This is a genomic window from Roseospirillum parvum (assembly GCF_900100455.1).
Taxonomy (GTDB): Bacteria; Pseudomonadota; Alphaproteobacteria; order Rhodospirillales; family Rhodospirillaceae; genus Roseospirillum; species Roseospirillum parvum.
Genome location: NZ_FNCV01000007.1, coordinates 115344 through 226981, shown reverse-complemented (window position 1 = coordinate 226981; position 111638 = coordinate 115344). Strand labels below are relative to the sequence as shown.

Below are 111638 nucleotides of genomic sequence, written 5' to 3'. Positions count from 1 at the left end.
TCCTTGGTGAGGGCCAAAACGCCATCCGCGATCACTTGCCCAAACTCGGCGACCAGATCACCATGGCTGATCGCCGTGTCCTCGATCGTGTCGTGAAGCAGCGCGCACTGGATGGCCATGTCCCCGTCGTGACCGCTTTCGACCGAGAGGGCCGCGAGCACCTCCATCGCCACGAAGCTGAGATGCATCAGGTAGGGCAAATCAGTGCCAGGAACGCATTGCCGCAGGTTTTCATTCCAATGGGCCGCGGCGGCAAAGCGGTAGCTCTTGATGTAAGCCTCCCGAGACCACGCGGTCGACATCGCTCGTTCCCTGCTTCGTATGCCCTTGCGATGGAACCGGACACTCCCCCATCGGGCTCCCGCGCACGCCGACAAGGCCAACGGTTCATCGTCACGACGGGCGGCTGGATGAGGCCCGTGATGAAGTCCCAGGCTGTGGCGTTTCGTTTCCGACAGATTTCAGTGCCGCCCGGGGCGGCCTTTGTCAAGGGAGCCGACCAAGGTCCAGCGGGTCTCGGGATGGGTTTGTGACGTGGTGTCGCCGGGATTGGCGATGACCGGAAACGCGAGCGGATTAATCTGGTCGGCCCGGACCTGGGCGGTGATCTCTATCCGTGCCTACCCACCACGAAGACGCGGATTGGGCCGGAGGGCCACGGACAATCAGATCGGATTTTTCACGGATTTTGGCCCCTCTCGCGGACGGTCATGGACACCCACGGACAAGGTGCTGGCGGAGGGAGCGGGACGAAGTCCAAACCCGAAGCAAGCGCCCGACCGGGCGCCGGGCGAAGCCCGCCCCATCGGAGCGGCCCGCCAAGTGGGCTTGCGTGAGATATCAAGAAAGCTGGCGGAGAGGGTGGGATTCGAACCCACGATACCCGGTTAGAGTATACACGCGTTCCAGGCGTGCGCCTTCGACCACTCGGCCACCTCTCCACGCGCGTCGGGCTGATATGCAGCGGCCGACGCGGGCAGGGAACCTAGCCCACCCGATACCCTCGCGCAAGGCCCTGAATGGGGCGCCAGGGGGGCCGGCGGTTTGGCCCGGAGGTGCTCAATCGCCGCCGGTATAGAACTCGGGCCAGTCGCGTTTGACCACCGGGCCATCGCTGGCCAGGGCGTGGCAGGTGTCGAGGTGGCGCGGTCGCCGTCCGGGGGTGGACTCGCCGGGCGGGTCCTCCGGCCGGGCCTGACGGAACGGCCAGATGGCCTGATGCGCCGTGGTCGCCATCGGGCCCAGCAGGTCGACCAGATGGGTGCACCCGGCCACCCCGCCCAGCCGGCGCCGCACCTCGCGATTGAACCCCGGGCCGACCGACAGCCCGACCAGCTTCTGGAAGGCGCCGGTGATCGCCGGGCAGATGGTGAACGGCGCGGCGTCGGTCACCGCCACCACCTCGCGGATGTGGAAGTCGGTGTCCACGGTCAGACGCACCGACATGTCGTGCACCGGCTCGCCGGCGGCGATCTCGCCCCGGTCCTTGTTGGGAAAGCCGTAGGTCTTGGTGTCGGTCAGCCGGCCTTCCACGTCCCACAGGCCGTCCTGGCGCTGGAAGGCCTGGCAGGTGATGGCCCGGGTGTGGATGGCGCGCCGGGGCGCGGCGGTGGGCAGGGGCATGGCCGCCCGCCGATCTACTGGGCGTCGCCGAAGATGTAGGCGTCGCGCTCGGCCAGCTCGCGCTCCAGGGCCTCCTGGATGACGATGTTCAGGTCGCGGATCGACAGCATGGCCACCACCGTCTCGCCGTCCATCACCGGAATGTGGCGATAGCCGCGCTGGCGCATGATGTTCAGCGCCTCGGTGGCCAGGGCGTCGGGGGGCAGGGTGTCGGGGCTTTCGGTCATCACCTGGCCGACCGGGGTGGTCGCCGGGTCCTTGCCCAGGGCGACCAGCCGGGCGGTGATGTCGCGCTCGGTCAGGATGCCGACCAGCCGCGCGTTCTCCATCACCGCCAGGGCGGCGATGCGATGTTCGCTCATCTTGCGGGCGGCCTCGACCGCCGGCAGGTCGGGGGCCACCGTGTGGACGGTCTGGCCTTGGATGATGTCGGGCACCAGCTTGCGCTTCACGGTCTTCTTCCTCCCAGGGAAAGCTCTTCGGCGCCGCTTGTCGTAAACGTTGAACAGGCCCCCGCGGCGGCGCGCCGAGAGTGGCCCATGCCCGCCCCCCGGGTCAAGTCGCTTGGCCGGGTAGGTCGGGGTGGGCCGAACGGGTAGGTCTGGGGCGCGGGAGGGGTGGGTCGGGTGCGGGTGAAGGGGGTCAGTTGCGGGTGGAGGGGGTGCCGTCGGCGGCCGGCGGGGTCACCTTCAGCGAGGTGATGCGGTTGCGCTGGCGCTTCAGGACCTCGAAGCGGAAGCCGTGGAACAGGAACACCTGACCCGGCTGGGGGATGGTCCTGGCCTCGTTGAGGACCAGCCCGGCGACGGTGGCGGCGTCCTCGTCGGGCAGCCCCCAGTCGAACTGGCGGTTGAGGTCGCGCAGGGTCACCTCGCCGGCGATCTGATAGCTGCCGTCGGCCTGGGCCACCACCCCGGGCACGGCGATGTCGTGCTCGTCGGAGATGTCGCCGACGATCTCCTCCAGGATGTCCTCCAGGGTGACCACGCCCTGCAGGGTGCCGTACTCGTCGACGACCAGGGCAAAGTGCTCGCGCCGCGCCCGGAAGGCCTGCAACTGGTCGAGCAGGCGGGTGGTGTCGGGGATGAACCAGGGGTCGGCCGCCACCGCCATCAGGTCGAGCCTGGAAAGATCGTCCTGATGCGCCTTCACCGCTCTGAGCAGCGCCTTGGCATGGAGCACGCCGACAATGTTGTCGGCCCGCTCGCGCCACAGGGGAATGCGCGTGTAGGGGCTGGCCAGCACCTGATTGACGATCTCCTCGTTGGGCAGGTCGGCGTCGATCGACGAGACGCTGTGCCGGTGGACCATGATGGCGCTCACCTCCACGTCGCCCAGGTCGAGCACGCTGCGCAGCATGGCCCGCTCCTGACGGGCGTCCTTCTCCGACTCCTCCTCCTCGCTGGCCCGGGTGTGCATCTCGATGGCGCCGCGCAGCTCGGCCAGGGTGGTGGCGGCGGTGTGATCGCGCCGCGTATCGGTGCCGAACACCTTCATGGTCAACTGGACCAGGGCCTCGATGACGATCGAGAACGGCCCCAGCACCGCCACCACCGCGCGCATCACCGGAGCCACCGCCAGCGCCATGCTCTGGGTGTGGGTCAGGGCATAGGTCTTGGGCAGCACCTCGGCGAAGATCAGCACCAGCAGGGTCATGCCCAGGGTGGCGTAGGCCACCCCGGAATCGCCGAACAACTGGATCATCAGATTGGTGGCCAGCGCCGAGGCCAGGATGTTGACCAGGTTGTTGCCCAGAAGAATGGTCCCGATCAGCCGCTGACGATTGTCGATCAGCCGGTTGACCGTGCCCGCCCGCACGTTGCCGCGCCGCTCCAGCTCGTGCATCAGCGGACGCGAGGTGGCGGTCAGCGCCGTCTCCGAGCCGGAGAAGAAAGCCGACAACACCAACAGAAAAAGAATCGCCACGGCGGTCGTGATCATGCGCCTGAATCCGAATGGGAAGGGGACGAAAGGGAAGGGGATAAGGACAGGCGCCAATATGGCCCGATCCGGGGCAGGAAAAAAGCCGCCTTGCGCTGCCATGGGGGCGCTGCCCCCAAAGCGGTGTCACGGGGGCGCTGCCCCCAACCCCCCGCCGGGGGACCGAAGGCGGTCCCCCGGACCCCCGCCATTTCCTTGGTGCAGGCCGGCCTGCGGAAAAGACGCGACCGACATCCGCGATGTACGGGGCTTGTGCTTTCCAGGGGTGTTTGGTTTCGCAGGCCAGCGAAGCTGGCCTGCAACCAACCCCTCTCACGTTCGATGCCGAGCGTTCGTTCCGCTCCAACGACCGGAGGGGGTCCGGGGGATCGCCTTCGATCCCCCGGTGGGGGTTTGGGGGCAACGCCCCCAACCTGATGGCGTGGGGGCTCGGGGGCGAAGCCCCCGATCTGGTGATTGTGGTCCCCTCAGCCGGCGAAGGCGGTTTCGATGTCGGCCGGGGTGAGGTCCTGGGAGAGGAAGGTGTCGCCGATGTCGCGGGCCAGCACGAAGGTGGGTCGGCCGTCCTTCACCTTCTTGTCGAAGGCGACGTGGCGGGCCAGGTCGTCCGCGCCGGGCCAGTCGATGCCGGGGATGTCGCCGGGGCGGGTCGGCAGGCCGACGCTTTTGAGGTGGGCGCGCACCCGCTCGGCGGCCTGGGGCGGGCACAGGCCGCGCCGGACCGAGGTGTCGTAGGCCATGACCAGCCCGATGGCGACCGCCTCGCCGTGGCGCAGGCCGCTGTCGAAGCCGGCCTCGGCCTCCAGGGCGTGGCCGAAGGTGTGGCCCAGGTTGAGCAGGGCGCGTTGGCCGGCCTCGCGTTCGTCGGCGGCGACGACGCGGGCCTTGGTGGCGCAACTGGTCAGCACGGCGTGGCGCCGGGCCGCGCCGTCGCCATCGAGCAGGGCCTGACCGTTGGCTTCCAGCCAGGCGAAGAAGGGGGCATCGCCGATCAGGGCGGTTTTCACCACCTCGGCGTAGCCGGCCAGCAGGTCGCGCCGGGGCAGGGTGTCGAGGGTGTGGGTATCGGCCAGCACGGCCCGGGGCTGGTGGAAGGCGCCGATCAGGTTCTTGCCGGTGCGGCTGTTGATGCCGGTCTTGCCGCCGACGCTGCTGTCCACCTGGGCCAGCAGGGTGGTCGGGATCTGCACGAAGGGCACGCCGCGCAGCAGCACGGCGGCGGCGAAGCCGGTCAGGTCGCCGATCACCCCGCCGCCGAGGGCGATCAGGGTGGTCGAACGCTCGGTGCGCACGGCGATCAGGGTTTCCAGCACCTCTTCCAGCACGGCCAGACACTTGGTGCTTTCGCCGGCCTTGAGGATCAGATGCGGGGCCTCGATGCCGCCGGCTTGCAGGCTCTTGAGCAGCGGGTTGAGGTGGATCGGGGCGACGTTCTCGTCGGTGATGACGAAGGCGCGCCGGGCCGGCAGGCGGTCGCGCAGCAGCGCGCCGGCGCGCTCGATCAGGCCGTCGCCGACCAGGATCGGGTAGCTGCGCGGGCCGAGGTCGAGGTCGAGCCGGTCGATCCCCGGCGGGGTGGAGGGGGCGTCCATGGGCGGGGCGGTCAGCTTTCGGCGGGGCTCGGGGTGAGCAGCGGGTGGCCGAAGTGGTCTTCCAGGGCGGCGAGGACGCGGGCGGTGGTGCGGCCCGGGGGTTCGTCGCTGGTGGTCACCGCCAGGTCGCACTCGGCGTAGACCGGATAGCGCATCTCCATCAGCCGGCGCAAGGTTTCGCGGGGATTGCCCTGGTTGAGCAGCGGCCGGTGGGTGCGCCCCTCGGTGCGCGAGACGAGCAGGTCGAGGTCGGCCTTCAGCCACAGCGAGACGGCGCCGCCGGCGATCAGGGCGCGGGTTTCGGGGTCCATGTAGGCGCCGCCGCCGGCGGCCAGGATGCACGGTGGCTGGGCCAGCAGGCGGGCCATCACCCGGCGCTCGCCGTCGCGGAAGCCGGCCTCGCCGTAGAAGGTGAAGATGTCGGCCACCGAGCAGCCGGCGGCTTCCTCGATCTCGCGGTCGGCATCGACGAAGGGGACGTCGAGCCGGCGCGCCAGATGGCGGCCGATGCAGCTTTTGCCGGCGCCCATCAGGCCGATCAGGACCACCGTCGCCGGCAGGGGGCGCGGCTCGGCGGAGGGAGTGGCGGGAGGGGAGGGGGCGGCGGAAAGCGACATGGGGCGGGCGGGAAACCGGGGCTCCTGAGTGGGCCGGGCGGGCCGGCGCGCGTTGCGCCAGCCGGGCGGGCTGGCTAGACTGCCCCCGGCCGGTGTCGAGCCGGTCGGGTTGGCGGCCAAAAAACCGTCACCTTTCGACCATAGCATACTTCGCGGGCCGGTCAGTACGGTCTTCGACCCCGGCGGTCGAAGTGTCTGTCGGGCCCGCGAGTTCCGGCTTTTTTCGCAAACGCTTTCCAGGGAGTCCCGGCCGTTGCGAACCCTGACCAAGATCCTGGCCCTCATGGTCCTGGTCGCCCTGGTGGCGGGCGGCGTCTTCCTGGCCACCTGGGAGATGCCGGCCCCGGCCACCCCGACCGAGGAGGTCATCCCGCATGCGCGGTTCACCGACCGCTAAGCTCTCTTTCGTCCTGGCTCTTGGCCTGTCGGCCAGCCTTGGCCTGATCGCCGCGACGCCGGCCCTGGCCCAAAGCGGCGGCGACCAGGGCCCGGTACCGCTGTTGCGCCTGCCCATGTCGCCGGCCGATGAGCCGGCCGCCAGTCCGGCGCCGACCAAGGGGGCGCCGCAGGGCATCGAGGAAGAGTCCCTGTCCGGCGTCGGGGCCGATGCCCGGGGGGTGCTCGATCCCGGGTCCGGCGGTCTGGGGGCCGATCTGTGGGCCGGCACCACCCGCCCGGTGGCCGAACGGCTGGTCGCCCTGCTGCCCGGGCGCAGTTCGGCCGCCGGCCTGGACCTGGCCCGGTCCCTGCTGCTGTCCACCGCCCGGGCGCCTAAAAACGGCCCGGGCCACGAGGGGCTGTTGATGGCGGCCCGGGTCACGGCGCTGTGGCGTCTGGGCGATGCCGAGGCGGCGGTGCGTCTGAGCGAGGTGGTGCCCGGGACCCAGGAGGGGCCGCTGGCCCGTCCGGCGGTCGAGGCGCGTCTGGCCGCCGGGCAGACCGAGGCGGCCTGCCGGCTGGCCGGGGCGGCGCGGCGGGCCGAGCCGTTCTGGCAGAAGCTGGCCGCTGTCTGCGCCCTGGCCGAAGGCAACGAGGCGCCGGCCAATCTGGCCCTGGCCGTGCTGCGCGAGCAGGGCGAGGACGATCCCGCCTTCTTCGCCCTGGCCGAGCGGCTGGCCGGCCTGTCGGTGCCGCTGCCCGACAGCCTGCCCGCGCCGTCGCTGTTGCACGGGGTGCTCTATCGCCTGCTTGAGGCGCCGTTGCCCGAGGATGCCCTGGGCTTCGCGGCCCCCGGCTGGTTGCTCGCCCTGGCTGCCGAGAACCCGGGTCTTGAGCCGGAGCGCCGGCTCGCCGTGGCCGAACGGGCGGTGGCCGCCGGGGCGCTGGCCCCGGCCCGCCTGCGCACCCTCTACGGCATGGTCGAGCTGAGCCCCGAGGAACGCCAGATGGCCCCGGAAGCGGTGCCGGCGACGTCCCGGGGGCGGGCCATCCTGGTCCAGCGGGCGGGGGCCGAAACCCTGCCGGCGCCGCGTGCCGTGCTGTGGGAAAAGGCCCTGACCGCCGCCGCCGGCAGTCCGGCCGGCGATGCCCTGGCCGCCGCCCTGGAACCCGAACTGGCCGAACTGACGGCGAGCATCGATCTGGTCTGGGCCGCCGTGCCCATCGCCCAGGGGCTGTACGCCGCCGGTCGGCCCGACCTGGGGGTGACGTGGTTCGCCACCGCCAGCAGTTGGACCCGGGCCCGCGACACGGCGCGCGACGCCGCGGCCCGCCTGTTGCCCTACACGCGGCTCGCCGGGCAGCCCTCGCACTGGACCCCGGACGCCCTGGAGAACTGGCAGACGGCCACCGCGCACGCCCCGGAAACCGCCGACCATGCCGCCGCCACCCTGCTCGCCCTGCTCGCCTCGGTGGGCCAGATGCCGACCGCCGGCGACCGCCTGCTGACCCTGTCGGCCGAGCGGCAGCCGGCCGAGGTGCCCTCGGCCCTGGTGCTGGGCGATCTGGCCCGGGCCGCCGCCGCCGGGCGGCGCGGCGAGACCGTGGCCCTGGCCCTGATCGCCCTGGGGCCGGAGGGCGGCCGGGCCGAGCCGGCGGTGGTGGCGACGGTGATCGAGGCGTTGCGCAAGGTCGGCCTGGAGGCGGCCGGGCGCCGGCTGGCCATCGAGGCGGCCCGCGCCGCCGGGGCCTGAGCGCCATGGCGGCCGGCGACGGCGCCCTGATCGAGGCCTTCCTGGAGATGATGGCCGCCGAACGAGGGGCCTCGCCGCGCACCCTGGACGCCTACCGCCGCGACCTTTCCGACTACCGCGACCATCTGGCCGGGCGGGGTGTCTCGGCGCGCACCGCCCGGGCCGACGAGGTGGCCGGCTATCTGGCCTCGGTGGCGGCGCGCGGGTTGGCCCCGCGCACCCAGGCCCGGCGGTTGTCGGCGTTGCGCCAGTTCCACCACTTCCTGCTTGGCGAGGCGGTGCGCGGCGACGACCCGACGACCAGCCTCGATAGCCCCAAGCGTCGCCACACCCTGCCCCGGGTGCTCTCCGAGGCCGAGGTGGAGCGCCTGCTCGTCGCCGCCGCCGAGGACGGGCCGCGCAGTCGGGCGCTGATGGAACTGCTCTACGCCAGCGGGCTTCGGGTGTCGGAGCTGGTCGGCCTGCCGCTGGCCGCGGTGGCCCGCGACCGGCCGTTGCTGAGGGTGCGCGGCAAGGGTGACAAGGAGCGTCTGGTGCCGCTGACCCCGGCGGCCCGGGCGGCGGTGGCGGCGTGGCTCGAGGTGCGCCCGGCCCATCTGCCGGACAGCCCGGGCAAGGCGGCGCGCTTTCTGTTCCCCTCAACCGCCGCCGAGGGCCATTTGACTCGCGACGGCTTCGCCAAGCTGCTGAAGACCCTGTGCGTGAAAGCCGGGCTGCCGCCTTCCGGGGTGTCGCCGCACGTTCTGCGGCACAGCTTCGCCACCCATCTTCTGGCCCATGGCGCCGATCTGCGCAGCCTGCAACAGATGCTCGGCCACGCCGACATCTCGACCACCCAGATCTACGCCCATGTCCTGGAGGCGCGCCTGAAACAGCTGGTCACCGCCCACCATCCCTTGAGTGGCGGCGGGTAAGGGGGCTCAGGCCGCGTCGGCCGTCCCGGTCAGGGGGCGAAGGCAGCCTCCCGCCAGGGGCACCAGGGTGCCGCTGACCGCGTTGGCATCGCACGGCGCCAGGGGCAGGGCGAGCAGCCGTTCCGGGTTCTCGCCGGGCATGACCAGCCCCAGGTCGGCCGCCGGGCCGAAGCCGAAGCGGCCATAGTAGGCGGCGTCGCCGACCAGCACGATCAGCCGGTGGCCCAGCTCGCGGGCGCTGGCGATGGCGGTGTGCATCAGGGCGCTGCCCAGGCCGCTGCCGGTCAGGCCCGGGCGCACGGCGATCGGCCCGAGCAGCAGGGCCTGCCGGGCCACGGGATCGGAGGTGGGGCCCGCGATCCCCACCGTCCAGTGACGCACGGTGCCGGCCAGCCGGCCGCTGTCGTCCAGGGCGATCAGGCACAGTTCGGCCAGCGGCGGACCGTCCTGCCGGTAGCGGTAGGAGGTTTTCGCGTGCCGGCCGGGGCCGAAGGCGGCATCGAGCAGGTGCTCGATGGCGGCGGCGTGTTCGGGTTTTTCGTGGCAGATCAGGTGGCCGCCAGGGGCCTGGGCGAGCGGCGCGGCGGCGGGGGAGAGCACGGACATCACGGAACGGGCCTCGCGGGCGAAGGGACGACGAACGAACAGCCGGTTCCGCTCGGGGAACCGGGGTCAGCGGCGGGCGCTGGGTCGTCGTCGCAGGCGCGAGGTGGGGGTCATGACCGTTTGAAAACCCATGACGTGGTGGCCGGGGCCTGGATGGCCTGTGACCTGGATGACCTGTGACCTGGATGGCCGGGGCCTTGGCTGTCCGGGAGGGCCGTCGGTTGTCCGGGGGGGGCCATCTGGCCTTGCCGATGCCGGTTTCCGATCCCCACCGCTTCCCATCAGAAGGGCGGGGGGATGGTGCCGCTACTGTGATTTGAACACAGGACCTCACCCTTACCAAGGGTGCGCTCTACCCCTGAGCTATAGCGGCGCCGGCGCGGCGAGGGCCGGTTTATGGCACAGGCCGCCGGGCTTGGCAAGGCCCCGTTTCACGGCTTTTTTCGGCGCTCCCGTTGGCGGCCGGGTGGGCGGCCGGGTGGGGGCCGGATGGACGGCATCAGAACTGGTAGCCGATGCCGCCATAGATCGAGAGTTGGTTCTCCTCCTCGACCAGCGGGCTGTCCGCCGCCTCGCCCAGCAGGTAGGACCACTCGCCGCCGCCGACCAGCAGAACCCGTTCGCTGACCGGGAAGCGGACCTCGCCGGACACCCCCACGTCGCGGAAGCCGCCGCCCGGTTCGTACAGGCGATGGCCGCTGTTGGCGGCCTGGGTGGCGTCGACCCCGAAGTAGGATTCCATGTAGCTCTGGCTGGCCCAGGTGGCGTGGGGGCCCAGCGAGAAGGTCAGGCCGTTGGCGGTCTGCCCCTCGTAGGTCACGTGGCCCTTGGCCAGCAGGCCGCCATGGCCGCCATCGGTCACCGACTGTTTGAGGTCGGCCCCCAGCCACAGGTTCTTGCCCACCTGGTAGTCGGCGAAGCCGCCCAGTTCCAGGCTGGCGTCGAGGTTGCCCATGCCGTTCAGGCGGCTGTCGTCGTCCTCGTCGCGGCCCCAGTCCACATTGCCGGCCAGACCGGCCCTCAGGCGTGGCGTCTCGGTCAGGTAGACGCCGACGCCGCGCTCGTTGTTGGCGAACAGGTAGCGGCCGACCCGGGCATCGAAGATCGGCCGGAAGCTGAATTCGTTCTCGCTGGCGCCGGGGTAGACCGGGGCGTACTTGCCGCCGGCGCCGAGCAGCACCGACCACTCATCCAGGCTGTTCGGCACCGGGTCGGGCGGCTGGGCCGCCGCGCTCTGGGGCGCCGCCGGGGCGGTGGCGGGGTAGGGCTGGGCGGTGGGGGCGGGCGTCGCCGGCTGGGTCGGGTAGGCCGGGGCGGCGGCCTGGGGCGGTGCCGGCCGGGTGACGATGCGCGAGCCCGTGTCGAGCGGGGTCGGCTGGGGGGAATATTGCGGGGCGGTCTGGGAGGCATACGGCGCGGGGGCCATCTCGGCCTCGGGCACGGTCACCGGGTAGGGGCGCTGGCCGGCGCTGTCGGTGGGCGTCGCCCGGCCGCTGCCGAAGTAGTCTTCCGGTCCGCTGGACGGGGCGCGGCTGGAGCCGTAGTTGCTGCCCGAGAAGGACTGCTGGGCGCTGGCCGGGGCTGGCACCGCCAGCGGTCCGAGCGCCACCAGCACGGCCAGCGCGGCCGTCGCGGGGGGCAGGCCCAAGGAGGGCAGGCCCAAGGAGGGCAGGGCTGATTGCGTGCCAGGGTGCTCCGGCCCGGGTCGGTGGAGACCGGCGGGCACATCACCCCGGCGCCGGGATCGGCCCGGTCCGGACAGGATCGTCATGGTTCGCCTCGAACTTCTTTCCGCGAACTTCTTTGCCGACGGTGGCATCTGCCGAGGTTGGCATCCGAAGGGAGCGCCGCGCCTTGGCGTCAGGCTTGACGTCAGGGGCAGGTCTCGGGGCCTCGGGCCGGATAGCGTTGCATTCTGCAGCGCCCCTCATTAAGGAACGGTAAGCGCCTTGTGGCAAACGCCTTTTTCGCGCCGGCCCGGAACTGCCCGGCGGCGCCCGGGAGCCGACCCCGCCCGATGCCCGATTCCGACCCGCCGCCGTCCGGCAAAACCGTTTCCGATCAAGCTTCTGGCGATTCGGGCCCGGGGCGCGAGCAGCGTCTGGCCCGGGCCCTGAGGGACAACCTGGCGCGGCGCAAGGCACAGGCCCGGGCCCGCGCCGACGCCGACGCGGCCGATACGGACGGCGACTCGGGGTAACCCGGGGGTAAGCGGGGCCTGGGCGCACGGGGTGGCTTGAGCCGCCTGCGCCGATGTTCTAAGACCACATCCTCCATCCACCTTATCAGACGGCCAGGGAGGCCCCGGACGCCATGCCGGTCATGCCCGATCACTGGATCAAGGAAATGGCCCAAACCCGGGGCATGATCGAGCCTTTCACCGACAGCCTGAAGCGCGACGGGGTGATCTCGCACGGCCTGTCGTCGTACGGCTACGATGCCCGGGTCTCCAACCACTTCAAGATCTTCACCAACGTCGATTCGGCGGTGGTCGATCCCAAGGACTTCTCGACCCAGACCTTCGTCGACCGCGAGGCCGACGTCTGCACCATCCCGCCCAACAGCTTCGCCCTGGCCTCGACGGTGGAGTATTTCCGCATCCCGCGCGACGTGCTGGTGATCTGCCTGGGCAAGAGCACCTATGCCCGCTGCGGCATCATCGTCAACGTGACGCCGCTGGAGCCGGAGTGGGAAGGCCACGTGACGCTGGAGTTCTCCAACACCACGCCGCTGCCGGCCCGCATCTACGCCAACGAGGGGGCCTGCCAGTTCATTTTCCTGAAGGCCGACAGCCCGTGCGACAGCTCTTACGGCGACCGCGCCGGCAAGTATCAGGGGCAGCGCGGGGTGACCCTGCCGCGCCTTTGAAGCCGCCGCCCCCCTGACTTGTCGCGCTCCTAAACTTGTTGCGCCTTCAAGACGCCCCAATGGGGCCATCAAGCGGCCCGCCGGCGGGCCCACCCTGTGCCGTCCCTTCCAGCCCTTATCAGAGTCTTTCTCCCACCATGGACCGTATCCGTATCGTCGGCGGCACCCCGCTGAAAGGTCAGATTCCCATCGGCGGCGCCAAGAACGCGGCGCTCGCCCTGATGCCCGCGGCGCTGCTCACCGACCAGCCGCTGACCCTGACCAACCTGCCCGATCTGGTCGACATCCGGACCATGGCCACCCTGCTGGCCCAGCATGGCTGCGCGGTCAGCCCGGTGGCGCCGCCGAACGGCCACGAGCCGGCCAGCACCCTGCACGCCAAACGCATCACCAGCACCACCGCGCCCTATGATCTGGTGCGCCGGATGCGGGCCTCGGTGCTGGTGCTCGGGCCCTTGCTGGCCCGCGCCGGCGAGGCCCGGGTGTCGCTGCCCGGGGGCTGCGCCATCGGCACCCGGCCGGTCGACCTGCACCTGGAGGCGCTGAAGGCGCTGGGGGCCGAGATCGAGCTGGAGGAAGGCTACATCAAGGCGACCGCGCCCAAGGGTCTGACCGGCAACCGGGTGGTCTTCCCCAAGGTCACCGTGGGCGGCACCGAGAACGCCCTGATGGCCGCCGCCCTGGCCAAGGGCGACAGCCTGATCGCCAACGCCGCCCAGGAGCCCGAGGTGTGCGATCTGGCCCACTGCCTGACCGCCATGGGGGCGCGGATCGAGGGCATCGGCACCTCGACCCTGCAGGTCAGCGGGGTGTCGGCGCTGGGCGGGATCACCCATCGGGTGGTGCCGGACCGCATCGAGGCCGGCACCTATGCCGTCGCCGCCGCCATCACCCGGGGCGATGTCACCCTGCTGGGGGCGCCCAACGAGCTGCTGACGGCGGTCGAGAAGGTGCTGGTGGAAAGCGGCGTGGAGATGACCGCCGAGGGCGACCGCCTGCGGGTGCGGGCCGACGGGGCGGAGATTCGCGGCGTCGACGTGATGACCGAGCCCTATCCCGGCTTCCCGACCGACATGCAGGCCCAGATGATGGCCCTGATGGCCACCGCCAGCGGCTCGGCCCTGCTCACCGAGACCATCTTCGAGAACCGCTTCATGCATGTCCCCGAGCTGACCCGCATGGGGGCGCGGATCAACGTGCACGGGGCCTCGGCCATCGTGCGTGGCATGCCCATGCTGTCCGGGGCGCCGGTCATGGCGACCGACCTTCGGGCCTCGGTGTCGCTGGTCCTGGCCGGGCTGGCGGCGCGCGGCGAGACGGTGGTCAACCGGGTCTACCACCTGGATCGCGGCTACGAGCGGCTGGAAGAAAAGCTGGCCGCCTGCGGCGCCCACATCGAGCGCCTGCCCGGCAACGGCGGCTGAGAGCGCCAAAAGGAGCCAAAGGGGGCAACGCCCCCCTTGGCTTGCCGGGTCCGATCAGAACATCAGCGGCTTCAGGGTGGTGCGGAAGGCGGCGTCCATCTGCTGGCGCAGCGGGGCCATGGCGTCTTCCAGCACGTCGAGGCTGCGCAACTGGATGCGACCGGCCTGATGGGTCGCCCGGGAGAGGCTTTCCTGGACCAGGGCCTGCTGCTGCTGGGCCAACTCGGCCGGATCGACGCAGCCGGCCAGACGGCGCGACACGTTGGCCCCGTCGTCCAGGGTTTCCCGGGTCAGGTCGAGCCACATGGTGCCGACGTCCTGCCAGCCCTTGACCAGGATGGTGCCCGAGCGCAACCAGGCCTCCATGGTCTGGCGGCCCTGGTCGACCAGATCCTCGTAGCTCTTCACCGCGTCGTCGCCGACCTGGGTCAGCACGGCGGTCTGCTCCGAACCCAGGCCGGCGGCGGTCTGATAGCCCCGGGCGACCACCTCGCGGCCGCTGCGCACGGCGCTTTCCAGTTGCTCGCGCGACACCTCGACCACCTCTTCCATCACCTCGACGGTGGGCGGGGTGTCGGCTTTGGCCTGGGGCGCGCTGTGTTGGGCCGCAGTCTCCTGGGTCGCAGTCTCCTGGGACGCGGTGTCCTGGCGGTTGGGGGTGGCGGCCGCCTTGGCGGCGGGCTTGCGGCGGTTGCGGGCCGGACTGGCCGGCTTGGCGGAGATGTCGGACATGGTGAGCTCCCACGGCTGGTGTTGGGGGCAGGGGGCAGGCAAGCCAACCGCCCCGATCCGCGTGCGGTCCGGGGCCAGAGGCTCATGTTGCGCTGCAATATAGCTTAACATTGGGGGCCCCCGGGGCGACTGTCAAGGGGAGCCTGACGGGAAATCGTCGGCGCGAGTCGGGGGGTGTCTGGACAAGCGCTTCCCATTCGGACTATCTTGGTCCCGAGTCGGTCTTCATGCGTTGGTGATTCTTGTCCTTTTCCAGGGCTTTATTTGCCGACCTTAAGGTCGAATCGCCGGCGCGGCCGGGGATGGCGCGCGGCGTGACGTTTTTCCCATGGGTTTCAAGGGGGCGGGGTATGCAGAGCCGGTTCCAGGCACACCGTTCCATCGCCACGGCCACACCCGGCGGCGGCGCCGTCCCGGCGGGGCGGGCCGGAGGCCACCGGCGCCTCGGTGCCTCGGGCTGGCTCGGTCGGCTGGTCGTCGCCCTGGCCATGGTCCTGCTGATCGGGCTGGCCGCGCCGGGGTCGGCCGAGGCGCGCACCTACGCCTCCATCGTGGTTGATGCCCAGACCGGACAGGTGCTGCGGGCGCGCAACGCCGATACGCCGGTCTACCCGGCCTCGCTGACCAAGATGATGACCCTCTACCTGCTGTTCGAGGCGCTGGACGACGGCCGTGCCACCCTGTCCAGCCGCATGCACGTCAGCGACCGGGCGGCCGGCCAGCCGCCCTCCAAGCTGGGGGTGAAGGCCGGCTCGACGATTCCCGTCGAGACGGCGATCAAGGCCCTGGCCATCAAGTCGGCCAACGACGTGGCGACCGTGGTCGCCGAGTTCCTGGCCGGCACCGAGTGGCGCTTCGCCAAGGTGATGACCGCCCGGGCCCATGACCTGGGCATGGAAAACACCACCTTCCGCAACGCCTCCGGCCTGCCCGACCGGGGCCAGAAGTCGACGGCGCGCGACATGGCGGTGCTGTCCATGGCCCTGATGCGCCACTTCCCGCAGTACTATCACTATTTCGGCATGAGCAGCTTCACGTACGGCGGGCGCACCTACAAGACCCACAACAACGTGGTCAAGACCTACGAAGGGGCCGACGGCCTGAAGACCGGCTATATCCGGGCCTCCGGCTTCAATCTGGCCGCCTCGGCGCAGCGCGGCGACTCGCGCATCGTGGGCGTGGTCTTCGGCGGGCGCACCTCGCACACCCGCGACGCCCACATGGTGAAGCTGCTCGACATCGGCTTCTCGCGGGTGTCCCACGCCATTGCCCGGGCCCCGCTGCCGGCCCCCAAGCCGGACATCCGGCTGGCCAGCGCGCTTACCCAGCCGATCGGCCAGGGCGATGTCTCCTCCGGCCCCGAGCTGAGCGCCCTGACCGACAGTTGGGGGATCCAGGTGGGCGCCTTCGGGCGTCTGGAGGCGGCCCGGGAAGTGGCCGAGCAGCACGCCCGCCTGCTCGCCCCGATGACCTCGGAGGACAGCGTGGTGATCGCGCCGCGGCAGACCAGCCGGGGCACCATCTACCGGGCCCGGGTGATGGGCCTGAACCGGGCCGAGGCCAACCGCGCCTGTGATGATCTGGGGCTGGGGCGGCAGGCCTGCATCGTGGTCCATCCCGACCCCGACATGGCGGTCGCCGCCAACTAGGGCCGCCACAACTGGGGCCGCCACAACTGGGGCCGCCACAACTGGGGCCGCCACAACTGGGGCCGCCACAAACTGGGGCCACAAACTGGGGCCGCCGGCTCCCCTGGGGGGCGCCGTTCAGACGGCACCCAGTTCAGGCGGCACCCAGTTCAGGCGGCACCCAGTTCAGGCGGCACCCAGTTCAGGCGGCACCCAGTTCAGGCGGCACCCAGTTCAGGCGGCACCCAGTTCAAACGGCACCCAGTTCCGGCAACATCAGTCAGGCGACATCAAGCGGTGTGGCGCCGTTCAGGCGGCGCCCCGCTGGGCCAGTCGGGGGGTCACCCGGTGGGCCATCCAGTTGGCGATCTCGGCCAACCGCACGGTGGGGTCGAGCACGTCGTCGTCGACTCCCAGCCCAAAGCGCAGATCAAGCCGCGCCGGGTCGTCGCCCAGGGCTTCCAGGTCGGCGCTCCAGGCGGCCAGGGCGGCCTCGTCGCGGAAGTAGCCGGGCTCGACCAGGGCCCGGCCATAGCGCCGGGTGATGCGGGCGATTTCCTTCAGGTCGTATTCGGGGTGGTACTGCACGCCCCAGAACACCCCCTGATCGTGCACGATCTCGGCTGCCTGGATGCGGCTCATGGCGTTGCCGGCCAGCACCGTGGCGCCGCTGGGCAGGCTCTCCACCTCGTCCATGTGGATGGCCACCGCGTCGAACACCGGCCCCTTGCCGGTGTACAGCGGATGCCCCCGCCCGGCCTCGGAAAGGGCGATCTTGCGGGCCAGCCCGAACTCGCGGCCGCGGGGGTTGGCGATCACGCTGCCGCCGGCCGCCAGGGCGGCGATCTGCAGGGCCCAGCAACTGCCGAAGAAGGGCACGCCGGCGGCGAACACGGCCCGCGCCAGTTCGATCTGGCGGGTCACCTCGGGGCGGTCATCGTAGGCGTTGAGGCCCGAGCCGGTCCACGCCACGCCATCGGCCTGGGCCAGGGCGGTGCCCTCGGGCAGGGCGGCGTCGAGATCGGCCGGGCGCACCACCTCGCAGGTGCAGCCCGGCGCGAGACGCTCCAGGGTCTTGCAATAGAGGTCGGCGGAGGCGTGGGCGCCCAACGCCTCCAGGGCCTGGCAGGCGGCGCGGGTGTTGCCCTCGACGACGATGAAGCGTGGTGTGGACATGGAAGAACCTTCTTCGGCTGCGGGGCGGGTCTGTCCCGCCTGCCCCAGTCAGGGGCGGGAAAAGCGGCCGCTGGGCGAGTGCAAATCCCGAGCGGTCCGGACCGGATCGGGACGACGATTTGCGGCAATATCAAGAGTCTAGAGCATACTGCGTGATTCGCAAAGCACGCAAGATGCCCTCGGCAAACAGCAAAAGCCGGGGTGGCGCCGCCACCCCGGTTGGTCGGGCGGGGGCAATCCCCCGCCGCGCGCTTTTCGCTTGGTCGGTGTTACAGGCCGAGGCGGCGGCCGATCCAGTCGACCACGTCGATCAGCCCTTCGGCGATGGCGTTGACCAGGGGGGCCAGCAGGTCGGCCTGGGCCATGGTCAAGGTCTCGTGTGCCAGACGGTTGTCGGTCATGACGTTTCTTCCCATTGTGATGCCCGGCGCCGGGTCCCGTTGATCGGGATCTGGCCGGGGTTCATTATTCTTGACATTGATGTACGGTGGGCCCGGTTGGGCCACAATCGGGCTTTATGCATGGCTGGGCCGTTGGCGGCGCATGGCCGGGTTTCAGGGGCCGGAATGTCGAGGAAATGAGCATGGACCGCGGTACCGGAACGGTGACCATTGTCGGGGCGGGGATCGTCGGGGTGTCGGCGGCGCTGGCGCTGCTCAACGCCGGGCGGCCGGTGCGGCTGATCGACCGCGTGCCGCCGGGCGAGGGGTGCTCGTTCGGCAACGCGGCGGTGATCACCGAGGGCAGCGTCGAGCCCCTGGCCCTGCCCGGTGTCATGAGTCAGGTGCCGGCCTGGCTGCTCGATCCGGAAGGGCCGCTGGTCGTCCGCTGGGGGCATCTGCCGCGCGCCCTGCCCTTCTTCTGGCGTTTCCTGAAGGCCGCCGGGCCGGCCCGGGTGCGCGCCGTGGCGGCGGCCCAGGCGGCGCTGCTGCGGGGCTCGGTGGCGGCCCACCGGGGGCTGGCCGAGGCGGCCGGGGTGGGCGAGATGATCCGTCCGGGCGGCTTTCTGTACGTCTACCACGGGCAGCGCGGGCTGGCCGCCGACCGGGGCATCTGGGCCCTGAGGCGGGCCCAGGGCGTCCGCGTCGAGGCCCTGGAAGGGCCGCGACTGGCCGAGTTGGAGCCGGGGCTCGGCTCGGTTTTCGGGCAGGGCCTGTGGATGCCCGACGACGCCTGGGTGATCAGCCCGGCTGGCTTGGTGCGCGGTCTGGCGGCCGAGGTGCGTCGCCGTGGCGGGCGCATCGAGTGTGCCGAGGTGCTGGGCCTGGAGCCGGGGCCGGAGGCGCCGCGCCGCCTGTTCACCTCGATCGGCGACATCCCGGTGGAAACCCTGCTGATCGCCGCCGGGGCCCATTCGGGGCGCCTCGCCGCCCTGCTCGGCGAGCGCTTTCCGCTGGAAAGCGAGCGCGGCTACCATCTTCAGGTGCCGCCGCAGGCGGTCAGCGGCCGGACGTTGGTGTCGCGGCCGGTGATGTGGGCCGAGCGGCGGATGGTCGCCACGCCGGTGGCCGGTGGCCTCAGGCTGGCCGGCACGGCGGAGTTCGCCGGCCTCTCGGCGCCGCCCGATTTCGCCCGCGCGGCACGCTTCCTGGAGTGGGGGCGGACCCTGCTGCCGGGCCTGCCGGGCGGTCTGGATGGCGAGGCCAGCCGCTGGATGGGCCATCGACCGACCCTGCCCGACACCCTGCCGGTGATTGGTCGCTCAAGCCGCTGGCGGCGGGTGTTCTATGCTTTCGGGCACGGCCATACGGGGCTTACCGCCGGTCCGTTGACCGGTCGGCTGATTGCCGCCCAGATCGCCGGCCACCGCCCGCCCATCGACCCCGCGCCCTATGCTCCGGGCCGTTTCACGGGCCAAAGCTGAGGCGAAAAATTATTTCAAAACAACGGATTGCACGGAAAATCCGGCTATTTCCCAGGTTGCGGGTTGGAATCCCGGAAGCAGCCGTGCTAGCCTTTAAGGTGCCAGACTTGAATAAGCCGGCGGCATGAACCGGCCCCGTCTGGAGGGGAGGAGACCGTCAGCTTGCCCGCCGACGCATCAGCGACCGAGGTCCCTTAAACGGTCCCGGGCTGGGCGTGTCGTGTCCGAAAGCCGCCCGCCATCATGACGAGGGAGCCGCATGGCACAGGAAGACCCGCAGGAAGAACCGTTCGTTCAGTTCAAGGACGTCCAGAAGACCTACGACGGCGAAACCCTGGTGGTGAAGAACCTCAACCTGGACATCGCCAAGGGTGAGTTCCTGACCATGCTGGGGCCATCCGGCTCGGGCAAGACCACCTGCCTGATGATGCTGGCCGGGTTCGAGACCTCGACCCGCGGGCAGATCCTGCTCGATGGCCGGCCGATCAACAACGTGCCGCCGCACAAGCGGGGCATCGGCATGGTGTTCCAGAACTACGCCCTGTTCCCGCACATGTCGGTGGCCGAGAACCTGGCCTTCCCCCTGAAGGTGCGCAAGATCGACAGCGCCACCATCGAGGAGAAGGTCAACCGGGCCCTGGAGATGGTCCGCCTGCCCGAGATGGGCAGCCGCCGGCCGGCCCAGCTTTCCGGCGGCCAGCAGCAGCGCGTGGCGGTGGCCCGGGCCCTGGTCTTCGATCCCGATCTGGTCCTGATGGACGAGCCGCTGGGCGCGCTGGACAAGAACCTGCGCGAGGAAATGCAGTTCGAGATCAAGCACATCCACGAGAACCTCGGGGTCACCGTGGTCTACGTCACCCACGACCAGTCGGAGGCGCTGACCATGTCGAACCGCATCGCCGTGTTCGACGATGGGGTGATCCAGCAGCTCGACGAGCCGGACCAGCTCTATGAAAAGCCGGTCAACACCTTCTGCGCCAACTTCATCGGCGAGAACAACCGCCTCGATGGCGAGGTGAAGAGCATGGACGAGGGCGGCCTGTGCACCGTCGCCCTGCCCGACGGGACCAGCATCAAGGCGCTGGCCGTCAATGTGGAGGGCGTGGGCAGCCGCACCGCCCTGTCGCTGCGGCCCGAGCGGGTGCGCATCGCGCCCGAGGCGGGCAGCCTGCCCAACATCTTTCCGGCCCGGGTCGAGGAGTTGATCTACCTCGGCGACCACATCCGCACCCGCATCAGCCTGTGCGGCAACGACCAGTTCATCGTCAAGGTGCCCAACGCCCAAGGCCATGCCACGCTGAAGCGCGGCGCGACGGTCGACGTGGGCTGGGTGGCCGACGACTGCCGGGCGCTCGACCCCTGAGGCAATCGGGCGACGCCGAGGCACCCTGGGGAGCGGGCCCGACTGGCCCGCGTTCCCCGCCAACCAATCAGACCGCGCCAAGCGGCTCCTTCGCAGTCCCTGTCCGGGCCGGCGGTATCCCCGCCCGGATCGACATGGGGTTCCCCCGGCGCGCCGGGGAGATCGCCAGGGGGGCTATTCCGGGACGGACGTCTCGATTTGATGAGAATCGCCCGAACCACGAAAGAGGAGAGAAAGCCTTGATCATTCGCACCACCACCGCCATTGGCGTCGCCCTGGCCGCGCTGGCCGGCGCCAGCCTGGGGGCCGGCGAGGCCCGCGCCGAGACCACCCTGACCATCGTCTCCTGGGGTGGGGCCTACACGATGAGCCAGCAGAAGGCTTATCACGAGCCCTACATGAAGATGCATCCGGACGTCACCATCATCAACGAGGACAAGTCGCAGACCGCGCTGGCCGGCCTCAGGGCCCAGCATCAGGCGGGCAACGTCTCGTGGGATCTGGTCGACATCCTGCCCTCCGACGCCCTGGTGGCCTGCGATGAAGGTCTGGCCGAGAAGATCGACTACAACGAGATGCTGGCCGCCGCCCCCGACGGCACGCCGCCGACCCAGGACTTCATCGACGGCTCGCTGACCGGCTGTTTCATCCCGCAGATCGTCTATTCCAACATCGTCGCCTTCAACACCGAGATGTACCCGGGGCAGGCGCCGACCACCATGGCAGACGTGTTCGACCTGGAAAGCTTCCCGGGGCGGCGCAGCCTGCAGAACAAGCCCGTCAACAACCTGGAATGGGCCCTGGCCGCCGATGGCGTGCCGGCTGGCGAGATCTACGAGATGCTGGCCACCCCGGAAGGTGTCGAGCGCGCCTTCAACAAGCTGGAAACCATCAAGGACGAGACCATCTGGTGGGAGCAGGGCGCCCAGCCGCCGCAGCTTCTGGCCGACAAGGAGGTCTCCTTCGCCTCGGCCTACAACGGCCGCATCTTCAACGCCCAGGTCAACGAAGGCCAGCCCTTCCAGATCATCTGGGACGCCCAGGTGTTCGAGCTGGATGGCTGGGTGGTGCCGGCCGGCGGCAAGAACAAGGACGTGGTCTACGACTACCTGAAGTTCGCCACCGACACCCAGCGGCTGGCCGATCAGGCCAAGTTCATCTCCTACGGTCCGGCCCGCAAGAGCTCGGCCCCGCTGGTCGGCGAGCACGCCGAGACCGGGATCGACATGAAGCCGCACATGCCGACCTACCCGGAGAACTTCAAGACCGCCATCCCCAAGGATGACACCTTCTGGGCCGACTACGGCGACGAGCTGGCCGAGCGCTTCGCCGCCTGGCTGGCCAGCTAAAGTCCCGTCCCCCATCCGGACGGTGGCCCCGCACCCGGGGCCACCGTCCTCCGCCTCAAGGTCCAGGACCCGCCGGAGCCGACCCCATGGCCGAACCCATTCCCGTCTCCGCCAACGGTGCCCCTGGCACCCCGGGCGCAACGGACACCCCCGACGACGACGTCAGCTCGCTGAAGGCGCGCCTGCGCCGGGCCGAGCGGCGGCGGCGCCTGACGGCGATGCTGCTGGTGGCGCCCCTGTTCGCCTTCCTGCTGGTGTCCTTCCTCATCCCAATGGGCGACATGCTGCTGCGCAGCGTCGACAACTGGCAGATTCCCAACGTCCTGCCCAACACCGTCGAGCGCATCGCGGCCTGGGACGGCGAGGCGCTGCCCGAGGAGGCGGTCTACGCCGCCATGGCGGCCGACATCCGGGCCGGCAAGGAAAGCGGCGAGATCGGCAAGGCGGCGACCCGCCTCAACTACGAGGTCAGCGGGGCGCGCAGCCTGTTCAACAAGACCCGGCGGCGCATCGAGCGCATCGAGCCGCCCTACAAGGCGGCGCTGATCGACATCGACCGGCGCTGGGGGCAGCCCGACATCTGGCAGGCCATCAAGCGCGAAAGCGGCCCCTACACCGCCTCGTACTATCTGGCGGCGGCCGACCTGACCTACAACGCCGAGGGCGAGGTGGTCGCGGTGCCGGAGTACCGGCAGGTCTATGTGGAGCTGTTCATCCGCACCATCTGGATGAGTCTGGCCATCACCGGGCTGACCATCCTGCTCGGCTATCCGGTGGCCTACCTGCTGGCCAACCTGCCGTTGCGCTATTCCAACCTGTTGATGATCCTGGTCCTGTTGCCCTTCTGGACGTCGCTGCTGGTGCGCACCACCACCTGGATCACCATCCTTCAGTCGCAGGGGGTGATCAACGACATCCTGGTCTGGCTCGGCCTGATCGCCACCGACGAGCGCCTGCAGCTGATCCACAACAAGATCGGCACCATGGTGGCGATGACCCACATCCTGCTGCCGTTCATGATCCTGCCGCTGTACTCGGTGATGAAGACCATCCCGCCCAGCTACATGCGGGCCGCCCGCTCGCTGGGCGCCACGCCGCTGACCGCCTTCGTCAAGGTCTACCTGCCGCAGACCGTCTCCGGGGTGGGGGCGGGCTCGATCCTCGTCTTCATCCTGGCCATTGGCTACTACATCACGCCGGCCCTGGTCGGCGGCGAGACCGGGCAGTTCATCTCCAACTTCATCGCCCGGCACATGCTGGTGTCGCTGAACTGGGGGCTGGCGGCGGCCCTGGGCTCCATGCTGCTGGCCGGGGTGCTGGTCCTGTACCTCGTCTACAACAAGCTGGTCGGCATCGATAACATGAAGCTGGGATAGGCGAGGGCAGACACCATGATCACCAAACTTCCGCCGTATGCCTCGCCGCTGGAACGGGTCTGGCACAGCGCATACCTGCTGTTCTGCGCCGCGGTCTTCGTCTTCCTGATCGGGCCGATCCTGGTCATCGTGCCGCTGTCGTTCAACGCCGAGCCGTACTTCACCTTCACCAAGGAGATGATCTCGTTCGACCCGGACGGCTACTCCCTGCGCTGGTACAAGGATTTCCTGGAGAACGAGCTGTGGCTGTTCTCGATCAAGAACAGCTTCATCGTCGCCATCGTCTCGACCATCCTGGCGACCAGTTTGGGCACCCTGGCGGCGCTCGGGCTGGCCAGCAGCTACATGCCCTATCGCACCCTGGTGATGAGCCTTTTGATCTCGCCGATGATCGTGCCGCTGATCATCTCGGCGGCCGGCATGTTCTTCTTCTACAGCTCGATCGATCTGGCCCACACCTTCCCTGGGGTGATCCTGGCCCACACGGCGCTCGGCGTGCCTTTCGTGGTCATCACCGTGACCGCCACCCTGATCGGCTTCGACCGCAACCTGATCCGGGCCAGCCAGAACCTGGGGGCCAGCCCGACCACCACCTTCTTCAAGGTGATCCTGCCACTGGTCACCCCGGGCGTGGTTTCCGGCGCGCTGTTCGCCTTCATCACCAGCTTCGACGAGGTGGTGATCGTGCAGTTCGTCGCCGGGCCGGAACAGCGCACCGTGCCGCTTCAGATGTGGTCGGGCATCCGCGAGCAGATCAGCCCGACCATCCTGGCCGTGGCCACTCTCCTGGTCTGCATCTCGATCGCGCTGTTGACGGTGCTGGAGCTGCTGCGGCGGCGCACCGAACGCCTGCGCGGGCTGTCGCCCGGCTGAGCCGCAAAGGGGCGCTGCCCCTTTGAACCCCGCTGGGGAGGCCGGGAGGCCTCCCCAGACCCCACCATGAGTCAAAAGCCCGTCAGGGGGGGCAAGCCCCCCTGACGGGCTTTTAAGTCACGGCGGGGGTCCGGGGGGGCCCCTGGTCCCCCCGGCGGGGGTCAAGGGGGCAGCGCCCCCTTGGCGGCTCAGCCGCGCAACGCCTTGATGTTGGCCGCGTAGTCGCTGCCCTTGAAGACCGCCGAGCCGGCCACCAGCACGTTGGCCCCGGCCGCCACCACCTTGCCGGCAGTCTCCGGGTTCACCCCGCCGTCGACCTCCAGATCGATCGGACGGTCACCGATCATCCGGCGGATGCGGCTGATTTTTTCCAACTGGCTGTCGATGAAGCTCTGCCCGCCGAAGCCCGGGTTGACGCTCATCACCAGGATCAGGTCGAGCTTGTCGAGCACATACTCGATGACGCTTTCCGGGGTGTGCGGGTTGAGCGACACGCCGGCCTTCTTGCCCAGGCTTCGGATCAGTTGCAGCGAGCGGTCGAGGTGCACGTCGGCCTCGGCGTGCACGGTGATCAGGTCGGCCCCGGCCTTGGCGTAGTCCTCGATGAAGGGCTGGGCCGGGTTGATCATCAGATGGACGTCGAACGGCTTGTCGCTCCACGACCGGATGCACTTGATGACCGGCGGCCCGAAGGTCAGGTTGGGCACGAAGTGGCCGTCCATGACGTCGATGTGGACCCAGTCGCAGCCGGCCGCGTCGATGGCTTTCACCTCCTCGCCCAGGCGGGCGAAGTCGGCCGACAGGATGGAAGGGGCAATCTTGACCATGGCGCGAACCTTTTCCGAAAGGCGAGGGGGCGCCGACGGCGGCGCCCCATCTCTCAATCAAGCGTGGTATCAGACCCCGAGGGCCTGGCGCCAGCCCGGATACAGGGCGTCGGCATCCTTGGGGAAGCTCTCGAAGGCGCGGGCGAAGTCCCGGTTCTCCTTGGCCCACTGAAGGGGATCGGCCCCGGCGGCCCAGCACTCGTAGGCCTGGCGCAGCGAGCGCGCCCCGGCGGCGGCGCCGTCCAGGTGGCCGTAGCTGCCGCCGCCGGCGGTGTTGATGACGTTGGCGTGGCCCAGGTTGGCGAAGAAGCCGGGCAGGCGGATGGCGTTCATGCCGCCGGAGATGATCGGCGTGGTCGGCTTCATGCCCAGCCATTCCTGGTGGTAGAACGGGCCCTGGCAGGCATCGCGCTCGATCATGTAGGCGATGATCTTGTCGGTCGCCTCGCCTTCCATCTTGCCGTAGCCCATGGTCCCCACATGGATGCCCGAGGCCCCCTGCAGGCGGGCCATCTTGCTGAGCACCAGCGCCGTGTAGCCGCGCTTGGACTGGGGCGAGGTGACGGCGCCATGGCCGGCCCGGTGATAGTGCAGGTACTGGTTGGGGAACCAGCGCCGGGCCGTGGTGATCATCCCCGGACCGCCCACATAGCCATCGACCAGGAAGGCCACCTTGTCGGCGTCGGGGCCGAAGGCGTCGAGGATGAACTCGCCACGGGCGATCATCTCGGCGTGGTCGTCGGCGGTGATGTTGGCCGAAAACAGCTTGGGCTGGCCGGTCTCGTCCTGGGCCCGGCGCATGGCGTCGACGACCAGCGGAATGACCTTCTTCAGCGGCGCGAAGACCTGGTTGCCCTGCGGCTCGTCGTTCTTGATGAAGTCGCCGCCCAGCCAGAACTCATAGGCCGCCTGGGCGAACGGCTCGGGGCGCAGGCCCAGCTTCGGCTTGATGATCGTGCCGGCGATGTAGCCGCCGTCCTTCACCGGACGGCCGAGGATGCGCCACAGGTCCGAGATGTCCTTGGCCGGGCCGTCGAACAACTGGATGGCCCGCGGCGGCACGTGGAAGTCGAGCATCTTGGCGTACTCGATGTCGCCCATGCCCTGGTTGTTGCCGATGGTCAGGGTCAGGAAGCTGACGATCATCATCCGACCGTCGGTGATGTTGCGGTCGAACAGGTCCAGCGGGTAGGCGATCTTCATCACCTCGTTGGCCTCGTCGATCTCGTAGACCAGGGCATCGACGCCCTTGGTGAAGTCGTCGGTGGTCGAGACGTCGACGTTGGTCCCGGTCGAGCTTTCGGCGGCGAAGTGGGCCGCCGCTTCCAGGTAGCCGTGGCCCGACTTCGGCTTCATTTGGTAGGCGCACAGGATGTGCTGCCCGCCCTTGATCAGCTCGTCTTCCTTCAGGCTGAGGTCGGCGTAACGGCTGGACTGGTCCATGGGGGTGGTCTCCCTGGCGTTTCTGGACGGGGATTGGCGGTTGGCAAAGACCCTACCAGCCCCGTGGGCATAACGGAAATGATTTGTCTTGATGGAAATCATAAGGAGTCCTTATGATTGGTGCGCCATGCCCCCCACCCTGCGCCAGCTCGACACCTTCCTCGCCGTCGCCCGGCACCGCAACTTCACCCGCGCCGCCGAGGACCTGGCCCTCACCCAGCCGGCGGTCAGCCAGCAGATCCGCCAACTGGAAAACAGCGTCGGCCTGCCCCTGCTGGAACAACTGGGGCGGCGCATCGACCTGACCGAGGCCGGCCGCGAGGTGCTGGCCTACGCCCAGGCCATCCGCCGCCAGATGGACGAGATGGAAGGCGTGCTCGACGCCCTGCGCGGGCTGGAAAAAGGGCGCCTCGCCATCGCCGCCGCCACCGCCGCCAACTACTTCGCGCCGCACCTTCTGGGCAGCTTCCAGGCCCGCCACCCGGGGGTCACCGTCAGCCTGGAAATCGCCAACTCGGCCACCGTCATCGAGCGCCTGAGGGCCAACGACGTGGACATGGCGATCATGGGCCGGCCACCCCGCGACCTGCCGGTGAAGGTGGCCACCTTCAAGGACAACCCGCTGATCCTCATCGCCGCCCCCAGCCATCCCCTGGCCCGGCCACACCCCGGCCACGAAGTGGCCGAACAGCGCAAATTGCCGCTGACCCGTCTGGCCGGCGAAACATTCCTGGTCCGCGAGGCCGGCTCGGGCACCCGCGCCGCCTTCCAACGCTTCTTCGAAGGCCACGGCATCACCGTGCGCCAGGGCATGGAACTGGGCAGCGACGAAGCCATCAAACAAAGCGTCGCCGCCGGCCTGGGCCTCGGCATGATGAGCCGCGGCGCCGTGGAAGCCGAACTGATCGCCGGACGGGTGGTCGAACTGCCAGTCGAACACTTCCCCTTCGTGCGCCAGTGGAACCTGGTCCACCGCCAAGGCAAACGCCTCAGCGCCCCCGCCGACGCCTTCCGTACCCACGTCCTCGCCCAATCCGGCCGCCGACGCTCCATCTGACCCGCCCGCACCGGCGCCTGTCGAGGCAGGCCAAGGGGGCGCTGCCCCCTTGGAACCCCCGCCGGGGGGACCAGGGGTCCCCCCGGACCCCCGCCGCGACTTAAAGCCGTGAAGAGGGGGGTAGCCGAGCGCACGCGCTCGGCTACCCCCCTCTTCACGGCTTTGACTCATGGTGGGGTCTGGGGAGGCCCCCCGGCCTCCCCAGCGGGGATTTCAAAGGGGCGGCGCCCCTTTGACGTGTTTCGGCAAGCGCCGGAGCCGGCGGGTCAGATGTCGAGTGTTTCGACGAATTGGGCGTTTTGTTGGATGTAGGCGAAGCGGGCTTCTGGTTTGCGGCCCATCAGTTGTTCGACCAGGTCGGCGGTGTGTCGGCTTTCGGCGTGGGCTTCCTCGCTGGCGCCTTGGGGCAGGGTGACTTTGAGCAGGGTGCGTTTGGCCGGGTCCATGGTGGTGTTTTTGAGCTGGACCGGGGGCATTTCGCCGAGGCCCTTGAAGCGGCTGACCTCGACGGTTTTTTTGCCGGCGAAGGGCGGCTGGGTCATCAGCTCTTCCTTGTGCACGTCGTCGCGGGCGTAGACGCTGTGGCTGCCGACGGTGAGGCGGTAGAGCGGCGGCATGGCCAGGTAGAGGTGTCCGGCGGCGACCAGTCCGGGCATTTCGCGGTAGAAGAAGGTCATCAAGAGGCTGGCGATGTGGGCCCCGTCCACGTCGGCGTCGCACATGATGATGACCTTGTCGTAGCGCAGCCGGGCGAGGTCGAAGGCGCTGCCGATGCCGCAGCCCAGGGCCTCGGTCAGGTCGGACAGTTCCTGGTTGGCCTTCAGCTTGTCGCGGGTGGCCGAGGCGACGTTGAGGATCTTGCCGCGCAGGGGGAGCACGGCCTGGGTTTCGCGGCGCCGCGCCTGCTTGGCCGAGCCGCCGGCCGAATCGCCCTCGACGATGAAGATTTCGCTGCCCTCCCGCGTCGAGCGCGAGCAGTCGGCCAGCTTGCCGGGCAGGCGCAGGCGCTTGGTGGCGGTCTTGCGCAGGGTTTCGCGGTCGGCCTTCTTGCGCTGGCGTGCCTCGGCCCGTTCCATGGTCCTGGCCAGCAGCGCCTTGGCGGCTTCCGAATCGCCGGACAGCCAGTGGTCGAAGTGGTCGCGCACCGCCTGCTCGACCAGCCGGGTGGCTTCGCCGCTGGCCAGCTTTTCCTTGGTCTGGCCCTGGAACTGGGGCTCGCGCAGGAACAGCGAGAGCATCGCCGCCGCGCCGCCCAGCAGGTCGTCGGCGGTGATGTTGGCCGCCTTCTTCACCCCGACCATCTCCCCGAAGGCGCGCAGCGAGCGGGTGAGGGCGTTGCGCAGGCCGGTTTCGTGGGTGCCGCCTTCGGGAGTCGGCACGGTGTTGCAGTAGCTGTTGAGGAAGCCGGTCTCGTCGTCGGGCCAGGCCAGGGCCCATTCCACGCTGCCCATGTCGTCGGCCAGGGCGGCCTGCCCGGCGAACGGGGTGGGGGTCAGGGTGGGGCGGCCTTTCAGGGTCTCGGCCAAGTGGTCGGAGAGGCCGTTGGGAAAATGCAGCTCGGCCTCGGCCGGGGTTGTCGCGTCGTCGGCGACCATCTCCTCGGGGCAGCGCCAGCGCAGCCGCACGCCCCGGAACAGATAGGCCTTGGAGCGCGCCATGCGATAGACGGTGCCCGGCTTGAAGCGGGCCCGGGGGCCGAAAATCTGCGGATCGGGGCGGAAGCGCACCACCGTGCCGCGCCGGTTGGAGACCGCCCCCAGCTTGCTCAGGGGGCCCTGGGGGGCGCCCTTGGCGAAGCTCTGGCTCCACAGGGTGCGCTCGCGGGCCACCTCCACCTCCAGGTGCTCCGACAGGGCGTTGACCACCGAGACGCCCACCCCGTGCAGGCCGCCCGACACCTTGTAGGCCCCGCCGCCGAACTTGCCGCCGGCGTGCAGGGTGGTGAGGATCACCTCCAGCGCCGATTTGTCGGGAAAGCGCGGGTGCGGGTCGATGGGAATGCCGCGCCCGTTGTCGCGCACGGTCACCATGTTGTCGGCCGAAAGCTCCAGGTCGATGACGCTGGCGTGCCCGGCCACCGCCTCGTCCATGGCGTTGTCCAGCACCTCGGCGATCAGGTGGTGCATGGCCTTGTCGTCGGTGCCGCCGATGTACATGCCGGGGCGGCGGCGCACCGGCTCCAGGCCCTCCAGCACCTCGATGTCCTGGGCGGTGTAGTGGGCATTGGTGGCCGCGGGAGCGTTCTGGAACAGGTCGGTCATGGGTCTCGATCAAGGGCAAGAGGCAGTCGGCACAGGCGACAACCGGCCGGGAAATGCGGTAGGGTCGCCTCCACTTCTTACAACATCTTGTGGGGGACGAAAACCATGACCACCGACGACGCACCACACGGCACGCTCGCCCTGAGAACCATCGCCATGCCCGCCGACACCAACCCGGCGGGCGACATCTTCGGCGGCTGGCTGCTCGGCCAGATGGATCTGGCCGGTGGCACCCACGCCCGCCATCACAGCCGCGGCCGGGTGGCCACCGTGGCGGTCGATTCGATGACCTTCCACAAGCCGGTCTACGTGGGCGACGAGCTGAGCTGCTACGCCGACATGAAGCGGGTCGGGCGGAGCAGCATGACGGTGCTGGTCGAGGCCTGGGTGCGCCGCGATTCGGGGCAGACCACGCTGAAGGTGACCGAAGGCGTGTTCACCTTCGTCGCCATCGACGGCGAAGGCCGCCCGCGTCCCGCACAGCCGGCCGACCCTTGAGCGAAAGCCGGGGGCGGCGCTGCATTGTCCCTTGATTCCCGACCCCGGAAACGAATACATGACCCCCTTTGGTCCCGCCGTTTCGACCGCCCGGCCCCGGCGTGCGTCCCCGGGGCGGCTGCCCTGGAAAGGGGTGACGCCGATGCGCCTGTTCTTCTTCGGTACCTTGATGGATGTTGACCTGCTGGCCCTGGTTCTCGACCGGCCGGTGGGCGACAGCCGGCCGCGCCCGGCCCGCCTGCGCGGCTATGTGCGCCACCGCGCCGCCGGCGAAAGCTTCCCCTTCCTCAAGCCCGAGCCGCAAGGGGTGGTCGAGGGGACTGTGGTCGAAGGCCTGTCCGAAGCCGACGTGGCGCGCCTCAACTTCTTCGAGGACGAGGACGAATACCGCCTCTACCCGATCGAGGTGGAGGACGACACCGGCTGGCCGATGACGGCCCACGTCTTCCTCTCCACCCTGAAGATCCGCGACAGCCTGGAGCCCTGGGACCACGCCGCCTGGGCGCGCGACGAAAAGCCGCTGACCCTGCTGTGGGCCGCCGAGTACATGGGCTACTACGGCAAGCTGTCCTGCGCCGAGGTCGATGCCCTGTGGCCCGACATCAAGGACCGGGCCGAAATCCGCCTCGCCGAGATGACCGCCAATGGCCTTCACACCGGGTCGCGCCGCGGCCATGGCTGAACGGCTGCGTTTCACGGCCTCCACCCTGCTGCTCGGCCTGCTGCTGACGATCGCTTCGGCCGGCACCCCTCGGGCCGCCGAGCCCGGGCTGGCCGGCCTGGGCGGCGCCCTGAGCCAGGCCGAGGGCGACATCGCCCTGGCCTGCGGCACCTCGCTGCCGTTGACGGTCGATGAAAGCAGCCTGGGCGGGGCCGGGCCGCAGACCCTGCACGCCCTGGGCGTGCTCGGCGCCGACAGTCTGGCCCAGGCGGCCAACATGCTGTGCGCCCAGCCCGGTGGCGACCGCCTGCTGGCCGGCCAAGTGCGTCAGGTGGTGTTCCGCCACGCCTATCTGGCCGGCGAGCCCTACCTGATGCTGCAAAGCGACGGCACGCTGATCTTCGAGCTGTTCTTCGACCCGGCCAGCCAGGTCGACGTCGTCGCCCTGGCCGCCGACCTGGACCGCCTGTTGCGCCAGGGCTTCTGATTCCCCCACCCCCCGCCTCGGAGGCGCCCGCCATGGCCCAGCCCCTCGACGGCACCGACACTCCCATCACGGCCGGTGACTTCACCCTCAGCACGGTGGTCAGCGCCCCGCCGTGGTACCAGAACGCCTACATCATCCGCCACGATCCCTCGGGCGCCCAGGTGGTGGTCGATCCCGGCACCTCGGCCGACCGTATCCTCCAGGCGGCCGAGGCCCAGGCCAAGGCGAAAGGCGGCGAGGGGGCGGCCATCCAGGCCATCTGGCTGACCCACGCCCACCCCGACCACATCAGCGGCTGCGCCGAGGTGCAACAGACCTGCCGGGTGCCGGTCCGCCTGCACCGCGACGAAATGCCCAACTTCAAACTGGCCCCCGAACTGGCCCGCATGATGGGCCAGCCGCTGACCCTGCCCAGCCAGCCGGAAGAATTCGACACCCACAGCCGACTGACCCTGGGACCGGCCGAGATCACCCTGATCCCCACCCCCGGCCATACCTCCGGCGGCGTCTGCTTCGTCTTCGCCAGCGGCGACAACGACCCCAGCCCCCTGGTGCTGACCGGCGACACCCTGTTCAATCAAGGCGTCGGCCGGGTCGACCTGCCCGGCGGCGACGGCCCGACCCTGGTCAACTCCATCGACCACCTGCTCGACTCCCTGCCCGCCGAAGCCCGCCTGTTCAGCGGCCACGGCCCCTCGTGGACCACCGCCCAAGCCAAACCCTGGTGGCAGACGATCCGCTCCCAACTCTGAGCCCCCGGCGCCGTCGTGCCCGGGCGTCACGCCAAGGGGGCGCTGCCCCCTTGGAACCCCCGCCGGGGGGACCAGGGGCCCCCCCGGACCCCCGCCGTGACTTAAAACCCCACCCAGGGGGGGCAAGCCCCCCTGGGTGGGGTTTTGATTCATGGTGGGGTCTGGGGAGGCCCCCGGCCTCCCCAGCGGGGTTCAAAGGGGCAGCGCCCCTTTGCATGACGCCGGGCACGGCGGTGCCGGGGCTCACAGGCTGAGGGTGCCGATCAGGGCGCAGGTGGCGACGACGGTCCAGGCGGGCAGGTTCCAGTTATTGAGGGCGATCAGGGCGGCGGCGGCCAGGGTCAGGGTTTGGGGGCTGGTGATGCCCGAGGTGAACACCGGGTCGTAGAGGGCGGCGGCGAGCAGGCCGACCACGGCGGCGTTGACGCCCATCAGGGTCTGGCGGGCCTGGGGGGCTTGGCGCAGGCGGTTCCACAGTGGCAGGCCGCCGATGATGAGCAGGCCCGAGGGCAGGAAGATGGCGCCCAGGGCGACCGCCGCGCCGAGCGGGCCGAGGGCCGGGCCGCCGGGGTCTGGGGTGAGCACGGCGCCGAGGAAGGCGGCGAAGGTGAACAGCGGCCCGGGCACCGCCTGGGCGGCGCCGTAGCCGGCCAGGAAGGTGCCGCGCTCGACCAGCCCGGGATCGACCACCTCGGCCTGGAGCAGGGGCAGCACCACGTGACCGCCGCCGAAGACCAGCGAGCCGGCGCGATAGAACGAGTCGGCGACACTCAGCAGGGTGCCGGCCTCGCCGGGGGCGAGGCGGGCGGCCAGTGGCAGGGCGAGCAGGATCAGGGCGAACAGGGCCAGACAGATGGCGGCCAGGGCCTTGCCCACCGGGGGGTGTGGGTCGGGGCCGTCGGGTGGGGTGGTGTCGGGCGGTTTCAGCCAGATCAAGCCGATCAGGGCGCCGCCCAGGATGACCGTCACCTGGGCCAGCGGGGCGCTGCCGAGGAGGGGGGGCAGGAGCAGGGCGCCGGCCAGGCCGAGGCCGGCGATGGTCGCCCGCTGGCGATCGGGGGTCAGGCTGCGCGCCAGCCCGAGCACGGCATGGGCGACCACGGCGACGGCGGCGGCTTTCAGGCCGGCGACCCAGCCGGCGCCGGCCTCCGGGGCCAGCCAGACGGTGCCGTAGGCGAAGCCGAGCATGAGCAGGGCCGAGGGCAGGGTGAAGGCGAGCCACGCCATCAGCAGGCCGGGCAGGCCGGCGCGCATCAGGCCGATGGCCATGCCGACCTGCGACGAGGCGGGGCCGGGCAGGAACTGGGCCAGGGCGACCAGATCGGCGTAGGCGGCGTCGGACAGCCAGCCGCGCCGCTCCACAAAGGCCTGCCGGAAGTAGCCGAGATGGGCCACCGGGCCGCCGAAGGAGGTCAGGCCGAGGGCAAGAAAAACCCGGCCCACCTCCAGGAGGGAGCCTGGAGATGGGGTGGGGTGGCGCATGGCCGGCTCAGGCGGCGTTCTGGAAGTCGAGCAGCTGGTCGATCTCGAGCACCACCATCAGCTCGCCCTCGACCCGGCAGACGCCGCCGGAGATGGCGCGCCAGCGGGGATCAAGGGTCGAGGGGTTGGGCTCGATGCGTTTGAGCGGCAGGCTCTGCACGTTGCCCACCGCGTCGACGCGCAGGCTGTACAGCTCCTGGCCCATTTCCACGGTGACGCACATCGGCTTGCCGGGGCCGCCCTTTTTCGGCGGCAGGCCAAGGCGGGTGCGCACGTTGATCACGGTGACGATGCGCCCGCGCAGGTTGATGGCGCCTTCCACCTCGGGCGGGGCCAGGGGGATGCGGGCGATCTTCTCGGGGATCAGGATGTCCTGCACCCGCTCCACCGGGATGCCGAACAACTGGCGGTCCAGGTAGACGGTGACGAAGACCTGCTCGGCCACGGTGGCGACGGCGCGGCCGCCCTCGCGCACCGGAACCAGTTCGGAAGAGTCGGAAGCCTGGGCCATGGTCTGTCCGGTCCTTGTCGTTTGGCGCATCCTGGTGCGAGGTCGCCTGAGGGGTCGCCTGGCGCACCCTGTGCGTGCAGTTCCCCTCGCCGAGGTCTGGGCGGCGGCACCCGGGGGGTTATCCCGAAAAGCCCGCCGTTTGTCGCATGATCCCAGGAAACGGGGCTGAATTAAAGAGCCTTTTCGCCTTTTCGGCTCAGCCCAGCAGGTCGATCATCATGCGCCCCCCGGTCAGGGCCAGGAAGAGGGCGAAGGCGCGGCGCAGCCACAAGGGGCTGATGGCGTGGGCCAGCCGGGCGCCGAGCGGCGCGCTGAGCACGGTCGCCGGGACGATCAGCGCGAAGCCCAGAAGGTTCACGTAGCCCAGGGTCAGCGGTGGCCGGCCGGGGACGTCGTGGCCGCTTGAGAGGAACCCGATCACCGCCGGCACGGCGATGATCAGGCCGATCGCCGAGGCGGTGCCGACGGCGCGGCGGATGGGAAAGCGGCACAGCGACAGGGTGGGCACGCTCAGGGTGCCGCCGCCGATGCCCATCATCGCCGACACCGCGCCGATGGTGCCGGCGGTGGCGACGCGCGCCGGCCCCCGGGGCAGGCCCTTGAAGAGGGCCGTGCCCTCGGGCCGGAAGGCCATGTCGGCGGCCACCGCCAGGGCGACCACGGCGAACACCGCCGACAGCACACGGCCCTCGACCATCACCGCCAGAGCGGTGCCGGCCAGCACGCCGAGGAAGATCCACGGGCCCCAGCTTTTCAGCAGGTCGACATCGATGCTGCCGCGCCGCCAGTGGGCCCGCGCCGAACTGATCGAGGTGAGCACGATGGTGGCCAGCGAGGTGGCCACGGCAACGTGCATGCGCACCTCGGGCTCGATGCCCAGGGCGGCGAACAGGTGATAGAGCACCGGCACGATGACGATGCCGCCGCCCACCCCGAGCAGCCCGGCCAGCACCCCGGCGACGCCGCCGGTGGCGGCGAGCAGGGCGGCGAGCAGGGTCAGGTAAAGGGGGTCGGCGGGCAGGGGCATGGGGGGAATCCTTGGGAGGTGGGGAGGGTCAGAGCGGGTGGGGGCGGGTCAGAGCGGGTGGGGGGCGGGGCGACCGGTGCTTTCGGCGGGCGCCTCGATCATCTTGCCCTCGACCCGGTTGCGGCCGCCGCTTTTGGCCAGGTAGAGCAGGCGGTCGGCCGGTGACAGCAGGTCCTCGTCCCAGGTGTCGGGAGTGCGCGGATAGACCGCGAAGCCGACCGAGACGGTGAAGCGGACCGTCTGTCCGTCGGCTCCCGGCACCTCCAGCGCTTCCACCTCGCGGCGCACGGCTTCCAGGCTGTGGCGCATCTGGCGCGGCGTCATGTCGACGCAGATCACGGCGAATTCCTCGCCGCCGTAGCGCACCACCAGATCGGTGGCGCGGCCGAAATGGCTGGCCAGACAGTCGGCGAAGCGCTTCAGGCACTGGTCGCCGACGGCATGGCCGTGGCTGTCGTTGACGCCCTTGAAGTGGTCCAGGTCGAACATGGCGACGGCCAGCGACAGACCGGTCCGGCGGGCCAGGGCGACCAGCAGCGGCGCCCGCTCCCGCAGGTGGTTGCGGTTCATGGCGCCGGTCAGCGGGTCGGTCTCGCCGCGCCGGGCCAGTTCGCCGTTGGCCCGGTCCAGCATCTGGTTCAGGCGGTGCAGGCGGCGGTTCCAGTACAGGGCCAGGCCGAGCAGGACGAGGGCCAGGACGACATAGGGGGCCAGCTTGATCCACTGCCAGCGCATGTCGTAGCGCACCGGCAGCCAGCGGGCCATGAAGTCGTTCAGGGTGCGTGGCGCGATGGTTGCCACCGCCTTGTCGAGAATTCCCGAAAGCAACGGCAGGTCGGCCCGCACCGCCATGGCGGCGGGGAATTCCAGGTCCAGATGGCCGGCCACCTTGAGGTTGCTCAGGCCCTGCCTCTGGATGGCCAGGCTGACCACCGGCAGCACGCCGGTGAAGGCATGAAGCTCGCCGCGCGAGACCTTGAGCAGCCCCTCGGCGACGCTGGCCACCTCGATCAGCTCGACCTCGGGATAGGCCTGGCGGATCGGGGCGATGGTGGGATAGTCGCGCGGGATACCCACCGAGCGCCCGGCGAGCAGCGCGAAATCCAGCTCGAACGGGGCTTCGAGGCGGGTCACGTAGACGTTGCGCAGCCGCAGGTAGGGGTGGGTGCGGCGGGTTCCCGGGGGCGGCGGGCCAAGGGCCACCTCGGCGGTCAGCAGGTCGCAGTCGCCGGCCTGGAAACGGGCCAGCGACTGCTGCCAACTGTCGGTTGGCAGCAACTGGAAGGTCAGCCCGGTCCGCTCGGCGATCAGCTTCAGGATGTCGGCGATGACGCCAATGTGGCGGCCCTGGGCGTCGATGCCCTCAAGCGGCATCCAGTTGGGGTCGATGCAGGTGCGGATCGGCGGTGCCTCGGCCAGGAAGGCGCGTTCCGCCGGGGTCAGGGAGCGCGTGAAGTCGGCCGTGCGGTCGGCCGTGTCGGCCGCCTGCGCGGCGGCCGGGCGGGTCAGGCTGGCGGCGACCAGGGCGATCAGGGCGATCAGGAGCCAACCGGCGATCGGCCATGGCGGGCCCGCAAGGTGTCGCTGGGTCGCTGGGGGGAGGCGATGGCCGATGGTGGAGTCTCCTGGCCCCGGGGCGGAAGGGGCGCGGCGGTGGCGAAGGTTGCCCTGTTTTTAATCCTTCGCAAGGACGGCGCAAGAGGGCTGGGCGCGGGATCTTCTATTCCATATGGACATGATGCGATTTTTCCGCTCAGATCAATGGGCGGTTGATTGCCGCGCCAGATTTGCCACCCTGTGAGCAGGTTCCTTGGAGCTCGTATCAACTTGACGGAGGGAGTCCCATGACCAGGATGATGCTTGCCGCTGTCGCGGCGCTTGGCTTGGCCGGCTGCGCGGTGTCCGGGGCCCAGGTTCTGGACTCCGGCGACGGCAAGGTGGTGACCGCCTATGCCGACGCTTCCGGGCTGGCCTCGGCCAACCAGGGCGCCAGCCGCTACTGCGCCTCGATGGATCAGGTGGCGGTGCGGGTGGCCGACGAGCCCTATCACGGCAACCTCAACACCCTGATCGATTGGCGCCAGGTCACTTTCGAGTGCCAGGACCCGCCGGCCGAAAGCTGAGTCCGCCGGCCGGTCCGATCATGGACCGCGTTCGGGCCCGGCGTCGCGGGTCGGGTCCCCCGCGCGACAGGCCTGCGAGGTGATTTCCGCATGGAGATCAGGGCTTTGAATCGGTGGCTCGATGGTTGACCACCATCGAAACGGCATTAGGTGACGGGGGTATCCGATAGACCTTCCCACCCTCGAAAACCGGAGGCCGAGCATGATCAAAGCCAGTCTCGCCGCCACCGCCGTCCTGGCTCTGGGCGCCTGCGCCGTGCCCGGGACCCATGTCCTCGAGTCGGGTGATGGCCGCGTCGTCGCCACCTATGTCGAACCGTCCGGGCGGCCCACCGCCACCGCCGGGATCGCCGCCTACTGCGCCGACCGGGGCCAGCAGCCGGTGGTGATCAGCGACGTGCCCACCAAGCGCCCGATCAACAGCCATGTCGACTGGCGCCAGCGCACCGTCCAGTGCCAGAATCCGCCGGCCGAAGGCTGATCGCCCCACGGGGGCCGAGCCGGGCAAACCCAAGCAGGGCAAACCCAAGCAGGGAAAGTCACGGCGGCCCGGCGGCGGTCCCGGTCGGGAGTCGTGGGGTGGGCGTCGGCATCGTGCCAGCTTGCCGTGCCAACTTGCCGAGCCAACTTGCCGAGCCAACTTGCCGGCGCCGGGCGGCCGGTTCATGATGGGGCACGATGTGTTCCCCGACCCACCCCCATGACGACCGCGCCCGGCGCCGGGCCGCCCTGACCGTTCGCCCCAACCCTCGCCCGGCCAGCGACTATCTGGTCGATTGGCGGCGCACGGTGGCGCTGCCCGACGGGGCCCCCCTGGCGGGGCGGGTCGGGCTGGCCGTGGCCTATGTGCCCGACCGCCTGATCCTCGAGGCGGCCGGGCTGACGGCGGCGCTCGACCTGGTGGCGGCGCAGCCCTGGCCCGACCTGGAAAGCCTCGCCGTGGCCTTTCACGACGACCTGCTGAACGCCCTGGTGCCGCGCTGGCTGTGCCTCAAGGCCAGCCACGGCACCGCCGGGGCGCGCCACCGGGTGACCGTCGAAGAACGCCAGCCGGGCTGGGCCAACCCGGCCCTGACCGGCTGAGGCGGCGACCCTTCCCATGGCGCGGGCCGGGCCGGACCCCGAAGGCTACTACACCATCCTTGGCGTCACGCCGGGGGCGGGCGCCGACGCCCTGAAGCGGGCCTATCACCGCCAGGCCAAGCAACTGCACCCGGACCACAACCCCGGCCCGGCGGCCGCCGATGCCTTCCAGCGGCTGGTCGAGGCCTATCGGGTGCTCGCCGACCCGCAGGCGCGGGCCCGCTACGACGCCGGCCAGCCGGCCCAGGCGCCGCCACCACCGGCGGCGCCCCTGACCCGCTGCGTGTGTGGCAAGGTTTCCGCCCAGCCGCGCCACGTGGTGTTCACCCGGGTCAGCGGCCGGTTGTGGAAAACCCGCGTCGAGCGCCGGGGCCGGGTCTTCTGTTCGCGCTGTGTCGAGGCCGCCGGCCTCAAGGCCAGCCTGCATTGCTGGCTGTTCGGCTGGTGGAGCCTGGGCGGGCCGTGGGCCACCGTGAAGGCCCTGTTCGGCAACGCCCTGGGCGGCACAAGGCCGGTCGCCGAGAACCGCCGCCTGCTGCTCGATCAGGCGCGGGCCTTCCTGTGGCGCGGCCGGCCCGAGCTGGCCCACGGCCTGGCCCTGCAGGCCCGCCGCTTCGCCCCCGACGCGGAAAGCCGCAAGCCGGTCGATGGCGTCCTGGCCGCCCTGCCGCAACGCGCCTACCCGCCGGTGCGCGACGCCTGGCGCCGCCCCGGACGTGGCCGCTGGCTGCACTGGCTGCCGGTCGCCCTGCTCGTCGCCGGGCTGTCGGTGGGGGTCTATCCGTGGGCCCGGCAGACGGTGGGTGGGCTGCTGGCCCCCGACCCGCCGCCGCCCACGGCGGTGCCGGGGGGGCGCCTGACCGTGCTCTCCACCGGCCATCTGTATGCCCTGGGCGGTGGGCGGGAAAATGGCGCGGGTGGGCGGGAAAACGGTGGGCGGGAAAATGGCGCCGTGAGGCTTCACATCAGCCCGGATGCCGGCAGCGTGGTGGTCGCCGAACTGGCGCCGGGCAGCATCGTGCTGTTGATCGACCTGCTCGCCGGGGCCGACGGGCAGGCCCACTGGGCCCGCGTCCTGGGGCCGGAAGACAGCATGGGCTTCATCCCGACCCACGCCCTGAAACCCCTGCCCCCCGGCCTGCGCCGCGAGGTGCCGTAAGGCGCCTCATTGAATGTGTTGCCACAAGGCGCCCCGCTCAGCTCCCGGCGGTCTTGCCCTGCCGGCGGTGCAGGTTCAGGGCCACCTCGTCCAGCACCATCTGGTCCTTGCGCGCCAACTCCTTGCGCGCCCGCTCGTCGCGGGCCGCCTGGGCGATCTCGAAGGTCTTCAGTTCCTTGAAGGTTTCGGCCAGGCGGTCCTGGGTCTGCTGGATGCGGGCCCGGGTGTTGGCCAGGGCCTGGGCCAACTCCTCCTGCTTGGCCAGATAGGCGGTGGCGAACGGACCATAGGTCAGGCCCGAGGTCATCGGGTTGCCGGCGGCGATTCTCTGTTCCGCCTTCAGGCCCTCGGCCAGGGCGGCCTGAAGGTCCAACGCCCGCTGCTCGGCGGCCAGCCATTCGGCCAGGGCGCGGCGCTGTTCGTCCACTTCCCACTGGCGCAGGCGGATGACGGTGGCAAGGTCGCGGGCCATGGCTTAACCGTCCGCTGCCCCGGTCGGCGGCGCCGTCGGATCGTCCAGGTTCGGATCGTCCAGGTCGAGCAGGCCGGCCAGCCGCCGGTAGCCATCGGCCAGGCTGGTCGCGTCGTCCTTGCGCTGCGACAGGAAGTCGTCGAGCCCCGGCTGGTAGTGGATGGCCTGATCGACCTCGGCGTTGCTGCCGCTGCGGTAGGCGCCCAGGCGGATCAGCTCGCTCATGTCCTCAAAGGTGGCCATCAGGCGCCGTGCCCGGTCGACCAGTTGGTTCTCGGGCTCGCTGTTGCAGTCGGGCATGGTCCGCGAGACGCTGCGCAGCACGTTCACCGCCGGATAGCGGCCGCGCTCGGCAATCGCCCGGTCGAGCACGATGTGGCCGTCGAGGATGCCGCGCACGGCATCGCTGACCGGCTCGTTGTGGTCGTCGCCCTCGACCAGCACGGTGAACAGCCCGGTGATCGAGCCCTGGCCGATGCGCCCCGGCCCGGCGCGCTCCAGAAGGCGCGGCAATTCGGCGAAGACGGTCGGCGTGTAGCCCTTCGAGGCTGGTGGCTCGCCGGCCGACAGGCTGATCTCGCGCTGGGCCATGGCAAAGCGGGTCACGCTGTCCATCAGGCACAGCACCTCCTTGCCCTGGTCGCGGAAGTACTCGGCCACGGCCAGCGTGGTGTAGGCCGCCTGACGGCGCATCAAGGGGGTTTCGTCGCTGGTCGCCACCACCACCACGGCGCGCCGCATCCCTTCCTCGCCCAGGTCGTCCTCGATGAACTCGCGGGCCTCGCGGCCGCGCTCGCCGACCAGGCCCAGCACGATCACATCGGCCGTGGTGTGGCGGGTCATCATCGACAGCACGGTCGACTTGCCGACGCCCGAGCCGGCGAAGATGCCCATCCGCTGGCCTTTGCAGCAGGTCAGGAAGGTGTTGATGACGCGCACCCCCAGGTCGAGCTTGCCGCCCACCCGCTGGCGGGTGTGGGCAGGCGGCGGGCGACCCCGAATGGCATAGGCCCGCTCGCCGGCGGGCAGTGGCGGGCCGCCGTCGACCGGATCGCCGAAGGCGTTGACCACCCGGCCCAGCCAGCCATCGGCCGGATACAGCACCGGGTCGGCGTCGGCCACCTCGACCCGCGCCCCCAGGCCGATGCCGTCCAAGGGCTCGAAGGGCATGAGAAGGGTCTTGCCCTCGGCGAAGCCGACCACCTCGCAAGGCACCCGGCGCTGGTCGCGGGCGATCACCCGGCAGCGGTCGCCGACCGAAAGCTGGCCCAGGATGCCGCCGATCTCGACCAACATGCCCTGGATCGCCGACACCCGCCCGAACAGGGTGTGGCCGGGCAGGCGCTCGATCTCCTTGGTCAGGCCACGGATGGTCTCGGACAGAAGGGGCTCGGACATGGAGGCGGGGCTCGCGGCTCGGGGGCTCTTCCCACCCGCCGGTGGGGGCGATACTTTAGGCATCCGCCGCTTAACGCCCGCTTAACCCGGTTGCCATGGCCCCTTTGCTGCCCCCGCCGCCCGACCCCATCCGCCAGGCCATGCGCCGGGTGCCGCTGCTCGCCCCGCTGGCCGACCAGCCGGCCGGGGTCGGCTGGCGCCGGCTGGTCGGCGGCGACCTGGGGCTGATCGAGGTGGGCGGCACCCGGGTCGCCCTGCGCCTGCCCGAGGGCACCCCGGTCCCCGAGGCGCACGGCGAGGAGATCGACAACTGGACCGCCGCCGCCGGGCGCGGCCTGGCCCCGCCGCTGCTGTTCGCCGACCCCGCCGACGGGCTGGTCGTCTTCGCCTGGCCCGAGGGCAGCCCGGCCACCCCGCGCGCCCTGGCCGAGCCCCAGGTGGCCGGCCGCGTCGGCCGGCTGCTCGGCCGGCTGCACCGGGGGGCGGCCTTCCGCCACCGCTTCACGGTGTGGGACCGGCTGGCCCGCTGGCGCCCGGTGCTCGAGGCCTGGGACACCGACAGCCTGGGCCGCATCGACCATCTGGCGGCCGAGGTCGAGGCCCTGCGCCCCCTGCTGCGCGCCACCGCGCCGCCCGAAACCCCGTGCCACAACGACCTGACGCCGCGCCGGCTGGTGATCGGCCCCAGGCGCGTGCAACTGATCGACTGGGCGCTCTCCGGGATGGGCGACCCGCACCTCGATCTGGCCGAGCTGATCGCCCAGGCCGAGCTGCCCCAACCGGCCCAGGCCGCCCTGCTCGCCGCCTGGGCCGAAGCGGCCGGCGCCGCCCCCCCGGAGGCCCGGGTTACCTGCCTTAAGCCGGTGATCGCCCTGTGGTGGGCCCTGCGCCATGCCGAGCGTCTGGATCAGGCCCTGCGCGCCGGCGACCTGGATAACGCCCAGCGTCACCGCGAACTGTGCCGCGATCAGGTGGACGCCCTGGCCGGGCGCCTGGACGATCCCGCCCTGATCGAAGCCCGGGCCCGCTTGACGAGCCCCCCGGAATCGGCCTGACATCGGGCGACTCGCCGGATTCCTTGCCCTTATGGTGAAGGGCTGGTACCCTGCCTTTTATTAACCTTGGTTAAGCCTTCGCGAACCGCGCGCGGTTCGGCGCCCGTCCACACACCGGACCGGGCCACCGCCCTTTACCCTTACATAAGGGAGGCCCCGCCATGCGGGTTCTGCTGATCGAGGACGATCCCTCCACCGCCCGCGCCGTGGAAGCCATGTTGCGCCACGAGAACTGGGTGGTCGACGCCACCGCGCAAGGCGAGGACGGCCTGGAAATCGGCCGCCTGTACGACTACGACATCATCCTGCTCGACCTCATGCTGCCCGACATGGACGGTCTCGACGTGCTGCGCGGCCTGCGCAACAGCCGGGTGACCACCCCGGTGCTCATCCTCTCCGGCCTCGGCGGCCCGGAAAGCAAGGTCAAGGGGCTCGGCGTCGGCGCCGACGACTACCTGACCAAACCCTTCGACAAGGCCGAACTGATCGCCCGCATCCAGGCCATCGTGCGACGCTCCAAGGGACACGCCGAATCGCGCGTCGCGGTCGGCCGGCTGACCGTCAACCTGGATGCCCGCACCGCCGACGTCGACGGCACCCCGCTGCACCTGACCGGCAAGGAATACGGCATCCTCGAACTGCTCGCCATGCGCCGTGGAACCACCCTCACCAAGGAACAGTTCCTCAATCACCTCTACGGCGGCCTGGACGAACCGGAGCTGAAAATCATCGACGTCTTCATCTGCAAACTGCGCAAGAAAATCGCCACCGCCACCGGCGGCGATACCTACATCGAAACCGTCTGGGGACGCGGCTACGTCCTGCGCCACCCCGATCCCGCCAACGCCGCCTGAAGCTCCCGCCGAGCCAGGCCAAGGGGGCGCTGCCCCCTTGGAACCCCCGCCGGGGGAGCCTGGGGCTCCCCCGGACCCCCGCCGCGACTTAAAGCCGGGAAAGAGGGGGTGTCTGAGCGCGCGCGCTCAGACACCCCCTCTTTCCCGGCTTTGACTCATGGTGGGGTCTGGGGAGGCCTCGGGCCTCCCCAGCGGGGATTTCAAAGGGGCGGCGCCCCTTTGACGTGGCTCGGGCGGAGCCTCAGTCGGCGCCGGCGCCGATGGCGTCTTGCAGGGTTTCGAAGCCGTCGGCTTTCAGGCGTTCGGCGAGGTCGTGTTTGAGGGCGGGCAGCAGTTCGGGGCCTTTGAAGACGAGGGCGGTATAGAGTTGGATCAGGCTGGCCCCGGCCAGGATCTTGGCGTAGGCGGTGGCGCCGTCTTCGATGCCGCCGACGCCGATCAGGGGCAGTTTGCCGCCGGTGCGTCGGTAGACTTCGCTGAGCAGGGCGGTCGAGGCCTCGAACAGCGGCCGGCCGGACAGGCCGCCCGGTTCGGCGCGGTGGGGTCCGTTCAGTTGGGGCGGCCGGGCGATGGTGGTGTTGGAGATGATCAGGCCGTCCGGTCCGCCGTCTTCCAGGGCCGTGGCGACGATGTCGGCGAGGTCTTCCTCGGTCAGGTCGGGGGCGATTTTCAGAAGCAGGGGCGGGGTTGGGCAGCCGGCTTCGGCGCACGCGGCGTCGCGGGCCTCGCGGGTGGCGGCCAGGATGGTGGTCAGGTTGGCCCGGCTTTGCAGGGCGCGCAGGCCGGCGGTGTTGGGCGAGGAGACGTTGACGGTGAGGAAGTCGGCCAGCGGGGCCAGGGCGCGGGCGCCGGCGGCGTAGTCGGCCGGGGCGTCCTCGCTGTCGCGGTTGACGCCCAGGTTCACCCCGACCGGCCCGGGGTTGGGGTTGGAGGGGCCGCGCCGGGCGCCGAGGCGGGCGGTCATCGCCTCCAGGCCCTGGTTGTTGAAGCCCATGCGGTTGATCACCGCCATATTCTCCGGCAGGCGGAACAGGCGGGGCTTGGCGTTGCCCGCCTGGGGCCGGGGGGTGACGGCGCCCACCTCGGTGAAGGCGAAGCCCAGCCTGAGGCAGGCGTCGGGGCACTCGGCGTCCTTGTCGAAGCCGGCGGCGAGGCCGACCGGGTTGGGGAAGCGGCGGCCGAACACCTCGACCGCCAGGGCCGGATCATCGGGAGTCTTCTGGCGTCCACCGAAACCGGAGGCCAGCACCTTGATGGCCAGACGGTGGGCGTTTTCGGGTTCGAGCCGCTCGATCAGCGGCCAAGCCAGGCGATACAGGGACATGGGCGGACGCGCTCCCCTCGTGGACGACGATGGCGGCGCAGGATACGCCAGAAAGTCCCTGTCGGAACAGGGGCTTTCGACGCCTACCAGGGGTCCAGTTCGCTGTCCCAGTAAAGAAAATCCCGCCAACTTTCGTGAAGATAGTTTGGCGGGAAGGCGCGGCCGAATTCCTGGAGCATGGGCGATGTGGGTTCCATGGGCTCCCGGATCAGGGGCATCCCGGCCTGTCGGGGCAGGCGTGAGCCTTTCTTCAGGTTGCAGGCCCCGCAGGCGGTGACCACGTTGTGCCACGTGGTGCGCCCACCCTTCGAGCGCGGCACCACATGGTCGAAGGTCAACTCGTGGGTCGGGAAGCGCTGGCCGCAGTACTGGCAGGTGAAGCGGTCGCGCAGGAAGACGTTGAAGCGGGTGAAGGCCGGGCGACGGGCGACCGGCGCGAACTCCTTCAGCGAGATCACGCTGGGCAGCCGCACGGCCTGGCGCGGCGAACGGATTTCGCGCTCGTACTCGCTGACCACGTTGACCCGCTCCAGGAACACCGCCTTTATGGTGTCCTGCCACGACCACAGGGACAGCGGAAAGTAGCTCAACGGCCGGAAGTCGGCGTTGAGAACCAGCGCGGGACAGTTTTCCAGGGCCACCTGCACGGGGTGTCCTCCCGTGGTTCCATCTCACCAGATATAGTAGCTTCTAGCAGAGCAACCGCCAACCGAATCGTCACACTTTGGTGAAATCGCACAATTCCGCGCCTTCCGAGCCGTCCGTGGGATGGGTCACCCGGTTTGCCCCGTCGCCCAGCGGGCGGCTCCACCTGGGGCACGCCCTGAGCGCCCTGTTCGCCGCCGAGCAGGCCGGGCCCGGGGGGTGTTTCCGGCTGCGCATCGAGGACATCGACACCGGCCGCTGCCGCGAGGAGTTCGTCGCCGGGATCTTCGAGGATCTGGCCTGGCTGGGCCTGTCCTGGCCCCAGCCGGTGCGCCGCCAGTCGGAACATCTGGCCGACTATCGCGCCGCCCTGGATCGTCTGGAGTCGCTCGGCCTGCTCTATCCCTGCTTCTGCACCCGGGCCGAGATCACCCAGGAGGTGGCCGAGGCGGTCCGCGCCCCGCACGCCCCGCCGCCCGGGCCGGACGGGCCGCGCTACCCCGGGACCTGCCGCCGACTCGGACCGGACCAGCGCGCCGCCCGGCTGGCCGCCGGAACGCCCCATGCCCTCAGGCTCGACATGGAAAAGGCTCTGGCGCTGGTGGCCGAGAAGACCAGCGGCGCGCCGCTGGTCTGGCACGACCTGGACCGCGGGCCGCAAATCGCCACCCCGGAAATCTTCGGCGACCCGGTGCTGGCCCGCAAGGACATCCCGACCAGCTACCATCTCGCCGTCACCCTGGATGACCACCTGGAAGGCATCACCCTGGTCACCCGGGGCAACGACCTGGAACCGGCCACCCACCTGCACCGCCTGCTGCAATGCCTGCTCGACCTCAAGGTGCCGCAGTGGCGCTTCCACCGCCTGCTGACCGGCCCCGACGGCCGCCGGCTGGCCAAACGCGACCACGCCCAAACCCTCGACCACCTGCGCCAAACCGGAACCCCCCCAGACCACATCCGACACCTCACCGGAGGGCACTGATCGAGCAAGGCAAAGGGGCGCCGCCCCTTTGAACCCCGCTGGGGAGGCCGGGAGGCCTCCCCAGACCCCACCATGAGTCAAAGCCGTGAAGAGGGGGGTATCCGAGCGCGTGCGCTCGGATACCCCCCTCTTCACGGCTTTAAGTCGCGGCGGGGGTCCGGGGGGGCCCCTGGTCCCCCCGGCGGGGGTTCCAAGGGGGCAGCGCCCCCTTGGTCTTGCCTCGATCAGCGCCCTTCGGCGCGTTCCAGGCGGGGCCACAGGCTGAGGCCGATCAGGCCGAGGGTGGCTTCGCGCAGGCGTCGCAGGAGGGCCAGGGCGAGGGCGGCGGGGGCGGCGACGCCGACCAGTTCGCCGAGCAGCACGAAGCTGGCTTCCTGCACCCCGAGGCCGGCCGGCACGGCGAACACGGCGGCCCGCGCCGCCGAGGACAGGGCTTCCAGGACCAGGGCGGCGGCCGGGCCGCCGGCTGATTCGAGCAGGGCGAGGCCGAGCCACAGGGCGGCCGCGTCGACCAGCCACGAGGCCAGATGCCAGGCCACCGACAGGGCGACGGCGCGGGGATTTCGGTAGATGGTGCCGATGGTGGCGCGGAAGTCGTGGCCGCCGGTGGCGACGTGTTCGGCGAACTCGCCTTTCAGCCGTCCGGCGAGGCGGGCCAGGTGCGAATCGATCCACCCCGGGCGGCGGGCCAGGGTGGCCTGGGCGGCCAGGAACAGGGCCAGCAGACCCAGGGTGCCGGCCACCGCAAGGGCGCTTTCGGTGGCCAGGGCGCCGGGGTCGCCGCCGGCGATCATCAGGGCGAGCAGGCCGAGCAGGGTGAAGACGATGGTCGCCACCAGCCCGCTGGTCATGGCGGCGACCACGGTGGCGGCGGCGGCGCCGGCGCCGAGCGGCGTGCCCCGGGCCTTCAGATGGCGGGTCAGCAGGCGGGCGCGGACCACCTCGCCGCCCACCTGGGCGACCGGCAGCAGGGTGTTCACGGCTTCCGAGACCCAGCGCATGGCGAAGGTGGCGCGGCGGCTGGGACGGCGGTCGGGCGGCATCAGGCAGCGCCAGCCCTCGGCGTCGCAGACCAGGGCGATCAGGTGGAGCAGGGTGAAGGGCACCACCCCGGGGCCCAGGGTGAGCAAGGCATCCCAGATGCGGGCCGGCTGGTTGGCGGCGATCAGGGCGGCGGCGCCGGCCAGGCCAAGCAGGCCAAGGGCGGGCACCAGCAGGCGGCGGGGGAGGCGGGGCATGATCGGGCGGTGATACCTCATTTGGGGGAGGGCGTCCCGGGCAAACAGCCGGGGCAAGGGGGATGTCGGACAAAGAGCTTGCGGCAAGCCCCCAGGTTGTTTGCGGTTTCCCTTTATGACCTTTGGCCGAATTGCGGACCGTTTCGGTCCGTGTCATATTTAGATCGAATTCGACGGAGATTTTCCGCGAATCCTTATGCTTCGGTTTTCCCCCGCCGAACCGCCGGCCCTCTGGAAACGAGCACAGGTAACGATGACCACGCCCAAGCGCACATTCGGACAGGCCCGCGAGGCGCGGCGCGAGGTGGTTTCCGCCTACGCCGCCCATGGCGCGGCGACCGAGCGTCATGAGCGCCAGCGGCGGACCTTCAAGCTGGCGGTGTTCAGTCTGATTGCCTTGCTGATCCTGGGCATTGGCGGGCCGCTGGTGCTGAAGGCCATCGACCATGGGGGCCTGACCATGGCGCGGCTGCTTGGCGAGCCGACGGCCGACAATCCCTATGCCACCATGTCGGCCGAGGAGTTGGGCGAGATCGCCACCGCCGCCGGCCCGGGGGTGGGCGGGGAGGCGCAACCGGACACCGGCTTCGCGTTCACCGACCGCCTGATGCGCGTGAACAAGGCGCTGTATGGCGAGGAAGAGGCGCCGGCCCCCGCCGAGTAGGCGGAAAAGGAAAGGCGCCGAATAGGCGGAAAAGGAAAGGCGTCGAATAGGCGGAGAGGGAAAGGCGCCGACTGCGGCAGGTTGGAAGCACGGAACCGATTGGTTTCGTGCTTTTTTTGTGCCTGCTATTGGGTGGTCAGTTGGCTGTTCAGGGTCCGTGCCGCCGGGCTGTCCAGGTTTTCCAGCACCTGGCGCAACCCGGTCCGGGTGGGCGGGTCGAGGAACTCGGCCGGCAGGTCGGCGAGGTAGGCCTCGATGCCGGGCAGCACCGCCGCGCCCAGCTCCGTCAGGCCGGCCAGGGCGACGGCACGGGTGTCCTCGGCCTCGCCGGCGGCCAGGGCGTCGATCAGGCCGGGGGTGCCCCGGGGATCGCCGATGGCGGCCAGGGCGGCAATGGCGGCGTCGCGGGTGTCGGTGCGGGTGGTGGCGGCCAACAGGTCGGGCACCGCCGAGGGATCGCCGATCCAGCCCAGGGCGCGGGCCGCCTCGGCGCGGCCCAGCCAATGGTCGTCGCTCTTGGCCAGGGCGCGGCGCAGGAGGGGCACGGCGCGGCTGTCGCCGAGCTGGCCGAGGGCCGGGATGGCGGCCATGGCGAGGCCGGTGCGCTCGCTCATGTCGCGGTCGAGGGCGGCGATCAGTGGGGCCACGGCGCGCCCGTCGCCGATCTCGCCCAGCGCATAGGCGGCCGCCATGCGGTCCAGACCGTCGGCGGCGGGATCGGCAAGCAGGGTCAGCAGCGGCTCGACCGCCTGGGGGGCGCGGCGCTGGCCGAGGGCCTCGATGGCTTCCTGGCGGGCCAGGGAGTCCGGGCTGCCCAGATGCTCGATCAGGGTGGCGGTGGGCGGTGCCTCGGCCTCGGCAAGGGCGGGCAGGGACGGGGCGAGCAGGGCGGCGAGCAGGGCGATCAGCAGCCGGCCGGCGGGGCGCGGCGGGCTCGGGAAGCGGGCGTGGAGCGACGCCATGGCGACCTCGCGGTTGCAGGAGCCTTTGGAGGTGTAGCGCGAAAGGGCCGTCATGTTAATGGGGGCGCGCGTTCCGGCGGTTGTCGCGGGGCGCCGCTGCGGGTACACTGGCCGCCGAGTCGCGGGGCGGAATCCCCGCGCTTTCATGATTGTCGTCCGGCTCCGTCCGCCGCTTCCAGGGCCCGTCCGGGGTCCGTACTCTTAGGGAGAGCGCCCTCGATGGCTGCCACCTCAGCCGGTTTTCGCCGCCGTTCAGGGCTTGTCGCCGCCTTCGGACTGGCGGCGCTGGTCGCGGCGCCTGCCGCCCAGGCCCAGACCGTGGTCATCGGTGGGTCGGGCAATGGCAATGTGCAAGTCGACTTCTCGGCCCTGGGGCCGGCCGGTCGGCGGGGCGCCCCGTCGGGCGGTCTGCTGGTGCCGGCGCCGAGCCTCGGGGGCGGGCAGGGCGACGGGCCGATGACCAGCCATCCGCTGGCCCCGGGTGTGGTCCGGCCGGGCGTCGCGGCGCCCGATGGCGGACCCCTGCTGCCGGTCGCCGGAGCCAGCTACCAGTCGACCTTCACCCCGCCGGGCGATGTGGCCGGGCCGATGGGCGCCACCACCGCCGGGGCGTGGATGGAACCAGCGCCGGTCGAGTCCGCCGGCCCGGCGCCGGCCGCCCTGCTGATCGTCCCCCAGGCGCCGATGCCGCTGCTGGTCGCCGGTGCCCCCCGGGGCGCGCCGGCCAGTGCCGAGGCACCGGCGGAGAGCGTCGAGGCGGCGGTGGAGAGCGTCGAGACGCCGCCCACCCTGGTCGCCGAGGCTCCCCAGCCGGCTCCGCAGCCGCAGCCCGCGCCGCAAGTGGCCAGTCCGGCGGCCAGCGAACCGGTGTCCGAGCCGACTTCCGAGCCGGCTTCCCCGCCGCCCTCCGAGCCGGCCAGCCGGCCGACCGCGCCGGCCGACATCACGCCGCCGGCCGACAGCGTCGCCCAGGCCCCGTTGCCGGCGGACAAGCCGCTGCCCCTGGTCGCCGAGACGGTGGCGCCGCCAAGCCCCGAGGCTCCCGCCGAGCCCCAGGTTGCCGAGCCCCAGGTTGCCGAGTCCCAGGTTCCCGAGTCCCAGGTTCCCGAGCCCCAACAGCTTGCCGGGCAGCGGGCGCCCGAGCCGCCGGTGGCCGTGCCGGCGGTGCCGGCGGCGCCCGACCTGCCCAGTCAGGCCGCCGAGGCGGTGTCCCAGCCCGCGGCTGATCAGCCCGCCGCCGAGCAGGTGGCCGCCCTGCCCCGTGGCTCGGAAGAGGTGCGGGTGCTGTTCGAGGGCGGCGGCTCGCGCCTGCCCGAGGCGGCGCACCCCGAACTCAAGGCCCTGGCCCAGCGGGCCCTGGCGGCGACCGGCATCAAGGTCCAACTGCTGGCCTATGCCGGGGGCGATGCCAGTGCCACCAGCCGGGCCCGCCGGCTGTCGCTGTCGCGTGCCCTGACCGTGCGCACCTACCTGATGGACCAGGGGTTGCGCAGCACCGACATCGAGGTTCGTGCCCTGGGCAACCAGGGCGGCGACGGCCCGCCCGACCGGGTCGATGTCAGTCTGATCGGCGGCTGATGGTGTCGGCGCGGCGGGGCTGGCTGCCTTGCCGTTGCCACAATATCGGCCAACCCTGGATCGGCGAGGGTCCGCCCTGGCCACCTTGCCCTGGCCACCTGCCGGCGCCGCCGGTCGGCCCGTCTGTTCGCCTGACTGCGCGTTGCTGTCCCGCCCGTCCCATCATCCCCACCCACCGCCGTTCCGTCATCCCCACCCACCGCCGTCCCGTCATCCCCACCCACCGCCCGTTGAGGATCCCCGGAGGAGCCCATGAGTCGGCCGACCCGCTTCCTGCTTCGCATGAGCATCTTCCTGGCCGCCGTGGTGGTGGTGGCGGCGCTGCTGTTTCCACCCCTGTGGCAGGCCTTTGCCGCCAACCCGGCGCTCAACGGCCTGATCCTGACGGTGTTCCTGATCGGCGTCGGCCTGAACATCCGGCAGGTGATGATGCTCGGGCCGGAGGTGCGCTGGATCGAAAGCTTCCGCGACGGCCAGTCGGTCAGCGTCGAGCGCGCGCCACGCCTGATCGCGCCCATGGCCCGCATGCTGGAAAGCCACCAGGACCGGGCCCGCTTCACCCTGGCCGCCTCGGCCACCCGGGCGCTGCTCGACGGGATCGCGGCGCGGCTCGACGAGTTGCGCGACATCTCGCGCTATTTCATCGGCCTGCTGGTTTTCCTGGGGCTGCTCGGCACCTTCTGGGGCCTGCTGTCGACGGTCGATTCCATCGCCGGGGTGATCCGCGACCTGTCGATCGGCGGGGCCGACATCACGGTGGTCTTCGACGATTTGAAAAAGGGCCTGGAGGCGCCCCTGTCGGGCATGGGCACGGCCTTCTCGTCGTCCCTGTTCGGGCTCGCCGGCTCGCTGGCGTTGGGGTTCCTCGACCTGCAGGCCGGGCAGGCCCAGAACCGCTTCTACAACGATCTGGAGGAATGGCTGTCGGGGATGACCCGGCTGTCTTCCGGCGGCGGCTTCCACGGCGGCGAGGAAGGCGGCAGCGTGCCAGCCTACATCCACGCCCTGCTCGAGCAGACCGCCGAAAGCGTCGCCGAGTTGCAGGAGACCATCGCCCGCTCCGAGGACAGCCGGCGCGACACCAGCCAGCATCTGAGCGCCCTGACGCAAAGCCTGTCGTCGCTGTCCGACCACATGCGAGCCCAGCAGGAGGTGCTGCTCAAGGTGGCCGAGGGGCAGGTCGAGCTGAAACCGCTGCTGGCCAGGCTGGGGCAGGCCGAGGGCGGCGGCGGTCTCGATCCGACGACGCGCGGCCACATCCGCAACATCGATGCCGCGCTGTCCGGTCTGGCCAAGGAGCTGGCCCAGGGCCGGGAGCAGTCGACCAAGGAAATCCGCGGCGAGATCAAGCTGCTGACCCGCACCATCGCCGCCATGGCCGAGGAAGGGTAGGCCGCCATGGGGCTCGCCAGCCGCCGTCAGCGTCGGGCCACCGACATCTGGCCGGGCTTCGTCGATGCCCTGGCCTCCCTGTTGATGATCCTCATCTTCGTGCTGCTGGTCTTCGTGCTCGGCCAGTTCTTCCTGGGGCAGGCGCTGTCGGGCCGTGACGATGCCCTGGCCCAACTGTCGCGCCGGGTCAACGAACTGGCCTCGCTGCTCTCCCTGGAGCGTCAGGCCAACGAGGACCTGAGGCTCAATCTGGCCCAGATTTCCGGCGAGTTGGAAAAGGCCGGCGGCCGGGCCGACGATCTGGCCGCCCGCCTGGAGGGGCTCGAGGACGACAACAGCGAGCTGTCCGACGAGTTGCGCGACCGGCTGGCCCAGATCGCCCGTCTGGAGAACGACGTCAAGGCTCTGGAGGCCCTGAAGGCCGAGATGCAGGCCGAGGTGCGGCGCCTGAACGCCGCCGTCACCGACCGCGAAAGCGAGCTGGAGAGCGAGCGCGAGCTGTCCGCCGAGGCGCGCGCCCAGGCCGCCCTGCTCAACCAGCAACTGGAAGCCTTGCGCGCCGAATTGGCCCGCCTGAACGAGGCCCTGGACGCCGCCGAGGCCGAGAACGCGGCCAAGGAGGCGCAGATCGCCGATCTCGGCAATCGCCTCAACCGCGCCCTGGCCAGCAAGGTGCAGGAGCTTCAGAAGTACCGCTCGGAGTTCTTCGGGCGGCTGCGTCAGGTGTTGGGCGCGCGCGACGACATCCGCATCGAGGGCGACCGCTTCGTCTTCCAGTCGGAAATCCTGTTCGAGTCCGCCTCGGCCACACTGGGCGAGGAGGGCAAGACGACCATCGCCCAACTGGCCGACACCCTGCTTCAGATCGCCGCCGAGATCCCCGACGACGTCAACTGGATCCTGCGCGTCGATGGCCACACCGACCGGGTGCCGATCAACAACGAACGCTTCGCCTCCAACTGGGAGCTGTCGGCGGGACGCGCCATCTCGGTGGTCAACTACCTGGTCTCGCAAGGGGTGCCGCCCAATCGGCTGGTCGCCGCCGGGTTCGGTGAGTTCCAGCCGCTCGACCCGGGGCGCGGGCCCGAGGCGCGGCGGCGCAACCGGCGCATCGAGTTCAAGCTCGACCAGCGTTGAGCGCCGACCCACGGAGAGCCCCCATGCCCCTGTCCGAGGCCAGGATCGCCGAGTTCCGCCAGCGCCTGCTCGACCGTCTGGCCGCGTTGGCCGACTCCTCGGAAAAGACCCGCCAGGACCGCGCCCCGGTGGAACTGGACCAGCAGTCGGTGGGCCGTCTGTCGCGCATGGACGCCCTGCAGATGCAGGCCATGGCCCAGGCCGCCGACCGGGCGCGCGGCGGCGAGGCGGGGCGCATCAAGGCGGCGCTGGCCCGCCTTGAGGAGGGCGACTACGGCTATTGCGTGGGCTGCGGCGAGGAGATCGCCGAAAAGCGCCTGGAGATCGAGCCCACGGTGCCCACCTGCATCGCCTGCGCCGCCCGGGCCGAGCGCGGCTGAGGCGGCGGCCGGCGGCGACTGCCTCCTCTCTGCTCCCCAACTCTGAGCCTCCAACCGGCGGCCTTGCACGGGGGGCCGCGGTCCGATATAAGAGCGCCCTTCCACGTTCCCCCGAAACCCAAAGGCGCAAAGTCGAAGACCCATGAAGAAGGACATCCACCCCGACTACCACGAGGTGACGGTGACCATGACCGATGGCAGCGAGTTCACCACCCGCTCGACCATGGAAGGCACCAGCCTGCGCCTGGACATCGACCCCAAGTCGCACCCCGCCTGGACCGGCGTGCACCGACTGGTCGATACCGCCGGCCAGCTCGCCAAGTTCAACAACAAGTTCGGCAAGTTCGGCCTGAAGACCTGATCCGCCGTCCCCGGTCCCGCGCAGGGTCCGGGGGGGATGGAAGCTTCCCAAGGTTCCAGGTGGACGGCCCCTTTCAAGGGAGCCCCGGCGTCCGGCCCAACCCCGCAACCTCGACGGTTGGCGGGGTTTTGCCGTTCAGATTGGCCCGCGCCGGGCTTGTTGGGGCGGCGCCGTCATGGGATAGTTATTTGCCTGGGACCCCGGTTGGCCCGAAAACGGGTGACCGACCTTGGTCCGCGCCGCTCCTATGCAAAACCGACCGGCATGCTGACGGCTGGCGGTTGCTTGGCGCGGCTCGGCGCAGCGGCGCGGCGACCCGGGCGGGATGCCGCCTCCCGGTCGGGCCCTTGGTCGGATCACAGCAGGACTGACAGGCCGCGATGCCTCCCATTGTCCATTTCGAGGTCTATCTCTACCAGCGCCGCGGCTGGACCCTGCATACCCGATTCACCAGCTTCCAGCGCGACCGGGCGATCGAGGAGGCGAAAGCCCTCGAACGTCACCTCGGCGTGCCGACCAAGGTGGTGCGGGAAATCTACGACTCCGGGGCCAACGTCAGCGACGAGGCGGTGGTCTACCTCAGCCCCAAGATCCGCGAGGTCCAGGCGGCGCCGGCCCGCGCCACCGAGAGCTACGAGGCGTTCAGCGAGTACGGGCCGGACGGCGGCCTGCTGGGTGGCAGCAAGGTCGATCAGGTGGCCGCCTCGGGCGCCGATCTGGTGTTGCGCATGGTGCTGGTCATCTTCGGCGGCCTTGCCCTGGCCGCCGGGGTGACCGTGATCGGCTCGTTCGTGCTCGGCCAGTTGCCCGAGGCCGGGGTGGCCCTGCCGCCCCGGGCCGGCCCACAGATCCTGTTCGTGCTGTTCCTTGGCAGCTTCCTTGTTTCCACCCTGTTCATGGTGCTGAAGTTCGTGCCGCTGGGGGGCATCGCCGACGGGGGCAGGCCGGGCCGCCGGGCGGGCTCTGCCCTCGACGACGGCGGGGACGACGACGAGGACGCCGACTGGAACCAGTTCGCCGACCTGGACGAGGACCCGGAAAAGAGGCCCGGCCTGTGGGCCCGCCTGTTCGGCGTCGGCCCGACCCCGGAGCCCGAGCCGGAGCCGCCGCCCCCACCCCCCAAGCCGACCCCCGAGCCGGAGCCGGAACCCGAGCCGGAGCCGGACGAGGACGACGACTGGGAAGAGGAGCCCGTCGACGAGGCGCCGGACGCCGTGGACGACGGGCAGCAGGCGGCCAAGGGCGGGCCGCCGGCCGTCGGCATGGACGTGGCGCGCCAGGAGATCACCCGCTTCCTGGGCGGCGCGGTCAACGTGATCAAGAGCAGCCGGCCGCAGCTTGATGCCTTCAACAAGTTCGGGGTCAACCTGTTCCTGGCCGGGGCGGCCGAGGCCCTGAGCCTGGAGGGGGAGATCGATGACGACGGGCGTCAGGCGTTGATCCGCCAGACGGTGGAAATGGTCGGCACCAAGCCGGCCCTGGCCCAGAGCTTTGTCGAGCGCCTGGACGAGTACGTCATGGAGGCGCGCTACATGCACATGATCCAGTCCGGGCGCGAGGCCATGGAGCTGCATCTGGCCGGCAACTCCGACCCCTTCGCCAACCTGACCTCGGTGCTCGACGACTGGAACAACCCGCAGGCCAAGCAGACCAGCCACACCATCATGGCCATCGTCTTCACCGACATGGTCGGCTCCACCGGCCTGACCCAGGAGTTGGGCGACGTGGGGGCGCAGGAGGCGGTCAGGGCCCACAACACCATCGTCCGCTCGGCCCTGTCGCGCCACGACGGGCGCGAGGTGAAGCACACCGGCGACGGCATCATGGCCACCTTCAGCAACACGGTGGACGCGGTGGAAGCGATGATCGACGTGCAGCGTGCCGTCATCCAGCACAACCAGCGCGCCCCCGGCTTGCCGCTGGGCCTCAAGGTGGGCATCAACTGCGGCGAACCGGTGGTCGAGGGCAACGACTACTTCGGCACCGCCGTCCAGTTGGCGGCCCGGGTCTGCGACCGGGCCCGCCAGGGGCAGATCTGGTGCACCGGCGTGGTCAAGGAACTGTGCGCCGGCAAGACGGTGGCCTTCCACCCGCGCGGGCCCTTCACCCTGAAGGGCATCAAGGAGCCGCAGCACCTGTTCGAGGTGGTGTGGTCCAACGAGCGGGCCCAGGAGATCGCCGCCGAGCTGCCGCCCGAAACACCGGAGGCAGCCGCCGGAACCACGCCCCCGGCGTCCCCCCCGGGAGCTCAGCCGGCCGATCCGCCGCCGGCCCAGAGCAGGTAGCCCAGGCTGGCCAGCAGCGCGCCGCCCAGGCCCAGCCCCACATACAGCGCGAAGACCCGGCGTCGGACCAGGGCGAAGACGGCCATCGCCGCCGGAATGCTGGTCACCCCGCCGGCCAGCATGAAGGCCAGCCCGGCGGCCGGGGTCATGCCCAGCTCGATCAGCCCGGCGACCGTGGGCACCGCGGCATAGCCGTTGAGGTAGGCCGGAATGCCGGCCAGGGCGGCCAGCGGCACGGCCCACCAGGCGTCGGCGCCCAGCCAGGCGCCGATGCTCTCGGCCGGCAGCCAGGCCAGCATCAGGCTTTCCACCAGGAAGGCCAGGGCCAGCCACTTGAGCAGGAAATGCCCGGTTTCCAGGCCGCTGGCCCGGAAGGTGGCGCGCCGCTGCGGCGCCTGCCAGAAGCGCCAGGCCACCGGCTCGGGCTTCAGGCTGCGCTTGGCGGCGCAGCAGGTGGGGGCGACGCCGGGGCGCAGCACCTCGCCCAGCAGGTCGCGCCTGACCAGCCCCTGGGTCACCGCCCCGCCGAGCAGACCAAGGCCGATCGCCGCCCCGGTCTTGGCCAGGGTCAGCGGCCAGCCGAAGGTGCTCAGCATGAGCAGGAACATCTGCGGGTCCATCAGCGGCGAGGCCAGCCAGAAGGCCATCACCGGGGCCAGCGGCACGCCGGCGGCGAGCAGCGCGGCAATGATCGGCACCACGCCGCACGAGCAGAACGGCGACAGCGCCCCGAACAGGGCGGCCAGCCCGATGGCCCGGGCCGGGTTGCCGGCGGTCACCCGCGAGACGTGCCGGTCGAGCCCGGTCGCCTTGGTCCAGGCGGCGATCAGCACCGAGGCGACCAGGAAGGGCAGGATGTCCCACAGCGCCTGGGCGGTGAACAGCAGGCTGGGCCCGAGCTGGGCGCGGTCGAGCACGGCCAGGGCGAGCAGGGCGGCGAGCAGGGCCAGCCACACCTTGTCGACTTTCGGCCAGCCGCGGCGCGGGGGGTCCTGATCGAGGGCGGAGGCGGGGGAGGTGTCGGTCACGGGAGGCCTCTTCGGGGATGAGTGTTGCAGAACAATCGAACAGTCCGGGAGCGCGGAAACCCGGCGCGGAGGTGCGCGCCCTCAGGCGGCGTCGGAGTGCGGGTCGGGGAGCGAACAGGAGGGGCCGGTCAGCCCCTCGCAGCAGTGGGACATCAAATAGTCGATCATGCCGTGGGCCCGCTCGCGGACCAGGAAGCAGCGCAGGGCCCGCCCCTCCCGCTGCTGGCGCACCAGACCAACCAGGATCAGGTGTTGCAGGTGGTGCGACAGGGTGGACTTGGGGATGTCCACATGGGCCAGCAGTTCGCCGACCAGGGCCCCCTCGGGGCCGGCGCGGACCAGCAGGCGGAACACCGCCAGCCGCACCGGGTGCCCCAGTTCGGCCAGACAGCGGGCGGTTTCTTCCAGGCGCGGATCGATCATGGGGCCGAGTATGGGGGCGGCGGGGTGAGCCTGTCAACGATTGTTCGGCAACTATCGAACTGTTATCCGGGGGGTGCCGCCAGCCCCATCGGCGTCGGCTGTGGGCGGCGTCACAGCCGGCGGGGCTGGTCGCGGCGCGGTGGGCGCGGCATGATGGGGCGCCTTGTCGCCCGCCTCCCGCGAGGAGCCGATGCCCCCGCCTGCTTTCGCCCCGCCAACCCCGACGCCGATACCCGTCGTGCCGGCGGCCCGGCTGCCGTGGTCGGCCGGGGCGATCATGGTCGGCGGGGCGGCGCTCTATCTGGCCCTGCTGCTCGATGCCTTCGGCACCCTGCCGGGCAACGGCTACGGCGCCTTTCTCTACAACCGCTATTTCCTGGCCCTGCTCGACGGGCATTTCGACGTGCCGGTGCGCGTCGCCGCCTTCGAGGGGCACTACGACGCCGCCGGGCGGGCCTACATCTATCACGGCTTGGCGCCGCTGCTGACCCGCGCCCTGGCCTTCCCTTTTGTCGACCTGACCCGGGTCTCGCTGGTGGTGCCCACCATCTGGCTGTTCACGGTGCTCGGCACGGCGCTCTATCACCGGCTGCTGGTGCGGCTGGTGCGCACCCACGGGCCCCAGGGGCGGGCCGGGCGCGCCACCCTGACCACGCTGGCCGGCCTGCTGGTCTGGCTGGCCGGGCCAGGGCTGCTGCTGGCGGCCAGCGACAGCTTCTATCACGAGCCCATCGCCATCGCCTTCTGCCTGACCGCCGGGGTGATCGTCCTGGCCTGCCGGGCGCTGCTGTTCAGGGCGCCGATCCCGGCCATCATCGTGCCGCTGGCCCTGTGCGCCGGGGCGGCGGTGCACGCCCGGCCGCAGGTGGCGATCGGCCTTTACGTGGTGGCGGTGGGGCTGATGGCGCTGCACCACGCACGTCACGGCTGGCGCCCCGGCGCCGGGCGCTCGGTGGCGGCGCTGCTGGTGCTGTTCGCGTTCGGGGCGGCGCTGCTGGCGGTCAACTGGGCCCGCTTCGGCGATCCCCTGCTGCTGCACGGATCGTGGGACCCGGCGGCGCCCTTGCAGTACGCCCCGGTCTATTGGCACCTGGAGCCGGCCGACGCCCCCCGGGTGCGCACCTTCCTGACCCACGGCCAGTTCGAGCTTTGGCGCATCGGCCCCAACCTCGTGACCTATCTGGCCGACTTCCCGGCCTATGCGGCGCGCCTCGAGGCCATGTACGCCGCCCTCGCCGAGTGGACCGGGCATGTGCGCCTGGAGCCCAGGCGCATGGGCCTGCTGTTCCTGGGCGCGGCGTGGCTGCCGGTGCTGGGGTTGGCCCTGGCCCGGGGATCCCGGCCGGGGCCCGGGGGCTGGGTGCTGCTGCTGGGATGCGCGGTGCCGGCCCTGTTCATCCTGGCCTATCCCACGGTGACGGTGCGCTACCGGGTCGAGCTGTGGCCGCCCTTCATCGCTTTCATCGCCCTTGCCGCGCCGGGCCTGTTGAACTGGCTCGGCACCGCCCGCCGGGGCCAGCGCCTGGGACTGGGGCTGGCCGTGGGCCTGGGGCTGGCGGCGTCGGGGCTGTTCGGCTCGGCCACGGTGTACGGTTACGGCGGCTATTTCCAGGCCGGTGGGGTATTCTCGCAGTGGGACCGCCCCTTCTGCCTGGAGCTGGCCCGGGCCAAGGGCTTCGCGGCGGCCGAGGCGGATCGGCTGTGCCGGGAGCCGGTGATGAACGCCCCCGCGGACGGGAGTTCCCGCCAATGAGCAGCGGCCTCGCCCCCCAACTCCTGAAGCGCCTGTACGTGCGGCTGTGGCGGCTGGCCGGGGGGCTGGCCGAGGGCGTCGGCCTGCTGGCGTGGCTGGATCGGCGGGCCGGGGAGCGGCGCGCCGCCCACTGGCTGCGCAGCCTGTTCGCCATCCACGACATCGAGGCCATGGTCGGCCTCGACGTGCCCTGGTGGACCTACCGGGCGAGCGATCTGGTGGCGGCCCATCTGGCGGCCCGCCCGGGGGCCCGGGTGGTCGAGTTCGGCAGCGGCGCCAGCACCTGCTGGCTGGCCCGCCGGGCGGCCCGGGTGGTCAGCATCGAGCACCATCCCGGCTGGTTCCCGGTGGTCGCCGGGGTGCTGGCCCGCGACGGCCTGGACAAGGTCGATCTTCGGCTCATCGAGGCGGACAGCCCGCCGCTGCCCGGCGGCCCCTACGCTTCGGGCAAGCCGGGGCAGCAACGGCAGAGCTTCCGGCGCTATGCCCACGCCGCCGACGACCTGCCGGGGCCGTTTGATCTGATCGTCATCGACGGCCGGGCCCGACTGGCCTGCCTGGGCGCCGTGCTGCCCCGGCTGGCCGCCGACGGACTGGTGGTGTTCGACAACGCCCGGCGGGCCCGCTATCGGGCCGGGCTGGCCGAGCTGATCCGCAGCCACCGTCTGGCCGCCCTGGAAACCCGGGGCCTGACCCCCAGCCTGCCCTATCCCGAGGCCACCCTGCTGCTGGCCCGCGACCCGGCGCGGCTGGAGTCGCTGCGCGCGGTGGCCGGGCCATGAGCGCCGCCGACGCCGCCCCGCCGCCGGCCGGCTGGCGCCGATGGGCGCGCCGGGCCGGGGGACTGCTGACCCTGGCCGGGCTCGTCTTCCTGGGCCGCGAGCTGGTCCGGCTGTGGGACAGTCTGGGCGATCTGGCGAGCGGGCCGTGGGTGGGGATGCTGCTCGGCGGCGGGCTGGTCTATGCCCTGCTGCTGGCCGCCCCGGCGCTCGCCTGGAGCGGCCTGCTGGGGCGCGCGCCGGCCGGCGGGCGGCTCGCCGGGATGCGCGTCTACGCCCGGGCCAACCTGTTGAAATACCTGCCCGGCAACGTTTTCCACTTCGGCGGCCGGCAGGCCATGGGGGCGCTGCACGGCTGGCCGCACGGCCGCCTCGCCGAGGCCAGTCTGGCCGAGGTGGCGCTGATGCCCGGCCTTGCCCTGCTGCTGGGGCTGGGGCTGGGCGCCGGGCGGCTGGTGCCCGCCGGGCTGCTGCCGGGTGATGTGAACTGGCTGGCCGTGGCCTGCGCCATGGCCCTGCTGCTGGTCGGCCTGCTGGCCCGTTGGCGGCGCCTGCCCCTGGGCGCCGTGTTGCGCGCCGCCGGCTGGCTGGGGCTGTTCTATCTCGGCCTGGGGGGGCTGGCGGTGGCGGTGCTGGTCGGCCTTGGGGGCGCGCTGCCGCCGCCGGCCGATCTGGCCGCCCTGGCCGGCGCCTTCCTGCTCGCCTGGACGGCCGGCTTCCTGGTTCCCGGGGCGCCCGGCGGCCTGGGCGTGCGGGAGAGCGTCTTCGTGCTGCTGGCCGCGCCGCTGGCCCCGGAGGCGACGGTGCTGGCCGCCGCCCTGGGGGTGCGTCTGGCCACCACCCTGGGCGACCTGCTGCTGCCGCTGCTGCTGGGGCGCGGGCGGGGCAGCGCGTGACGGCGGTCACCCGGTGGCGCCTGCGGGGATGATCGGCGGCTCGCCTCGGGGTATGCTGCGCCCGGGACAACGCGCCATGGGAGGGGATGCCGTGCGGCTGGTCATCCAGATTCCGTGCTTCAACGAGGAAGCCACCCTGCCGGCGGTGGTCGCCGACCTGCCGCGCCACATCCCCGGCATCGACGACATCCGGGTGCTGGTCATCGACGACGGCTCGACCGACCGCACGGTCGAGGTGGCGCGCCGGCTGGGGGTCGACCACATCCTCGGCAACCGGGTCAACCAGGGGCTGGCCCGCACCTTCCAGGCCGGCATCGACCACGCCCTGGCCCTGGGCGCCGACATCATCGTCAACACCGACGGCGACAACCAGTATGCCGGGGCCTCGATCCCCGATCTGGTGCGCCCGGTGGTCGAGGGGCGGGCCGAGGTGGTGATCGGCGACCGGCGGCCCGACCGCAACCCCGAGTTCCCGTTTCTCAAGCGCCGCCTGCAATGGCTGGGCAGCCGGGTGGTCGGGCGGCTGGCCGGGGTGGCGGTGGGCGATGCCGTCTCGGGCTTTCGCGCCTACAGCCGCGACGCCGCCCTCAAGCTGAACGTGATGACCGCCTTCAGCTACACCACCGAAACCCTGATCCATGCCGGGCAGGGGGGCTTGCGCATCGTCTCGGTGCCGGTGGCGACCAACCCGGCGACGCGGCCCTCGCGGCTGTCGCGCTCGATGTGGGGGTTTTTGTGGAAGCAGCTCATCACCATCGTGCGCAGCGTGTTCATGTACCGCGCGCTGTCGGCCTTCGTCGCCCTGGGGCTGGGCATGGTGCTGCTGGGCACGCTGCCCATCCTGCGCTTTCTCTACTTCTATGTCTCCGGTGACGGCGACGGGCACATCCAGTCGCTGGTCCTGGGCAGCCTGTGTTTTGCCCTGGGCTTCATGACCCTGGTCATCGCCTTCCTCGGCGACGCCGTGGCGACCAACCGCCGGCTTTTGGAAAAGACCCTTGAACGGGTGCGCCGCCTGGAACTGGCAGCCCGTGCCGGCGATGATCCGGACGCCGCCGGGTGAGGCCGATCACGGCGCCATCCCGGGCCGCCCTGGTGGCGCTGGCTCCGGCGCTGCTGCCGGCGCTGCTCGGCGCCGGGCTGTTCGCCCTGCTGGCCGGCGGGGTGCTGTTCGCTCCCCAGGCGCCGCTGTTCGGCACCGACATCTATGACCGCCTGTATCTGGCCCTGGTCGGCGAGGGGCGCTTCGACCTGCCGCCCCGCGTGCTGCGCCTGGAGGGCCACTACACCCCGGACGGCACCGGCTACCTGTACCATGGGCTGGCCCCACTGCTGACCCGTCTGGCCGCCGGCTGGGCGGTCGACCTGTCGCGGGTCTCGCTGGCCGGGGTCTCGGTGTGGCTGTGGGCGGGGCTCGGCACGGCGCTGTGGCACCTCACCCTGGACGGCGTTCTGGGCCAGGGCATGGCGACGTCGCGTCGCCGCCGCGGTTGGGCCCGCCTGGGGCTGGCGGTGCTGGTCTGGCTGGCCGGGCCGGGGCTGCTGGTGGCCGCCAACCACGCCCTGTTCCACGAGCCGCTGGCCGTCGCATATGCCGCCGTCGCCGGGATCGCCTGGCTGCTGGTGGCGGTGGCCCGGGGGCGGCTGTCCCTGGGCGCGGCCCTGCCGCTGCTGGCCCTGGGTGCCGGGCTGGTGCTGCACGCCCGGCCGCATCTGGCGCCGGGGCTGTTCGCCGCCGTGGTCGCCCTGGTCGGGCTGGACCTGTGGCGCCGCCGCCGGGCCGGACTGGCGGTGGCCGCCCTGACCCTGCTGGTGCTGGCCGGGGCGGGGGCGCTGCTGCTTTGGCTCAACCTGGCCCGCTTCGGCGATCCCTGGCTGATGCACGGCAGTTTCGCGCCCTCCGGGCTTCAGTACGGGACCTATTTCTGGGGCGGCGAGGACCCCGCCGGGCCGCGCGCCCAGGCCTTCGAGGCGGAGGGCCGGTTCAGTCCCTGGCGGCTGCCGGCCAACCTGTTCATCCACCTGTTCGACCTCCGGCTGGGCGGGCCGCTGGCCCCGGTGTCCGAGGCCATCGGCGCCATTTTCGAGGGCCTCAAGGGCGGGGTGGGCGAGATCCGGCTGGATGGCCCGTGGACCGGCATGGCCTATCTGTGGCCGCTGTGGCTGCTGCTGGCCGGGGTTGGCCTGGGGGCCGCGATGACACGCCACCCGGTGATCCTGATCGGCCTCGGTGGGCTGCTGGCGGGGACCCTGCTGATGCTCTGCTATCCCACCGTCACCCTGCGCTACAAGGTGGACATGGTCGGTCCGCTGGGCCTGCTGGCGGCCTGCGGGCTGGTCCGCCTGGGGCCCTGGCTGGCCGCCCTGCCGGCCCGGCGGGCGGCGCGGGTCGGCCGACTGGGTGGGCTGCTGATCGCCCTCGGCGCCCTGTTCAGCCTGGCCACGGCGCACGACTACGCCCAGGCATTCCTGACCGACTGGCAGGTGTTCCGCCCGTGGAGTCTGGGCGAGTGCCTGGACATGGCCCGGGCCAGGGGCTTCGACGAGGCCCGGGCGGCGGTGCTGTGCCGGCCCTGAGGGGCGCCTTTTCCCGAGCCAGGAGTTTTCCCGAGCCAGGAGATCAGTCATTGGAGCCGGCCGGGTGGTCGGCTACTCTGCCCATCCCCGATTCCCGTTGCTGGCGCGGAGAGTTGCCCGATGTCCGCCGTTGGTTCCCTGTGGCGCGCCCACTGGAAGAAGCTTCTGATCCTGCCGCCGCTGCTCGGCGCGGTGGCCCTGCTGGCCCTGCTGATCCAGGGCCGCGAGCCCCCCCAGCGCAACGAACTGGGCGAGGAGGCGCGCCACGTGCGCACCATTGAGGTGCCGCGCCTGACCGTGATTCCCCGGGCGGTCGGCTTCGGGCCGGTCAAGCCGGGGCGGGCCTGGGATGCGGTGGCCGAGGTTTCGGGCCGCGTGGTCGAGGTGCATCCCGACCTCAAGCGCGGCGCCATCCTGCCCGCCGGGGCCGAGTTGGTGCGCCTGGACGCCACCGAGTACGAGCTGGCGGTGAGCCAGTTCGACGCCCAGTTGGCCGAGTTGGCCGACCGCGAGTCCAACACCCGCGCCTCGCTGGCCATCGAGCGGCGCAACGCCGAGCTGGCCGCCGCCGACCTTCAGCGCAAGAAGGAGCTGCTGTCGCGCGGCAGTGCCAGCCGGCAAAGCGTCGATGCCGCCGAGCAGGCCCAGTTGGCCAGCCAGCAGGCGGTGCAGTCGCTGAAGAACGAGCTGACCCTGATCCCCGCCCAGCGCCGCCTGCTGCAGGCCCAGCGCGACAACGCGGCGCTCGATCTGGCTCGCACCACCATCCGCGCGCCGTTCGACATCCGCCTCGCCGAGGTCAACGTGGAGACCTCGCAGTACGCCCAGAAGGGCGAACTGCTGGCCATCGGCGACGGCCTCGAGGTGGCCGAGGTGGAAGCCCAGGTGCCGCTGGACCGCATGTTCACCCTGATCGCCCCGGACCGCCGCCCGCTGCCCGAGGTGGGCCAACTGGGCGCCGCCCTGCCCGAGTTGCTGGGGGTGTCGCCCACCGTGCACCTGAGGCTGGGCCAGCACGATCTGGCGTGGCGCGCCCGGCTGGCCCGCATCGCCGACACCGTCGACCCACAGACCCGCACCATCGGGGTCATCGTCGCCGTCGACGACCCCTACCGCAGCGCCATCCCCGGGGTCCGCCCGCCGCTGACCAAGGGCATGTTCGTCGAGGTCGAGCTGGCCGGCCGGCCGCGCCCGGACCGGGTGGCGGTGCCCCGCGCCGCCCTGCACGAGGGGCATGTCTACCTGATCGACCGGGACGACCGGCTGGAGAAGCGGCCGGTCTCGGTGGCCTTCCAGCAAGGCGGGCTGGCCGTTCTCGATGAGGGGCTGGAAGGCGGCGAGACCCTGATCGTCACCGATCTGGTGCCGGCGGTGGCCGGCATGCTGCTGATCGGCGAGGCCGACCCCGAGGCCCTGGCGGCGCTCAAGGCCGAGGCCGGCGGCAAGGCGGTCGATCCCAAGGCGTGGGCTCCGGCCGCCGGCGGGACCACCTCGCGATGATCCGCTATTTCGCCGACCACCCGACCGCCGCCAACCTGCTGCTCATCGCCTTGCTGGTGCTCGGGCTGGCCGCCCTGCCCGAGCTCAAGCGCGAGACCTTCCCCGACATCCCCAGCGACGAGGTGCAGATCAGTGTGATCTACCCCGGGGCCACCGCGCTGGAGGTGGAGGACGCCATCTGCCAGCGGGTGGAAGAGTCGCTGGACGGCATCCTGGGCCTTGCCGAAACCCGCTGCTCGGCCCGCGAGGGGGCGGCCACCCTGATCGCCGAAAAGGAGGAGGGGATGGCCATGGCCCCCTTCCTGGACGACGTGAAAAGCGCCGTGGAGGGCATCGACACCTTCCCCGACGACGTCGAGCGGCCGGTGGTCAAGGAGTTGGGGCAGACCGACTACGTGACCTCCATCGCCCTCACCGGGCCGATGCCGGTGACCCACCTGAAGGCCCTGGCCGAGGAGGTGAAGGACGAGCTGTTGGCCGAACCGGCCATCGCCCAGGTCTCCGTCGAGGGTTTCGCCGACCGCCAGATCCGCATCGAGGTGCCGCGCGCCACCCTCAACCGCTATGGCCTGTCGGTGCAGGATCTGGCCCAGGCCATCGGCGAGCAGAGCCTGGACCGCCCCGGCGGCACCCTGGAAAGCGCCGAGGGCAACCTTCTGATCCGCTTCGAGGACGAGCGCCGCGCCGTGGAGGGCTTCGCCGATCTGGTGGTGTTCTCCGGCGACAGCGGCGGCGAGGTGCGCCTGGGCGACATCGCCACCATCGAGGACCGCTTCGAGAACGCCGACAACCAGATCACCTTCAACGGCCGGCGGGCCGCCTTCCTGCGCGTGGTCAAGAACAAGGACCAGGATTCGCTGGAGGCCATCGGCGCCGTGAACCGCGTCGTCGACACCGTGCAGGCCACCTCGCCGGCCGGGGTGGAGTTGACCGTCACCCAGGACATCACCTCGATCGTCGACGACCGGCTGACCATGCTCAGCCGCAACGGGTTGACCGGTCTGCTCCTGGTCTTTGCCATCATGTGGCTGTTTTTCGGGCTGCGCTTCAGCTTCTGGGTGGCGGCCGGGCTGCCGGTCAGCTTCATGGGCGCCTTTTTCGTGATGAACCTGTTGGGCTACTCCATCGACATGATCTCGATGGTTGGCCTCCTGATCGGCGTCGGCCTGTTGATGGACGACGCCATCGTCATCTCGGAGAACATCGCCGCCAAGCTCCGGGACGGGCATTCGCCCTTCGAGGCGGCGGTCAGCGGCACCCGGCAGGTGGCGCCCGGGGTGATCGCCTCGTTCCTGACCACGGTCTGCGTCTTCGGCTCGCTGATCTTCCTCTCCGGGCGCATGGGGGCCATCCTTGGGGTGATGCCGGCCATCCTGATCATGGTGCTGGCGGTCAGCCTGATCGAGGCCTTCCTGATCCTGCCCCATCATCTGGTCCATTCGTTGCAGAAATCGCCGGAGCGCCGCTCGCCCCTGCTTACCGCCGTCGACCGGGGCTTCGAGACGGTGCGCCACGGGGTGGTCGAGCCGGCGGTGGCCTGGGCGGTGCGCTGGCGCTATCTCACCGTCGGCCTGCTGCTCGCCGCCTTGATCCTGTCGATCGGCATGATCCCGGCCGGGGTGGTCAAGTTCCGCGCCTTCCCGGACCTCGAGGGCGACACCGTCCAGGCCCGCATCCTTTTGCCCGAGGGCACTCCCCTGGCCCGCACCGAGGCCCTGGCCCAGCATATCGTCCAGGCGCTGGACGAGGTCGCCGCCGAGATGGCCGACCGCCAGCCCGAGGGCCGGCGGCTGGTCGAGAACGTCGGCGTCACCTACGGCCAGCACGCCGACGTGGCGGAAAGCGGGCCCCATCTGGCCACCGTCAACGTCGATCTGTTGAGCGCCGAGATCCGTCAGGGCAGCACCGACGAGATCACCACCCGCTGGCGCGACAAGGTCGGCCCGGTGCCCGACGCCATCAGCCTGATCTTCACCGAACGGGAAATGGGTCCGGCCGGGCGGCCCATCGACATCCGCCTCTCCGGCCCCGACCTGGAGGAGTTGAAAGGCGCCTCGCACGCCCTGATGGACTGGCTGGGCCACTACCGCGGCGTCCACGACCTGAGCGACGATCTGCGCCCCGGCAAGCCCGAGCTGCGCCTGAGCCTGCGCGACGGGGCCGGCGCGCTGGGCATCACCGGGGAGATGATCGCCGCCCAGATCGGCGCCGCCTTCCAGGGGGTGACCGTCGACGAGATCCAGATCGGCCCCGAATCCTATGAGATCGACGTCCGCCTGGCCGAGGCCGACCGCGACGGTCTGGAGGACCTGGACCGCTTCCACATCAAGGCGCCGAGCGGCGCCCTGGTTCCTTTGAGCGCCGTGGCCACGGTCACCCAGGATCGCGGTTTCGCCCTGATCAGCCGGGTCGACGGGCGGCGCACGGTGACCATCCAGGGCCTGATGGATACCGAGATCGCCAACGCCAACGAGGTGCTGGCCGACACCCGGGTCCGCTTCCTGCCCGAGCTTGAGGAGCGCTTTCCCCGGGTGAAGCTGGAAATGGAAGGCCAACGCGCCGAAAGCGAGGAGACCATGGGCTCCATGCAGCGCAACTTCCTGATCGGTCTGGTCGGGGTGTTCCTGCTGCTGTCCTTCCAGTTCAAGAGCTACATCGAGCCCTTCACCATCATGCTGGCCATCCCCATGGGGCTGATCGGGGTGATCTGGGGCCACTTCTTCCAGGGGCTGGAGTTGTCCATGCCCTCGATGATGGGGATGGGCTCGCTGGCCGGGGTGGTGGTCAACGACACCATCCTGCTGGTCGAGTTCATCAAGCAGGGGCGGCGCGACGGCCTGTCCGCCGAGGAGGCGGCGGTGCGCGCCTCGCGCCAGCGTTTCCGGGCCATCTTCCTAACCTCGGTGACCACCGTCGCCGGCCTCACCCCGCTGTTGCTGGAAACCAGCCTGCAGGCCCAGGTGCTGATCCCGCTGGCGACCAGCCTCGCCTTCGGGCTGACCTCGGCCACCATCCTGTCGCTGCTGCTGATCCCCGCCGCCTACTGCATCCTCGACGACTTCGGCCTGACCGTGCCCAGGCATGTCCTGCACGGCAAGGGTCTGGCCCACCACGCCGGCCACGCCGAAGCCTGACCGGCAGGCGGCCGGGCCCAGGGGAGTGTGGCCAGGGAAGGGGGCCAGGGGAAGAGGGTCAGGGGAGGGGACGGCGCTCCCCTCGGGGGTCAGTGGGGATCGTCGAGCTCGACGGCTTCGATGTGTTTGCCGTCCGGGCTGACCGCCAGGGCCAGCCGGCCGTGCTTGAGGTCCAGCGCGTCGTGGCCGAAGACCTCGCGCCGCCAGCCGGTGAGGGCGGGGACGTCGGCGTTGTCGTCGGCGGCGATGGCTTCCAGATCCTCGGTGTTGGCGATCAGGCGGTGCGCCACCTGGTTTTCCTCGCAGCGCATCTTCAGCAGCACTTTGAGGAGGTCGACCATGGGCCCCAGGCCCGGCGGCAGATCGCGCCGGGGCGGCGGCTCGGGGCAGTCTTCCTCGGGCACGGCCAGACCACGGGCCACCGCCTCGATCATCAGCGGCCCGAAGCGGCCCTTGGCGACCCCGGCCGGCAGGGCGCGCACGCGGGCCAGGTCCTCGACCGTCCGCGGGGTCTGGGCGGCGACTTCCAGCAGCGCGTCGTCCTTGACCAGACGCTGGCGGGGCATGTCGCGACTCTGGGCCTCGCGCTCGCGCCAGGCGGCCAGTTCGCGCAGCACGGCCAGAAAGCGCGGGGCGCGGCTTTTGGCCTTCAGGCGCTTCCAGGCGTCTTCCGGGCGGTTCAGGTAGGCCTCGGGGTTGGTCAGGCTGTCCAGCTCGGCCTTCACCCAGTGGGCGCGGCCGGTCTTCTCCAGGCGGTTGGCCAGCTTGCGGTGGATGCCGCGCAGGTGGGTGACGTCGCCCAGGGCATAGGTGATCTGGCGGTCGGTGAGCGGGCGGTGCGACCAGTCGGTGAAGCGCGAGGACTTGTCGATCTGCACCTTCATCAGGCGCTTGACCAGGGTCTCGTAGCCCACCTGATCGCCGAAGCCGCAGACCATGGCGGCCAGCTGGGTGTCGAACAGCGGCCTGGGGAACTCGCCCATCAGGTTGAAGAAGATTTCCAGGTCCTGGCGGGCGGCGTGGAAAACCTTCAGCACCGCCTCGTTCTTCATCAGGTCGAACAGCGGGGCGAGGTCGATGCCCTCGGCCAGGGCGTCGATGCAGCGGGCCTCGTCGGGGCCGGCCATCTGGACCAGGCACAGCCGGGGCCAGTAGGTGCTGTCGCGCAGGAATTCGGTGTCGACCGTCACCATCTCGGCCTGGGCCAGACGGTCGCAGAATTCGGCCAGGGAGTCGGTGTCTGAAATCAGCGGCATGGGGGTTTTGATACACCGCCCGTGGGCCGGCGGCAAGCGCCCCCGCGGGGGCGCGCGCAAGGTACCGCGCAAGGCACGGCCCAAGGCACCGCGCAAGGCACCGTCGGGCGCCTTGGTTGACAAGCCGCCCGGGGGTGCCGGATAAGAAGCCCGCGCCGCCGGACCCTGGTCCCGCGCCCCCTTTTCCTTCTGCCCAAGGTACTCGCGCCCATGCACGCCTACCGCACCCACACCTGCGGCGCCCTGACGGCCGCCGACGAAAAGGCCACCGTCCGCCTGTCCGGCTGGGTTCACAGGAAGCGCGACCACGGCAATCTGCTGTTTGTCGACCTGCGCGACCACTACGGCCTGACCCAGGTGGTGTGCGATGTCTCCAGCCCGGTCTTCGCCGCCCTGGAAGGGGCGCGGACGGAAAGCGTGCTGACGGTCACCGGGCGGGTGGTCAAGCGCAGTCCGGAGACGGTCAACCCGCGCCTTCCGACCGGCGAGATCGAGGTGGTGGCCGAGGCGGTGGAGGTGCAGTCCACGGCCGAGGTGCTGCCCCTTCAGGTGGCCGGCGACCAGGAGTTCCCGGAGGACCTTCGGCTGCGCTACCGCTACCTGGACCTCAGGCGCGAGGAGGTCCACGCCAACATGGTGCTGCGCAGCCGGATCATCACCTCGCTGCGCCGGCGGATGACCGAGCAGGGGTTCCTGGAATACCAGACGCCGATCCTCACCGCCTCCAGCCCCGAGGGGGCGCGCGACTTCCTGGTCCCGTCGCGCCTGCATCCGGGGCAGTTCTACGCCCTGCCCCAGGCCCCGCAGCAGTTCAAGCAGTTGCTGATGGTGGCCGGCTTCGACCGCTATTTCCAGATCGCGCCCTGTTTCCGCGACGAGGACAGCCGGGCCGACCGCTCGCCGGGCGAGTTCTATCAGCTTGATTTCGAGATGAGCTTCGTCACCCAGGACGACGTGTTCGCGGCCATCGAGCCGGTGCTGGAAGGGGTGTTCCAGGAGTTCGCCAACGGCCGCGCGGTGACCCCGGCGCCCTTCCCGCGCATTCCTTATGACGAGGCGATGCTGAAGTACGGCTCGGACAAGCCGGACCTGCGCAACCCGCTGATCATCACCGACGTGACGGAAGCCTTCGCCGGTGGCGGCTTCGGGCTGTTCGCCAAGCTGATCGACGGCAAGGGGGCGGCGGTGCGCGCCATCCCGGCGCCGGGCGCGGCCGGGCGCCCGCGCGGCTGGTTCGACAAGCTGAACGACTGGGCGCGCGAGAACGGGGCCGGTGGCCTCGGCTACATCGTCTATGGCGAGGGCGGCGAGACCAAGGGGCCGATCGCCAAGAACCTGGAAGCCGACCGGGTGGCCCGGATCAAGGAGATGGCCGGCCTGAAGGACGGCGACGCGGTGTTCTTCGCCTGCGACGCCCCCCTGAAGGCCGCCAAGTTCGCCGGTCTGGTGCGCACCAAGGTCTGCGACGAGCTTGATATGCTGGAAACCGGCGCCTTCAAGTTCTGCTGGACGGTCGACTTCCCGATGTTCGAGCTGAACGAGGACAGCGGGCAGATCGAGTTCAGCCACAACCCCTTCTCCATGCCCCAGGGCGGGCTGGAGGCGCTGGAAACCCAGGACCCGCTGACCATCAAGGCCTTCCAGTACGACATCGTGTGCAACGGCGTGGAGCTGTCCTCGGGCGCCATCCGGAACCATCGCCCGGACATCATGTACAAGGCCTTCGAGATCGCCGGGTACAGCAAGGAGCATGTGGAAGAGCATTTCGGCGGCATGCTCAACGCCTTCAAGTTCGGGGCGCCGCCGCACGGTGGCGCGGCGCCGGGGGTGGACCGCATGGTGATGCTGCTGGCCGACGAGCCGAACATCCGCGAGGTGATCCTGTTCCCCATGAACGGCCAGGCCCAGGACCTTCTGATGCAGGCCCCCAACGGGGTGTCGGCGCGCCAGCTCAAGGAGCTTCACATCAAGCTCGACCTGCCGCCGGAGCCGAAGAAGGACTGATACCCGAAGGCGATGATGAGGAACTCATCGCCGGTTGGTATGAAAGGGGCTTTGCCCCTTTGAAACCCCACCGGGGGACCAAGGTGGTCCCCCGGACCCCCTCCATTCATTGATGGATCGCCGAGCGAGCCGACGGATTTCCGCACGCAGGCCTTGGCCTGCACCATTGGGGGGGCGAGCTCCGGCCGCGTGCCCCTTCCCCGGTTGTTTTCGCAGGCCAGCTTCGCTGGCCTGCACCCAAAAACCATGGCGCGTTCCACTCAGAGGCAACGATTGTCCCCCAACGACTGGAGGGGGCCGGGGAAGCCCTGCTTCCCCGGTGGGGGTTTGGGGGCAAAGCCCCCAACTTGGTGCCCGTACGCTTGCGCCTCCGCCAAGCGTCGCCCCAAAAAGAAGGTGGCGGCGCCCGAGGGGAGGGCGCCGCCCCAGTTTCCAAACGATAGAATCGGTGGCGGCGGTTGAAGGGTGCGCTTGCGTCCGCACCACACACAGTCCCAAAAAGAAGGTGGCGGCGCCCGAGGGGAGGGCGCCGCCACCGTCTTGCCGTTCCAGAGCCCGAGAGGGAAGGCTCTTTCTTGTCGAGGCCCTGTCCTGATCGCCGGCTTGAGAGAACCGTTGACCCGGACGGGGAAAGGGACCTCAGGAGGGGGGATGCAACGAGAAGGACCAGGGAAGGAGGGAGGACCATTCCATGCCGTCGCCCCGCTTGGGGACAATCGGCCTTTCCAGGGAACCCGCCTGTTCAGGCCTGCCGTTTCATCGGCCATGCTGTGATTGTGAGATTGCCAGACTGGGCCTGACCCGGCCGTTGCCGTGGAATTAACTTTTGGTAATTTCGCCCTGTCGTGGGCTCGGGCTTATGATCCGCCATCATGCGCATTCTCTTGATCGAGGACGACATCGAAGCCGCCGACTACCTGGCCAAGGGCTTACGGGAAAGCGGCTTCACCGTGGACCATGCCGACAACGGCATGGACGGGCTTTATTTGGCCTCGAACGAGGACTACGACGCCGCCATCGTGGACCGCATGCTGCCCAAGATGGACGGCCTGACCGTGGTCGAGACGCTGCGCAAGATGGGCAAGCAGACGCCGGTTCTGTTCCTCTCGGCGCTCGGCGAGGTGGACGACCGGGTGAAGGGCCTGAAGGCCGGCGGCGACGACTATCTGGCCAAGCCCTATGCCTTTTCCGAGCTTCAGGCCCGATTGGAGGCGCTGTTGCGCCGGCGCGCCGGGGAGGCCCCGCAGTCGCGGCTGCGGGTGGCCGATCTGGAGATGGACCTTTTGGCCCGCACGGTGAAGCGCGGCGACACGCCGATCCAGTTGCAGCCCCGCGAGTTCCGCCTGCTTGAATACCTGCTGCGCCACGCCGGGCAGGTGGTGACCCGGACCATGCTGCTGGAAAACGTCTGGGACTATCACTTCGACCCGCAGACCAACGTCATCGACGTCCACATCTCGCGCCTGCGCCAGAAGGTGGACAAGGACTTCGATCCGCCGCTGATCCAGACCGTGCGCGGCGCCGGCTATTGCGTGCGCGGTGGCTGAGCGCGCCGGTGGTCCGGCGGCGTCTCTATTCCGGCCGGTGAATGAGCCATGATCGGGCGGCTGTTCCGCACCTCCACCTTCCGTCTGGCGCTGATCTCGGTGTCGCTGTTCGCGGCGCTGGGCATGAGCGTGCTGGCCTTCGTCAATTTCTCGACCCTGGCCCTGCTCGACAACCAGATCAACACCGCCATCGAGACCGAGATCGCCGGCCTGGCCGACATCTACAAGCGGCGCGGGGCGCTTGGCATGGTGGGGGCGATCAACGAGCGGGTGAACGGCTTCCAGGGGCGGCGCCACCTGTACATGGTGGTCGACGAGCGCGGCGTGCCGCTGGTCGGCAACATGGCCGCCTGGCCCGAGCAGCCGGCCGATGCCGACGGCTGGATCACCTTCGACGTGACCGCCAACGCCGAGGGCCAGACGGTGCGCGTGCCGGCCCGGGCGCGCGGCTTTTCCATGGACAGCGGCCTGCGCCTGCTGGTCGGCCGCGACATGAGCGAGGTGGTCAGCTTCAAGGCGGTGATCGAGACCTCGATGCTGTGGGCGATCGGCCTGACCGTGATGCTGGGCGCCCTGGGCGGCCTTCTGATGAGCCGCAACGCGGTGCGCCGGATCGACCAGATCAACCGCACGGTGCGCACCATCTTCAAGGGCGACCTGTCGCAGCGGGTGCCGATCACCGGGGCCGGCGACGAGTACGACCAGCTTTCCGAGAACCTCAACGCCATGCTCGGGCGCATCGACAAGCTGGTGCGGGCGATGCGCGAGGTGACCGACAACATCGCCCACGACCTGCGCTCGCCGCTCAACCGGCTGCGCTCGCGGCTCGAGGTGACGCTGCTCTCCGATCAGGCCGGACGCGAGGACTACCAGACCACCCTGGAAGGGGCGATCGCCGACACCGACAGCATTCTGTCCACCTTCAACGCCCTGCTTTCCATCGCCCGCATCGAGGGCGAGAGTTCGCGGGCCAGCTTTGTCGAGGTGGATCTGACCCGGCTGATGGACGATGTCTGCGAGATGTATCAGCCGGTGGCCGAGGACGCCGGTCAGGACCTGGCCTGGTACAGCCTGTCGGCCAAGGGCGACGGGGCCGAGCCGCCGCCGCCCCGGGTGATGGGCGAGCCGCCGCTGATCGGTCAGGCGCTGGCCAACATGCTGGACAACGCCATCAAGCACGGGCCCTCGGGCAGCCGCATCGCGGTGACGGTGCGCGCCGAGGGCTCGGCGGTGCGCCTCTCGGTGGCCGATGGCGGTCCCGGCATCCCGCCCGAGGCCCGGGACAGCGTGCTGGAGCGTTTCGTGCGTCTGGAGGCCAGCCGCCACACCCCGGGCACCGGGTTGGGGCTGTCGCTGGTCGCCGCGGTGGCCGAGCGCCACGGGGCGCAACTGGAGCTGGACGACAACCGGCCGGGGCTGGTCATCACCCTGGCCTTCCCGTCGATCCCGGCCTTCCTGGCCGAGACCGCGCCGCCGGGTGGCGGGGCCGGGCGGCTGGCCCGCTGGTGGCGCCGGCGTGCCGAGGCCGAGTCGAAAGGTGACGAGGCGGTGGCATGAAAAGCCCCGACGCGCCGGGAGGGGTGGCGCGCCGGGGCCGGGGTGACGGCGGAGGGAGCACCGACACCCACTGAACGCCAGGCCGGAGGGGGGATGGAGGGGGGGACCGTCTCCGACCCGGCGCCCGGGGTAGGGGTTTTGGCACCCGGGGGTGCCGTAACCCCGGGCCCGGGATGGGGGTGGCCCCGCGAACGGGAACCACACCCCACCGATCAGTCTTTCACACGTCTTTTTGTCACCAAAGGGCTGCACTCGAAGGTTTGGCGGGACTTTCTCGTCATCCACGCCCTCCATATGGGTCGACTGTCTGACCGAGACATTGCGGGTACATTAAGGCTTGTTCATAAACCCGGCCGCCCGCCGGAGTCCGGCATGCCCCCGGAAAAGCAAAGGATACTTGTCACGTTGCGGTGCAACGCCTAACATTGCGCCGGATCGTCAGGGAGGGGCGTCCGTGCCGTCGGCCGTGCCTGCCCGGGTCCGCATTTCCGAGGGAAATCCTGCCACCAAGGGGGATACGGGGCATGTTCGAAATTCTTGTCGCCGGTGCGGGTATCTTCATTACCCTCGCCCACATCTACCTCACCCACCTGAAGCAGAAGGAAGGCCTCTACGAGCGCCGCCTGAAGCTGGTCGAGACGGTGACCAAGGCCGGCAAGGCCGACGCCGCCGCCGTGGCCGAGGCCAAGCGCCTGTTCCGTCCGGCCGTCGCCAAGGCCTTCGTGGCCGCCAGCGAGGCCCAGGGAGACGAGGCCAAGGCCAAGGTCGAGGAGCTGACCGAGAAGGTCAGCCCGGATCTGGACATGGCCGAGCCGTTCTGGCAGTGGGTCGTGCGTGGTGCCGTCAACTGGTACCAGTGCGGTCGCGCCTTCGCCGTCTCCAAGATGGGCGGCGCCAAGGCGTAAAGCATATGGCCGCTCCGCCACCGCTCGGCGGTGGCGGCAGACAAGGAAAACGCGCTCCCAGTTCCCGGGAGCGCGTTTTTCTTTGTTGGGCCGTTCGGGCGGCGCCCTATGGGGCTGGTTTGGTTCGGGCGGCGCCCTATGGGGCTGGTTTGGTTTGGGCGGCGCCCTAAGGGGCGCCGGGGCGCAGGCGATCCAGCCGCAGGCGGTGGCGCTTGTCGGTCAGCCGCAGTGCCCCCAACGTGGTGGCGCCCAGGGTGCCCAGGCCGGTGGCCCCGGCGATCAGGAACATCACCAGGATCTGATAGCGGACCGCCTCCAGCGGCGGCGCGCCGGCCAGGATCTGGCCGGTCATCATGCCCGGGATGGAGACCAGCCCGATCGCCGACATGGCGTTGACCACCTGCATCAGGCCGGCCCGCAGGGCCTCGCGCAGGACGTGGTTGAGGGCCTTGAGGCGGGGCGCGCCGAGGGCCAGCCGGGCCTCGATGGCGGCCCGCTCGCGGTCGGCTCGGGTGGCCAGGGTGTCCAATCCCAGGCTGACCCCGGTCATGGTGTTGCCCAGGATCATGCCGAGCAGCGGCAGGGCATAGCGCGGCGCATACCAGGGATCGGCCCCGATCTGGGTCGACAGGGCGAACAGGGTGATCAGCCCGGCGACCACGGCCATGGTCCCGGTGCCCAGGCCATAGGCCCACCAGCCGCTCAGGCGGCGGCTCTGGCGGGCCGTCACCTCGCGGCCGGCGAAGAGGATCATGACCAGGGCGGCGAGGCCGGTCCACAGCGGGTCGGTGAGGGCGAACAGTTGCTCCAGGACCAGGCTCAGCAGGCCCAACTGGACCACCATGCGCAGGGCGGCCCACAGCAGGCGCCGCGCCACCCCCAGGTCGAGGGCCAGCGACAGCCCGGCGTTGAGCAGCAGGAGGGTGGCGGCCAGCGCCAGATCGAGGGTGTCGAGGCTCAGATAATCGGGCGAGGTCATGCCGCCGCCTCGTCATCGGCCGGGGTCAGCCGGCCCTCGGCCAGCCGCAGCCGGCGGTCGGCCAGCCGCGCCGCCTGGGCCGGGTTGTGGGTGGTGAAGAGCAGGGCAACGCCGTCGGCGACCAATTCCGCCAGCAGGTCCTCGACCAGCCCGGTGGTTTCCGGGTCGAGCGCCGCGGTCGGTTCGTCGAGCAGCAGCACGGCCGGCCACTCGCCGCCCTCCCGGCACAGCAGGCGGACCAGGGCCAGGCGCTGGCTTTCCCCCTCGGACAAGCGGCTGACCGGCCAGTCCATCACCGGCGTGGCGTCGTCGCCGCCCACGCCGAGCCGCCCGGCCAGACGCGCCCCGGCCTCGCGGTCCTCGAAATGGGCCCCCACCGTGGCCGCCCACCAGCCGGGCCGGGCGGCGCCGTAGGCCACCTGACGGCGCCAGGCCGGGCCGCTCAGGCGGTCGCGCGGGGTGTCGTTCAGGCTGACCGCGCCGGGCGCCGGGTCGAGGTCGGCCAGGGCGCGCAGCAGGCGGCTCTTGCCGGCTCCGGAGGGGCCTTCCACGGCCACCGCCTCGCCGCCCTCGAGGTCGAGGTCGAAGCGGCCGGGGCCGACCGTCAGGCCGCGCGCCCGCAGGCGCACCGGGGCGACGGCCGGCGGGGGGCGCCGGGGCGGTGATGCGGTCGGGCAGGGGGCGGATGAGGCGGGCATTCACGCTTGGTCTTGGCGGTCGGGGGACCTATCATACCAGTCCCCGGGGCCGGCCGCGACGGTCGGTGCCCGGCGCCAGGGATCAACGAGAAGGGACCGCCTTGCAAGGCCGTGTCCCCTGGCATCCTGGCGCGACGGCCCATATGTGTTGGCTCCCGGCCCTGTGACCGGCGGCCGACCCTGACGGTCGCCGGGGCCATTCAGGCAGGGCGACAACAACGCGGACTCGGGCAAGGGGCCATGCGAACCCGCGGTCACGGCAGTGTGGGTGATGGCAGTGTGGTTGACGGTGCGGCCGGGTGTGAGCCCATTGCGCTCCGGGGGGCGACTTTTGGCCGGAATCCGGAGCCCCGCCAACCGGAGACCTTCGGAGGACCGCCCGAAATGAAGGGCCAGAGGATCAAGGCAGCCTGGCGCGGACAGGCGGACTGCAGTGGTTGCGCCATCCGCGATCTGGCCCTGTTCGCCGACCTGATGGAACAAGACTTCAACCTGATCCACCTGCCGATCGAGGAAGAGGTGCTGCCGGCCGGTCGGGTGATCTACAACGCCGGCGATCCCGGCCGGGCCCTGTTCACGGTGCGCTCCGGGCTGGTCAAGCTGGTCCAGTATCTGGCCGACGGCACCCAGCGCATCGTCCGCCTGCTGAGGGCCGGCGACACGGTCGGCCTGGAAGCCATCCTGTCGCAGCCCTATGCCCACACGGCGGTGGTCCTGCACCCGGCCCTGGTCTGCAAGATCCCGCGCGAGGTGGTGGAGCGCCTGTCGGTCGAGACGCCGCGCCTGCACCATCAGTTGATGCAGCGCTGGAGCGAGGCGGTGAACCGGGCCGACCGCTGGCTGACCGCCCTGTCCACCGGCAGCGCCCGGGCCCGGGTGGCCCGCCTGCTGCTGCTGCTGGCCGAGGCGGCGGAGGTTGGCGAGAACAGCGCCGCGCCCCCCGAATGCGCCTTGTTCAGCCGCGAGGACATCGGCGCCATGCTCGGCGTGACCACCGAGACGGCCAGCCGCACCATTGCCGAATTCCGCCGCCAGGGGGTGATCTCGGAAAACAGATCCAACCTGTTCGCCTGCGACATGGAGGCCCTGCGGGCCATCGCCGGCGAGTAGCCGGCGTTCCCAGAGTCTTCGGCGAGTAGCCGGCGTTCCCAGAGTCTTCGGCGAGTAGCCGGCTTTCCCGAGGCTTCGGCGAGTAGACGGCGTTCCCGGGGCTTCGGCGAATAGGTGGCGCCCTTACCCGCTTAGGGGCGGCAGGCTGGCCAGGAAGCGCTCGCGGTCGAAGCCGCCGTCGCGGCCCAGGGGCAGCCGGGCGGCGCTCTGCAACAGGGCGGGATGGAACCACGGCGCGCCGCCCCGGCCCGGGCGGAAGAAGTCGGCCAGGCGCGCCTCTTCGGCCAACAGGCCGATCAATCCGATCAGCCTCAGGCACAACGACATGCCGCGCGGGGTGTCGAGCCGCACCTCGCGGGCCAGGGCGCGGCTCCAGCAGCGCAGATCGGGGTCGGCCAGCAGGACATGGATCTGGTCGCCGTCGGCCGGCTGGAAGCGCACCCCCAGGGGCGGCCCGGCAAGCCCGGCATGACCGGCCCGGGTGGCGGTGTCCCAGGCCTCGGTGAGGGCGCGCACGGTGACCGGGGGCAATTCGTCCGGCCCCATCCCAAGCTCGATCACCGGCCCCTGCCTGCTCACCTCAGGCGCTTTCGTAGTGGCAGGTCAGGCCCAACTCGCCGGCCGTGTTGGTCAGGGTGGCGAGACACGAGCCGACGTTGCGCGGCGGGATGGCCACCTCGAAGCGCATCACGTAGCTCGGGCTGCCGGGCAGACGCTCGGCGTCCAGGCGCACCACGTTGACCTTGTACTGCACGAACGACTCGGCGACCCGGGCGATCAGGCCGGGCCGGTTGTCGCCGACCATGCGAATGCGGTGGCTGATGACGCGCTCCGGCGCCGCTTCGCTGGGGGGCGCCACCGGGTCGACCGCGATGCGGGCGTCGTGGGCTTCCGGCAGGGCGGCCAGGGCGGCGGCGATCTCCTCGCGGCTGACCTCGGCCGGCATGTCGACCACGGCGCTGAACTCGGCCGCCCCGGCGAGCACCGCGAAACTGCTGTCCCCCAGGTCGCCGCCCAGGTCGAACAGGGTGGCGCAGACGGCGGCGACCAGCCCGGTGCGGTCCGGGCAGGCGAGGGAGATCAGGTAGCTGTCGCGATCACGCATGGCAGGTACTTCCATGGCAGGGACTTCCGAAACCGGGGATGGACACACAGGCGGGAACACCAGGGGGGACCCAGGGTGGCCCGCCCGGGGCGGCTTGGCAAGGGGCGCGCGGCGCGCGGCTTCGGCTTGACTCGGTCAACCGGCAGGCACAAATTGGTTTATGGAAGGTTGCCGCCATCGGCCATCATGGCCCGGGGTACCTCCGCCGATCATGGTATCCGATCATGTCCACCCAGAGCGCCGCCCAGGTCCAGCCCGCCGTCGCCTCCGCCACCCAGCGGAGCAGCCCGGCCGTGCGCGCCGAGGGGCTGGGCGGGGCCTTTGGCGAGATCACCCAGATCAGCCCGGCGCGCGGCCTCGGCCCGCGCCAGCAGTCGGTCGATGACCAGCGCTTTTTCGGCTCCAACGGCGGCCAGGAGCGGCAGCAGCGGCCGGCCCTGGAAACCGGGGGCGTCTCCGCCACCCTGCCGCGCTTCTCGCAGGAGGTGGCCCGCCTGCTGGTCCAGGTGCAGACCACGGCCAACACCCTGACCCAGGCCGGCACGGGCGCCGAGTCCACCGCCCCGGCCCGCCTGCCGGCGCGCCAGGGGGTGGCCGTCTACCAGCGCTACATGCGCTACCTCGCCGCCGCCTGATCCCGGGAGGGAAAGCCCCGGGGACACGCCCGCTCACTCGGTGTGGGCGTTGTCCGGCTCGGGCAGGGGCTCGCGCATGGTGCAGAACTCCTCGGCCGAGGTCGGGTGGATGCCGATGGTGGCGTCGAAGTGGGCCTTGGTCGCCCCGGCCTTCAGGGCGATGGCGACGCCCTGCAGGATTTCCGGCGCGTCGGCCCCGACCATGTGGGCCCCCACCACCTTGTCGCTGGTCTTTTCCACAATCAGCTTCATCAGGGTGCGCTCGTCGCGCCCCGACAGGGTGTGCTTCATCGCCTTGAACCGGCTGATGTAGACATCGACCGCGCCGAAGCGCTGGCGGGCCTGGGTTTCGGTCAGCCCCACGGTGCCGATGGGCGGCATGCTGAACACCGCCGAGGGGACGTTCTCGTAGTCCATGACCAGCGGGCGGTTGTTGAACTGGCGCTCGGCGAAGCAGCGGCCCTCGGCGGTGGCGACCGGGGTCAGGGTGATGCGGTCGGTGACGTCGCCCAGTGCGAAGATGCTCGGCACCGAGGTGGTCAGCGCCTCGTCGATCAGCACGGCGCCGCGTTCGTTCAGCTTCACGCCGGCCTCTTCCAGGCCCAGGTTGGCGGTGTTGGGGGCGCGCCCGGTGGCATACATGACAAGGTCGGTCTCCGCCTCCTCGCCCATGGCGTAGCGGATGGAGTAGCTGCCGGCCGGGGTCTTTTCGATCGAGCGCACCTGGCAGTCGCGGCGGATGGTGATGCCGGATTTCTCGAGTTCGTGGCTCAGCGTCTGGCGGACGTCCTCGTCGAAGCCGCGCAGGATGTTGGCGGCCCGGATGACCAGCGTCACCTCGGCCCCCAGGGCATTGAAGATGCCGGCGAATTCCACCGCGATGAAACCGCCGCCGACAATCGTCACCCGCTTCGGCAGCTCTTTCAGATCAAGCGCCTCGTTGGAGGTGATGGCGTGCTCGATGCCCGGGATGTCGGGCAGGGTGGGCCAGCCGCCCATGGCCAGCAGGATGCGCTCGGCGGTGTAGGTCTTGCCGTCGACCGCCACCGTGTGGGCATCGACCACCGTGCCCCGGCCTTCCAGCAGGGTCACCCCGGCCTCGCGCAGCAGGCGGTGATAGACCCCTTCCAGGCGCTCCAGTTCCTGGTTCTTGGCGGCGATCAGGGCCGGCCAGTCGTGGCGCGCGCCGTCGATGGTCCAGCCATAGCCGGCGGCGTCCTCCAGGTCGTGGGCGATGTGCGCCCCGTAGACCAGCAGCTTCTTGGGCACGCAGCCGCGCAGCACGCAGGTGCCGCCGACCCGGGTGCCCTCGACGATGGCCACCCGGGCCCCCATCGCCCCGGACAGCCGGCTGGCCCGCACGCCGCCGGAACCGGCGCCGATGGTGATCAGGTCGAAATCGTAAGGGGAACCGGTGGCGGACATGGGGGCTCCTGGGTCGGTGGATGGGATGTCGGGGGTCAGATGTCGAGGGTTTCGGGGGCCGACTTGTTGGCCGGTTCGGCGGGCTTCGGCTCGGGACGATCCTTGGGCGGCGTGCCCATGAAGCCGTCCAGGAAGTCGCGCAGCTTCTCGGTCTGCTGGCGAATCCACGGGCGCGCCTTTTCCACCCCGGCCAGGGTCTGGCAGGCGGCGTGTTCGGCCTCGCAGACGGCGGTGCACGACAGGCGGCCCTCGTCGTCCTCCTCGGGGAAGCGGTCGGCGCAGTCGCCCTGGCAGCCTTGGCGCCGCTCGTCGCAGCGCTGGCCGGTGACCGGTTCGCCGTCGCCGTCGCGGCTCAGCCCGTCGAGCAGGCGGTCGACGCTTTCCTTCTGCTGATCCAGCCACGGCTTGACCTTGGCGTAGCCGGCCAGGGCCTCGCAGGCGGCGCGGTCGGCGGCGCAGCGGGCCTCGCAGCCGGTCTGGCGGGCCTCGTCGTCGCCGTTCAGGTAGGCGCAGGCGTTCAGGCAGCCGGCGTGCTCGGACTTGCACTGTTGGATGGCCTGTTCAGTCCCTTGGGCGGGCGATTGCCCGCTCTCCCCGGCGGCCGGGCGGGCGAGCGGCACCAGCAGGGGCAGGACCAGGACGAGGCACAGAGTGAGCCGCCCGGGACGGGACAGGGTGGACATGGGTGTTCCCTCCACACGGGGCCGGAATGCAAAGGGCCCGAAGGATGCGTCGCCAATGTGGTCCTTTCAAGGCGTTCCGGCAACCCGGGGGCGGGGGCGGTGAAGGGGGCGGGTGTTTGTTGACCCGCCCGCCCCACGCCATGTTGAGGGCAGCCGGCCGCCGCTTTCGCCGCCGGCCGGATGCCGAAAGGAGGTCGCCATGGTTCGCACCAGTCTTGCCGCCGCCGCCCTGCTCGCCGTGACCGCCGGGCCAGCCGCCGCCGAGGGGCTGTCCGTCACCTTCGCCGATGCCGCCTGGGACGGGGAGCATCTGCCCGCCGGCCAGCACTGTTCCAAGTTCGGCGGCCACGGTGCCACGCCGCCGCTGGTGGTGTCCGGCATTCCGGCGCCGGCCGACGCCATCGTCATCGAGTACAACGACCGCAGCTACCAGCCGCTGTCGGAGGATGGCGGGCATGGCATCATCGGCTACCGCATCGCCCCGGGCAGCCCCACCGCCGAACTGCCGGCAGTGCCCGGCGAAACCGCCGAGGGCCTGCCCGAGGGGACCTGGATCGTCAGGCAGAACCGGGCCACCGGCTCCTACGCCCGGCCCGGCTACCTGCCGCCGTGCTCGGGCGGCAAGGGCAACACCTACGTCGCCGACGTCTTCGCCGTGCGCCTGACCAACGACGGCTACGAGAAGCTGGCCGAGGCCCGCGTCACCCTGGGCCGCTACTGACGACGGGTCGCCGCCCCGGACGGAAAGACCACCGCCCGGGCGGCACCGATCCTCCGACATGGACGCTGCTGCATGGTCCGGCTCTCCAGTTCTCCCGAGCTCGATTATGCGGATTGCAGCGAGTTATGGAGGGTGTGTCAAGTCCCCTGGGGGGCAGGGGACGCGGTGGCGCGGCTGGCCGTCGCTTCAGGCGGAGTCCAGGCGGGGCGAGGCGCTGTCGGCCACGTGGCGGGGCAGGCCGTCGTTCAGGCAGACCCAGGGCAGGGCACTGCCGACGAACAGGTGATGGTCCGGCGTCACGGCGTCGGGATGGTCCAGGGTCGCCGTTGCCACGTCCACCTCGTCGGGCCAGGCGTCGGCCCGGAACAGCAGCGGCGTGCCGCAGCGCGGGCAGAAGGCGCGCGCCGCCCGGGGCGACGAGCGGCGCCAGGTGGGCGCTCCAGCGGTCAGGCGGAAGCCCCGCCAGGCCACCGTGGTCCAGGTGACGAAGGGGGCGCCGTGGGCGGCCCGGCAATCGGTGCAGTGGCAATGGGCCGAGCCGCCGAAGGGGCCGTCCAGGGCGTAGCGCACATGGCCGCACTGGCAGCCGCCGGTCAGCGGCAGCGGGGCGCTGGGCGGGCGGTGGTAGGGGTCGGCGCTGAGCGTCATGGGCAGGCCTCCGGGGCGCGGGCTTGGGGGACCCATCCTACACCCGGGCGGGCCGGCCGGATCCCGTGTCATCGTCATATTGACAAAAAGCTATATGACGATCTATTGTCCCGGGATGGTTGACCGGCTGGAACAATCCAAGGCGCTGGCCAGTCAGGCGCGGCTTTCGGTGCTCGGCTGGCTGGCCGACCCGCAAGCGCATTTCGCCCATCAGGTGACCGGGCCGCCGGCCGAGATCGGGGTCTGCGTGACCCTGCTGGCGGCCAGGCTGGAAATGGCCCAGCCCACCGTCAGCCGCCATCTGGAGGTGTTGCGGCGGGCCGGCTTCGTGACCGTCAGGCGGATCGGCAAGTGGGCCTATTTCCAGCGCAACGAAGCCGCTCTCGCCGACTACAAGGCATGGATCAATGACCATCTTTGAACAGGCCGACGCCCGGCTGCTGCCGGGTTTTCGGCGCCACCTGATCGAGATCGACGGGCGGCCCGTGCGGGCCCTGACCGGCGGCGACGGGCCGCCCCTGCTGATGCTGCACGGCGACCCGCAGACGCACCTCTGCTGGCATCGACTGGCCCCGGCCCTGGCCGAGCGCTTCTCGGTGGTGCTGACCGACCTTCGGGGGCGTGGCGAAAGCCACAAGCCGGGGTCGGTCGCCGGCGGCACCGCCTACGCCAAGCGCGACATGGCGGCCGAGCAGTTGGCCGTGATGCGCGCCCTGGGTCATGCCACTTTTGCTTTGGTCGGCCACGACCGGGGGGCGCGGGTGGCCCGGCGGCTGGCCCTCGATCATCCCGCGGCGGTCAGCCGGCTGGCGGTGATGGACATCGTGCCGGCGCTGGACTTCTACGACCGACTCGATGCCGGGATCGCCCACGACTACTTCTACTTCTCGTTCCTGCCCCAGCCCCGCCCGCTGCCCGAGCGGCTGATCGCCGGCGACCCCCGGGCCTTCATGGAGAGTATCCTGCACGGCCTGTCCGACACCCCGGTGCCCTACGACGCCCTGGCGCTGGAGGCCTATCTGGCGGCCAGCACCACCGATCAGGCCATCACCGCCATGTGTGAGTGTTTCCGCGCCGGCTATCAGGTCGACCGGGCCCACGACGCCGCCGACCGCGCGGCGGGCCGGCGCATCACCTGCCCGACCCTGGTCATGTGGGGCGAGACGGGGTGCGTGGGGCGCCACTTCGACGTGCCCGGAATCTGGCGGGCGTGGTGCGACGACGCGACCTTCGCGCCCTTGTCCGCCGGCCATTTCATCCCCGAGGAGGCGCCACAGGCGGCATTGGCGGCGCTCGGCGACTTCCTCGGGCCGCCCGGTTGATCCCCGAACCCCCCGGCACCTGCCCGCCATGGGCTTCCGGCGGGAGCGGATGGTGTGAAACCCGAAGCGCTCGGCGGGTCGGATTTGGCATGTGGCTCTACCCCAGAGCACGTTGCGTGAGTTGTGACCGACCCAACGTGCTCTGGGGTTTCGATGTTACCGCAAACCGTCGTCGCCAACCGGTTTGGGCGCTCCGTTCCGGATCGCTAGGGATCTGCTCTAGTCCATGTACTGGCCGCCGTTCACCGACAGCGTGGCGCCGTTGATGAAGCTGCTCTGCGGGCGGGCCAGGAAGGCGACCATGTCGGCGATGTCCACCGGCTCGCCGAGGCGGGCGACCGGGATCTTGGCCTGCTCCGCCTGCAGGATCTCCTCCGGCATGGCGGCGGTCATGTCGGTCTTGATGAAGCCCGGGCAGACCGCGTTGACGGTGATCCCCTTGCCGGCCAGCTCCTGGGCGATGGAGCGGGTGAAGCCAAGCAGGCCGGCCTTGGCGGCGGCGTAGTTGCACTGTCCGAACTGGCCGCGCTGGCCGTTCATCGAGCTGATGTTGATGATCCGTCCGTAGCCCCGCTCGCGCATGCCCGGGGCGACCACCCGGCAGGTGTTGAAGGCGCCGGTCAGGTTGACGTTAATCACCGCGTTCCAGCTTTCCGGCTTCATCTTGTGCATGAAGCCGTCGCGGGTGATGCCGGCGTTGTTGACCAGGATCGAGATCGGCCCGACCTCGGATTCGATGTTCGCCACCACCTCGCTGACGTTGTCGAAGTCCGAGATGTCCAGGCGGTGGGCCGGCCGGCCAGTGGCCTGGGCGGCCTCGGCCAGCTTGGCCTGGTCGATGTCGGCGATGACCACCTTGTGGCCGTCGGCCTCCAGGGCGTCGGCGATGGCGGCGCCGATGCCCCGGGCACCGCCGGTCACCAGCGCGATCTTCTGCTCGCTCATGGTCTCTCTCCCTTGCGTTGTCTTGCCTTGTCCGAAGCGTGGCCGTGGCCGGCCCCCCTGTCGGGCGGTTTTCCGTGGCCCGGAACCGCCCCTTGCTGTTGCCCGGTCGAGCGTGCCGGTCGAGCGTGCCGGTCGAGCGTGACTGTGGGTGGACCGCCCCTGGTCCCGGGGCACGCGGCCGGATCAAGCGCCGCGCCGGCCGGCCCGGGTCCGCCGGGCGCGGTGTCCTGATGCTCTTGGGTAGGGTGCTCTTGGGTAGGGTGCTCGCCGGGGATTGCCTCTGCCCTATTTGAGCGCATTCGGAGGCGCCGTGCCAGTCATGAAACCGGCCCGAGGGGAGCCGGGAAAGGCGGCGCAAGCCCCGAGGCGGCCGAAGGCTCCCAAAGATGGCTTGCGCAGGGCCAATGAGCTCCTCCCCCGAGGGGAGGCGGCCCTTTGGTTTCGCGCCACGCGCCGGCTCAGGTGGCGGCTCAGGTGGTCGCCACGCGGCGCTCGGCGAGGGCCTGACGGATGATCTGGCTGGCGCTGGACAGGAACAGGGTGGCCATCAGGGCGGCCACGGCAAGGTCGGGCCACGCGGTTTCGGTCAAGGCCACGCCGCCGGCGGCGGCCAGCACGGCGACGTTGCCGATGGCGTCGTTGCGGCTGCACAGCCACACCGAGCGCACGTTGGCGTCGCCGTCCTTGTAGCGCACCAACAGCAGCACGCTGGACAGGTTGGCGACCAGCGCCAGCACGCCGATGGCCCCCATCACCGGGGCCATGGGCAGGCCCAGCACCAGCACCTGCCACGCCGTGCCGCCCAACACCCACAGGCCCATGGCGGCCAGACTGAAGCCCTTGAACAGGGCGGCGGTGGCCCGCACCTTGAGGCTGGCCCCGAGCACCGCCAGACTGAGCCCATAGGTCAGGCTGTCGCCCAGGAAGTCGAGCGCGTCGGCCTTCAGGGCCTGGGAATTGGCCAGCGCGCCGCCGGCCATCTCGACGAAAAACATGCTGGCGTTGATGGCGATGACCAGCCACAGGGCCCGCCGATAGCCGGCCGGCATGGTGGGCGAGAAATCGTGATGGTGGGAGTGGCAACAGCCGGACATGGAACAGGGCTCTCCGAAAGGCTTGAACAACGATCCGGCCTTTTGGGTACACTCTCCAGTCGCTATAGGTTCAAGGGGAAAATCCACATGCCCGCATCACATGCCGACTACAGCATCGGTCAGGCGGCCCGGGTGGCAGGGGTGAAGGTGCCGACCATCCGCTATTACGAGGCCCAGGGACTGCTCACCCCGCCGCCGCGCACCGAAGGCAACCAGCGACGCTACGGCGCCGCCGAGGTGGCGCGGCTGGCCTTCATCCGCCACGCCCGGGAGCTGGGCTTCCCGCTGCCCGCCATCCGCGACCTGCTCAGCCTGTCGGACCATCCGGACCAGTCGTGCGACGCCGCCGACGCCATCGCCCGCGCCCAACTGGCCGAGGTGGAACGCCGCCTGGAGAACCTCACCGCCCTGAAAAGCGAACTGGAACGCATGGTCGACCAGTGCCAGGGCGGCCGCATCGCCAACTGCCGGGTGATCGAAGTGCTGGCCAACCACGACCAATGCCTGGCCGAGACACACAACCCCGTGACCTGACAGCAAAGGGGCTCCGCCCCTTCAACCCCGCCGGGGAGGCCGGGCCTCCCCGGACCCCGCCAGTTCGTTGGAATGCAACACTGGCACCGAGCCGGGATCGGTTGGGGTTGGTTGCGGGCCAGCTTTGCTGGCCCGCGCAAGCCAAAAACTGTCACCAGCGCTTGCCGGTGTGCCTTACGCCGGCGGTATTTCTTGGTTTGCGGGTTGTTTCGCAGGCCGGCGAAGCCGGCCTGCACCCAAACACCCTTCGGGTCTGGCTCGGCTGAAGCGTTCCGCGCCCAGGAAAGGAGGGGGTCCGGGGGACCGCCTTCGGTCCCCCGGTGGGGGTTTCGGGGGCAACGCCCCCGTCGTTTGTTACCCCACCTGTTCCTTGGTTTTCAGGAAGCGGATATCGGGGTTGTCGTCGCTGGCGCGGTCGAGGTGCCAGGCGTTGCGGGCCATGAACACCGGGGCGTTGTCGTGATCGTCGGCGATGGCGGTGCTGTTGGCGTCGATGAAGCGTTTAAGTTTCAGGTGGTCGTCGGCTTCCAGCCAGCGGGCGGTATAGAGGGTGGTTGGTTCGAAGTGGACCGGGATGCCGTATTCGGTGCGGATGCGGTCGGCCAGCACCTCGAACTGCAGCGCCCCGACCACGCCGACCACCCAGTCGGCGCCGATCCTTGGCTTGAACACCCGGGCGGCGCCTTCCTCGGCGATCTGTTGCAGGGCGCGGCCCAGGTGCTTGGCCTTCATGGGGTCGTCGGGGCGGGCCTTTTGCAGCATTTCGGGGGCGAAGCTGGGGATGCCGGTGAAGGTGATGTCGGCCCCGTCGGTCAGGGCGTCGCCGATCCTCAGGTTGCCGTGGTTGGGGATGCCGATGATGTCGCCGGGCCAGGCTTCCTCGGCCACTTCGCGATCCTGGGCCATGAACTGGACCGGGGTGTGGATGGTCAGGGTCTTGCCCGAGCGGACGTGCTTCATCTTCATGCCGCGTTTGAAGTGGCCGCTGGCCAGCCGCATGAAGGCGATGCGGTCGCGGTGCTTGGGGTCCATGTTGGCCTGGATCTTGAAGACGAAGCCGGTGGTGGTCTTCTCCTGCGGCTCGATGGGGCCGGCGGCGGTGGGCTGCGGGCGCGGTGGCGGGGCCACCGAGATGAGGCCCTTGAGCACCTCGCGGACCCCGAAGTTGTTGAGCGCCGAGCCGAAGAAGACCGGCGTCATGTGGCCGCCGCGATAGGCCTCGAGGTCGAACTCGGGGCACAGGCCGCGGGCCATTTCCACCTGTTCGCGCAGGCTTTCCACGGCATGGCCGGGGAGCTGCTCGTCGAGCTTGGGGTCATCCAGGCCCTGGCAGGGATCGCCGGCGTCGGGCACCTCGCCCTTGGAGCGGGCCAGCAGGATCAGGCGGTCGTCGAACAGGTCGTAGCAGCCGAGGAACCCCTTGCCCATGCCGATCGGCCAACTGGCCGGGGTCACTTCCAGGGCCAGGGTCTGTTCGACCTCGTCCAGGGTTTCGAAGGGGTCGCGGGCCTCGCGGTCCATCTTGTTGACGAAGGTGATGATGGGGATGTCGCGCAGCCGGCAGACCTCGAACAGCTTCAGGGTCTGGGCCTCGATGCCGCGCGCCGCGTCGAGCACCATCACCGCCGAATCGACGGCGGTCAGGGTGCGGTAGGTGTCTTCCGAGAAGTCCTCGTGGCCCGGGGTGTCGAGCAGGTTGAAGGTGCAGCCTTCGTAGTCGAAGGTCATCACCGAGGAGGCGACCGAGATGCCGCGCTCGCGCTCCACCTTCATCCAGTCCGAATGGGCCCGGCGCTGTTCGCCGCGCGCCTTCACGGCGCCGGCCATCTGGATGGCGCCGCCGAACAGCAGCAGCTTTTCGGTCAGGGTGGTCTTGCCGGCGTCCGGGTGGCTGATGATGGCGAAGGTGCGCCGGCGGGCGATGGGGGCGGGCAACTCGGGCATGGAGGGGGGATGTCTCGCGGGCCTGGGGTGGGGAGCCCGGTTGTAGCGGCTTTGGCGGGGCGGGGGAAGGGTGCCTCGGGTCTGGGGGCGGGCGCCTCAGATTTGCAGCAGGTTGTCGATCTCGTCCTGGCGCATGGCCCGCTCGGCGCCGTGGATGATCGAGCTGGCGACGTCCATCACCCGCTGGATGGCGCGCGAGGCGGCATGAGCCCGCACCTGGATGATTTCCGGGTCGCCGGCCGCGATGGCCTCGTCGAGGCGGGCGATGGATTGTTCCACCAGGTGGTCGAGGTGGCTGATGGTTTCCTCGAAGGGCTCCTTGAAGCGGGCCGGCACGTGTGCGTAGGCGGCGATGGCCAGCTCCTTGTCCTTGAAGGCGCTGTCGGCGAAGTGGGCGCAGTAGTCCTTGGGGGCCCACTCGCGGCACTCTTCCAGGATGTCGGGCATGTCGCCGACCATTTCGATGAGCATGACGATCTCGTTGAAATGGTTCAGGTAGTCGGTGGCGAGCAGGGTCTGCGGGTTGAGGTTGGCGGCCTCTGCCCGGGCCTGGAAGGCGGCGAACTGGGCGTCCTCCGAGCCGGCCTCCGACGCGGCGCCGGAGGGGGCGGCCGAAGGCGTGGCGGGGGGAGCGTGGGAGGGCATGAAAACCGCCTTATTGTGGATGGTCGAGCGTAAAAATAGGTTGAGTCATTCTACCCCTTGCCCGGGCCATTACAAGAACCCCCGCGACTCGCCGTCGGCCGGCCGGCGCCTTGACTCCGTCCCGGCCCGATGATTGCCTGAAACGTCGAGGCCCGGGGCGGCCCGGCTGGTGGCCGGCTCGGGGGCGCGGTGGGCCGGCGCCATCGTCCCCCTTGCGACAGCCCGCCGGGCGGCGTGCCGGCGGCCTCCAGGCATTTGATTCGGTTGCCGGTTTGGCCTGGCTGCGCGGCACCGTGTCGCCGCTGCCCACGCTGGCGGCACCCACGGACGGGGTCCACGGCGACACCATGGACAAGCACGACTCCAAGACCACCGGCCAGGCGGCGTCCGGGATGGGCGCCAAGGCCGATGATGACGTGGCGATCAGCGGTCTGCGTTATCTGGTCGTCGACGACAGCCGCAATGCCCGCAACCTGGTCAAGCAGGCGCTGGCCATGGTCGGGGCGCGCCACATCGATGAGGCGGGCGACGCCGCCGGGGCCCTGGAGGTGTTGCACGCCCGGCCGGTGGACGTGGTGATGCTGGACAACGAGATGACGCCGATGACCGGGATCGAGCTGACCCGGGTCATCCGCCGCGACCCCGAGCCCCGGGTGGCCGAGGTGATCATCATCATGGTGTCGGGCTTTTCCGACCAGCCCCGGGTGATGGCGGCGCGCGACGCCGGGGTGCACGAATTCCTGGTCAAGCCGGTGTCGGCCAAGCTGATCGGCGAGCGGGTGAAGGCGGTGCTGCGCCATCCCCGGCCGTTCGAGCGGAGCGCCGACTACATCGGCCCCGAACGGCGCCGGGGCGAGGCGGCGGGGCCGGACGGCGCGGACGGCTGACGAAAAAGGGGGCCCTAACGGCCCCCCTTCCTGATGCATGTGGCGGCGCCGGGATCAGTCGGCCAGGGCGGCGACGCCGGGCAGGGTCTTGCCTTCCAGCCATTCGAGGAAGGCGCCGCCGGCGGTCGAGACGTAGCTGAACTTGTCGCCCACCCCGGCATTGGCCAGAGCCGAGACGGTGTCGCCGCCGCCGGCCACGGTCAGCAGCTTGCCCTGGGCGGTGCGCTGGGCGGCGGCCTGGGCGACGGCGTTGGTGGCGGCGTCGAAGGGCTTGATCTCGAAGGCGCCGAGCGGGCCGTTCCAGACCAGGGTCTGGCAGCCGTTGATGCGGTCGATGATGCTCTCGGCGCTGGCCGGCCCGGCGTCGAGGATCATCATGTCGTCGGGCACCTCGCCCACCGGCACCACCTTGCTCGCGGCGTTCTCGGCGAACTCGGCGGCGATCACGGCATCGGTGGGCAGCACGATGTGGCAGCCGGCGTCCTTGGCCTTGTCCATGATCTGGCGGGCGGTGTCGGCCATCTCCTTTTCGCACAGGCTCTTGCCCACGTTCAGGCCCTGGGCGAAGAGGAAGGTGTTGGCCATGCCGCCGCCGATGATCAGCAGGTCGACCTTGCTCACCAGGTTGCCCAAAAGGTCGAGCTTGGTCGACACCTTGGCCCCGCCGACCACGGCGGCCACCGGGCGCTCGGGCTTTTCCAGGGCGCTGGCCAGGGCGGTCAATTCCTCGGCCATCAGGCGGCCGGCGGCGTTGGGCAGCAACTGGGCGATGGCCTCGGTCGAGGCATGGGCCCGGTGGGCGGTGGAAAAGGCGTCGTTGACGTAAAGATCGCCCAGCTCGGCCAGTTGGCGGGCGAACCCGGGGTCGTTCTTTTCCTCTTCCTTGTGGTAGCGCAGGTTCTCGAGCAGGCAGATCTCGCCCGGGGCGAGGCCGTTGACCAGGGTCTCGGCGGCCGGGCCGACGCAGTCCTCGGCGAAGGCGACCGGCTTGCCCAGGGCCTGGGCCATCGCCTCGGCCACCGGCTTGAGCGACATCTCCGGCACCCGTTCGCCCTTGGGGCGGCCGAAGTGGCTCATCACCACCACCCGGGCGCCGTTGTCCATGAGGTGGGTCAGGGTGGGCAGCGAGCGGGTGACGCGGGTCAGGTCGCTGACCTTGCCGTCGCGCATGGGCACGTTGAGGTCGGCCCGGACCAGCACCCGCTTGCCGTGCACATCGAGGGAGTCGAGGGGAGTGAAGTCAGCCATGTCAGGGTCTCTCCGGTCGGGCGGATATGGAACCGGCCGGGGCGCCCCCTTTGCGGGGGGCGCGCTCCGGCCGGCGGCGGGGCGGCGGGGCCGGACCCTGCCTAGAGGGTCTTGCCGATGGCCACGGCGGTGTCGAGCATGCGGTTGGAGAAGCCCCACTCGTTGTCGTACCAGCTCATGACGCGCACGAAGTTGCCCTCGATGACCTTGGTCCCGTCGGCGTCCAGGGTCGAGCTGACGGCGCTGTGGTTGAAGTCGGTGCTGACCAGCGGGGCGGTGTTGACGGCCAGGATGCCGGCCAGACGGCCATTGGCGGCCTCGGTCATGGCCTGGTTCACCTCCTCGGCGGTGGCGGTCTTCTTCAGCACCACCTTGAGGTCGACCAGCGAGACGTTGGGGGTGGGCACGCGGATGGCCACGCCGTCCAGCTTGCCGGCCAGCTCGGGCAGCACCAGACCGACCGCCTTGGCGGCGCCGGTCGAGGTGGGGATCATCGACACGGCGGCGGCACGGGCCCGGCGCAGGTCCTTGTGCAGGGTGTCCACGGTGCGCTGGTCGCCGGTGTAGCTGTGGATGGTGGTCATGAAGCCGTGGTCGACGCCGAAGGTCTTGTCGAGCACGTCGACCACCGGGGCCAGGCAGTTGGTGGTGCACGAGGCGTTGGAGATGATCTTGTGCCCGGCGGCGATCTTGTCGTGGTTGACGCCGTAGACCACGGTCAGGTCGGCGCCCTTGGAGGGGGCCGAGACCAGCACCCGCTTGGCGCCGGCGTCCAGGTGCACCTGGGCCTTCTCCTTGTCGGTGAAGATGCCGGTGCACTCGAAGACGATGTCGACGCCGAGATCGCCCCAGGGCAGCTTGGTCGGATCGGGCTGGGCGATGCAGCGGAACTTGCGGCCGCCAACCACCAGGTCGTCGCCATCCACCGAGACGGCCTCGGGCAGCCGGCCGTGGACCGAATCGTAGGCCAGCAGGTGGGCGTTGGCCTGGGCCGAGCCGAGGTCGTTGATGGCCACCACCTCGATGTCGGTGCGGCCCGATTCCACCAGGGCGCGGAAGGTCAGCCGGCCGATCCGGCCAAACCCGTTGATTGCAACCCGAACAGCCATGCGTCTTTCCTCCGTCGAGATGGGGCGCCACGCCTTCTTCGGTGGGCGGGCAGGCGTTGGCCCGCCGCCGGCGCGGCGCTGAAAAGGGCGAACCCCGGTTTCAGGCAAATTGTCCAGTCGTGATGAAGCGGAATGGGGCGCTTGGGCGGACCCTAGCAGAGGCCTTGCCCGGCGCCCACCCCCTTGCGTGCGGCTCCCACCCTACCCGATGGGGCGGCGCTTGCCCACCTCAAGCGTGTCGGAGTGGCGGGAAATGGCGGCTTTTCGGGAGGCGGCGAGGGGCGTACCATCGACCGGGCCTGTCATCCAACGGTCATGCCCACCGCCCGCCCCCAGGAGTTCGCCCATGTTCCGCACCGCCGAGTTGGGCCGCCAGGTGCCCAAGGCCGACTTCGATGCCCTGGCCGACCCCTTGCGCATCGAAATGCTGGAGCTTCAGCAGACCCTGCGCCAGTGCCCGTTTCCGGTGGTTTTGGTCTTCGCCGGGGTGGACGGGGCCGGCAAGGGCGAGTCCATGAACCTTCTGAACGAGTGGATGGACCCGCGCTGGATCGCCAACCACGCCTACGGCCCGTCCTCGGACGAGGAGCGCGAGCGCCCCGAGTTCTGGCGCTACTGGCGCGACCTGCCGGCCAACGGGCAGATCGGGCTGTTCCTGTCCAGCTGGTATTCGGCGCCCATGCTCGATCATGTCCACGGGCGCATCGACGACGCCGGCTTCGAGGCCCGCCTGGGGCGCATCGCCGCTTTCGAGAAGTGCCTCGCCGACGATGGCGCGATGATCCTGAAGTTCTGGATGCATCTGGGTAAGAAGGCCCAGAAACAGCGCCTGAAAAGCCTGGAAAAGGACCCCGAGGAGGCGTGGCGGGTGACCGCCCGCGACTGGGCCAACTTCGAGATCTACGACCAGTTCATCGCCAGCGCCGAGCGGCTGATCATGGAAACCTCGCACGGCCACGCGCCATGGACCCTGGTCGAGGGGGTTGATCCGCGCTACCGGGCGCTGACCGTGCTGACCTCCCTGCGCGACACCGCCCGGCGCCACATCAAGACCCAGGAAGCCCGCCGCCGCATGACCGCCGACCTCAAGAAGGCGGCCCATCAGGCAACCCCGCGCAGCCGCCGGACCCAGGCCCGGGAGTCGGGCCGCCCGGAAGGCGACGTGCTGGCCCGCCAGCCCTCGGTGCTCGATGCGCTGGACATGACGCAGTCGGTGAGCAAGGCCGACTACGCCCAGGAGTTCAGGCACCAGCGGGCCCGTCTGGCCCGCCTGTTCCGGCAGTGGAAGGCGCGGGGGCGCTCCGTCGTGCTGGTCTTCGAGGGCCAGGACGCGGCCGGCAAGGGTGGCGCCATCCGCCGTCTGACCTCGGCGCTGGATGCCCGCGACCGTCGGGTGGTCCCGGTCGCCGCGCCGAGTGACGAGGAAAAGGCCCACCACTACCTGTGGCGCTTCTGGCGTCATCTGTCGCGCGCCGGGCGGCTGACCGTGTTCGACCGTTCGTGGTACGGCCGGGTGCTGGTCGAGCGCGTCGAGGGCTACGCCACGCCCGAGGAATGGCGGCGCGCCTTCGCCGAGATCAACGAGTTCGAGGATCAACTGGTCGAGCATGGCACGGTGCTCGTCAAGTACTGGCTGCACATCACCCAGGACGAGCAACTGGCGCGTTTCAACGCCCGCGCCGAAATCCCCTACAAGAGCTGGAAACTGACCGAGGAGGACTGGCGCAACCGGGAGAAGTGGGACCTCTACGAGGAGGCGGTCACCGACATGGTCGAGCAGACCTCGACCCGGCGCGCCCCGTGGACCCTGATCGAGGGCAACTCCAAGCGCTTCGCCCGCATCAAGGTGATCCGCACCCTGGCCGACCGCCTGGAGGACGAACTGGCCGCCCTCTCCAAGGCTGAAAAGAAAGCCGACAAGAAGGGCGACAAGAACTCGGGGTAGTCCTTTCCCGGCCGCCACCCGGGGCCGATCGCGCGGGGGACTACCTTTTGTTTACTTTCCCGCCGTAGGGTGGGAGCGGCTCGGGGTGGCTTGGTGCCGCCCGCCGGGCGTGGTAAATGGACCGACCACGGTCACGGTCACGGTCACGGTCATGCTCATGATCATGGCCACCGTCACGGCAGGGGCCGATGCGTAACCATATTCCTGCGGCACAGCGGGTCGACAACAGCGGGTGGGGCGATGAGCGATAGCGACCAGCAGGAACCGTCGATGGAGGACATCCTCGCCTCGATCCGCAAGATCCTGTCGGAGGACGAGGAAGAGGAAGCCAAGCAGCAGGCCGCCCAGGCGCCCGAACCGGAGCCCGAACCCGAACCCGAACCGGAATGGGAGCCCGAACCCGAGCCGGAACCCGAACCGGCCTGGGAGCCGGAACCTGAGCCCGAGCCGGAACCCGAGCCGGAACCCGAGGACGATGTCCTTGAGTTGACCGACGACATGCTGCTGCCGGACGAGCCGGAGCCCGAGCCCGAACCGGCCTGGGAGCCCGAACCCGAACCAGCCCCGGCGCCACCCCCACCCCACCCGGCACCCCGCCCGGCCAGCCCCGACAGCCTGCTGTCGCCGCGGGCCGCCGACAGTTCGGCCACCGCCCTGGCCGAGTTGTCCGCCGCCGTGGCCCGGGGGCGGGCCCTCGGCCTGGGGGCCGGCCACACCACCCTTGAGGAAATCGTCAAGGAACTGCTGCGGCCCATCCTGAAGGAATGGCTCGACAACCACCTGCCGGGAATGGTCGAGCGGATGGTCCGCCAGGAAATGGAAAGGCTGGTCAACCGGGCGGAAAATCAATAGAACCGGAAGCCCGAACCGCTGGCCGGTCCGCCTGAACCGGCCGCCGTTCGGTTTTCGCGGGCCTCTCGCCGGGGCCGCCCCGCCAGCCGGCGGGCGGCCCCGCCGCGCGTCCGGCCCCCCGGTTCATTGCTTGAAAAGCCAACGCCAAGGACGGCCATTCCCATGCTGGACAAGACCTTCGACGCCAAAACGGTGGAGAACGACCTCTATCGCCAGTGGGAGGAGTCCGGGGTATTCGCCGCCAACCCCGAGGGCAACGCAACGCCCTACACCATCATGATGCCGCCGCCCAACGTGACCGGCAGCCTGCACATGGGCCACGCGCTGACCTTCACCCTGCAGGATGTGCTGATCCGCTATCACCGCATGCGCGGCCGCGATGCCCTGTGGCAGCCGGGCAGCGATCACGCCGGCATCGCCACCCAGATGGTGGTCGAGCGCCAGTTGGAGGCCCAAGGCGTCACCCGCCACGACCTGGGCCGGGCCGGCTTCATCGACAAGGTGTGGGAGTGGAAGGCGCAGTCCGGCGGCACCATCCAGCGCCAGTTGCGGGCCCTTGGCGCCTCGGCCGACTGGCCGCGCGAGCGCTTCACCATGGACGACGGGCTGTCGGCGGCGGTGCGGCGCATCTTCGTCATGCTGCACCGCGACGGGCTGATCTACCGCGACCGCCGGCTGGTCAACTGGGACCCCAAGCTGCACACCGCCATCTCCGACCTGGAGGTGGAACAGCGCGAGACCACCGGCAAGATGTGGTACATGCGCTACCCCCTGGCCGAGGACCCCTCGCGCTTCCTGGTGGTCGGCACCACCCGCCCGGAAACCATGCTGGGCGACACCGCGGTGGCCGTCCACCCGGAGGATGAGCGCTATGCCGACCTGATCGGCAAGACCGTCCGCCTGCCCATCGTCGGGCGCGAGATTCCCATCGTCGCCGACGACTACGCCGACCCGGAAAAGGGTTCGGGCGCGGTCAAGATCACCCCGGCCCACGACTTCAACGACTTCGAGGTGGGCCGGCGCAACGGCTTGCGGCTGATCAACATCTTCGATCTCAACGCCGCCCTGCGTGGCGGGCCGATGGAGCTTTACGTCTTCACCCCCGAGGGCCACACCGAGCCCTTGACCGACGCCGCCGGCACTCCGCTCACCGAGACCCTGCCCGAGGCCTATCAGGGCCTGGACCGCTTCGCCGCCCGCGACAAGGTGATCGCCGAGATCGAGGCGGCCGGCCTTTTGGAAAAGATCGACGACAACCCGATGACGGTCCCTTATGGCGACCGCTCCGGCGTGGTCATCGAGCCGTGGCTGACCGAGCAGTGGTTCGTCGACGCCAAGGAACTGGCCAAGGAGCCCATCAAGGCGGTGGAGGAGGGGCGCACCCGCTTCGTCCCCACCCACTGGGAGAACACCTTCTTCGAGTGGATGCGCAACATCCAGCCGTGGTGCATCAGCCGCCAGATCTGGTGGGGGCATCAGGTGCCGGCGTGGTTCGGCCCCGACGGTACCGCCTTCGTCGAGGAGAGCGAGGAAGAGGCCCTCGCCGCCGCCGAGACGCACTACGGCAAGGCGGTCGAGCTGGTTCGCGATCCCGACGTGCTGGACACCTGGTTCAGCTCCGCCCTGTGGCCCTTCTCCACCCTGGGCTGGCCCGAGCAGACCCCGGACCTGGCCCGCTACTACCCGGGCGACGTGCTGGTCACCGGCTTTGACATCATCTTCTTCTGGGTCGCCCGGATGATGATGTTCGGCCACTACGCCATGGGCGACGTGCCCTTCCGCGACGTCTACATCCACGCCCTGGTGCGCGACGCCAAGGGCCAGAAGATGTCGAAATCCAAGGGCAACGTGATCGATCCGCTGGACCTGATCGACCAGTTCGGCACCGATGCCCTGCGCTTCACCCTGGCCGCCCTGGCCGCCCAGGGGCGCGACATCAAGATGAGCGAGGGCCGCGTCCAGGGCTCGCGCAACTTCGCCACCAAGCTGTGGAACGCCGCCCGCTTCTGCGAGATGAACGACTGCCGCCCGGCGGACGGCTTCGACCCGGCGGCGGTCAAGCTGACCCTCAACCGCTGGATCATCGCCAAGGCCGACGCCGCCGCCGGCAAGGTGGCCGAGGGGCTCGACGCCTATCGCTTCAATGATGCCGCCGGGGCCGCCTACGCCTTCACCTGGAACACCTTCTGCGACTGGTTCGTGGAGTTCGCCAAGCCCCTGCTGAGCGGCGAGGACGCCGCCGCGCGGGCCGAAACCCAGGCCACCGCGGCCTGGGTGCTGGGCCGCATCCTGGTCCTTCTGCACCCCTTCATGCCCTACGTCACCGAGCACCTGTGGCAGGCCCTGACCCAGGGCCAGGGCGGTCAGTTGATCGCCGCCCGCTGGCCGGACAGCGGCGCCCTGGCCGCCCCCGAGGCCGAGGCGGAAATGGACTGGGTGGTCGAGCTGATCTCCACCATCCGCTCGGTGCGCTCGGAGATGAACGTGCCGCCGGGTGGTCGCCTGCCCCTGCTGGTCAAGGACGCCGGGGCCGACACCCGCCAGCGCCTGGAGACCCACGGGGCGCTGATCGAGCGGCTGGCCCGCCTGGAAAGCATCGCCCTGGTCGACGACGCCGAGACCAAGGGCGCCGCCCAGATGGTGCTCGGCGAGGCCACCCTGCTGCTGCCGCTGGCCGGGGTCATCGACATCGACCAGGAAAAGGCCCGCCTGGGCCGCGACATCGCCGCCCAGGAAAAGGAAATGGCCAAGCTGGACAAGAAGCTCGGCAACCCCGGCTTCCTGGCCAAGGCGCCGCCCGAGGTGGTGGCCGAACAGCGCGAGCGCCTGGACGAGGCGACGCAGACCCGCGACCGCCTCAGCGCCGCCCTGGCCCGTCTGGAGGCCTGAGCGGCAGGGTCTTGAGGAAGCGGGCGAACAGCTCGGCCTGCGAGGCGATGCCGAGCTTGGCGTGAATGTGCTTGCGGTGGGCCTTCACCGTGCCCTCGCTGATGGCCAGCCGGTGGCTGATCGACAGCGTCGAGTGGCCCATCAGGATGAGGCCGGCGACCTCCTGCTCGCGCTCGCTCAGAAGGCCGTCGCCGAAGCGGGCGACATGCGAGGCCACGGGGTCGGCCGCCTCCGCCGCCGGCCCCGCCGCGTCTTCCCAATGGCGGCTCGCCGCGTCTTCCCAATGGCGGCAAGCCGCCGTGATGAGCAACGGAAAGGCGGCCTCCAGCCGGCGGCGCTGGGCCACGCCATAGGGCCGGGCGCCCGGGGCGCGGGCCAGCGAAACGACCAGCCCCCGGTTGGCGTCCAGGCGCCTGAACAGCCCCATCTCGTCCTCTGCCCCGGTGTCCCGATAGAAGGTCCGGTAGTAGGTCGAGCGATAGAAGTTGTCCGGCGCCAGATCGCGCAGCCGGTGCACGCCGTCGGCGATGCCGGCCTCGAAGGTCTGGAAGAAGGGGTCCAGGCGATAGACCCCGGCGGCATAGGTGTCGACGCACAGGGCGACCAGCTCGGGCGGCAATTCGTGGTACACGGTGCGCGGCGGCCGGTCGCGGAAATAGAAGGTCACCAGCAGGGTATCCACCGGCACCACCTGGCGCAGCAGGGCGGTGAAGGCGGCCGCAAAGTCGGGCCGCTCCAGCCGCGCGACCAACTCGGCGCAGCCGGCCATCCAGGCCGCGTCGGTGCGCTGCGTGGTGCCCATGGCGTCCCTGACGGCTCCCTCTCTCCTACCCCCTTGGGGGAATATACAGGGCCGGCGACGGGCGCTTCAATGCGGGCAAAAAACGGGAGACGTCCGCCCACCGGGGGCGTGCCACGGGATCAACCCGGCCGCCCGTCGACGCCGACAGGGAGACCCGCCATGCCCACCGTGCCCCATGCCGACCCGCGCCGCCGGCCGCGCCGCCGCGCCGCCCTTCTTTCCACCCTGCTTTTCGGGCTGGCCTTGCTCGCCGGCCCCGCCGGCGCCGAGACGCCGCGCGTCCATGTCTACAATTGGTACGACTACATCGGCCCGGAGGTGGTCGCGGCCTTCGAGGCGGAAACCGGCATCGAGGTGGTCTACGACGTCTTCGACGCCGCCGAGGTGCTGGAAACCAAGCTGCTCACCGGCCACACCGGCTATGACGTGGTGGTGCCCAGCACTTCCAACGCGCCCCAGTTGATGGCCGCCGGTGCCCTCCAGCCGGTCGATCCGGCGCGGCTTGCCAACTATGGCAACCTGGACCCGGAGATTCTGGCCCGGCTCGACAGGCTGCCCGGCGGGCGAACCCTGGGCGTGCCCTACACCTGGGTCACCATCGGGGTGAGCTACAACGTCGATCTGGTCGAGGCGCGGCTTGATGCGTTGCCCGACAACGCGCTCGACCTGATCTTCGATTCGGCCCACACGGCGCGCCTCAAGGACTGCGGCATCGCCATCCTGGACGCCCCGCGCGACGTCCTCGGGCTGGCCCTGATCTACCTCGGGCTCGACCCCTACAGCGGGGCGGCGGAAGACCTGGCGCAGGCCGAGGCACTGCTGGCCAAGGTGCGCGGCGACATCCTGCACTTCGGCTCCGGGCGCATCATCTCCGACCTCGCCAACGGCGACATCTGCGCCGCCATCACCTGGAACGGCGACGCCGGGATCGCCAGCCTGCGGGCCGAGGAAGCCGGGCGGGACACCCACCTCGTCTACCGCATCCCCACCTCGGGCAGCCTGATGATCGTCGATCTGATGGCGATCGCCGCCGACGCCCCGCACGTCGAGGCCGCCTACACCTTCCTCGACTACATGCTGCGGCCCGAGGTGATCGCCGAGACCACCAACTTCCTGTACTTCGCCAACGCCAACCGGGCCGCCCTGCCGCACGTGCTGGACGAGATCAAGGCCGACCCCGACATCTACCCGCCGCCGGCCATCATGGACCGCCTGGTGCCCGACCTGCCGCTGTCCCAGGATGTGTTGCGGGCCCGCTCGCGGCTGTGGACGCGCGTCAAGTCCGGGTTATAGCCTGATCCGACCCGTTTCCCGCCCGCCCCTTTCAGGAACCCGAAGATGATCGAGACCCCGCGCGACCTGGGTTATCGCATGCCCGGCGAGTTCGAACCCCACACCCGCACCTGGATGAGCTGGCCGTGCAATCCGGCCACCTACTCCGACCGCTGGATGGCCGAGGCGCGGGCCGCCCATGCCCGGGTGGCCCAGGCCATCGCCGCCTTCGAGCCGGTCAGCGTGCTGGTCCCGCCGGAGCTGATCGGCGGGGCGCGCGACCTTCTGGGCAGCGACAACATCGAGCTTGTCGAATGCCCGCTGGATGACAGTTGGCTGCGCGACAACGGCCCCGGCTTCCTGGTCGGGCCGGGCGGTCTGGCGGCGGTGGACTGGGGCTTCAACGGCTGGGGCCACTTCATCGAGGACTATGGCGCCGACGCCCGGGCCGGCCGCGCCGTGATTGCCGCCGCCGGGGCGCGCCGCTTCCCCGGGCCGATGATCCTGGAGGGCGGCTCGATCCATGTCGATGGCGAGGGCACCCTGATCACCAACCGGGAATGCCTGCTCAACGACAACCGCAACCCGCACCTCGAGGTCGCCGACATCGAGCGCTTCCTGGCCGAGTACCTCGCCGTGGACACGGTGATCTGGCTTGATGAGGGACTGGAGAACGACGACACCGACGGCCACATCGACAACGTCTGCGCCTTCGCCGCGCCGGGGGTGGTGCTGATCGGCTCGGCCGGCGCGCCGGCCGACGAGAACACCCGGCGCATGGCCCACAACCGCGACCTGCTGAAGGCCGCCACCGACGCCCGGGGACGCCGTCTCCAGGTGATCGAGGTGCCCCAGCCGGCGATTCGCACCGAGTATCCCGAGGGGGCCGCGGCCAGCGGGCGCATGTCCCTGAGCTACATCAACTTCTACATCTGCAACGGGGGGGTGATCGTGCCCCGCTTCGGCGACCCCAACGACGATCCCGCCGCCGAGGTGATCGGCGCCGCCTTCCCCGGCCGCCAGGTGGTCCAGGTGGACAGCCGGGTGGTCGCCCATGGCGGCGGCAACATCCACTGCATCACCCAGCAGCAGCCCCGGGTTTGAGCATCTTTTCGAAGGACACCACCACCATGCGCACGCTGACCGTTGCCGCCACCCAGATGGCCTGCACGCCCGACCTCGCCGCCAACCTGGACCGCGCCGAGGCCCTGGTTCGCCGGGCCGCCGGCAAGGGGGCCGGGCTGATCCTGCTCCAGGAACTGTTCGAGGGACCCTACTTCTGCAAGGACCAGGACCCCGAATACTTCGCCTGGGCCCGCCCCAAGGCCGACAACCCGGTGATCGCCCGCTTCGCCGCCCTGGCCCGCGAGCTGTCGGTGGTCCTGCCCCTGTCCTTTTTCGAGCGGGCCAACAACACCTACTACAACTCCCTGGTCATGATCGACGCCGACGGCCGGGTGCTCGACACCTACCGCAAGAGCCACATCCCGCAAGGCCCGGGCTACGAGGAGAAGTACTACTTCAGCCCCGGCGACACCGGCTTCAAGGTCTGGGACACCGCCTGCGGACGGCTCGGGGTGGGCATCTGCTGGGACCAGTGGTTCCCGGAAACGGCCCGCGCCTGCGCCCTGATGGGGGCCGAGGTGATGCTCTACCCGACCGCCATCGGCAGCGAGCCGACCGATCCCGGCTACGACAGCCAGCCCCACTGGCGGCGCGCCATGCAGGGCCACGCGGCGAGCAACATCCTGCCGGTGGTGGCCTCGAACCGTATCGGCAGCGAGGACGGGGCGAGCTGTTCGCTCACCTTCTACGGCTCGTCGTTCATCACCGACCACACCGGCGCCCTGCTGGCCGAAGCCGGACGGGACGAGGAGACGGTCATCACCGCCACCCTGGACCTGGACCAGGTGGCCCGCTTCCGGGGCGGCTGGGGGATGTTGCGCGACCGCCGGCCGGAGCTTTACGGCCCGCTCGGCACCCTGGACGGGGTGACGCCCCTGGGGGGCTGATCCGCCCCCCGGTGATGATCCCCTCGGCCCCTCAGCGTGCCGCCCAGGTGGCGCGGGCCATGGCCTCGATGCCGGCCACCGTCTCGGCGTCCACGCCGGCCAGGTCGCCCTCGTCGCAGGCGTCGCAATGGTACAGGTAGAGGCGGCTGGCGAAGGATTCGAACGGCAGCGAGGATTCGCCGAACCACTCGCCGTTGCCCTCGGTCGAAACCACCACCCCCTGGCCCCAGTCCTGGCCGCCGTCGCAGTTGGGATTGAAGAAGTACAGGCGCATGTCGCCCTTCGGCCCCAGGCCGACGCGCAGGATGGTCACCGCGTGCCAGCCGATGAAGCGGCCCAGGCTGTCGGTCACCGCGATGCCCGCCGGTTGGGGGTGGGTGACCGGGGCATTGCCGTTGTGCAGGGGGTGGTAGTGGGCGAAGAAGCGGCGCACGAAGGTGGCGTAGTCGCCGGCCAGGGTGCCGCCCGGCAGGTCCACCGCCAGGGCGGTGTCGCGGCCCACCCACCAGCCGTGCATCTCGCTGTTCACCCAGGCGTGGGGGTCGCCCGGGCGGCCGGCGCACAGGCGGCCCATTTCCATGTAGATGCGGTCGAGATGGGGGACCAGGACCACCGACACCGGGTCCACGTCCATCGGCGGCTGGCTGGCCAGACCGCTGCGCAGGGCGGCCGAGGACAGCCGTTGCCCCTCGAAGACCATGACGATGTCATCGTCGCGCGCCGCCCGGGCGAGCAGGTGCAACAGGTAGTCGGGCGCCGCCAGGGCCCACATGGACAGCGCCCGCGCCGCCTGACAGGTGGGGTTGTTGCCCTGCCCGATGCCCAGCGGCTGGCCGAGCACGCTCAAGGTGCCGGCCAGCAGCAGGGTGGCCGGCGGCAGGGCCGGGCCGAAGGCGGTGGCCAGGGCCTGGGCGGCGGCCGGGCAGGGCGTGAGGCCGATGTGCCCCCACAGCGACGGGCCGATGGCCGGGTCGAACAGCAGGCCGCGCTCCAGCAACAGGGCGAGGCCGAGGATGGCCTGCGCCGTGTCCGGCGTGATGGCCGCCTCGATCAGGCTTTCGACCAGCCCCGGATAGCAGGAAAAGGCCTCGCGCCCGGTGCTGCTGAGGCCCAGCGCCTGGGCCACCAGATCGGCCCCGGGTCCGTTGACGCGGCGCAGGAAGACGGCGTGGTAGGGCGACACCAGCCCGGTGTCATGCATGGCCCGGGCGAAGGCGCGGGCCTCCTGCGTCAGGGCGCTGTCGTCCAGGGTGTCCAGGCGCTCGGCGTAGACCTCGAGCCCCGGGTCCTCGCGGCAGGCGGTGGTCGGCCCGAACAGGGCGCTGACCAGCCGGGCGGCGCCCAGGCCGGAGGCCCCGCTGTCGATCTCCGGGTCGTTCAGGCAGGCGGCGATGCGGGTCACCATCAGCTTGACGTCGTCGACCATGATCGGCCGCTGGGCCAGGATGCGCTCGATCTCCTCGCCCAGTTGGCCGAACACCTCGGCAAAGCCGATGCGTTCCACCATGTGGGCAAACACGTTGCGGGTCGCCGTGGCCTGGGTGGCGTGCTGGCGCTCGGCCTCGCTTGGCGCCCCGAACAGGCGGTTGAGGTTGAGCGCCAGAAGCTGGCTCAGGAAGTGCTGGGCCTGCTCGGAGGAAATGCGCGGGTGGAAGAAGTGCCGGTGGGCCACCGCCAGCAGGCGCAACTCGCTGAGCATTTCCAGGGTGGCGGTGGGGCGGTCGCCGTGGGTCAGGGTGCCGGTGGCCAGCGACGGCTGGAGGATTTCCGGCTGCGCCCAGTCGGTGCCGTGGAAGACCCCGGCCGCTTCCAGGCGTTCGGCCCGCTCGACCAGTTGGGCCGCGCCGCCGGGGCGGGCCAGTAGGCGGCAGGCGATGTCGAGCACCGGGCCGCGGGTGGTCTGCTTGGCGAAGGCCGAGGTCTGGGCCAGCTTGTCCAGCGCCCGGTCGAACTTGGCGGCCAGCGCGAGGAGATCGGCCGAGGGAGCCTCGGCCGCGGGGGCCGGCGGGCTCCCGGGCGGGGTTGGCCCGGGTGGGGTTGGTGTCGACGACATCGGGGGCTTTCCAGGCTGTGGGCGCCAGCGGCGCCCCGGAACAGCGGGCATGGTAGCGCGAAGGCGGGGCCGGGGGCAAAACACCCCCCGGCTCCCGCGATTTCAGGCTCAGCGATAGAAGTCCAACGCCTCCTGGCGCTTCAGCAGGCCGTGCAGGGTGTCCGGGTCGTCGCCCTGGAAATAGACCAGCCCCCAGTGGGTGCCGAAGGCGGTACGCTTGGTCACCTTGGTTTCGGAGGGCGCGGTCAGCTCGTGGGATTCGAAGTAGGGGTGATTCTCGGTCTCCTCGGGCACCTCCAGGTCGGTGACCACGCGCTGGCGCGGGTAGACCCCGAAGCAGCCGGCATACCCGTCGGCATCGACCACCTCGCGCGGGAAGAAGGCACGCACCTCTTCCTCGGTGGACTTGGGGTCGAAGCAGACGATCAACGCCTGATAGGCGTTGAAGCCGTAGACCCGTTCGAGAAGCTCGAAGACCTTGAAACCGGGCGGCCGGAAGGCGACCTCGCCGAAGTACATGGTGCCGTCGCTGGTCACGAAGTATTCCGGGTGGATGAACCCGTGCTCGATGTCGAAGGTCTTGATCAGCTTCTCGATTTCCTGCTCGACCCGGGGCCGCCAGGCCTCCAGCGCCGGCGAGGCGGGGACGAACACCGAATAGCCCAGGGTGACGTATTCAGAGATGTTGAGAAACTGGATCTTGCCGTCGTGGATCCACACCTCGCAGGCGAATTCCCAGCCGTCCAGGTGGCTTTCCATCAGCACCGGGAATTCCTCGTCGGGGATCAGGTCGATGTCCTGCGGCTCGCGGATCACCCGGTGACCCAGGCAGCCGGCCTTGTCGAAGGCCTTGACGTGGATCGGGTCGGCCGGGTCGCCGTCCAGCTTGAGCAGGGTCTGGCTGACCCGCTTCAGGAAGCGGATGATGTCGCCCCGGTCGTGGGCCTCCTCGAAGATGCCGACCCGAATGCCGCCCAACTGGGCCCGGCGCTTCATCAGCGCCTTGTCGCGGAACAGGATGGCCTGGCCGTGCAGGCGCGGGTTGGCCTGCAACACGGCGTTGATGGCGCCGGCCCACTCGACGGTTTCCTCGAACAGCGGGATGGCCACATCGACGCCGCGCTCCTTCAGGGTTTCGGCGATCTCCATGGAGCGGTCGTTGAGGCGCTCGAAGTTCCAGGGGATGTGGGGGATGTCGTTTTCCTGGCAGTAGGCCTCGGCCCACTCCGGGGCGACGACGATGTAGCGGCGGTCGAAGCGTTCGGCGGCGTCGATGGCGCCCAGCGACCAGCCGAGCAGGGCGACATACCCTTTCTCGGGGTTCTTCTCTGTCATGCAGAGCCTCCGGTATGTGGTGGAAAAATATGTCGTGGGATGGCGCAAGCCTAACATGCTGAGGCGCGCTGTCAAATTTGCCCCGGAGAAAGAGCAATTTCTTATTTTATGTTTTGTGAGTATCTAATATTATGAATGCAATTTTTCGATTTTCTCTTTGATGTGCTGTGATTTTCTAATTCCGAGGGTTCTGGCGGCGCCCCACCTCTCACCGACCCGCCGGGCGGGTCTTGTCCGGCACCCGCCCGGTCGCCTCCCGCCGCGCCAGCAGGGCGTTCAGCCCCAGCACGGCGAGCAGCCCGGCGGCGCCGATCGCCTCGATGGTGATGTCGGGCTGGAACAGGGCGATCACCCCGGGAATCACCAGCAGCCGCGACAGCGGGTCCATGCGGGTGAACAGGTGGCCTTCCAGCGTCGCCGCGAAGGCGACCAGGGCGAGGATCGCGATGGCTCCGGTCCATAGCACCAGGGGCAGCGGCCCGCCGGTGATGATGACCGGGTTGAAGACCATGAACAGCGGGATCAGGTACAGCCCCTTGGCGAACTTCCAGGCCTCGATGCTGGTCTTCATGGGGCTGGCCCCGGCGATGGCGGCACCGGCGAAGCCGGCCAGGGCAATGGGCGGGGTGACGTTGCTGTCCTGCGAGTACCAGAAGACCACCAGATGGGCGATCAAGAGCGGGATGCCGAAGTCGGCGTGCAGGGTGGGGCCGACCAGCACCACCAGCACGATGTAGGAGGCGGTCACCGGCAGCCCCATGCCGAGCACCAGACTGGCCAGCAGAACCAGGATCAGGGCCAGCACGATGTTGCCGCCGGAGAAGGCGATCATCATCGAGGAGAACTTCAGCCCCAGCCCGGTCAGCCCGACCACGCCGACGATGATGCCGGCCACCGCGCAGGCCACGCTCACCGCGATGGCGTTGCGCGCCCCGACCTCGAGCGCCTTCAGCACCAGTCGCCCGCCGGCCAGCAGGGCGGTGCTCCAGTCGGGGAGGTCGGGGGTGTCGGCGGTTTTCTGGTGGCGCGGGGCGATGAACAGTCGCCACAGCAGCCAGCGGGCCAGCGCCACCCCGGCCACCGAGAGGATGGCCCAGAAGCCGACCCGCATGGGCGACAGGTTCATCACCAGCAGGTAGACCAGCACCCCCAGCGGGACCAGGAACTGCCAGCCCTCGGCCAGCACCTTCTTGATGCTCGGCAACTCCTCGGGTGGCAGCCCGCTCATGCCCTGCTTGAGGGCGGCGATGTGGACCAAAAGGTAGACCGTGCCCAGGTACAGAATGGCCGGGAAGATGGAAACCAGCACGATCTCGAGATACGGCACGTTGGTGTATTCCGAGATCAGAAAGGCCCCGGCGCCCATCAGCGGCGGGGTGATCTGGCCGCCGGTCGAGGCGGCGGCCTCGATCCCCCCGGCCTGGGCGCGGCGGTAGCCCAGGCGCTTCATCAGGGGAATGGTGAAGGCCCCGGTGGTGACCACGTTGGCGATCGCCGAGCCGCTGATCGAGCCCATGCCGGCCGAGGCCAGCACGGCGGCCTTGGCCGGTCCGCCCTTGCGCTTGCCGGTGGCGGCGTAGGCCAGATCGATGAAAAAGCGCCCGGCCCCGGTCACCTCCAGGAAGGCGCCGAACAGCACGAAAACGAAGATGTAGGTGGCGGCGACGCCCAGCGGCAGGCCGTAGATCCCCTCCTGCCCCAGGTAGAGCTGGCCGATCAGGCGGTCCAGGTCGTTGCCCCGGTGGGCCAGGATGCCGGGCAGCAGCTCGCCCAGCCAGGGCAGGGCGCCGCGCGGCCCGGCCAGGGCATAGAGAATGGCGGCCACCCCGATCAGGGTCATGCCCAGGCCGATGGCGCGCCGGCTGGCCTCGAGCAGGGTGAGCACGGCAATGGCCCCGACCACCACGTCGGTGGTCGTCCAGAAGCCGGCCCGGTTGAAGATGTCGTCCAGATAGTAGGTCAGATAGAAGCCACTGAGCACCGCCCCGCCGAGGAAGGCCAGATCGACCAGCCAGCTCAGCCAGCCGCGCCGGCGGCGCAGCGGGAAGACCAGAAAGGCCAGCACCATGATGAAGGCGAGGTGGATGCCGCGCTGGTAGAACAGGCCCAGCGGCTCGATCCCCGCCCCGTACATCTGGAACAGCGACAGCGCCACGGCGACCGTCGAGATGAGCCACAGCACCGGGCGCGGATGGTGCGGCGGATCGGGCAGGATGTCGACGGTGGCGTCGGGCGAGGCCTGGCTCATGGAAGGTCCTGGGATGAGGGGGCGGGAACAAGGCGCAGGATCACCGGCTGGCCGGCCACCCGGGCCGACAGGGGCAGGCGCTGGCCGTCGTCGGTGATGATGCGGTGGTCGACGGCTGGCGCGCCGACGCGCAGGCGATAGGCGTTGCCGGGCACCGGCTCGTCGATGGCGTCGATCAGGTAGCCGTCGCCGCGGCCCGGCCTGAACACGCCGCGCCCGGGGAAGTGCCCCAGGCCGGCCGCGAAGTCGGGCTGGAAGGCGTGGCTCAGGACCATCCGGCCGCCGTCGTTCAGGTAGCAGTCGGCCACCGGGTCGCCGGTCACCGAATGGTTCCAGTCCAGGCACCAGCCACTGCCCCGGGGCACGGTGACGGCGCCGACCAGACGGCCGTCAGGAGTCACCGCCTCCAGGCGATTCGGCGGCGGGGCGGCGGCGCAGGCGACCAGTGGCAGACCCAGGGCGGCGGCGATCAGCCGTCGCCCCGGGCGGGGCCGTGGCCTCACGGCTTCAGGTGGTCGGGCACGGTGGCCCCGGCTTCCTCGTAGAAGCGGATGGCGCCGGGGTGCAGCGGCACCGGGGTGGCGCCCAGCGAGAACTCGATGGTGGTGTCGTTGGCCGCCGGGTGGATGGCGCGCAGCTCGGCGATATGCTCGAACAGCACCTTGGTGATCCGGTAGGCCAGTTCCTCGTCCATCTCGGCGTTTGCGATCAGCACGTTGGGGGTGGAGATGGTGTTGACCGGGTTGGCCACCCCCTCGTAGATGCCGGCCTTCAGGGTATAGGCGGCGAACACCGGCTCGGCCTGCTTGGCCTTGGCGATCTCGTCGTCGCTGATCGCCACCAGGGCGATGTCGCGGGTGGTGGCGAGGTTGATGATCGAGCTGGTCGGCGGGCCGACGCTCCAGAACCCGGCGTCGATGTCGCCGTCGCGCAGGGCGTCGGCGGTCTCGTTGAAGTTCAGGCGCTGGGGCTCGAAGTCGTCGTAGCTGATGCCGTTGGCCTCAAGCAGGGTCTTGGCGCTGACCTCGGTGCCGCTGCCCGGGGCGCCGACCGACACCCGCTTGCCCTTGAGATCGGCCAGCGAGGTGATGCCGCTGTCCTTCAGGGTGACGATCTGCACGGCGTTGGGATAGACCGAGCCCAGGGCCACCACGTTGTCGAGCTTGCGGTCCTCGAAGCGGCCGATGCCCATCACCCCGGCATAGACGGTGTCGGCCAGGGCCAGGGCGAGGTCGCTGTCGCGGCGCGAAACCAGCCCCATGTTCTCGACCGAGGCGCCGGTCACCTCGGCCACCGCGCTGGCGTCGTCGACGTACTTGGTGATCAGCTCGGCCAAACCGCCGCCGTAGGGGTAGTAGACGCCGCCGGTACCGCCGGTGGCGACCGAAAGCTGTTGCTCGGCCAGGGCCGGCGTGGAAAGCAGCACAAGGGCTGCCAGGGCGTGGCGCAGAAGCTTCATGGCATGTGTCTCCCAGTTGTGGACCTCGGGTTAAGTCGTGGTCCACGGATGTGGTCCGGCGCGTGGCGGCCGGGGCGCTCCCGTTCGGGGCGCGGGTTTGGTTATTTGTATACAAGTTACCCGCTGGGGGGATGTCGCCAGATTGCACCCGCCGAGTCAAGGGGGGCGGCGATGTGGCTGCGGGCGTCCACGTCCCGGAGGGGGGCGCATGCCGGGGCCGGCAGCGGATGTGTCAGGCGATCAGGGCGTTCCGGGAGACGATCGTGGCACAAGCGCCACCAGCCACCAAATGGCGACCTGCCTTGCTGGCGACCTACCTTGCTGGCGAGCGACCTTGCGCCCGGAGTCGCCGTCGTCGAAAGCCATCTGTCGGCCCGAGCCGCCCCCGGCCGCGCCGGTGGGGTGCCGGAGCAGACCCTGGAAAGCCGGGACGGAAACGCCCCCGTGGCGCGCCTCACCGGGCTCCCCCGATGATTCCGCGAGCCTTGCCAGCGCCTCGTTTTTCCAGCCGAGTCCGCGCCATCCCCGGGCTTTCGCCAACCGCCCAGGGCACGCCCGGACCGACCCGCGCGTCATCCCGATCACCCGCCAGCCGAATGGCCAGTTGATCGGCCTGACGCGGACTTTTCCCAAACCCTTGCGCGCCGGCGTGGTGGTGCTAAAGAGCACGCTTGGCTTCGTTCCCGGTGCCGGCCGGGCGGTGGCCGAGCGCGTCCATGCCCTGATGGGGCGCCTGCCGTGAAAGCCCCCTCGCGTGAGAGCCAAGGCATGAACCTGACCGACGCCTTCCTGCGCGCCGCCCAGCGTCACCCCAAGCGGCCGGCCCTGATCGACGGCGCCGGGCAACGCACCTCCTATGGCGCTTTGGCCAGCCTGACCGCCGGGCTGGCTGGCACCTTCGCCGGGCAGGGCATCGAGGCCGGCGACCGCGTGCTGGTTGCCCTCAAGCCCGGCGCCGAACTTTACGCCGGGCTGGCCGCCCTGTGGCACCTGGGCGCCGTGGCGGTGTTCCCCGAGCCGGCCATGGGGCTGGCCGGCCTCCGGCACGCCGCCTTGACCACCCAGCCCAAGGCCCTGCTGGCCGACCCCTGGCTGCGCGTCCTGGCCCTGGCCTTCCCGGAGACCCGGGCCATTCCCCTGGGGCTGTCGCCGGCCCCGGAACGCCAGCGCCGCGAGCCGCCACCAGCCACCGACGCGAAGCGGCCGGCGGTGATCTCCTTCACCAGCGACAGCAGCGGCCCTCCCAGGGCGATGGCCCGCTCGCACGCCCTGCTGATGGCCCAGCACCGAGCGCTGACCCCCCTGCTGGCCGGCAACGGGCAGGAGGTGGACGTGGTCGCCTTCCCCGCCTTCGTGCTGCCCTGCCTGGGCCACGGCCACACCGCCGTGCTGCCGGGCTGGCCGCTCAAACACCCCCACCGGGCCGACCCGACCGCCCTGCGCCAGCAGGCCCAGATGGTCGGCGCCACCCGCCTGCTGCTGCCGCCAGCCGTCACCGCCC

The 111638-nt window shown here is 70.4% G+C and carries 102 protein-coding genes and 2 tRNA genes (2 of these 104 cut by a window edge); 56 read left to right on the top strand and 48 right to left on the bottom strand.

Annotation, left to right across the window (positions count from 1 at the left end):
- The 7 genes from BLR95_RS11880 to BLR95_RS11850 form a co-directional block, all read right to left on the bottom strand.
- A protein-coding gene (locus BLR95_RS11880; protein WP_092620267.1) for an HD domain-containing protein crosses the window boundary here: on the bottom strand, positions 1–302 show its 5' portion. Its footprint begins 283 nt before the window's first position; 302 of the gene's 585 nt are visible here — the first part of the coding sequence; its start codon is at positions 300–302; the stop codon falls past the left edge of the window.
- A gap of 548 nt (positions 303–850) precedes the next feature.
- Positions 851–941, bottom strand: a tRNA-Ser gene (locus tag BLR95_RS11875).
- Between the two features lie 118 nt (positions 942–1059).
- Positions 1060–1623 carry a DUF2889 domain-containing protein gene (locus BLR95_RS11870; RefSeq protein WP_092620264.1) on the bottom strand — a complete coding sequence of 188 codons (564 nt, stop codon included), beginning with the start codon at positions 1621–1623 and terminating at the stop codon, positions 1060–1062.
- Positions 1624–1637: 14 nt separating this feature from the next.
- A complete protein-coding gene (locus tag BLR95_RS11865) occupies positions 1638–2075 on the bottom strand; it encodes a CBS domain-containing protein (RefSeq protein ID WP_245689483.1) in 438 nt (145 codons plus the stop codon).
- Between the two features lie 190 nt (positions 2076–2265).
- Positions 2266–3564: an HlyC/CorC family transporter gene (locus tag BLR95_RS11860; protein ID WP_092620261.1), complete on the bottom strand. Its 1299-nt coding sequence runs from the start codon at positions 3562–3564 to the stop codon at positions 2266–2268.
- 467 nt (positions 3565–4031) lie between these two features.
- Positions 4032–5156 carry a 3-dehydroquinate synthase gene (gene aroB, locus BLR95_RS11855; protein ID WP_092620258.1) on the bottom strand — a complete coding sequence of 375 codons (1125 nt, stop codon included), beginning with the start codon at positions 5154–5156 and terminating at the stop codon, positions 4032–4034.
- An 11-nt stretch (positions 5157–5167) separates the two neighbouring features.
- Positions 5168–5773: a shikimate kinase gene (locus BLR95_RS11850; protein ID WP_092620256.1), complete on the bottom strand. Its 606-nt coding sequence runs from the start codon at positions 5771–5773 to the stop codon at positions 5168–5170.
- Between the two features lie 253 nt (positions 5774–6026).
- On the opposite strand from BLR95_RS11850, the gene BLR95_RS15820 reads away from it, so the two are divergent.
- The 3 genes from BLR95_RS15820 to BLR95_RS11840 are packed head-to-tail and all read left to right on the top strand — an operon-like array spanning position 6027 to position 8819.
- Positions 6027–6170 carry a hypothetical protein gene (locus BLR95_RS15820; protein ID WP_176787817.1) on the top strand — a complete coding sequence of 48 codons (144 nt, stop codon included), beginning with the start codon at positions 6027–6029 and terminating at the stop codon, positions 6168–6170.
- Entirely contained in the window at positions 6148–7905 is a 1758-nt protein-coding gene (locus tag BLR95_RS11845; RefSeq protein WP_092620253.1) for a hypothetical protein, read from the top strand. Before BLR95_RS15820 ends, BLR95_RS11845 begins: the two co-directional genes overlap by 23 nt.
- 5 nt (positions 7906–7910) lie before the next feature.
- Positions 7911–8819: a site-specific tyrosine recombinase XerD gene (locus BLR95_RS11840; RefSeq protein ID WP_092620250.1), complete on the top strand. Its 909-nt coding sequence runs from the start codon at positions 7911–7913 to the stop codon at positions 8817–8819.
- Positions 8820–8825: 6 nt separating this feature from the next.
- Here the strand turns inward: BLR95_RS11840 and BLR95_RS11835 are convergent, their stop codons facing one another.
- From BLR95_RS11835 to BLR95_RS11825, 3 genes are all read right to left on the bottom strand, one after another.
- Entirely contained in the window at positions 8826–9425 is a 600-nt protein-coding gene (locus BLR95_RS11835; RefSeq protein WP_092620247.1) for a GNAT family N-acetyltransferase, read from the bottom strand.
- Between the two features lie 298 nt (positions 9426–9723).
- Positions 9724–9798: transfer RNA gene (locus BLR95_RS11830), tRNA-Thr, on the bottom strand.
- A 126-nt stretch (positions 9799–9924) separates the two neighbouring features.
- Entirely contained in the window at positions 9925–11073 is a 1149-nt protein-coding gene (locus BLR95_RS11825) for a MipA/OmpV family protein (RefSeq protein WP_143130992.1), read from the bottom strand.
- Between the two features lie 369 nt (positions 11074–11442).
- Between BLR95_RS11825 and BLR95_RS11820 the strand changes: the two genes are divergently transcribed.
- The 3 genes from BLR95_RS11820 (at position 11443) to murA (ending at position 13717) form a co-directional block, all read left to right on the top strand.
- Positions 11443–11625, top strand: coding sequence for a hypothetical protein (locus BLR95_RS11820; RefSeq protein ID WP_092620241.1), 183 nt, complete (start codon positions 11443–11445; stop codon positions 11623–11625).
- A 113-nt stretch (positions 11626–11738) separates the two neighbouring features.
- Positions 11739–12293: a dCTP deaminase gene (gene dcd / locus BLR95_RS11815; protein ID WP_092620238.1), complete on the top strand. Its 555-nt coding sequence runs from the start codon at positions 11739–11741 to the stop codon at positions 12291–12293.
- Between the two features lie 137 nt (positions 12294–12430).
- The gene (murA, locus tag BLR95_RS11810; protein WP_092620235.1) at positions 12431–13717 is read left to right on the top strand and encodes a UDP-N-acetylglucosamine 1-carboxyvinyltransferase; all 1287 of its coding nucleotides are present in this window, start codon (positions 12431–12433) and stop codon (positions 13715–13717) included.
- Positions 13718–13771: 54 nt separating this feature from the next.
- Here murA and BLR95_RS11805 read toward each other — a convergent pair whose 3' ends face one another.
- Positions 13772–14449, bottom strand: coding sequence for a phasin family protein (locus BLR95_RS11805; RefSeq protein WP_176787815.1), 678 nt, complete (start codon positions 14447–14449; stop codon positions 13772–13774).
- A gap of 350 nt (positions 14450–14799) precedes the next feature.
- On the opposite strand from BLR95_RS11805, the gene BLR95_RS11800 reads away from it, so the two are divergent.
- On the top strand, positions 14800–16098 hold the full coding sequence (locus BLR95_RS11800; RefSeq protein ID WP_092620229.1) for a D-alanyl-D-alanine carboxypeptidase: 1299 nt from the start codon (positions 14800–14802) through the stop codon (positions 16096–16098).
- A gap of 288 nt (positions 16099–16386) precedes the next feature.
- On the opposite strand, the gene BLR95_RS11795 is transcribed toward BLR95_RS11800, so the two are convergent.
- Together BLR95_RS11795 and BLR95_RS16260 are read right to left on the bottom strand one after the other, a co-directional pair.
- The gene (locus tag BLR95_RS11795) at positions 16387–17253 is read right to left on the bottom strand and encodes a type 1 glutamine amidotransferase (RefSeq protein ID WP_092620226.1); all 867 of its coding nucleotides are present in this window, start codon (positions 17251–17253) and stop codon (positions 16387–16389) included.
- Positions 17254–17522: 269 nt separating this feature from the next.
- Positions 17523–17654, bottom strand: a complete 132-nt coding sequence (locus BLR95_RS16260) for a hypothetical protein (protein WP_281241297.1) — start codon at positions 17652–17654, stop codon at positions 17523–17525.
- Between the two features lie 182 nt (positions 17655–17836).
- Between BLR95_RS16260 and BLR95_RS11790 the strand changes: the two genes are divergently transcribed.
- From BLR95_RS11790 to BLR95_RS11770, 5 genes are all read left to right on the top strand, one after another.
- Positions 17837–19117 (top strand): NAD(P)/FAD-dependent oxidoreductase, encoded by a 1281-nt coding sequence (locus BLR95_RS11790; protein WP_176787813.1) that lies wholly within the window; start codon positions 17837–17839, stop codon positions 19115–19117.
- Between the two features lie 259 nt (positions 19118–19376).
- Entirely contained in the window at positions 19377–20480 is a 1104-nt protein-coding gene (locus tag BLR95_RS11785; RefSeq protein WP_092620221.1) for an ABC transporter ATP-binding protein, read from the top strand.
- Positions 20481–20719: 239 nt separating this feature from the next.
- Complete coding sequence (locus tag BLR95_RS11780) at positions 20720–21829, top strand: extracellular solute-binding protein (RefSeq protein WP_245689481.1); 1110 nt, start codon at positions 20720–20722, stop codon at positions 21827–21829.
- An 86-nt stretch (positions 21830–21915) separates the two neighbouring features.
- Positions 21916–23205, top strand: a complete 1290-nt coding sequence (locus tag BLR95_RS11775) for an ABC transporter permease (RefSeq protein WP_092620215.1) — start codon at positions 21916–21918, stop codon at positions 23203–23205.
- A gap of 15 nt (positions 23206–23220) precedes the next feature.
- On the top strand, positions 23221–24078 hold the full coding sequence (locus BLR95_RS11770) for an ABC transporter permease (protein WP_092620212.1): 858 nt from the start codon (positions 23221–23223) through the stop codon (positions 24076–24078).
- 188 nt (positions 24079–24266) lie between these two features.
- Here the strand turns inward: BLR95_RS11770 and rpe are convergent, their stop codons facing one another.
- Both rpe and BLR95_RS11760 read right to left on the bottom strand, forming a co-directional pair.
- A complete protein-coding gene (rpe, locus tag BLR95_RS11765) occupies positions 24267–24905 on the bottom strand; it encodes a ribulose-phosphate 3-epimerase (protein ID WP_092620209.1) in 639 nt (212 codons plus the stop codon).
- A gap of 69 nt (positions 24906–24974) precedes the next feature.
- Positions 24975–26348 (bottom strand): ribulose-bisphosphate carboxylase, encoded by a 1374-nt coding sequence (locus BLR95_RS11760; protein ID WP_092620206.1) that lies wholly within the window; start codon positions 26346–26348, stop codon positions 24975–24977.
- 127 nt (positions 26349–26475) lie between these two features.
- Here BLR95_RS11760 and BLR95_RS11755 point away from each other — a divergent pair, with 127 nt between their 5' ends.
- Positions 26476–27405, top strand: a complete 930-nt coding sequence (locus BLR95_RS11755; RefSeq protein WP_092620203.1) for a LysR family transcriptional regulator — start codon at positions 26476–26478, stop codon at positions 27403–27405.
- Between the two features lie 266 nt (positions 27406–27671).
- Here BLR95_RS11755 and parE read toward each other — a convergent pair whose 3' ends face one another.
- Positions 27672–29666: a DNA topoisomerase IV subunit B gene (gene parE, locus BLR95_RS11750; protein WP_092620200.1), complete on the bottom strand. Its 1995-nt coding sequence runs from the start codon at positions 29664–29666 to the stop codon at positions 27672–27674.
- Between the two features lie 105 nt (positions 29667–29771).
- On the opposite strand from parE, the gene BLR95_RS11745 reads away from it, so the two are divergent.
- The 4 genes from BLR95_RS11745 to BLR95_RS11730 all read left to right on the top strand — a co-directional run bounded on the left by BLR95_RS11745 (position 29772) and on the right by BLR95_RS11730 (position 32064).
- On the top strand, positions 29772–30164 hold the full coding sequence (locus tag BLR95_RS11745; protein ID WP_092620197.1) for an acyl-CoA thioesterase: 393 nt from the start codon (positions 29772–29774) through the stop codon (positions 30162–30164).
- Positions 30165–30306: 142 nt separating this feature from the next.
- Positions 30307–30846, top strand: coding sequence for a gamma-glutamylcyclotransferase family protein (locus BLR95_RS11740; RefSeq protein ID WP_176787811.1), 540 nt, complete (start codon positions 30307–30309; stop codon positions 30844–30846).
- On the top strand, positions 30839–31312 hold the full coding sequence (locus BLR95_RS11735; RefSeq protein WP_143130991.1) for a hypothetical protein: 474 nt from the start codon (positions 30839–30841) through the stop codon (positions 31310–31312). The genes BLR95_RS11740 and BLR95_RS11735 overlap by 8 nt, the downstream gene beginning before the upstream one ends.
- A 32-nt stretch (positions 31313–31344) precedes the next feature.
- Positions 31345–32064 carry an MBL fold metallo-hydrolase gene (locus tag BLR95_RS11730; protein ID WP_092620188.1) on the top strand — a complete coding sequence of 240 codons (720 nt, stop codon included), beginning with the start codon at positions 31345–31347 and terminating at the stop codon, positions 32062–32064.
- Between the two features lie 243 nt (positions 32065–32307).
- Here BLR95_RS11730 and chrA read toward each other — a convergent pair whose 3' ends face one another.
- From chrA to BLR95_RS11710, 4 genes are all read right to left on the bottom strand, one after another.
- Positions 32308–33546, bottom strand: coding sequence for a chromate efflux transporter (chrA, locus tag BLR95_RS11725; RefSeq protein ID WP_092620185.1), 1239 nt, complete (start codon positions 33544–33546; stop codon positions 32308–32310).
- A gap of 7 nt (positions 33547–33553) precedes the next feature.
- Complete coding sequence (locus BLR95_RS11720) at positions 33554–34057, bottom strand: chemotaxis protein CheW (protein WP_092620182.1); 504 nt, start codon at positions 34055–34057, stop codon at positions 33554–33556.
- Positions 34058–34253: 196 nt separating this feature from the next.
- The gene (locus BLR95_RS11715) at positions 34254–35084 is read right to left on the bottom strand and encodes a sulfite exporter TauE/SafE family protein (RefSeq protein WP_092620179.1); all 831 of its coding nucleotides are present in this window, start codon (positions 35082–35084) and stop codon (positions 34254–34256) included.
- A 48-nt stretch (positions 35085–35132) separates the two neighbouring features.
- Positions 35133–36473 (bottom strand): diguanylate cyclase, encoded by a 1341-nt coding sequence (locus tag BLR95_RS11710; RefSeq protein WP_281241298.1) that lies wholly within the window; start codon positions 36471–36473, stop codon positions 35133–35135.
- 455 nt (positions 36474–36928) lie between these two features.
- On the opposite strand from BLR95_RS11710, the gene BLR95_RS11705 reads away from it, so the two are divergent.
- The 4 genes from BLR95_RS11705 (at position 36929) to BLR95_RS16120 (ending at position 39449) form a co-directional block, all read left to right on the top strand.
- Positions 36929–37207 (top strand): hypothetical protein, encoded by a 279-nt coding sequence (locus tag BLR95_RS11705; protein WP_092620173.1) that lies wholly within the window; start codon positions 36929–36931, stop codon positions 37205–37207.
- Positions 37208–37409: 202 nt separating this feature from the next.
- The gene (locus BLR95_RS11700; RefSeq protein WP_092620170.1) at positions 37410–37688 is read left to right on the top strand and encodes a hypothetical protein; all 279 of its coding nucleotides are present in this window, start codon (positions 37410–37412) and stop codon (positions 37686–37688) included.
- A 197-nt stretch (positions 37689–37885) separates the two neighbouring features.
- Positions 37886–38290, top strand: coding sequence for a hypothetical protein (locus BLR95_RS11695; RefSeq protein WP_092620167.1), 405 nt, complete (start codon positions 37886–37888; stop codon positions 38288–38290).
- A gap of 16 nt (positions 38291–38306) precedes the next feature.
- Positions 38307–39449: a J domain-containing protein gene (locus BLR95_RS16120; RefSeq protein WP_092620164.1), complete on the top strand. Its 1143-nt coding sequence runs from the start codon at positions 38307–38309 to the stop codon at positions 39447–39449.
- A gap of 37 nt (positions 39450–39486) precedes the next feature.
- Here BLR95_RS16120 and BLR95_RS11685 read toward each other — a convergent pair whose 3' ends face one another.
- Together BLR95_RS11685 and fliI are read right to left on the bottom strand one after the other, a co-directional pair.
- The gene (locus BLR95_RS11685) at positions 39487–39921 is read right to left on the bottom strand and encodes a flagellar FliJ family protein (protein WP_092620161.1); all 435 of its coding nucleotides are present in this window, start codon (positions 39919–39921) and stop codon (positions 39487–39489) included.
- A gap of 3 nt (positions 39922–39924) precedes the next feature.
- A complete protein-coding gene (gene fliI, locus BLR95_RS11680) occupies positions 39925–41319 on the bottom strand; it encodes a flagellar protein export ATPase FliI (RefSeq protein ID WP_176787807.1) in 1395 nt (464 codons plus the stop codon).
- A gap of 95 nt (positions 41320–41414) precedes the next feature.
- Between fliI and BLR95_RS11675 the strand changes: the two genes are divergently transcribed.
- A complete protein-coding gene (locus BLR95_RS11675) occupies positions 41415–42374 on the top strand; it encodes a phosphotransferase (RefSeq protein WP_092620158.1) in 960 nt (319 codons plus the stop codon).
- Positions 42375–42535: 161 nt separating this feature from the next.
- Entirely contained in the window at positions 42536–43228 is a 693-nt protein-coding gene (ctrA, locus tag BLR95_RS11670) for a response regulator transcription factor CtrA (protein WP_092620155.1), read from the top strand.
- Between the two features lie 241 nt (positions 43229–43469).
- On the opposite strand, the gene BLR95_RS11665 is transcribed toward ctrA, so the two are convergent.
- Both BLR95_RS11665 and BLR95_RS11660 read right to left on the bottom strand, forming a co-directional pair.
- Positions 43470–44552 (bottom strand): quinone-dependent dihydroorotate dehydrogenase, encoded by a 1083-nt coding sequence (locus BLR95_RS11665; RefSeq protein WP_092620152.1) that lies wholly within the window; start codon positions 44550–44552, stop codon positions 43470–43472.
- A gap of 83 nt (positions 44553–44635) precedes the next feature.
- Entirely contained in the window at positions 44636–45199 is a 564-nt protein-coding gene (locus tag BLR95_RS11660) for an HNH endonuclease (protein ID WP_245689479.1), read from the bottom strand.
- A 116-nt stretch (positions 45200–45315) separates the two neighbouring features.
- On the opposite strand from BLR95_RS11660, the gene gluQRS reads away from it, so the two are divergent.
- A complete protein-coding gene (gene gluQRS / locus BLR95_RS11655) occupies positions 45316–46182 on the top strand; it encodes a tRNA glutamyl-Q(34) synthetase GluQRS (protein WP_092620149.1) in 867 nt (288 codons plus the stop codon).
- A gap of 224 nt (positions 46183–46406) precedes the next feature.
- Here the strand turns inward: gluQRS and BLR95_RS11650 are convergent, their stop codons facing one another.
- Positions 46407–47420, bottom strand: coding sequence for a flippase-like domain-containing protein (locus tag BLR95_RS11650; RefSeq protein WP_176787805.1), 1014 nt, complete (start codon positions 47418–47420; stop codon positions 46407–46409).
- A gap of 253 nt (positions 47421–47673) precedes the next feature.
- Between BLR95_RS11650 and BLR95_RS11645 the strand changes: the two genes are divergently transcribed.
- Complete coding sequence (locus tag BLR95_RS11645) at positions 47674–48084, top strand: hypothetical protein (protein ID WP_092620143.1); 411 nt, start codon at positions 47674–47676, stop codon at positions 48082–48084.
- Positions 48085–48209: 125 nt separating this feature from the next.
- Here BLR95_RS11645 and BLR95_RS11640 read toward each other — a convergent pair whose 3' ends face one another.
- Positions 48210–49100, bottom strand: a complete 891-nt coding sequence (locus BLR95_RS11640) for a HEAT repeat domain-containing protein (RefSeq protein WP_176787803.1) — start codon at positions 49098–49100, stop codon at positions 48210–48212.
- 165 nt (positions 49101–49265) lie between these two features.
- On the opposite strand from BLR95_RS11640, the gene BLR95_RS11635 reads away from it, so the two are divergent.
- From BLR95_RS11635 to BLR95_RS11610, 6 genes are all read left to right on the top strand, one after another.
- Entirely contained in the window at positions 49266–50624 is a 1359-nt protein-coding gene (locus BLR95_RS11635; RefSeq protein WP_143130990.1) for an OmpA family protein, read from the top strand.
- 252 nt (positions 50625–50876) lie between these two features.
- Positions 50877–52016 (top strand): flagellar motor protein MotA, encoded by a 1140-nt coding sequence (locus BLR95_RS11630; protein WP_092620137.1) that lies wholly within the window; start codon positions 50877–50879, stop codon positions 52014–52016.
- Positions 52017–52022: 6 nt separating this feature from the next.
- Positions 52023–53153 (top strand): peptidoglycan -binding protein, encoded by a 1131-nt coding sequence (locus BLR95_RS11625; RefSeq protein WP_092620134.1) that lies wholly within the window; start codon positions 52023–52025, stop codon positions 53151–53153.
- A 23-nt stretch (positions 53154–53176) separates the two neighbouring features.
- Positions 53177–53533, top strand: coding sequence for a TraR/DksA family transcriptional regulator (locus tag BLR95_RS11620; protein WP_092620131.1), 357 nt, complete (start codon positions 53177–53179; stop codon positions 53531–53533).
- Positions 53534–53675: 142 nt separating this feature from the next.
- Positions 53676–53894 (top strand): 50S ribosomal protein L31, encoded by a 219-nt coding sequence (gene rpmE, locus BLR95_RS11615; protein ID WP_092620128.1) that lies wholly within the window; start codon positions 53676–53678, stop codon positions 53892–53894.
- A 380-nt stretch (positions 53895–54274) separates the two neighbouring features.
- Positions 54275–56179, top strand: a complete 1905-nt coding sequence (locus BLR95_RS11610; RefSeq protein ID WP_092620126.1) for an adenylate/guanylate cyclase domain-containing protein — start codon at positions 54275–54277, stop codon at positions 56177–56179.
- On the opposite strand, the gene BLR95_RS11605 is transcribed toward BLR95_RS11610, so the two are convergent.
- Complete coding sequence (locus BLR95_RS11605) at positions 56143–57207, bottom strand: permease (RefSeq protein WP_092620124.1); 1065 nt, start codon at positions 57205–57207, stop codon at positions 56143–56145. The two genes, BLR95_RS11610 and BLR95_RS11605, sit on opposite strands and share 37 nt — an antisense overlap.
- Before the next feature lie 81 nt (positions 57208–57288).
- Entirely contained in the window at positions 57289–57630 is a 342-nt protein-coding gene (locus BLR95_RS11600; RefSeq protein WP_092620121.1) for an ArsR/SmtB family transcription factor, read from the bottom strand.
- 190 nt (positions 57631–57820) lie between these two features.
- Between BLR95_RS11600 and BLR95_RS11595 the strand changes: the two genes are divergently transcribed.
- The 7 genes from BLR95_RS11595 to BLR95_RS11565 all read left to right on the top strand — a co-directional run bounded on the left by BLR95_RS11595 (position 57821) and on the right by BLR95_RS11565 (position 68269).
- A complete protein-coding gene (locus BLR95_RS11595) occupies positions 57821–59383 on the top strand; it encodes a hypothetical protein (protein WP_143130989.1) in 1563 nt (520 codons plus the stop codon).
- Positions 59380–60165 carry a class I SAM-dependent methyltransferase gene (locus BLR95_RS11590; protein ID WP_092620115.1) on the top strand — a complete coding sequence of 262 codons (786 nt, stop codon included), beginning with the start codon at positions 59380–59382 and terminating at the stop codon, positions 60163–60165. Before BLR95_RS11595 ends, BLR95_RS11590 begins: the two co-directional genes overlap by 4 nt.
- Positions 60162–61058: a hypothetical protein gene (locus tag BLR95_RS11585; protein ID WP_092620112.1), complete on the top strand. Its 897-nt coding sequence runs from the start codon at positions 60162–60164 to the stop codon at positions 61056–61058. The genes BLR95_RS11590 and BLR95_RS11585 overlap by 4 nt, the downstream gene beginning before the upstream one ends.
- Before the next feature lie 76 nt (positions 61059–61134).
- Positions 61135–62121 carry a glycosyltransferase family 2 protein gene (locus tag BLR95_RS11580; RefSeq protein ID WP_218119543.1) on the top strand — a complete coding sequence of 329 codons (987 nt, stop codon included), beginning with the start codon at positions 61135–61137 and terminating at the stop codon, positions 62119–62121.
- Entirely contained in the window at positions 62118–63635 is a 1518-nt protein-coding gene (locus tag BLR95_RS11575) for a hypothetical protein (RefSeq protein ID WP_092620109.1), read from the top strand. The genes BLR95_RS11580 and BLR95_RS11575 overlap by 4 nt, the downstream gene beginning before the upstream one ends.
- Before the next feature lie 120 nt (positions 63636–63755).
- Positions 63756–65135: an efflux RND transporter periplasmic adaptor subunit gene (locus tag BLR95_RS11570; protein WP_092620106.1), complete on the top strand. Its 1380-nt coding sequence runs from the start codon at positions 63756–63758 to the stop codon at positions 65133–65135.
- Positions 65132–68269: an efflux RND transporter permease subunit gene (locus tag BLR95_RS11565; RefSeq protein ID WP_092620321.1), complete on the top strand. Its 3138-nt coding sequence runs from the start codon at positions 65132–65134 to the stop codon at positions 68267–68269. The genes BLR95_RS11570 and BLR95_RS11565 overlap by 4 nt, the downstream gene beginning before the upstream one ends.
- 89 nt (positions 68270–68358) lie before the next feature.
- Here the strand turns inward: BLR95_RS11565 and rnd are convergent, their stop codons facing one another.
- Positions 68359–69525: a ribonuclease D gene (rnd, locus tag BLR95_RS11560; RefSeq protein ID WP_092620103.1), complete on the bottom strand. Its 1167-nt coding sequence runs from the start codon at positions 69523–69525 to the stop codon at positions 68359–68361.
- A gap of 210 nt (positions 69526–69735) precedes the next feature.
- Between rnd and aspS the strand changes: the two genes are divergently transcribed.
- From aspS to BLR95_RS11540, 4 genes are all read left to right on the top strand, one after another.
- Positions 69736–71529: an aspartate--tRNA ligase gene (gene aspS / locus BLR95_RS11555; protein WP_092620100.1), complete on the top strand. Its 1794-nt coding sequence runs from the start codon at positions 69736–69738 to the stop codon at positions 71527–71529.
- 872 nt (positions 71530–72401) lie between these two features.
- Positions 72402–73076 carry a response regulator transcription factor gene (locus BLR95_RS11550; RefSeq protein ID WP_092620096.1) on the top strand — a complete coding sequence of 225 codons (675 nt, stop codon included), beginning with the start codon at positions 72402–72404 and terminating at the stop codon, positions 73074–73076.
- 48 nt (positions 73077–73124) lie between these two features.
- The gene (locus BLR95_RS11545; RefSeq protein WP_092620093.1) at positions 73125–74633 is read left to right on the top strand and encodes a sensor histidine kinase; all 1509 of its coding nucleotides are present in this window, start codon (positions 73125–73127) and stop codon (positions 74631–74633) included.
- Positions 74634–75157: 524 nt separating this feature from the next.
- Positions 75158–75538, top strand: a complete 381-nt coding sequence (locus tag BLR95_RS11540; protein WP_092620090.1) for a hypothetical protein — start codon at positions 75158–75160, stop codon at positions 75536–75538.
- Between the two features lie 166 nt (positions 75539–75704).
- Here BLR95_RS11540 and BLR95_RS11535 read toward each other — a convergent pair whose 3' ends face one another.
- Positions 75705–76517, bottom strand: a complete 813-nt coding sequence (locus BLR95_RS11535; RefSeq protein ID WP_092620087.1) for an ABC transporter permease — start codon at positions 76515–76517, stop codon at positions 75705–75707.
- On the bottom strand, positions 76514–77215 hold the full coding sequence (locus BLR95_RS11530; protein WP_092620085.1) for an ABC transporter ATP-binding protein: 702 nt from the start codon (positions 77213–77215) through the stop codon (positions 76514–76516). The genes BLR95_RS11535 and BLR95_RS11530 overlap by 4 nt, the downstream gene beginning before the upstream one ends.
- Before the next feature lie 384 nt (positions 77216–77599).
- Between BLR95_RS11530 and BLR95_RS11525 the strand changes: the two genes are divergently transcribed.
- Positions 77600–78325, top strand: a complete 726-nt coding sequence (locus BLR95_RS11525; protein WP_092620082.1) for a Crp/Fnr family transcriptional regulator — start codon at positions 77600–77602, stop codon at positions 78323–78325.
- Positions 78326–78448: 123 nt separating this feature from the next.
- Here BLR95_RS11525 and BLR95_RS11520 read toward each other — a convergent pair whose 3' ends face one another.
- On the bottom strand, positions 78449–78904 hold the full coding sequence (locus BLR95_RS11520; RefSeq protein ID WP_143130988.1) for a hypothetical protein: 456 nt from the start codon (positions 78902–78904) through the stop codon (positions 78449–78451).
- Between the two features lies 1 nt (position 78905).
- On the bottom strand, positions 78906–79430 hold the full coding sequence (locus BLR95_RS11515) for a glycine cleavage system transcriptional repressor (protein WP_092620076.1): 525 nt from the start codon (positions 79428–79430) through the stop codon (positions 78906–78908).
- 224 nt (positions 79431–79654) lie between these two features.
- Here BLR95_RS11515 and BLR95_RS11510 point away from each other — a divergent pair, with 224 nt between their 5' ends.
- On the top strand, positions 79655–80065 hold the full coding sequence (locus BLR95_RS11510; protein WP_092620073.1) for a hypothetical protein: 411 nt from the start codon (positions 79655–79657) through the stop codon (positions 80063–80065).
- A 33-nt stretch (positions 80066–80098) separates the two neighbouring features.
- Here BLR95_RS11510 and gor read toward each other — a convergent pair whose 3' ends face one another.
- Positions 80099–81490 carry a glutathione-disulfide reductase gene (gene gor / locus BLR95_RS11505; protein WP_092620070.1) on the bottom strand — a complete coding sequence of 464 codons (1392 nt, stop codon included), beginning with the start codon at positions 81488–81490 and terminating at the stop codon, positions 80099–80101.
- Between the two features lie 35 nt (positions 81491–81525).
- On the bottom strand, positions 81526–82173 hold the full coding sequence (locus BLR95_RS11500) for a hypothetical protein (protein WP_092620067.1): 648 nt from the start codon (positions 82171–82173) through the stop codon (positions 81526–81528).
- 199 nt (positions 82174–82372) lie between these two features.
- Between BLR95_RS11500 and BLR95_RS11495 the strand changes: the two genes are divergently transcribed.
- Positions 82373–82894, top strand: a complete 522-nt coding sequence (locus tag BLR95_RS11495; RefSeq protein ID WP_218119542.1) for a hypothetical protein — start codon at positions 82373–82375, stop codon at positions 82892–82894.
- Positions 82895–83080: 186 nt separating this feature from the next.
- On the opposite strand, the gene BLR95_RS11490 is transcribed toward BLR95_RS11495, so the two are convergent.
- On the bottom strand, positions 83081–83542 hold the full coding sequence (locus BLR95_RS11490; RefSeq protein WP_092620064.1) for a GFA family protein: 462 nt from the start codon (positions 83540–83542) through the stop codon (positions 83081–83083).
- Between the two features lie 94 nt (positions 83543–83636).
- Here BLR95_RS11490 and BLR95_RS11485 point away from each other — a divergent pair, with 94 nt between their 5' ends.
- Together BLR95_RS11485 and BLR95_RS11480 are read left to right on the top strand one after the other, a co-directional pair.
- Entirely contained in the window at positions 83637–83963 is a 327-nt protein-coding gene (locus tag BLR95_RS11485; RefSeq protein ID WP_218119541.1) for an ArsR/SmtB family transcription factor, read from the top strand.
- A complete protein-coding gene (locus tag BLR95_RS11480; RefSeq protein ID WP_092620061.1) occupies positions 83950–84864 on the top strand; it encodes an alpha/beta fold hydrolase in 915 nt (304 codons plus the stop codon). Before BLR95_RS11485 ends, BLR95_RS11480 begins: the two co-directional genes overlap by 14 nt.
- 219 nt (positions 84865–85083) lie before the next feature.
- Here the strand turns inward: BLR95_RS11480 and fabG are convergent, their stop codons facing one another.
- Positions 85084–85809 carry a 3-oxoacyl-ACP reductase FabG gene (gene fabG, locus BLR95_RS11475; protein ID WP_092620058.1) on the bottom strand — a complete coding sequence of 242 codons (726 nt, stop codon included), beginning with the start codon at positions 85807–85809 and terminating at the stop codon, positions 85084–85086.
- 470 nt (positions 85810–86279) lie between these two features.
- Positions 86280–86903: a cation efflux transmembrane domain-containing protein gene (locus tag BLR95_RS11470; protein WP_092620055.1), complete on the bottom strand. Its 624-nt coding sequence runs from the start codon at positions 86901–86903 to the stop codon at positions 86280–86282.
- 87 nt (positions 86904–86990) lie between these two features.
- Here BLR95_RS11470 and BLR95_RS11465 point away from each other — a divergent pair, with 87 nt between their 5' ends.
- Positions 86991–87437 carry a MerR family transcriptional regulator gene (locus tag BLR95_RS11465; RefSeq protein WP_092620053.1) on the top strand — a complete coding sequence of 149 codons (447 nt, stop codon included), beginning with the start codon at positions 86991–86993 and terminating at the stop codon, positions 87435–87437.
- Positions 87438–87791: 354 nt separating this feature from the next.
- Here BLR95_RS11465 and BLR95_RS11460 read toward each other — a convergent pair whose 3' ends face one another.
- Together BLR95_RS11460 and BLR95_RS11455 are read right to left on the bottom strand one after the other, a co-directional pair.
- Positions 87792–89381, bottom strand: coding sequence for a peptide chain release factor 3 (locus tag BLR95_RS11460; RefSeq protein ID WP_092620050.1), 1590 nt, complete (start codon positions 89379–89381; stop codon positions 87792–87794).
- 96 nt (positions 89382–89477) lie between these two features.
- Entirely contained in the window at positions 89478–90026 is a 549-nt protein-coding gene (locus BLR95_RS11455) for a hypothetical protein (protein ID WP_245689477.1), read from the bottom strand.
- Positions 90027–90298: 272 nt separating this feature from the next.
- On the opposite strand from BLR95_RS11455, the gene BLR95_RS11450 reads away from it, so the two are divergent.
- Positions 90299–90913, top strand: coding sequence for a response regulator (locus BLR95_RS11450; protein WP_092620047.1), 615 nt, complete (start codon positions 90299–90301; stop codon positions 90911–90913).
- A 54-nt stretch (positions 90914–90967) separates the two neighbouring features.
- On the opposite strand, the gene BLR95_RS11445 is transcribed toward BLR95_RS11450, so the two are convergent.
- Entirely contained in the window at positions 90968–92161 is a 1194-nt protein-coding gene (locus BLR95_RS11445; RefSeq protein WP_092620044.1) for a phosphoglycerate kinase, read from the bottom strand.
- 101 nt (positions 92162–92262) lie between these two features.
- Positions 92263–93270, bottom strand: a complete 1008-nt coding sequence (gene gap, locus BLR95_RS11440; RefSeq protein ID WP_092620041.1) for a type I glyceraldehyde-3-phosphate dehydrogenase — start codon at positions 93268–93270, stop codon at positions 92263–92265.
- A gap of 346 nt (positions 93271–93616) precedes the next feature.
- Here gap and pap point away from each other — a divergent pair, with 346 nt between their 5' ends.
- The 3 genes from pap (at position 93617) to BLR95_RS11425 (ending at position 98956) form a co-directional block, all read left to right on the top strand.
- Positions 93617–95215: a polyphosphate:AMP phosphotransferase gene (pap, locus tag BLR95_RS11435; protein ID WP_092620038.1), complete on the top strand. Its 1599-nt coding sequence runs from the start codon at positions 93617–93619 to the stop codon at positions 95213–95215.
- Between the two features lie 240 nt (positions 95216–95455).
- Positions 95456–96067, top strand: coding sequence for a DUF2497 domain-containing protein (locus BLR95_RS11430; RefSeq protein ID WP_143130987.1), 612 nt, complete (start codon positions 95456–95458; stop codon positions 96065–96067).
- Between the two features lie 162 nt (positions 96068–96229).
- Complete coding sequence (locus BLR95_RS11425; RefSeq protein ID WP_092620033.1) at positions 96230–98956, top strand: valine--tRNA ligase; 2727 nt, start codon at positions 96230–96232, stop codon at positions 98954–98956.
- Here the strand turns inward: BLR95_RS11425 and BLR95_RS11420 are convergent.
- Positions 98925–99758 (bottom strand): helix-turn-helix transcriptional regulator, encoded by an 834-nt coding sequence (locus BLR95_RS11420; protein ID WP_092620030.1) that lies wholly within the window; start codon positions 99756–99758, stop codon positions 98925–98927. The two genes, BLR95_RS11425 and BLR95_RS11420, sit on opposite strands and share 32 nt — an antisense overlap.
- A 159-nt stretch (positions 99759–99917) precedes the next feature.
- Between BLR95_RS11420 and BLR95_RS11415 the strand changes: the two genes are divergently transcribed.
- Genes BLR95_RS11415 through aguB form a run of 3 tightly spaced genes read left to right on the top strand, consistent with a single transcriptional unit; the run spans position 99918 to position 103042 of the window.
- On the top strand, positions 99918–101051 hold the full coding sequence (locus BLR95_RS11415) for an extracellular solute-binding protein (protein ID WP_092620027.1): 1134 nt from the start codon (positions 99918–99920) through the stop codon (positions 101049–101051).
- Between the two features lie 45 nt (positions 101052–101096).
- Positions 101097–102134: an agmatine deiminase family protein gene (locus BLR95_RS11410; protein ID WP_245689476.1), complete on the top strand. Its 1038-nt coding sequence runs from the start codon at positions 101097–101099 to the stop codon at positions 102132–102134.
- Between the two features lie 26 nt (positions 102135–102160).
- A complete protein-coding gene (gene aguB, locus BLR95_RS11405; protein WP_092620024.1) occupies positions 102161–103042 on the top strand; it encodes an N-carbamoylputrescine amidase in 882 nt (293 codons plus the stop codon).
- Positions 103043–103073: 31 nt separating this feature from the next.
- On the opposite strand, the gene BLR95_RS11400 is transcribed toward aguB, so the two are convergent.
- The 5 genes from BLR95_RS11400 to BLR95_RS11380 all read right to left on the bottom strand — a co-directional run bounded on the left by BLR95_RS11400 (position 103074) and on the right by BLR95_RS11380 (position 110137).
- Positions 103074–105095: a hypothetical protein gene (locus BLR95_RS11400; protein ID WP_092620021.1), complete on the bottom strand. Its 2022-nt coding sequence runs from the start codon at positions 105093–105095 to the stop codon at positions 103074–103076.
- Between the two features lie 108 nt (positions 105096–105203).
- Positions 105204–106430 carry an ATP-grasp domain-containing protein gene (locus BLR95_RS11395; RefSeq protein WP_092620020.1) on the bottom strand — a complete coding sequence of 409 codons (1227 nt, stop codon included), beginning with the start codon at positions 106428–106430 and terminating at the stop codon, positions 105204–105206.
- 208 nt (positions 106431–106638) lie between these two features.
- A complete protein-coding gene (locus BLR95_RS11390) occupies positions 106639–108678 on the bottom strand; it encodes a TRAP transporter permease (RefSeq protein ID WP_092620017.1) in 2040 nt (679 codons plus the stop codon).
- Positions 108675–109181, bottom strand: a complete 507-nt coding sequence (locus BLR95_RS11385) for a DUF1850 domain-containing protein (RefSeq protein ID WP_245689475.1) — start codon at positions 109179–109181, stop codon at positions 108675–108677. The genes BLR95_RS11390 and BLR95_RS11385 overlap by 4 nt, the downstream gene beginning before the upstream one ends.
- The gene (locus BLR95_RS11380) at positions 109178–110137 is read right to left on the bottom strand and encodes a TAXI family TRAP transporter solute-binding subunit (RefSeq protein WP_092620014.1); all 960 of its coding nucleotides are present in this window, start codon (positions 110135–110137) and stop codon (positions 109178–109180) included. The genes BLR95_RS11385 and BLR95_RS11380 overlap by 4 nt, the downstream gene beginning before the upstream one ends.
- 768 nt (positions 110138–110905) lie before the next feature.
- Between BLR95_RS11380 and BLR95_RS11375 the strand changes: the two genes are divergently transcribed.
- Positions 110906–111638, top strand: the 5' portion of a protein-coding gene (locus BLR95_RS11375; protein WP_092620011.1) for an AMP-binding protein. 683 nt of this gene lie beyond the right edge of the window; only the first 733 of its 1416 coding nucleotides appear in the window; the start codon lies at positions 110906–110908; its stop codon lies off the right edge, out of view.

Excerpts from the sequence above, each read along its gene's own strand:
- BLR95_RS11870 (WP_092620264.1), bottom strand. The coding sequence starts at position 1,623 with ATGCCCCTGCCCACCGCCGCGCCCCGGCGCGCCATCCACACCCGGGCC.
- BLR95_RS11860 (WP_092620261.1), bottom strand. The coding sequence starts at position 3,564 with ATGATCACGACCGCCGTGGCGATTCTTTTTCTGTTGGTGTTGTCGGCT.
- aroB (WP_092620258.1), bottom strand. The coding sequence starts at position 5,156 with ATGGACGCCCCCTCCACCCCGCCGGGGATCGACCGGCTCGACCTCGAC.
- BLR95_RS11850 (WP_092620256.1), bottom strand. The coding sequence starts at position 5,773 with ATGTCGCTTTCCGCCGCCCCCTCCCCTCCCGCCACTCCCTCCGCCGAG.
- BLR95_RS11845 (WP_092620253.1), top strand. The coding sequence starts at position 6,148 with ATGCGCGGTTCACCGACCGCTAAGCTCTCTTTCGTCCTGGCTCTTGGC.
- BLR95_RS11840 (WP_092620250.1), top strand. The coding sequence starts at position 7,911 with ATGGCGGCCGGCGACGGCGCCCTGATCGAGGCCTTCCTGGAGATGATG.
- BLR95_RS11835 (WP_092620247.1), bottom strand. The coding sequence starts at position 9,425 with ATGTCCGTGCTCTCCCCCGCCGCCGCGCCGCTCGCCCAGGCCCCTGGC.
- BLR95_RS11820 (WP_092620241.1), top strand. The coding sequence starts at position 11,443 with ATGCCCGATTCCGACCCGCCGCCGTCCGGCAAAACCGTTTCCGATCAA.
- dcd (WP_092620238.1), top strand. The coding sequence starts at position 11,739 with ATGCCGGTCATGCCCGATCACTGGATCAAGGAAATGGCCCAAACCCGG.
- murA (WP_092620235.1), top strand. The coding sequence starts at position 12,431 with ATGGACCGTATCCGTATCGTCGGCGGCACCCCGCTGAAAGGTCAGATT.
- BLR95_RS11805 (WP_176787815.1), bottom strand. The coding sequence starts at position 14,449 with ATGTCCGACATCTCCGCCAAGCCGGCCAGTCCGGCCCGCAACCGCCGC.
- BLR95_RS11800 (WP_092620229.1), top strand. The coding sequence starts at position 14,800 with ATGCAGAGCCGGTTCCAGGCACACCGTTCCATCGCCACGGCCACACCC.
- BLR95_RS11795 (WP_092620226.1), bottom strand. The coding sequence starts at position 17,253 with ATGTCCACACCACGCTTCATCGTCGTCGAGGGCAACACCCGCGCCGCC.
- BLR95_RS16260 (WP_281241297.1), bottom strand. The coding sequence starts at position 17,654 with ATGACCGACAACCGTCTGGCACACGAGACCTTGACCATGGCCCAGGCC.
- BLR95_RS11790 (WP_176787813.1), top strand. The coding sequence starts at position 17,837 with ATGGACCGCGGTACCGGAACGGTGACCATTGTCGGGGCGGGGATCGTC.
- BLR95_RS11785 (WP_092620221.1), top strand. The coding sequence starts at position 19,377 with ATGGCACAGGAAGACCCGCAGGAAGAACCGTTCGTTCAGTTCAAGGAC.
- BLR95_RS11775 (WP_092620215.1), top strand. The coding sequence starts at position 21,916 with ATGGCCGAACCCATTCCCGTCTCCGCCAACGGTGCCCCTGGCACCCCG.
- BLR95_RS11770 (WP_092620212.1), top strand. The coding sequence starts at position 23,221 with ATGATCACCAAACTTCCGCCGTATGCCTCGCCGCTGGAACGGGTCTGG.
- rpe (WP_092620209.1), bottom strand. The coding sequence starts at position 24,905 with ATGGTCAAGATTGCCCCTTCCATCCTGTCGGCCGACTTCGCCCGCCTG.
- BLR95_RS11760 (WP_092620206.1), bottom strand. The coding sequence starts at position 26,348 with ATGGACCAGTCCAGCCGTTACGCCGACCTCAGCCTGAAGGAAGACGAG.
- BLR95_RS11755 (WP_092620203.1), top strand. The coding sequence starts at position 26,476 with ATGCCCCCCACCCTGCGCCAGCTCGACACCTTCCTCGCCGTCGCCCGG.
- parE (WP_092620200.1), bottom strand. The coding sequence starts at position 29,666 with ATGACCGACCTGTTCCAGAACGCTCCCGCGGCCACCAATGCCCACTAC.
- BLR95_RS11745 (WP_092620197.1), top strand. The coding sequence starts at position 29,772 with ATGACCACCGACGACGCACCACACGGCACGCTCGCCCTGAGAACCATC.
- BLR95_RS11740 (WP_176787811.1), top strand. The coding sequence starts at position 30,307 with ATGCGCCTGTTCTTCTTCGGTACCTTGATGGATGTTGACCTGCTGGCC.
- BLR95_RS11735 (WP_143130991.1), top strand. The coding sequence starts at position 30,839 with ATGGCTGAACGGCTGCGTTTCACGGCCTCCACCCTGCTGCTCGGCCTG.
- BLR95_RS11730 (WP_092620188.1), top strand. The coding sequence starts at position 31,345 with ATGGCCCAGCCCCTCGACGGCACCGACACTCCCATCACGGCCGGTGAC.
- chrA (WP_092620185.1), bottom strand. The coding sequence starts at position 33,546 with ATGCGCCACCCCACCCCATCTCCAGGCTCCCTCCTGGAGGTGGGCCGG.
- BLR95_RS11720 (WP_092620182.1), bottom strand. The coding sequence starts at position 34,057 with ATGGCCCAGGCTTCCGACTCTTCCGAACTGGTTCCGGTGCGCGAGGGC.
- BLR95_RS11715 (WP_092620179.1), bottom strand. The coding sequence starts at position 35,084 with ATGCCCCTGCCCGCCGACCCCCTTTACCTGACCCTGCTCGCCGCCCTG.
- BLR95_RS11705 (WP_092620173.1), top strand. The coding sequence starts at position 36,929 with ATGACCAGGATGATGCTTGCCGCTGTCGCGGCGCTTGGCTTGGCCGGC.
- BLR95_RS11700 (WP_092620170.1), top strand. The coding sequence starts at position 37,410 with ATGATCAAAGCCAGTCTCGCCGCCACCGCCGTCCTGGCTCTGGGCGCC.
- BLR95_RS11695 (WP_092620167.1), top strand. The coding sequence starts at position 37,886 with ATGTGTTCCCCGACCCACCCCCATGACGACCGCGCCCGGCGCCGGGCC.
- BLR95_RS16120 (WP_092620164.1), top strand. The coding sequence starts at position 38,307 with ATGGCGCGGGCCGGGCCGGACCCCGAAGGCTACTACACCATCCTTGGC.
- BLR95_RS11685 (WP_092620161.1), bottom strand. The coding sequence starts at position 39,921 with ATGGCCCGCGACCTTGCCACCGTCATCCGCCTGCGCCAGTGGGAAGTG.
- fliI (WP_176787807.1), bottom strand. The coding sequence starts at position 41,319 with ATGTCCGAGCCCCTTCTGTCCGAGACCATCCGTGGCCTGACCAAGGAG.
- BLR95_RS11675 (WP_092620158.1), top strand. The coding sequence starts at position 41,415 with ATGGCCCCTTTGCTGCCCCCGCCGCCCGACCCCATCCGCCAGGCCATG.
- ctrA (WP_092620155.1), top strand. The coding sequence starts at position 42,536 with ATGCGGGTTCTGCTGATCGAGGACGATCCCTCCACCGCCCGCGCCGTG.
- BLR95_RS11665 (WP_092620152.1), bottom strand. The coding sequence starts at position 44,552 with ATGTCCCTGTATCGCCTGGCTTGGCCGCTGATCGAGCGGCTCGAACCC.
- BLR95_RS11650 (WP_176787805.1), bottom strand. The coding sequence starts at position 47,420 with ATGCCCCGCCTCCCCCGCCGCCTGCTGGTGCCCGCCCTTGGCCTGCTT.
- BLR95_RS11645 (WP_092620143.1), top strand. The coding sequence starts at position 47,674 with ATGACCACGCCCAAGCGCACATTCGGACAGGCCCGCGAGGCGCGGCGC.
- BLR95_RS11640 (WP_176787803.1), bottom strand. The coding sequence starts at position 49,100 with ATGACGGCCCTTTCGCGCTACACCTCCAAAGGCTCCTGCAACCGCGAG.
- BLR95_RS11635 (WP_143130990.1), top strand. The coding sequence starts at position 49,266 with ATGGCTGCCACCTCAGCCGGTTTTCGCCGCCGTTCAGGGCTTGTCGCC.
- BLR95_RS11630 (WP_092620137.1), top strand. The coding sequence starts at position 50,877 with ATGAGTCGGCCGACCCGCTTCCTGCTTCGCATGAGCATCTTCCTGGCC.
- BLR95_RS11625 (WP_092620134.1), top strand. The coding sequence starts at position 52,023 with ATGGGGCTCGCCAGCCGCCGTCAGCGTCGGGCCACCGACATCTGGCCG.
- BLR95_RS11620 (WP_092620131.1), top strand. The coding sequence starts at position 53,177 with ATGCCCCTGTCCGAGGCCAGGATCGCCGAGTTCCGCCAGCGCCTGCTC.
- rpmE (WP_092620128.1), top strand. The coding sequence starts at position 53,676 with ATGAAGAAGGACATCCACCCCGACTACCACGAGGTGACGGTGACCATG.
- BLR95_RS11610 (WP_092620126.1), top strand. The coding sequence starts at position 54,275 with ATGCCTCCCATTGTCCATTTCGAGGTCTATCTCTACCAGCGCCGCGGC.
- BLR95_RS11600 (WP_092620121.1), bottom strand. The coding sequence starts at position 57,630 with ATGATCGATCCGCGCCTGGAAGAAACCGCCCGCTGTCTGGCCGAACTG.
- BLR95_RS11595 (WP_143130989.1), top strand. The coding sequence starts at position 57,821 with ATGCCCCCGCCTGCTTTCGCCCCGCCAACCCCGACGCCGATACCCGTC.
- BLR95_RS11590 (WP_092620115.1), top strand. The coding sequence starts at position 59,380 with ATGAGCAGCGGCCTCGCCCCCCAACTCCTGAAGCGCCTGTACGTGCGG.
- BLR95_RS11585 (WP_092620112.1), top strand. The coding sequence starts at position 60,162 with ATGAGCGCCGCCGACGCCGCCCCGCCGCCGGCCGGCTGGCGCCGATGG.
- BLR95_RS11580 (WP_218119543.1), top strand. The coding sequence starts at position 61,135 with ATGGGAGGGGATGCCGTGCGGCTGGTCATCCAGATTCCGTGCTTCAAC.
- BLR95_RS11570 (WP_092620106.1), top strand. The coding sequence starts at position 63,756 with ATGTCCGCCGTTGGTTCCCTGTGGCGCGCCCACTGGAAGAAGCTTCTG.
- BLR95_RS11565 (WP_092620321.1), top strand. The coding sequence starts at position 65,132 with ATGATCCGCTATTTCGCCGACCACCCGACCGCCGCCAACCTGCTGCTC.
- rnd (WP_092620103.1), bottom strand. The coding sequence starts at position 69,525 with ATGCCGCTGATTTCAGACACCGACTCCCTGGCCGAATTCTGCGACCGT.
- aspS (WP_092620100.1), top strand. The coding sequence starts at position 69,736 with ATGCACGCCTACCGCACCCACACCTGCGGCGCCCTGACGGCCGCCGAC.
- BLR95_RS11550 (WP_092620096.1), top strand. The coding sequence starts at position 72,402 with ATGCGCATTCTCTTGATCGAGGACGACATCGAAGCCGCCGACTACCTG.
- BLR95_RS11545 (WP_092620093.1), top strand. The coding sequence starts at position 73,125 with ATGATCGGGCGGCTGTTCCGCACCTCCACCTTCCGTCTGGCGCTGATC.
- BLR95_RS11540 (WP_092620090.1), top strand. The coding sequence starts at position 75,158 with ATGTTCGAAATTCTTGTCGCCGGTGCGGGTATCTTCATTACCCTCGCC.
- BLR95_RS11535 (WP_092620087.1), bottom strand. The coding sequence starts at position 76,517 with ATGACCTCGCCCGATTATCTGAGCCTCGACACCCTCGATCTGGCGCTG.
- BLR95_RS11530 (WP_092620085.1), bottom strand. The coding sequence starts at position 77,215 with ATGCCCGCCTCATCCGCCCCCTGCCCGACCGCATCACCGCCCCGGCGC.
- BLR95_RS11525 (WP_092620082.1), top strand. The coding sequence starts at position 77,600 with ATGAAGGGCCAGAGGATCAAGGCAGCCTGGCGCGGACAGGCGGACTGC.
- BLR95_RS11515 (WP_092620076.1), bottom strand. The coding sequence starts at position 79,430 with ATGCGTGATCGCGACAGCTACCTGATCTCCCTCGCCTGCCCGGACCGC.
- BLR95_RS11510 (WP_092620073.1), top strand. The coding sequence starts at position 79,655 with ATGTCCACCCAGAGCGCCGCCCAGGTCCAGCCCGCCGTCGCCTCCGCC.
- gor (WP_092620070.1), bottom strand. The coding sequence starts at position 81,490 with ATGTCCGCCACCGGTTCCCCTTACGATTTCGACCTGATCACCATCGGC.
- BLR95_RS11500 (WP_092620067.1), bottom strand. The coding sequence starts at position 82,173 with ATGTCCACCCTGTCCCGTCCCGGGCGGCTCACTCTGTGCCTCGTCCTG.
- BLR95_RS11495 (WP_218119542.1), top strand. The coding sequence starts at position 82,373 with ATGGTTCGCACCAGTCTTGCCGCCGCCGCCCTGCTCGCCGTGACCGCC.
- BLR95_RS11490 (WP_092620064.1), bottom strand. The coding sequence starts at position 83,542 with ATGACGCTCAGCGCCGACCCCTACCACCGCCCGCCCAGCGCCCCGCTG.
- BLR95_RS11485 (WP_218119541.1), top strand. The coding sequence starts at position 83,637 with ATGACGATCTATTGTCCCGGGATGGTTGACCGGCTGGAACAATCCAAG.
- BLR95_RS11480 (WP_092620061.1), top strand. The coding sequence starts at position 83,950 with ATGACCATCTTTGAACAGGCCGACGCCCGGCTGCTGCCGGGTTTTCGG.
- fabG (WP_092620058.1), bottom strand. The coding sequence starts at position 85,809 with ATGAGCGAGCAGAAGATCGCGCTGGTGACCGGCGGTGCCCGGGGCATC.
- BLR95_RS11470 (WP_092620055.1), bottom strand. The coding sequence starts at position 86,903 with ATGTCCGGCTGTTGCCACTCCCACCATCACGATTTCTCGCCCACCATG.
- BLR95_RS11465 (WP_092620053.1), top strand. The coding sequence starts at position 86,991 with ATGCCCGCATCACATGCCGACTACAGCATCGGTCAGGCGGCCCGGGTG.
- BLR95_RS11460 (WP_092620050.1), bottom strand. The coding sequence starts at position 89,381 with ATGCCCGAGTTGCCCGCCCCCATCGCCCGCCGGCGCACCTTCGCCATC.
- BLR95_RS11455 (WP_245689477.1), bottom strand. The coding sequence starts at position 90,026 with ATGCCCTCCCACGCTCCCCCCGCCACGCCTTCGGCCGCCCCCTCCGGC.
- BLR95_RS11445 (WP_092620044.1), bottom strand. The coding sequence starts at position 92,161 with ATGGCTGACTTCACTCCCCTCGACTCCCTCGATGTGCACGGCAAGCGG.
- gap (WP_092620041.1), bottom strand. The coding sequence starts at position 93,270 with ATGGCTGTTCGGGTTGCAATCAACGGGTTTGGCCGGATCGGCCGGCTG.
- pap (WP_092620038.1), top strand. The coding sequence starts at position 93,617 with ATGTTCCGCACCGCCGAGTTGGGCCGCCAGGTGCCCAAGGCCGACTTC.
- BLR95_RS11430 (WP_143130987.1), top strand. The coding sequence starts at position 95,456 with ATGAGCGATAGCGACCAGCAGGAACCGTCGATGGAGGACATCCTCGCC.
- BLR95_RS11425 (WP_092620033.1), top strand. The coding sequence starts at position 96,230 with ATGCTGGACAAGACCTTCGACGCCAAAACGGTGGAGAACGACCTCTAT.
- BLR95_RS11420 (WP_092620030.1), bottom strand. The coding sequence starts at position 99,758 with ATGGGCACCACGCAGCGCACCGACGCGGCCTGGATGGCCGGCTGCGCC.
- BLR95_RS11415 (WP_092620027.1), top strand. The coding sequence starts at position 99,918 with ATGCCCACCGTGCCCCATGCCGACCCGCGCCGCCGGCCGCGCCGCCGC.
- BLR95_RS11410 (WP_245689476.1), top strand. The coding sequence starts at position 101,097 with ATGATCGAGACCCCGCGCGACCTGGGTTATCGCATGCCCGGCGAGTTC.
- aguB (WP_092620024.1), top strand. The coding sequence starts at position 102,161 with ATGCGCACGCTGACCGTTGCCGCCACCCAGATGGCCTGCACGCCCGAC.
- BLR95_RS11400 (WP_092620021.1), bottom strand. The coding sequence starts at position 105,095 with ATGTCGTCGACACCAACCCCACCCGGGCCAACCCCGCCCGGGAGCCCG.
- BLR95_RS11395 (WP_092620020.1), bottom strand. The coding sequence starts at position 106,430 with ATGACAGAGAAGAACCCCGAGAAAGGGTATGTCGCCCTGCTCGGCTGG.
- BLR95_RS11390 (WP_092620017.1), bottom strand. The coding sequence starts at position 108,678 with ATGAGCCAGGCCTCGCCCGACGCCACCGTCGACATCCTGCCCGATCCG.
- BLR95_RS11380 (WP_092620014.1), bottom strand. The coding sequence starts at position 110,137 with ATGAAGCTTCTGCGCCACGCCCTGGCAGCCCTTGTGCTGCTTTCCACG.